This window comes from Priestia sp. YIM B13490, assembly GCF_042787735.1.
Classification (GTDB): Bacteria; Bacillota; Bacilli; order Bacillales; family Bacillaceae_H; genus Priestia; species Priestia megaterium.
Genome location: NZ_JBHZOT010000001.1, coordinates 341694 through 456555, shown reverse-complemented (window position 1 = coordinate 456555; position 114862 = coordinate 341694). Strand labels below are relative to the sequence as shown.

129 protein-coding genes and 7 pseudogenes (1 of these 136 running past the window's edge) are annotated in these 114862 nt (G+C 35.4%); 30 read left to right on the top strand and 106 right to left on the bottom strand.

The window, feature by feature from the left end; all coding sequences use genetic code 11:
- Positions 1-42 precede the first annotated feature (42 nt).
- Positions 43-426, top strand: coding sequence for a MerR family transcriptional regulator (locus ACFX4R_RS02475; RefSeq protein ID WP_043981015.1), 384 nt, complete (start codon positions 43-45; stop codon positions 424-426).
- Between the two features lie 367 nt (positions 427-793).
- On the opposite strand, the gene ACFX4R_RS02470 is transcribed toward ACFX4R_RS02475, so the two are convergent.
- Both ACFX4R_RS02470 and ACFX4R_RS02465 read right to left on the bottom strand, forming a co-directional pair.
- Complete coding sequence (locus ACFX4R_RS02470) at positions 794-1642, bottom strand: sialate O-acetylesterase (protein ID WP_377568639.1); 849 nt, start codon at positions 1640-1642, stop codon at positions 794-796.
- 236 nt (positions 1643-1878) lie between these two features.
- Positions 1879-2106: a hypothetical protein gene (locus ACFX4R_RS02465; RefSeq protein ID WP_377568636.1), complete on the bottom strand. Its 228-nt coding sequence runs from the start codon at positions 2104-2106 to the stop codon at positions 1879-1881.
- A gap of 515 nt (positions 2107-2621) precedes the next feature.
- Here ACFX4R_RS02465 and ACFX4R_RS02460 point away from each other — a divergent pair.
- Positions 2622-2816 carry a hypothetical protein gene (locus tag ACFX4R_RS02460; protein WP_165574832.1) on the top strand — a complete coding sequence of 65 codons (195 nt, stop codon included), beginning with the start codon at positions 2622-2624 and terminating at the stop codon, positions 2814-2816.
- Positions 2817-3080: 264 nt separating this feature from the next.
- Here the strand turns inward: ACFX4R_RS02460 and ACFX4R_RS02455 are convergent, their stop codons facing one another.
- The 19 genes and pseudogenes from ACFX4R_RS02455 to ACFX4R_RS02365 form a co-directional block, all read right to left on the bottom strand.
- Complete coding sequence (locus ACFX4R_RS02455) at positions 3081-3566, bottom strand: tetratricopeptide repeat protein (RefSeq protein ID WP_377568633.1); 486 nt, start codon at positions 3564-3566, stop codon at positions 3081-3083.
- A gap of 125 nt (positions 3567-3691) precedes the next feature.
- Positions 3692-3985, bottom strand: coding sequence for an RNA polymerase alpha subunit C-terminal domain-containing protein (locus ACFX4R_RS02450; RefSeq protein ID WP_377568630.1), 294 nt, complete (start codon positions 3983-3985; stop codon positions 3692-3694).
- 162 nt (positions 3986-4147) lie between these two features.
- The gene (locus tag ACFX4R_RS02445) at positions 4148-4855 is read right to left on the bottom strand and encodes a DNA alkylation repair protein (RefSeq protein WP_377568627.1); all 708 of its coding nucleotides are present in this window, start codon (positions 4853-4855) and stop codon (positions 4148-4150) included.
- A 40-nt stretch (positions 4856-4895) separates the two neighbouring features.
- A complete protein-coding gene (locus ACFX4R_RS02440; RefSeq protein ID WP_377568624.1) occupies positions 4896-5267 on the bottom strand; it encodes an iron chaperone in 372 nt (123 codons plus the stop codon).
- A 141-nt stretch (positions 5268-5408) separates the two neighbouring features.
- Positions 5409-6001: pseudogene (locus ACFX4R_RS02435) on the bottom strand (YdeI/OmpD-associated family protein).
- A 344-nt stretch (positions 6002-6345) separates the two neighbouring features.
- Complete coding sequence (locus tag ACFX4R_RS02430; RefSeq protein WP_377568621.1) at positions 6346-6858, bottom strand: MepB family protein; 513 nt, start codon at positions 6856-6858, stop codon at positions 6346-6348.
- 497 nt (positions 6859-7355) lie between these two features.
- The gene (locus tag ACFX4R_RS02425; RefSeq protein WP_318331468.1) at positions 7356-7670 is read right to left on the bottom strand and encodes a PTS sugar transporter subunit IIA; all 315 of its coding nucleotides are present in this window, start codon (positions 7668-7670) and stop codon (positions 7356-7358) included.
- A 96-nt stretch (positions 7671-7766) separates the two neighbouring features.
- Positions 7767-8195: a Fe-S cluster assembly sulfur transfer protein SufU gene (gene sufU / locus ACFX4R_RS02420; RefSeq protein WP_377568617.1), complete on the bottom strand. Its 429-nt coding sequence runs from the start codon at positions 8193-8195 to the stop codon at positions 7767-7769.
- Between the two features lie 143 nt (positions 8196-8338).
- Positions 8339-9283 carry a CobW family GTP-binding protein gene (locus ACFX4R_RS02415; protein ID WP_377568614.1) on the bottom strand — a complete coding sequence of 315 codons (945 nt, stop codon included), beginning with the start codon at positions 9281-9283 and terminating at the stop codon, positions 8339-8341.
- Between the two features lie 143 nt (positions 9284-9426).
- Positions 9427-9960 carry a dCTP deaminase gene (gene dcd / locus ACFX4R_RS02410; protein WP_097823020.1) on the bottom strand — a complete coding sequence of 178 codons (534 nt, stop codon included), beginning with the start codon at positions 9958-9960 and terminating at the stop codon, positions 9427-9429.
- A 158-nt stretch (positions 9961-10118) separates the two neighbouring features.
- Positions 10119-11315 carry a GTP-binding protein gene (locus ACFX4R_RS02405; protein WP_377568609.1) on the bottom strand — a complete coding sequence of 399 codons (1197 nt, stop codon included), beginning with the start codon at positions 11313-11315 and terminating at the stop codon, positions 10119-10121.
- Positions 11316-11841: 526 nt separating this feature from the next.
- Positions 11842-12744, bottom strand: a complete 903-nt coding sequence (locus tag ACFX4R_RS02400; protein ID WP_097823022.1) for an AEC family transporter — start codon at positions 12742-12744, stop codon at positions 11842-11844.
- A gap of 91 nt (positions 12745-12835) precedes the next feature.
- On the bottom strand, positions 12836-14269 hold the full coding sequence (locus ACFX4R_RS02395; RefSeq protein WP_377568605.1) for an aldehyde dehydrogenase family protein: 1434 nt from the start codon (positions 14267-14269) through the stop codon (positions 12836-12838).
- Positions 14270-14299: 30 nt separating this feature from the next.
- Positions 14300-15034 carry a GntR family transcriptional regulator gene (locus tag ACFX4R_RS02390; protein ID WP_043980950.1) on the bottom strand — a complete coding sequence of 245 codons (735 nt, stop codon included), beginning with the start codon at positions 15032-15034 and terminating at the stop codon, positions 14300-14302.
- 84 nt (positions 15035-15118) lie between these two features.
- The gene (sftI, locus tag ACFX4R_RS02385) at positions 15119-16459 is read right to left on the bottom strand and encodes a sulfoquinovose isomerase (RefSeq protein ID WP_377568600.1); all 1341 of its coding nucleotides are present in this window, start codon (positions 16457-16459) and stop codon (positions 15119-15121) included.
- Between the two features lie 114 nt (positions 16460-16573).
- The gene (locus ACFX4R_RS02380) at positions 16574-18613 is read right to left on the bottom strand and encodes an alpha-glucosidase (protein ID WP_377568597.1); all 2040 of its coding nucleotides are present in this window, start codon (positions 18611-18613) and stop codon (positions 16574-16576) included.
- A 56-nt stretch (positions 18614-18669) separates the two neighbouring features.
- Complete coding sequence (locus ACFX4R_RS02375; protein ID WP_377568594.1) at positions 18670-19341, bottom strand: DUF4867 family protein; 672 nt, start codon at positions 19339-19341, stop codon at positions 18670-18672.
- Positions 19342-19427: 86 nt separating this feature from the next.
- On the bottom strand, positions 19428-20108 hold the full coding sequence (locus ACFX4R_RS02370; RefSeq protein ID WP_377568591.1) for a transaldolase family protein: 681 nt from the start codon (positions 20106-20108) through the stop codon (positions 19428-19430).
- Positions 20109-20271: 163 nt separating this feature from the next.
- Positions 20272-21669 carry an MFS transporter gene (locus ACFX4R_RS02365; protein ID WP_323617987.1) on the bottom strand — a complete coding sequence of 466 codons (1398 nt, stop codon included), beginning with the start codon at positions 21667-21669 and terminating at the stop codon, positions 20272-20274.
- 609 nt (positions 21670-22278) lie between these two features.
- Here ACFX4R_RS02365 and ACFX4R_RS02360 point away from each other — a divergent pair.
- Positions 22279-23151 carry an AraC family transcriptional regulator gene (locus ACFX4R_RS02360; protein WP_097823028.1) on the top strand — a complete coding sequence of 291 codons (873 nt, stop codon included), beginning with the start codon at positions 22279-22281 and terminating at the stop codon, positions 23149-23151.
- Between the two features lie 142 nt (positions 23152-23293).
- Here the strand turns inward: ACFX4R_RS02360 and ACFX4R_RS02355 are convergent, their stop codons facing one another.
- The 3 genes from ACFX4R_RS02355 to ACFX4R_RS02345 all read right to left on the bottom strand — a co-directional run bounded on the left by ACFX4R_RS02355 (position 23294) and on the right by ACFX4R_RS02345 (position 25529).
- A complete protein-coding gene (locus tag ACFX4R_RS02355) occupies positions 23294-23581 on the bottom strand; it encodes a hypothetical protein (protein ID WP_043980937.1) in 288 nt (95 codons plus the stop codon).
- Between the two features lie 131 nt (positions 23582-23712).
- Positions 23713-24876, bottom strand: coding sequence for a DUF418 domain-containing protein (locus tag ACFX4R_RS02350; protein ID WP_377568585.1), 1164 nt, complete (start codon positions 24874-24876; stop codon positions 23713-23715).
- A gap of 443 nt (positions 24877-25319) precedes the next feature.
- Positions 25320-25529 carry a hypothetical protein gene (locus ACFX4R_RS02345; protein ID WP_043980934.1) on the bottom strand — a complete coding sequence of 70 codons (210 nt, stop codon included), beginning with the start codon at positions 25527-25529 and terminating at the stop codon, positions 25320-25322.
- A gap of 702 nt (positions 25530-26231) precedes the next feature.
- Here ACFX4R_RS02345 and ACFX4R_RS02340 point away from each other — a divergent pair.
- Positions 26232-26636: a hypothetical protein gene (locus ACFX4R_RS02340; protein WP_377568582.1), complete on the top strand. Its 405-nt coding sequence runs from the start codon at positions 26232-26234 to the stop codon at positions 26634-26636.
- Positions 26637-27200: 564 nt separating this feature from the next.
- Positions 27201-27755, top strand: a complete 555-nt coding sequence (gene lepB, locus ACFX4R_RS02330) for a signal peptidase I (RefSeq protein WP_377568579.1) — start codon at positions 27201-27203, stop codon at positions 27753-27755.
- 676 nt (positions 27756-28431) lie between these two features.
- Here lepB and ACFX4R_RS02325 read toward each other — a convergent pair.
- Positions 28432-28629 (bottom strand): annotated as a pseudogene (locus ACFX4R_RS02325) (carboxymuconolactone decarboxylase family protein); the annotation flags it as partial.
- A 322-nt stretch (positions 28630-28951) separates the two neighbouring features.
- Entirely contained in the window at positions 28952-29506 is a 555-nt protein-coding gene (locus tag ACFX4R_RS02320; RefSeq protein ID WP_028409913.1) for a helix-turn-helix domain-containing protein, read from the bottom strand.
- Positions 29507-29619: 113 nt separating this feature from the next.
- Here ACFX4R_RS02320 and ACFX4R_RS02315 point away from each other — a divergent pair, with 113 nt between their 5' ends.
- Positions 29620-30204 (top strand): LysE family transporter, encoded by a 585-nt coding sequence (locus ACFX4R_RS02315; protein ID WP_377568576.1) that lies wholly within the window; start codon positions 29620-29622, stop codon positions 30202-30204.
- Positions 30205-30826: 622 nt separating this feature from the next.
- On the opposite strand, the gene ACFX4R_RS02310 is transcribed toward ACFX4R_RS02315, so the two are convergent.
- The 4 genes from ACFX4R_RS02310 to ACFX4R_RS02295 form a co-directional block, all read right to left on the bottom strand.
- Positions 30827-31345: a GrpB family protein gene (locus ACFX4R_RS02310; RefSeq protein WP_144635288.1), complete on the bottom strand. Its 519-nt coding sequence runs from the start codon at positions 31343-31345 to the stop codon at positions 30827-30829.
- Positions 31346-31496: 151 nt separating this feature from the next.
- Positions 31497-31928: a terpene synthase gene (locus ACFX4R_RS02305; protein WP_098526229.1), complete on the bottom strand. Its 432-nt coding sequence runs from the start codon at positions 31926-31928 to the stop codon at positions 31497-31499.
- 250 nt (positions 31929-32178) lie between these two features.
- Positions 32179-32496: a GNAT family N-acetyltransferase gene (locus ACFX4R_RS02300; RefSeq protein WP_377568571.1), complete on the bottom strand. Its 318-nt coding sequence runs from the start codon at positions 32494-32496 to the stop codon at positions 32179-32181.
- Positions 32471-32971, bottom strand: coding sequence for a GNAT family N-acetyltransferase (locus ACFX4R_RS02295; RefSeq protein WP_377568569.1), 501 nt, complete (start codon positions 32969-32971; stop codon positions 32471-32473). Before ACFX4R_RS02295 ends, ACFX4R_RS02300 begins: the two co-directional genes overlap by 26 nt.
- Positions 32972-33181: 210 nt before the next feature.
- Between ACFX4R_RS02295 and ACFX4R_RS02290 the strand changes: the two genes are divergently transcribed.
- Together ACFX4R_RS02290 and ACFX4R_RS02285 are read left to right on the top strand one after the other, a co-directional pair.
- Entirely contained in the window at positions 33182-34081 is a 900-nt protein-coding gene (locus tag ACFX4R_RS02290) for an alpha/beta hydrolase family protein (RefSeq protein WP_377568567.1), read from the top strand.
- Between the two features lie 303 nt (positions 34082-34384).
- Positions 34385-35002 carry a methanogen output domain 1-containing protein gene (locus ACFX4R_RS02285; protein ID WP_043980926.1) on the top strand — a complete coding sequence of 206 codons (618 nt, stop codon included), beginning with the start codon at positions 34385-34387 and terminating at the stop codon, positions 35000-35002.
- A gap of 353 nt (positions 35003-35355) precedes the next feature.
- On the opposite strand, the gene ACFX4R_RS02280 is transcribed toward ACFX4R_RS02285, so the two are convergent.
- The 8 genes from ACFX4R_RS02280 to ACFX4R_RS02245 all read right to left on the bottom strand — a co-directional run bounded on the left by ACFX4R_RS02280 (position 35356) and on the right by ACFX4R_RS02245 (position 43443).
- Positions 35356-36192, bottom strand: a complete 837-nt coding sequence (locus ACFX4R_RS02280; protein WP_280560072.1) for an alpha/beta fold hydrolase — start codon at positions 36190-36192, stop codon at positions 35356-35358.
- A 36-nt stretch (positions 36193-36228) separates the two neighbouring features.
- Entirely contained in the window at positions 36229-37320 is a 1092-nt protein-coding gene (locus tag ACFX4R_RS02275) for a low temperature requirement protein A (protein ID WP_377568564.1), read from the bottom strand.
- Positions 37321-37568: 248 nt separating this feature from the next.
- Positions 37569-38213: an isochorismate family cysteine hydrolase YcaC gene (gene ycaC, locus ACFX4R_RS02270; RefSeq protein WP_025753100.1), complete on the bottom strand. Its 645-nt coding sequence runs from the start codon at positions 38211-38213 to the stop codon at positions 37569-37571.
- Positions 38214-38387: 174 nt separating this feature from the next.
- Positions 38388-38954, bottom strand: coding sequence for an NADPH-dependent FMN reductase (locus ACFX4R_RS02265; RefSeq protein ID WP_043980920.1), 567 nt, complete (start codon positions 38952-38954; stop codon positions 38388-38390).
- Between the two features lie 155 nt (positions 38955-39109).
- Positions 39110-40048 (bottom strand): ring-cleaving dioxygenase, encoded by a 939-nt coding sequence (locus ACFX4R_RS02260; protein WP_165574811.1) that lies wholly within the window; start codon positions 40046-40048, stop codon positions 39110-39112.
- A gap of 141 nt (positions 40049-40189) precedes the next feature.
- Entirely contained in the window at positions 40190-40588 is a 399-nt protein-coding gene (locus tag ACFX4R_RS02255; protein ID WP_013084346.1) for a DoxX family protein, read from the bottom strand.
- 348 nt (positions 40589-40936) lie between these two features.
- Positions 40937-41977: an FUSC family protein gene (locus ACFX4R_RS02250; RefSeq protein WP_237074258.1), complete on the bottom strand. Its 1041-nt coding sequence runs from the start codon at positions 41975-41977 to the stop codon at positions 40937-40939.
- A gap of 197 nt (positions 41978-42174) precedes the next feature.
- On the bottom strand, positions 42175-43443 hold the full coding sequence (locus tag ACFX4R_RS02245; RefSeq protein ID WP_377568559.1) for a glycosyltransferase: 1269 nt from the start codon (positions 43441-43443) through the stop codon (positions 42175-42177).
- 581 nt (positions 43444-44024) lie between these two features.
- Here ACFX4R_RS02245 and ACFX4R_RS02240 point away from each other — a divergent pair.
- Together ACFX4R_RS02240 and ACFX4R_RS02235 are read left to right on the top strand one after the other, a co-directional pair.
- Positions 44025-45206 (top strand): cation:proton antiporter, encoded by a 1182-nt coding sequence (locus ACFX4R_RS02240; RefSeq protein WP_377568556.1) that lies wholly within the window; start codon positions 44025-44027, stop codon positions 45204-45206.
- Positions 45207-45345: 139 nt separating this feature from the next.
- Complete coding sequence (locus ACFX4R_RS02235) at positions 45346-45555, top strand: hypothetical protein (RefSeq protein ID WP_043978263.1); 210 nt, start codon at positions 45346-45348, stop codon at positions 45553-45555.
- Between the two features lie 47 nt (positions 45556-45602).
- Here ACFX4R_RS02235 and ACFX4R_RS02230 read toward each other — a convergent pair.
- The 24 genes and pseudogenes from ACFX4R_RS02230 to ACFX4R_RS02115 all read right to left on the bottom strand — a co-directional run.
- Positions 45603-45782, bottom strand: a pseudogene (locus ACFX4R_RS02230) (IS3 family transposase); the annotation flags it as partial.
- Between the two features lie 199 nt (positions 45783-45981).
- Positions 45982-46938 (bottom strand): malate dehydrogenase, encoded by a 957-nt coding sequence (mdh, locus tag ACFX4R_RS02225; RefSeq protein WP_013058360.1) that lies wholly within the window; start codon positions 46936-46938, stop codon positions 45982-45984.
- A gap of 35 nt (positions 46939-46973) precedes the next feature.
- Positions 46974-47387: a BMC domain-containing protein gene (locus ACFX4R_RS02220; protein WP_013084349.1), complete on the bottom strand. Its 414-nt coding sequence runs from the start codon at positions 47385-47387 to the stop codon at positions 46974-46976.
- On the bottom strand, positions 47380-47664 hold the full coding sequence (locus ACFX4R_RS02215) for a EutN/CcmL family microcompartment protein (RefSeq protein ID WP_013058362.1): 285 nt from the start codon (positions 47662-47664) through the stop codon (positions 47380-47382). Before ACFX4R_RS02215 ends, ACFX4R_RS02220 begins: the two co-directional genes overlap by 8 nt.
- A complete protein-coding gene (locus tag ACFX4R_RS02210) occupies positions 47661-48326 on the bottom strand; it encodes a hypothetical protein (protein WP_377568553.1) in 666 nt (221 codons plus the stop codon). The genes ACFX4R_RS02215 and ACFX4R_RS02210 overlap by 4 nt, the downstream gene beginning before the upstream one ends.
- Positions 48323-48976 carry a phosphate propanoyltransferase gene (locus tag ACFX4R_RS02205; RefSeq protein WP_043978256.1) on the bottom strand — a complete coding sequence of 218 codons (654 nt, stop codon included), beginning with the start codon at positions 48974-48976 and terminating at the stop codon, positions 48323-48325. The genes ACFX4R_RS02210 and ACFX4R_RS02205 overlap by 4 nt, the downstream gene beginning before the upstream one ends.
- Before the next feature lie 25 nt (positions 48977-49001).
- On the bottom strand, positions 49002-49295 hold the full coding sequence (eutM, locus tag ACFX4R_RS02200; protein WP_013058365.1) for an ethanolamine utilization microcompartment protein EutM: 294 nt from the start codon (positions 49293-49295) through the stop codon (positions 49002-49004).
- Positions 49296-49311: 16 nt separating this feature from the next.
- Positions 49312-50841: an acetaldehyde dehydrogenase (acetylating) gene (locus ACFX4R_RS02195; RefSeq protein ID WP_377568550.1), complete on the bottom strand. Its 1530-nt coding sequence runs from the start codon at positions 50839-50841 to the stop codon at positions 49312-49314.
- A gap of 34 nt (positions 50842-50875) precedes the next feature.
- On the bottom strand, positions 50876-51529 hold the full coding sequence (gene eutL, locus ACFX4R_RS02190; RefSeq protein WP_377568547.1) for an ethanolamine utilization microcompartment protein EutL: 654 nt from the start codon (positions 51527-51529) through the stop codon (positions 50876-50878).
- Positions 51530-51541: 12 nt separating this feature from the next.
- Positions 51542-52567 (bottom strand): ethanolamine ammonia-lyase subunit EutC, encoded by a 1026-nt coding sequence (eutC, locus tag ACFX4R_RS02185; RefSeq protein ID WP_377568544.1) that lies wholly within the window; start codon positions 52565-52567, stop codon positions 51542-51544.
- 12 nt (positions 52568-52579) lie between these two features.
- Positions 52580-53944 (bottom strand): ethanolamine ammonia-lyase subunit EutB, encoded by a 1365-nt coding sequence (locus tag ACFX4R_RS02180; protein ID WP_075421840.1) that lies wholly within the window; start codon positions 53942-53944, stop codon positions 52580-52582.
- Positions 53945-53961: 17 nt separating this feature from the next.
- Positions 53962-55407, bottom strand: a complete 1446-nt coding sequence (locus ACFX4R_RS02175) for an ethanolamine ammonia-lyase reactivating factor EutA (RefSeq protein ID WP_377568541.1) — start codon at positions 55405-55407, stop codon at positions 53962-53964.
- 198 nt (positions 55408-55605) lie between these two features.
- Positions 55606-56103 (bottom strand): EutP/PduV family microcompartment system protein, encoded by a 498-nt coding sequence (locus ACFX4R_RS02170; protein ID WP_053487604.1) that lies wholly within the window; start codon positions 56101-56103, stop codon positions 55606-55608.
- Between the two features lie 24 nt (positions 56104-56127).
- Positions 56128-56469 carry an ethanolamine utilization microcompartment protein EutS gene (eutS, locus tag ACFX4R_RS02165; RefSeq protein WP_013058372.1) on the bottom strand — a complete coding sequence of 114 codons (342 nt, stop codon included), beginning with the start codon at positions 56467-56469 and terminating at the stop codon, positions 56128-56130.
- A 42-nt stretch (positions 56470-56511) separates the two neighbouring features.
- A complete protein-coding gene (gene eutH / locus ACFX4R_RS02160; RefSeq protein ID WP_080781589.1) occupies positions 56512-57801 on the bottom strand; it encodes an ethanolamine utilization protein EutH in 1290 nt (429 codons plus the stop codon).
- Positions 57802-58015: 214 nt separating this feature from the next.
- Entirely contained in the window at positions 58016-58588 is a 573-nt protein-coding gene (locus ACFX4R_RS02155; RefSeq protein WP_013058374.1) for an ANTAR domain-containing response regulator, read from the bottom strand.
- Entirely contained in the window at positions 58581-60014 is a 1434-nt protein-coding gene (locus ACFX4R_RS02150) for a histidine kinase N-terminal domain-containing protein (RefSeq protein WP_377568538.1), read from the bottom strand. The genes ACFX4R_RS02155 and ACFX4R_RS02150 overlap by 8 nt, the downstream gene beginning before the upstream one ends.
- 608 nt (positions 60015-60622) lie before the next feature.
- Positions 60623-60904 (bottom strand): hypothetical protein, encoded by a 282-nt coding sequence (locus tag ACFX4R_RS02145; protein WP_043978267.1) that lies wholly within the window; start codon positions 60902-60904, stop codon positions 60623-60625.
- Positions 60905-60914: 10 nt separating this feature from the next.
- Positions 60915-61304 carry an SHOCT-like domain-containing protein gene (locus ACFX4R_RS02140; protein ID WP_043978240.1) on the bottom strand — a complete coding sequence of 130 codons (390 nt, stop codon included), beginning with the start codon at positions 61302-61304 and terminating at the stop codon, positions 60915-60917.
- Between the two features lie 11 nt (positions 61305-61315).
- Positions 61316-61681, bottom strand: a complete 366-nt coding sequence (locus ACFX4R_RS02135; protein WP_043978238.1) for a DUF2089 domain-containing protein — start codon at positions 61679-61681, stop codon at positions 61316-61318.
- A gap of 222 nt (positions 61682-61903) precedes the next feature.
- Positions 61904-62710: a DUF2262 domain-containing protein gene (locus ACFX4R_RS02130; RefSeq protein ID WP_377568534.1), complete on the bottom strand. Its 807-nt coding sequence runs from the start codon at positions 62708-62710 to the stop codon at positions 61904-61906.
- Between the two features lie 90 nt (positions 62711-62800).
- Positions 62801-63307: a hypothetical protein gene (locus tag ACFX4R_RS02125; protein ID WP_377568531.1), complete on the bottom strand. Its 507-nt coding sequence runs from the start codon at positions 63305-63307 to the stop codon at positions 62801-62803.
- A gap of 333 nt (positions 63308-63640) precedes the next feature.
- Positions 63641-64108 (bottom strand): hypothetical protein, encoded by a 468-nt coding sequence (locus tag ACFX4R_RS02120; RefSeq protein ID WP_377568528.1) that lies wholly within the window; start codon positions 64106-64108, stop codon positions 63641-63643.
- Positions 64109-64204: 96 nt separating this feature from the next.
- The gene (locus ACFX4R_RS02115; RefSeq protein ID WP_043978210.1) at positions 64205-65650 is read right to left on the bottom strand and encodes a DHA2 family efflux MFS transporter permease subunit; all 1446 of its coding nucleotides are present in this window, start codon (positions 65648-65650) and stop codon (positions 64205-64207) included.
- Positions 65651-66213: 563 nt separating this feature from the next.
- Here ACFX4R_RS02115 and ACFX4R_RS02110 point away from each other — a divergent pair.
- Positions 66214-66408 (top strand): hypothetical protein, encoded by a 195-nt coding sequence (locus tag ACFX4R_RS02110; RefSeq protein WP_043978207.1) that lies wholly within the window; start codon positions 66214-66216, stop codon positions 66406-66408.
- Positions 66409-66813: 405 nt separating this feature from the next.
- Here the strand turns inward: ACFX4R_RS02110 and ACFX4R_RS29410 are convergent.
- From ACFX4R_RS29410 to ACFX4R_RS02095, 4 genes and pseudogenes are all read right to left on the bottom strand, one after another.
- A pseudogene (locus ACFX4R_RS29410) lies at positions 66814-66963 on the bottom strand (SF0329 family protein); the annotation flags it as partial.
- A gap of 97 nt (positions 66964-67060) precedes the next feature.
- Positions 67061-68758: an MFS transporter gene (locus ACFX4R_RS02105; protein WP_377568525.1), complete on the bottom strand. Its 1698-nt coding sequence runs from the start codon at positions 68756-68758 to the stop codon at positions 67061-67063.
- 135 nt (positions 68759-68893) lie between these two features.
- Positions 68894-69526, bottom strand: coding sequence for a TetR/AcrR family transcriptional regulator (locus ACFX4R_RS02100; protein ID WP_097823059.1), 633 nt, complete (start codon positions 69524-69526; stop codon positions 68894-68896).
- A gap of 532 nt (positions 69527-70058) precedes the next feature.
- Positions 70059-70874: a DUF2935 domain-containing protein gene (locus ACFX4R_RS02095; RefSeq protein WP_230185655.1), complete on the bottom strand. Its 816-nt coding sequence runs from the start codon at positions 70872-70874 to the stop codon at positions 70059-70061.
- A gap of 164 nt (positions 70875-71038) precedes the next feature.
- On the opposite strand from ACFX4R_RS02095, the gene ACFX4R_RS02090 reads away from it, so the two are divergent.
- Positions 71039-71518 carry a hypothetical protein gene (locus tag ACFX4R_RS02090; RefSeq protein WP_013084378.1) on the top strand — a complete coding sequence of 160 codons (480 nt, stop codon included), beginning with the start codon at positions 71039-71041 and terminating at the stop codon, positions 71516-71518.
- Positions 71519-71781: 263 nt separating this feature from the next.
- Here the strand turns inward: ACFX4R_RS02090 and ACFX4R_RS02085 are convergent, their stop codons facing one another.
- On the bottom strand, positions 71782-72015 hold the full coding sequence (locus ACFX4R_RS02085; protein ID WP_377568521.1) for a cyclase: 234 nt from the start codon (positions 72013-72015) through the stop codon (positions 71782-71784).
- Positions 72016-72234: 219 nt separating this feature from the next.
- Here ACFX4R_RS02085 and ACFX4R_RS02080 point away from each other — a divergent pair, with 219 nt between their 5' ends.
- From ACFX4R_RS02080 to bioC, 4 genes are all read left to right on the top strand, one after another.
- Positions 72235-72372: a hypothetical protein gene (locus ACFX4R_RS02080; RefSeq protein ID WP_013084380.1), complete on the top strand. Its 138-nt coding sequence runs from the start codon at positions 72235-72237 to the stop codon at positions 72370-72372.
- A gap of 311 nt (positions 72373-72683) precedes the next feature.
- Positions 72684-73862 carry an 8-amino-7-oxononanoate synthase gene (bioF, locus tag ACFX4R_RS02075; RefSeq protein ID WP_377568518.1) on the top strand — a complete coding sequence of 393 codons (1179 nt, stop codon included), beginning with the start codon at positions 72684-72686 and terminating at the stop codon, positions 73860-73862.
- Complete coding sequence (locus tag ACFX4R_RS02070; protein ID WP_377568515.1) at positions 73859-74605, top strand: alpha/beta fold hydrolase; 747 nt, start codon at positions 73859-73861, stop codon at positions 74603-74605. The genes bioF and ACFX4R_RS02070 overlap by 4 nt, the downstream gene beginning before the upstream one ends.
- Positions 74598-75422, top strand: coding sequence for a malonyl-ACP O-methyltransferase BioC (gene bioC, locus ACFX4R_RS02065; protein WP_377568512.1), 825 nt, complete (start codon positions 74598-74600; stop codon positions 75420-75422). Before ACFX4R_RS02070 ends, bioC begins: the two co-directional genes overlap by 8 nt.
- Positions 75423-75530: 108 nt before the next feature.
- Here the strand turns inward: bioC and ACFX4R_RS02060 are convergent.
- The 4 genes and pseudogenes from ACFX4R_RS02060 to ACFX4R_RS02045 form a co-directional block, all read right to left on the bottom strand.
- A pseudogene (locus ACFX4R_RS02060) lies at positions 75531-75971 on the bottom strand (PTS sugar transporter subunit IIA); the annotation flags it as partial.
- Between the two features lie 120 nt (positions 75972-76091).
- Positions 76092-77483, bottom strand: a pseudogene (locus tag ACFX4R_RS02055) (PTS transporter subunit EIIC); the annotation flags it as partial.
- Between the two features lie 32 nt (positions 77484-77515).
- Positions 77516-78406: an N-acetylmuramic acid 6-phosphate etherase gene (murQ, locus tag ACFX4R_RS02050; protein WP_377568509.1), complete on the bottom strand. Its 891-nt coding sequence runs from the start codon at positions 78404-78406 to the stop codon at positions 77516-77518.
- Between the two features lie 459 nt (positions 78407-78865).
- Positions 78866-79708 (bottom strand): TrmB family transcriptional regulator, encoded by an 843-nt coding sequence (locus ACFX4R_RS02045; protein WP_097823079.1) that lies wholly within the window; start codon positions 79706-79708, stop codon positions 78866-78868.
- A 157-nt stretch (positions 79709-79865) separates the two neighbouring features.
- Here ACFX4R_RS02045 and ACFX4R_RS02040 point away from each other — a divergent pair, with 157 nt between their 5' ends.
- Positions 79866-80813, top strand: a complete 948-nt coding sequence (locus tag ACFX4R_RS02040; protein ID WP_097823080.1) for a DMT family transporter — start codon at positions 79866-79868, stop codon at positions 80811-80813.
- A gap of 180 nt (positions 80814-80993) precedes the next feature.
- On the opposite strand, the gene ACFX4R_RS02035 is transcribed toward ACFX4R_RS02040, so the two are convergent.
- The 4 genes from ACFX4R_RS02035 to ACFX4R_RS02020 form a co-directional block, all read right to left on the bottom strand.
- Complete coding sequence (locus tag ACFX4R_RS02035) at positions 80994-82196, bottom strand: iron-containing alcohol dehydrogenase (RefSeq protein WP_377568504.1); 1203 nt, start codon at positions 82194-82196, stop codon at positions 80994-80996.
- A 79-nt stretch (positions 82197-82275) separates the two neighbouring features.
- A complete protein-coding gene (locus tag ACFX4R_RS02030) occupies positions 82276-82785 on the bottom strand; it encodes a GNAT family N-acetyltransferase (protein ID WP_377568501.1) in 510 nt (169 codons plus the stop codon).
- 156 nt (positions 82786-82941) lie between these two features.
- Entirely contained in the window at positions 82942-83472 is a 531-nt protein-coding gene (locus tag ACFX4R_RS02025) for a GNAT family N-acetyltransferase (RefSeq protein ID WP_097823083.1), read from the bottom strand.
- 31 nt (positions 83473-83503) lie between these two features.
- On the bottom strand, positions 83504-83842 hold the full coding sequence (locus ACFX4R_RS02020; protein ID WP_097823084.1) for a hypothetical protein: 339 nt from the start codon (positions 83840-83842) through the stop codon (positions 83504-83506).
- Positions 83843-84559: 717 nt separating this feature from the next.
- Between ACFX4R_RS02020 and ACFX4R_RS02015 the strand changes: the two genes are divergently transcribed.
- The gene (locus tag ACFX4R_RS02015) at positions 84560-84751 is read left to right on the top strand and encodes a hypothetical protein (RefSeq protein ID WP_013058411.1); all 192 of its coding nucleotides are present in this window, start codon (positions 84560-84562) and stop codon (positions 84749-84751) included.
- Positions 84752-85148: 397 nt separating this feature from the next.
- Here ACFX4R_RS02015 and ACFX4R_RS02010 read toward each other — a convergent pair whose 3' ends face one another.
- The 4 genes from ACFX4R_RS02010 to ACFX4R_RS01995 form a co-directional block, all read right to left on the bottom strand.
- Positions 85149-85316 carry a hypothetical protein gene (locus ACFX4R_RS02010; protein ID WP_176521207.1) on the bottom strand — a complete coding sequence of 56 codons (168 nt, stop codon included), beginning with the start codon at positions 85314-85316 and terminating at the stop codon, positions 85149-85151.
- A 198-nt stretch (positions 85317-85514) separates the two neighbouring features.
- Positions 85515-85898 carry a hypothetical protein gene (locus ACFX4R_RS02005; RefSeq protein ID WP_377568497.1) on the bottom strand — a complete coding sequence of 128 codons (384 nt, stop codon included), beginning with the start codon at positions 85896-85898 and terminating at the stop codon, positions 85515-85517.
- A gap of 333 nt (positions 85899-86231) precedes the next feature.
- Entirely contained in the window at positions 86232-86378 is a 147-nt protein-coding gene (locus ACFX4R_RS02000; RefSeq protein WP_377568494.1) for a hypothetical protein, read from the bottom strand.
- A gap of 43 nt (positions 86379-86421) precedes the next feature.
- A complete protein-coding gene (locus tag ACFX4R_RS01995; protein ID WP_377568491.1) occupies positions 86422-87342 on the bottom strand; it encodes a CPBP family intramembrane glutamic endopeptidase in 921 nt (306 codons plus the stop codon).
- A 933-nt stretch (positions 87343-88275) separates the two neighbouring features.
- Between ACFX4R_RS01995 and ACFX4R_RS01990 the strand changes: the two genes are divergently transcribed.
- Positions 88276-88989, top strand: a complete 714-nt coding sequence (locus ACFX4R_RS01990) for a hypothetical protein (RefSeq protein WP_097823088.1) — start codon at positions 88276-88278, stop codon at positions 88987-88989.
- A gap of 521 nt (positions 88990-89510) precedes the next feature.
- On the top strand, positions 89511-90095 hold the full coding sequence (locus tag ACFX4R_RS01985) for a YitT family protein (protein ID WP_377568487.1): 585 nt from the start codon (positions 89511-89513) through the stop codon (positions 90093-90095).
- 198 nt (positions 90096-90293) lie between these two features.
- Here ACFX4R_RS01985 and ACFX4R_RS01980 read toward each other — a convergent pair whose 3' ends face one another.
- The 5 genes from ACFX4R_RS01980 to ACFX4R_RS01960 all read right to left on the bottom strand — a co-directional run bounded on the left by ACFX4R_RS01980 (position 90294) and on the right by ACFX4R_RS01960 (position 93375).
- Positions 90294-90509, bottom strand: a complete 216-nt coding sequence (locus tag ACFX4R_RS01980) for a hypothetical protein (RefSeq protein WP_368484537.1) — start codon at positions 90507-90509, stop codon at positions 90294-90296.
- Positions 90481-90681 carry a hypothetical protein gene (locus tag ACFX4R_RS01975; RefSeq protein WP_097823089.1) on the bottom strand — a complete coding sequence of 67 codons (201 nt, stop codon included), beginning with the start codon at positions 90679-90681 and terminating at the stop codon, positions 90481-90483. The genes ACFX4R_RS01980 and ACFX4R_RS01975 overlap by 29 nt, the downstream gene beginning before the upstream one ends.
- A 393-nt stretch (positions 90682-91074) precedes the next feature.
- Positions 91075-92550, bottom strand: a complete 1476-nt coding sequence (locus ACFX4R_RS01970) for an FAD-dependent oxidoreductase (protein WP_377569060.1) — start codon at positions 92548-92550, stop codon at positions 91075-91077.
- A gap of 319 nt (positions 92551-92869) precedes the next feature.
- Entirely contained in the window at positions 92870-93160 is a 291-nt protein-coding gene (locus ACFX4R_RS01965) for a spore coat protein (protein ID WP_060747271.1), read from the bottom strand.
- Positions 93161-93177: 17 nt separating this feature from the next.
- Entirely contained in the window at positions 93178-93375 is a 198-nt protein-coding gene (locus ACFX4R_RS01960) for a hypothetical protein (protein WP_043978700.1), read from the bottom strand.
- 338 nt (positions 93376-93713) lie between these two features.
- Between ACFX4R_RS01960 and ACFX4R_RS01955 the strand changes: the two genes are divergently transcribed.
- Positions 93714-94547 carry an STAS domain-containing protein gene (locus tag ACFX4R_RS01955; protein WP_377568483.1) on the top strand — a complete coding sequence of 278 codons (834 nt, stop codon included), beginning with the start codon at positions 93714-93716 and terminating at the stop codon, positions 94545-94547.
- Positions 94548-95099: 552 nt separating this feature from the next.
- Complete coding sequence (locus ACFX4R_RS01950; protein ID WP_097823092.1) at positions 95100-96212, top strand: type II asparaginase; 1113 nt, start codon at positions 95100-95102, stop codon at positions 96210-96212.
- Between the two features lie 153 nt (positions 96213-96365).
- Here the strand turns inward: ACFX4R_RS01950 and ACFX4R_RS01945 are convergent, their stop codons facing one another.
- From ACFX4R_RS01945 to ACFX4R_RS01910, 8 genes are all read right to left on the bottom strand, one after another.
- Positions 96366-96752: a hypothetical protein gene (locus ACFX4R_RS01945; RefSeq protein ID WP_097823093.1), complete on the bottom strand. Its 387-nt coding sequence runs from the start codon at positions 96750-96752 to the stop codon at positions 96366-96368.
- Positions 96753-97099: 347 nt separating this feature from the next.
- A complete protein-coding gene (locus tag ACFX4R_RS01940) occupies positions 97100-98518 on the bottom strand; it encodes a sodium/glutamate symporter (protein ID WP_097823094.1) in 1419 nt (472 codons plus the stop codon).
- 21 nt (positions 98519-98539) lie between these two features.
- Entirely contained in the window at positions 98540-99706 is a 1167-nt protein-coding gene (locus ACFX4R_RS01935) for an alanine dehydrogenase (protein WP_377568478.1), read from the bottom strand.
- 376 nt (positions 99707-100082) lie between these two features.
- On the bottom strand, positions 100083-100946 hold the full coding sequence (locus ACFX4R_RS01930; RefSeq protein WP_377568475.1) for a DUF4097 family beta strand repeat-containing protein: 864 nt from the start codon (positions 100944-100946) through the stop codon (positions 100083-100085).
- Positions 100936-101499 carry an HAAS signaling domain-containing protein gene (locus ACFX4R_RS01925; RefSeq protein WP_097823097.1) on the bottom strand — a complete coding sequence of 188 codons (564 nt, stop codon included), beginning with the start codon at positions 101497-101499 and terminating at the stop codon, positions 100936-100938. The genes ACFX4R_RS01930 and ACFX4R_RS01925 overlap by 11 nt, the downstream gene beginning before the upstream one ends.
- Positions 101486-101815, bottom strand: coding sequence for a PadR family transcriptional regulator (locus ACFX4R_RS01920; RefSeq protein ID WP_014458816.1), 330 nt, complete (start codon positions 101813-101815; stop codon positions 101486-101488). Before ACFX4R_RS01920 ends, ACFX4R_RS01925 begins: the two co-directional genes overlap by 14 nt.
- A gap of 279 nt (positions 101816-102094) precedes the next feature.
- On the bottom strand, positions 102095-102250 hold the full coding sequence (locus tag ACFX4R_RS01915; RefSeq protein WP_025749955.1) for a hypothetical protein: 156 nt from the start codon (positions 102248-102250) through the stop codon (positions 102095-102097).
- Positions 102251-102543: 293 nt separating this feature from the next.
- Positions 102544-103446, bottom strand: coding sequence for a LysR family transcriptional regulator (locus ACFX4R_RS01910; protein ID WP_097823098.1), 903 nt, complete (start codon positions 103444-103446; stop codon positions 102544-102546).
- Between the two features lie 178 nt (positions 103447-103624).
- Between ACFX4R_RS01910 and ACFX4R_RS01905 the strand changes: the two genes are divergently transcribed.
- The 3 genes from ACFX4R_RS01905 to ACFX4R_RS01895 all read left to right on the top strand — a co-directional run bounded on the left by ACFX4R_RS01905 (position 103625) and on the right by ACFX4R_RS01895 (position 105903).
- On the top strand, positions 103625-104173 hold the full coding sequence (locus ACFX4R_RS01905) for a cyclophilin-like fold protein (protein WP_097823099.1): 549 nt from the start codon (positions 103625-103627) through the stop codon (positions 104171-104173).
- 40 nt (positions 104174-104213) lie between these two features.
- Complete coding sequence (locus ACFX4R_RS01900) at positions 104214-105383, top strand: MFS transporter (protein ID WP_097823100.1); 1170 nt, start codon at positions 104214-104216, stop codon at positions 105381-105383.
- 238 nt (positions 105384-105621) lie between these two features.
- Entirely contained in the window at positions 105622-105903 is a 282-nt protein-coding gene (locus ACFX4R_RS01895) for a YrhK family protein (RefSeq protein WP_097823101.1), read from the top strand.
- An 83-nt stretch (positions 105904-105986) separates the two neighbouring features.
- Here the strand turns inward: ACFX4R_RS01895 and ACFX4R_RS01890 are convergent, their stop codons facing one another.
- Positions 105987-106400 (bottom strand): general stress protein, encoded by a 414-nt coding sequence (locus ACFX4R_RS01890; protein WP_097823102.1) that lies wholly within the window; start codon positions 106398-106400, stop codon positions 105987-105989.
- Positions 106401-106492: 92 nt separating this feature from the next.
- Entirely contained in the window at positions 106493-106963 is a 471-nt protein-coding gene (locus ACFX4R_RS01885) for a DinB family protein (protein WP_097823103.1), read from the bottom strand.
- Between the two features lie 337 nt (positions 106964-107300).
- On the opposite strand from ACFX4R_RS01885, the gene ACFX4R_RS01880 reads away from it, so the two are divergent.
- Positions 107301-107480 (top strand): hypothetical protein, encoded by a 180-nt coding sequence (locus ACFX4R_RS01880; protein ID WP_377568465.1) that lies wholly within the window; start codon positions 107301-107303, stop codon positions 107478-107480.
- A gap of 11 nt (positions 107481-107491) precedes the next feature.
- Here ACFX4R_RS01880 and ACFX4R_RS01875 read toward each other — a convergent pair whose 3' ends face one another.
- The 8 genes from ACFX4R_RS01875 to ACFX4R_RS01840 all read right to left on the bottom strand — a co-directional run bounded on the left by ACFX4R_RS01875 (position 107492) and on the right by ACFX4R_RS01840 (position 111179).
- Positions 107492-107863, bottom strand: coding sequence for a helix-turn-helix domain-containing protein (locus tag ACFX4R_RS01875; RefSeq protein WP_377568462.1), 372 nt, complete (start codon positions 107861-107863; stop codon positions 107492-107494).
- Positions 107864-108099: 236 nt separating this feature from the next.
- Complete coding sequence (locus ACFX4R_RS01870) at positions 108100-108252, bottom strand: YjcZ family sporulation protein (protein ID WP_013058439.1); 153 nt, start codon at positions 108250-108252, stop codon at positions 108100-108102.
- 286 nt (positions 108253-108538) lie between these two features.
- Positions 108539-108646, bottom strand: a complete 108-nt coding sequence (locus ACFX4R_RS01865) for a YjcZ family sporulation protein (RefSeq protein ID WP_016766356.1) — start codon at positions 108644-108646, stop codon at positions 108539-108541.
- 201 nt (positions 108647-108847) lie between these two features.
- Positions 108848-109186, bottom strand: coding sequence for a CotD family spore coat protein (locus ACFX4R_RS01860; protein ID WP_052500300.1), 339 nt, complete (start codon positions 109184-109186; stop codon positions 108848-108850).
- Positions 109187-109372: 186 nt separating this feature from the next.
- Positions 109373-109561, bottom strand: a complete 189-nt coding sequence (locus ACFX4R_RS01855) for a hypothetical protein (protein WP_013058440.1) — start codon at positions 109559-109561, stop codon at positions 109373-109375.
- A gap of 130 nt (positions 109562-109691) precedes the next feature.
- The gene (locus tag ACFX4R_RS01850; protein WP_043978654.1) at positions 109692-110435 is read right to left on the bottom strand and encodes an HAD family hydrolase; all 744 of its coding nucleotides are present in this window, start codon (positions 110433-110435) and stop codon (positions 109692-109694) included.
- Between the two features lie 220 nt (positions 110436-110655).
- Positions 110656-110838 carry a hypothetical protein gene (locus ACFX4R_RS01845; protein ID WP_043978652.1) on the bottom strand — a complete coding sequence of 61 codons (183 nt, stop codon included), beginning with the start codon at positions 110836-110838 and terminating at the stop codon, positions 110656-110658.
- A 134-nt stretch (positions 110839-110972) separates the two neighbouring features.
- Positions 110973-111179 (bottom strand): hypothetical protein, encoded by a 207-nt coding sequence (locus tag ACFX4R_RS01840; RefSeq protein ID WP_016766360.1) that lies wholly within the window; start codon positions 111177-111179, stop codon positions 110973-110975.
- Positions 111180-111365: 186 nt separating this feature from the next.
- Here ACFX4R_RS01840 and ACFX4R_RS01835 point away from each other — a divergent pair, with 186 nt between their 5' ends.
- The 4 genes from ACFX4R_RS01835 to ACFX4R_RS01820 all read left to right on the top strand — a co-directional run bounded on the left by ACFX4R_RS01835 (position 111366) and on the right by ACFX4R_RS01820 (position 112573).
- Positions 111366-111530 carry a hypothetical protein gene (locus tag ACFX4R_RS01835; RefSeq protein ID WP_377568459.1) on the top strand — a complete coding sequence of 55 codons (165 nt, stop codon included), beginning with the start codon at positions 111366-111368 and terminating at the stop codon, positions 111528-111530.
- Between the two features lie 42 nt (positions 111531-111572).
- The gene (locus ACFX4R_RS01830; protein WP_016766362.1) at positions 111573-111779 is read left to right on the top strand and encodes a hypothetical protein; all 207 of its coding nucleotides are present in this window, start codon (positions 111573-111575) and stop codon (positions 111777-111779) included.
- 342 nt (positions 111780-112121) lie between these two features.
- The gene (locus ACFX4R_RS01825) at positions 112122-112331 is read left to right on the top strand and encodes an alpha/beta-type small acid-soluble spore protein (RefSeq protein WP_013084442.1); all 210 of its coding nucleotides are present in this window, start codon (positions 112122-112124) and stop codon (positions 112329-112331) included.
- Positions 112332-112414: 83 nt separating this feature from the next.
- A complete protein-coding gene (locus ACFX4R_RS01820; protein ID WP_165575916.1) occupies positions 112415-112573 on the top strand; it encodes a hypothetical protein in 159 nt (52 codons plus the stop codon).
- A 77-nt stretch (positions 112574-112650) separates the two neighbouring features.
- Here the strand turns inward: ACFX4R_RS01820 and ACFX4R_RS01815 are convergent, their stop codons facing one another.
- From ACFX4R_RS01815 to ACFX4R_RS01800, 4 genes and pseudogenes are all read right to left on the bottom strand, one after another.
- Positions 112651-112818: a hypothetical protein gene (locus ACFX4R_RS01815; protein WP_377568456.1), complete on the bottom strand. Its 168-nt coding sequence runs from the start codon at positions 112816-112818 to the stop codon at positions 112651-112653.
- Positions 112793-112948, bottom strand: a pseudogene (locus tag ACFX4R_RS01810) (esterase); the annotation flags it as partial. The pseudogene ACFX4R_RS01810 and the gene ACFX4R_RS01815, both read right to left, overlap by 26 nt.
- A gap of 206 nt (positions 112949-113154) precedes the next feature.
- Entirely contained in the window at positions 113155-114663 is a 1509-nt protein-coding gene (locus tag ACFX4R_RS01805; RefSeq protein WP_377568453.1) for a glycoside hydrolase family 32 protein, read from the bottom strand.
- Positions 114664-114717: 54 nt separating this feature from the next.
- Positions 114718-114862, bottom strand: partial view of an alpha-glucosidase gene (locus ACFX4R_RS01800; protein ID WP_377568450.1) — the final stretch only. It continues 1565 nt past the right edge of the window; 145 of the gene's 1710 nt are visible here — the last part of the coding sequence; its start codon lies off the right edge, out of view; it ends in the stop codon at positions 114718-114720.

The window sequence follows — 114862 nt, the reverse complement described above, 5'->3', positions numbered from 1 at the left end:
CTCTAAAGCAAGCATTTTATTTGTCATGTTATAATAATTAATATGGAAAATTTATTCAGTATCCAACAAGTAGCAAGTATGACCGGTCTTTCAACACATACTTTGCGTTATTATGAGAAAATTGGATTAATAAAAAATGTGCAAAGAGACCAAACCGGATATCGGCAATATACAGACTTTGATTTAGCTTGGATTCAGTTTTTAATTCGTTTACGTGTTACAGGAATGCCTATGCTTAAAATGAAGCAGTTTTCTGATTTGCGACAGCAAGGAGATTCTACTATTACGGCAAGAAAGGAATTGTTAGAGGAACATTATAAAGATGTCTTAGGCAAGATAGAGGAACTAGAGTTAAATTCGGAGAGAATTGAAGAAAAAATTGCGCACTATAAAAAATTAGAGACAGTGGAAAACCAACAATTTTAACAACTATAAAAAAGACCTTGAAACACACCTGTTAAGGTCTTTTTTATAGTACCTAATATAACATTAAACAAAAAACACTGAATTTATATATGTAGCAGATTTGAAATATTCCCACCTAAAACTCTGTCTGCAACTTCTCCGCTAGTTGCATTTGAAAAATTTGCGTGTCTTGAATACCAGCTTTTTGGAGTTCCTGTTTAAAGGATTCTCCTTTTTTTAGTTTTAATAATTAACAAATCTATACTAACTCCACTCATTCATAATTGCCAAAAGTTCATATCCATATGAACCGGGTTTTCTTTTAACAAACCTAAGATTAAAAGTGGAATCAATTGATCTCTCCTCATAAAATGGGATTAATTTTGCTTTACTTACTTTCATTAATAGTAGAGATATTAATAGAAAACTCCTCAAAACTTACTTGTCCCAAGGCAAACTTCATACTTTCAACAAATATACGTTCATTTTTAGTTAGTTCACGCTTTGCTTCCTTTTCAATCCATTCATGCTCAACGTCCAAAATATCTAAAACATGCTTTTGTTTTGAAAAAGCCTCATAGTATCTTAATCCAAACTTTCTTTGGGAGACGGCATCAATATGAATGCCATCTGGATTTGCTGTTAAGCCTTTTGATGTTACAAAATAACAATTTTTTTCAGTGTGGGCAACTTTAGATAATATCTGGTTTATTTGTTTATATTCTACAGCGCTTTTTCCAAATCCGACATCTCCAAGGTAATGCCCCAACTCACCGATAATAATCGGGATATCTGGTGCATTCAATTCTTCTCTCAAATGTTTAAATAATGAAAGCAATTTATCTTCATACGTCTTATAACGTTCTCCGTAACTGTCGCTTTCTCCTTGATGCCACAGAATTCCCACTAACTCACTTGTTTCCATTGCGAATTTCGCTTCAGAAATCGCGTGTCTTGTTAATAGTCCGTCAATTGTCCACTCATCAATTGAGCTTCCTCCCTCGGCACATGGTATTAATCCAATGGACTCGCCAGGATGATCTTCTGTCCAAGCTTGAGCAAAAGAGGCTGCCGGTCCAACACCAGATATGTGACGATCAAAATTAAGTGGTTCTGCCATCGTTTGCCATCTACCGTTTCTCAACATATGTATATGCTCATTATAAATCGGCGGTACATCCTCAATAAATCCTCTGCCTGCCATATTTGATTGTCCAATTAACAATATGGATTTCATAGAAACGCCTTCTTTCTTTGTTTACAATAGTCTAATTAGACTAAGTAAGTTTATCAATATAATTTAATTAGCTTTTTTATGATTTAGGTCTTGATAAGATTTTATCTCGAGATTCAGCGTATTCATACACTTTAGTAAGATTTATTTCTTACGGTTCTTTCTCTTCCATGTTGATCACTTTTTTCTAATTTGCTCGTGGTTATACTTATAGAATTAGTTACACTTTGATATATAGCTTAATTTATGGCTTCAAGGGCTTGTTTCAAATAATCCATTTCAGAGGTTATGTCATCTATCTTTTGATTTAATTGATTTACTTTATCAAGGGTATTCTGTGCATCTAATAAATTAATTTCTAACATCAAACGGCTTGCTTTACTCTCAAGTTCTAGTCTCTTTGCAAATAATACCTCATGCTTTTTTATAATTTCAGATTTTAAATTCTTACTATTGGTTTCTTTCATACTTCTACCTCACTAACTTGTAATAACAGTATTTTATTGAGATGTAAATTCCCCCATATAATTTAATAATTACCTACAGGGAAGTTTATATGACATAGTTAAAATTGCCTTTTTTACTTACAGGAAAACTACAATTTATTTCGCATTTACATAAGATAAATAATAGAAACCAATTAAAATAAATTCCATTATTCACTTTCCTTGGATGGCGTTCATAAGTTCTTGGTGTTGGCATTCAGATACATACTGAGCGCTCAAAAGCTTCTCTAACTGTTAAAAATAAATACAACATTCCAAAATAAGGGAAAATTTAAATCGTTTAGTTTTTTTTGCAGGAAAAGAAAGCGCAGTATATAAAGATAACAGTATGCATCAAAAAGTGTCGAGAACATTTTATTATCATTTTCTATCAGCACGAGAGCAATAATTTGGGAAAAGAGCTTATACAAGTCCGTGTTTTAAGTATGTCTATTATATAAAATAGGTTACTTAGTAAATAAGGGAAGGTGATTTATATGTTTGGGGAAGAAGATTTAAAAGTAAATTGTATATCAGCTGCTATAGGTTTACTCATCCAACATAATATTATCACTCACCAGGAACTGGACAAACTAACTAAAACAAATTATCACGTTTTTTATCATTTTCTCATGGATAAGCTAATTGAAGAAGAGTTTAGTAAGGATAGAGATAGAGTGGTACAAACATAAGTGCTTCAACAAAGAAAGAAGCGCAAGATCTAAAGCAAAGATCTCATATTTCAAATCTATTTCTAATAAGGTTCCTTACATATTAGACATATATAATATGTAAGGACTCTCTTATTCAACAAAGCCTCCTATAGTTTAAATGTACTTCTTCACACTCTATCATTTAAAAAAGTCATTTTATCGCAGGAAGCCTGCCAGTATTGTTACAAAAAAAGTCCTCTCCTCGTTTCAGAAAACGAACTTATATTCAGTGAATTTTACAAGCTACTTCCAAGTCTGATCCAGTTTATCTGAATAAAAATGTAAGGCTTTTTTATAACTTAGTATTTCATTGTCATTTGTCGTATTTAGTAAGCACTTCAATAACAGTTCCATCGCTTTGCTATGTTCTTTTAAATTGTACAAGGTCATGGAATAAAACACTTTAATTACATGATTATCTGGGAATAATTCCATTCCTTTTAAAAATATATCTTTTGACTTTTTATATTCCCCCAAGGCTCTATATGTGCTGCCCAATCCCAATATTGCACCTTCCATATCCTTAGAAGGTAACCCTATCTTTATGGCATTTTCGTAAAAGGGCACTGCCTTTTCTTCTTCCCCTAATATGTCGAAGCTCCAAGCACATTGATAGTTATATAAAGCATCGTCTGGAAATTCCTTAACTAATTCACTTAGCAACTCTTTAGATTCTTTGTGATTTCCATCCTTTCGTAACGCTAATGCTTTATCTAGTTTGTGATTCAACTTAAATCTCCAACCCTTCTTTTTCCCACTACTTTTTTATCTCTTAACCTCCTTCCATATCCAGAAATTCAGCGTATTCGTAAACTTTATCCAGATCTATTTCTTGTTTTAACTACCCTTAATATTTAATTTTCAAAGGCTAACCCATTGGCCTGCAAAGCTGTTCTAAGTTTAGGTAAAGAAGCCGGCCCCATACCATGAAATTGTAATATCTCTTTTTCACTAAATGTTGATAGCTGCTGCAAAGAAGTTATCCCGTTGCTTTCCAATGCTCGTCTTGCTGGTGCTGATAGCATGGAGAGAAATCCATTGTCAGGTTTGCGTTCTTGCTCACAGGTTGGGCAGGTCGGACAGTTACTGCTTTTATAATATTTGTGTCCTTTATGACAGATTCTTAGATTTCCCTTTTGAGTTTTCATTTTTAATCTCTCCTTTTCTCAAGAGTTTTTCAGCTTTTATCCCCTGCCACTTCTTCAATGGATAATTTATGGAGAAACAGAACACCATGCGTATAGTAAGCTAATTATTATTAAATGCTTGTTAGTCTCGTTTCAGATAGTGTAGCTCCATTACAAATCATGCTAACACCTTACATGTTTACGTTTGAAACCAATTCGTCCTCTATCTATATCCTTTTGAATGTTTTCAGAAGCAAGAAGAATACTACTTTTTTTCTTATCCTTCTTAACTTCGACTGGACCTACTGCCTTTGCAGTTTCAAGCGCCTTCTCATGAAGTGGCAAATATGAAACACCGACTGTATAGATAAAATTATTCATAGCCGATTTCGTTCGATCTGGAGAATCGTGAATTGTATTTTCTACTTGATTAAGCATATCGGCAATCTTGCTTGTGCTAAATTCATGGTCAGGACGATTACCCAAAAGCCAACAGTAGCAACTCCAACCTGCCGACATTTTAAGTTCTTCATCGCTTGCCACCCATTTATCAGCAACAACTTGCGCAAAATCGGTTTCTGACAAAGTTACTGCAACTACATAATCAGATAGCATGTAAAAATACGCTTTATCAATCCAACGCTCAAAATCCTCCGCAGTCATCTCTGTTGGGTCTGCAATGATACCAGCAAAATACATAGCGTCATAATTGCCAGAAGCGTAAAGCTGCTCAGCCAAAGCCTGATTTTTCTTGATTTTCTTTGCAATCGGCTTCATTTTTCCTGTTGCCACTCCAAAAAGCGGATCGTGTGCACCATTGTTTATATAAGTCTTTTTAATTCGTTCCGTACCAAGCGCTTCAAGTTCTTTCATAACCATTTCAAAATCCACCGTTCTGTACCCTCCTTCTTCTCCGTTCATAATCTGCTTTTCATTTCCGCCAAAAAGTTGAACAGTCTTTCTTATCTAAAATATTAAACTCAATTATTTTTTTAAGTAATTCATAGTTTACTGGCTCAGTCCATAGAATTCGAAACAAGCCTTTGGTAGCGCTGTATCCAGCCTGAGCAATGTCATTATTAAAGTGCACGATGCCTGTTTCTTCAGGTGAAACGCTCAAATGATGTTTCGCTGAGGCAAAGCCGATGATGAATGTTCCACGATCAGTAAACATTGGCGTATTCCATTTGATTTGTGGTTCCAAATTCGGGAAAGTATTAGCAATCCAAGCCAAAACCTCCTCTGTTCGGTCACGGTGGTCAGGGCTATCTATACGCGCTAAATATTCTGCAAAAACTTCCATAGCATTTTCTCCTCAAATAAAATTTTTTTAATTTACTCTACTTTTATACAAATGGAACATCAGTCAGTTCACTTAACCTTGTTTCACTTTTGACTCAAATACATTAACAATTTATATTGGCCATGTTTTAAATAAAATGTACTAATCATTTAATCCTTTTCCATTAAGAATGTTCGGAATGCATTTTTCAATCCTTGATTCTCGAGTCTTAGATTGCTTGGCCGCAGAAAAATGAAGAATATATGCTCTTTGCCGTCCTGGAGTCAATGTAGTAAAAGCATCTTTTAGAGCAGGTATTTCATCAAATTTATGCTGTAGCTCTTCAGGAATAACGAGTTCTTCAGGCTTTTTAGCTTTGACTTTTAATCCGGCTTTTTCCACCTCGACGGCCTCATAAATATAAGCTTTTAAGATGGCTTCCTTTTCAGCTATTTCTTGTACATTGGTAAACCGAATTTGTCGCGCCCCTTGTACATTCTCCGTTTGCTGGATTAGAATACCATGAGAATCTTGTAACAGAGAACCTTTAGGAAACAGCAACGCACAGTATTCCTTAAACCCATGTATTAAAACAATGTTTTTTTCTCAAACGTATAACAAGGGTTCATCCATTTATAATCTTCGGTCAACTCACAGTCAAGAACAATCTTTCTTAACGTCTCATATTCTTCTTTCCACTTTTTAGCTTCACTTAAAAATTCATCGACCTTAGGATTCATGTTACTATTTGTCATTAAAGAACACTCCTATTCAATTTTTTAATCTGTGGCTCTAGCAGCCATACAGGCAACCTTTAATTCATTTAATGGTGTTACTATTCTTCAAATATAGGAAATGCCCTTCTACAATTGACTTGATAGTTATTAAAATTATAAACATTTCAAATAGGTTCGCTCACTATACAAAGCGAACATCAATTAGTTTATTTAACCGCATTTTATTCTTTAATTTACATATGTCATCTATGAAGATAAATAAATTACTAAGAGAACCAACAAACCGAATGAATCCTGTCTCTGTTACGCATTGATCCTGCTTATAATATGTAAGGTAGACTTGTTTATTTGTATATAGGGCTTCAATCTATACCACTCTGGGAGTACAGTTTTAAGAATTTTTGGCGGGACAAATTATTCGGTTCAACAAAATATTCTAATTGCCATTTTTGTGTTTCCATAGCTTGTGTGCTAGTTGGTTTATCCCATATTGGATACACTCTAATAGCCATTTTACCTTTTGTGGTCTCGGTTTTAAGGATTTTTTGTTTTAAAAGAACTTCTTTTGGAAAAATGAACTGTCCAAATCTATTTGTACTAGTGAAGGTATTAATAACTAATAGATCGGTAGCTTTTACATACGAAAAGGCCTGGTTTTTATAAGTCGCATCTTTTTCCCAAAAGGATACAAACTGCCCTACCTTGTTAGGGGTAGTTTTCGCCACCCTAAATCGTACAGATTTTGAATTTAACTGAAAGGTACCAGCGCCATAATCTGAATTTTGAGCTTCTTCTCGAATAGCTTTTATAACGAAGTGATTGGGTTCATAAAAGTTCTCATTTACATAGGTTAACGCCTGATGAAATTCATTCATTATTTTCACTCCTTATATTTACAGTCCTAGACTCAATGCTTCTTTAGTCAATAGTAAGTGGTTTATATTACTTTTTTCTGAATGCCTTCTAAATTACCTTAAGTATTTCAATACTAGTGGTATAGTAAAGCTATCCATGTCTTGACCCCTCATATACTTATATCCTTCTAATATATTTATATATTTAAGATTGTACATATAATTTAATTTATTCTAATCTTGTTTGTTATTTCAATATGTACGAAAAAAGGGGATATATGTTGTGTGTTAAACATAATACCCCTAATAATCACAGTATGGTTATACCTGATCTGGTCCGTGTTGATGACTCTTCTCTAACTAACTCTTATTAGAGTATCTCAAATAAGAGTTAATTCTATAGTGAAAAATAAACCTTAAAATTAGCCCTCTTCCCACCAATCATTTTCAATAGCATTGTTAATCTCTTCTAATAAATATTCATAAAAGTTGTCTACAACTAGATAAACACCCTAACTCTATCCCCTTTTAATCAGCGTTAATTCTTTTGAATCATCAAGTTCTGGAAAAACCACATACACTTCTATTCCCTTACCCTTGTCTTTTATATAATCAAAATCAGCAGTACCTAGTAGATCACCTGGTTTCACATAGTCTTCTTCATTAGCACTGAGTTCAAAAGGAGTGCGCTCTAGCTGTACTATGTCGGTACCAATATGAACCAAAATGCTAATTCCACTGTCAGTTTTCATTGTAAAGGCATGTTTAGTTGGAAAAATAGAATCGATTGCTCCTGCGATAGGTGCATATATTTCTTTTGCACGAGGCAACACATAGAACGACACCATTTAATTAAGGTCTTACAATGACTGTTGAGAGGATTTGTCCAGAGTGGAGCTGCATAATTTTTTTACTTCTTACTTAATTTGTTATTCTTGTTTCATTTTTAATAATTTATCAAATGCTTGCCAGGGCATTAACGCACAATTATGTCTTGAAGGCAGCTTATAAATATCTCTTAAACTAATCGCATCTTGTATTTGAGGATCTTCTACTTCACTTCCACGTACAATCATATTTTTTATAAGGGTAGAAATATCCTTTATTTCTTCTACTTTTTTGTCTTTTGCTATCGTTGTAAACATCGATGAAGAAGCCATACTAATAAAACAACCTTCTCCTATAAAAGATATATCATGCACTCTATCGCCTTTAATGACTGCATACATTATCATGATATCTCCACAAGTAGGATTTTTATAATGTACTTTATGAGTGTGGAATTCTATCGATCTGTGGTTTCTTCTATTTTTCGCATGATCCATTATTACATGCTTGTATAAATGATCTAGGTTCATTTATTTCCCCCTTATGCTTATAAAGAAAACGATTTACTGATAAAAAATCGAGGCTTTTCTTACACATTTTCTTCTACTTTAATCAGCATCAAATAACCTATCCCCCTTATCCAATAGATAAATTGCGAAGATTGCGTCTTTTTTTACAAAAAACTTTTTTGCTTCGCGCTTTCTTCTAAGCTTTTTAACTCTTTGTTTAGTCTTTCTATATCAAATTTTTCACCAATAAAGACGAGATTGTTTGGAAAGAATTTTTTTTGTGGAAAAGAGTACGGCATTCCATATGAATATTGAAATAAATAAGTATCTTCTTCGCTCCCCACAAACTTTAAGAAACCTTTTATTCGATAAATAGTACCTGGCAGTTCTTTTATCCATTTTTCAAATTCTTCTTTTATAACTTTACCTTCAAATTGATAAGTCATCGTTTGGATATGCAGATGGTGATGAACGTGTAGTTCAGTATGACTATCAACAGAGGAATGAAAGGAATGATTAATTTCTTCTAGGGATGAAATATTCCCATATGTTGTTCTGCTCATTTGAGCCTTAGCATTTATCTCTCTTATTTCCTCTTGTAGAAATAATTGATCTTCTTTGGTCACTAAATCACTTTTATTTAAGATTAAATGATCACTATATTTTATTTGTTCTACAAGCAGCTTTTGAATTGAATTATTCAATTCCTTACGATCTTTCCATCTGCTTAAATCAATGACGCTAATAATAGACTTAACATCAATATATGGCGCAATAACAGGGGATAAACAAGCGTCTAAAACTTCTAAAGGGTGTGCGACTCCCGTTGTTTCTATGTAAATAACATCTGGCTGATGCTGTTGATAGATAGATAATAGCTGCAGTTCTAATTGATCCTTCATCGTGCAGCAAATACAGCCATTTAAAAGCTCTCTGAACGGCGTTTCTCTTCCAATAATATCTGTATCAACAGAGTGCTCTCCTATTTCATTTAATAAAACAGCCACTTTTTTCTTTCGTTTTTTCTCTTGCTTTAAAATAGTTTGTAATAAGGTCGTTTTTCCACTCCCTAAAAAGCCACCAAGTATATATATTTCAATTTGTTTCACCTATCTTCACTCATTTCTTCTTTTATATTCAATATTTCGTTTCTTTCATATGACCCGAGCGTTTACTTTTAGTTTCCATATATCTTTTGTTATACTCTGTTATTTCACACCATACCGGAATTCGTCTATTAGTCTTAATTCCCCTATCTACCCTCATCTAAGAAAATTCTACTTCCTGTAGCATTCTTTTGTCCTTGATATTTTCCTCTGTAAGGATTAATAGTGGATTGATCCATTTGAGCAAATACTAATTGGCAAATTCTCCATCCTTTAATTAACCTTATGGGCAGGCGGTTAGCATTATATAGTTCAAGAGTAATTTGTCCTTCAAACCCTGGATCTACCCAGCCGGCATTTTGTATAAACAACCCCATTCTGCCTATAGAGCTTCTGCCTTCTACAAAAGCAGTTAGATTGTTGGGAAGCTTAATATACTCCAATGTAGTTGCCAGCAAGAAAGAATGCGGGGGAATAATTATTTCATCACTTTTTAGGTGTTCATATTTAATTTCTTGGTGTAAAGACATGACACCTACTTGATGCTCTTTAACCTTTAAATAGCTAGATCCTATTCTTAAATCCACTGAAGCAGGTTGAATTTGATTATCTTTTAACGGTTCAATATGTAATTGTTTGTCTTTTATTTTTTGCTCGATAGTTTTATCAGATAAAATCATTATATTCTCGCTTTCTTTACGTTTTATTATAAAAAACCAATCATTACACCTTATGAGGAATAAGCAGGTTAAAAAGTACTAACCTGCTTCCTTTGATTGCAGTATAAATCAAACCTTTTGACATTTTAGAAGCCACAAATGAGATAAGATATTTTCTACTACGCCTGTTGTAAATTCCAAGTGAAGGAATCTGTAAACTTACTCCAATCCTCTTCCAGCTCTTCCTCCGTTAGAAGACATTGATCTAATTCCTTTTCAATTTTATCTTGTTCTAAATCCACACCGATAAATACTAATTTGGTATGACGGTCACCAAACTGATCATCCCATTCATCCAATAAATGCGGATTTTGTTTAATAATTTGCTCTTGTTGGTTTCTTGGCAAGGAGGCAACCCAATAAGAAATAGGCTCAATACTTACAGATGGTCCAGCTTGAGACATTAAAAGCGCTACGTTATTTCTGCTAGCGCACCATGCAATCCCTTTAGCTCTCACTATTTGCTTTGGCATTGAATAAACCCATTCAGTAAAGCGTTCTGAATGAAAAGGCCTTTTTATGTCATAGACAAAAGAACTAATTCCATATTCCTCTGTTTCAGGTGTATGCGCATGATGGCCTTCATCGAGTTCCTTTATCCAGCCAGCCGAAGCGCTCGCTTTATCGAAATCAAATAAGTTCGTATTTAAAATTTCTCCTAACTCAACTTGTGAATGAATAGCACGAATAATTTTAGCACTAGGTTGTAATGTTTTTAGTACGTTCTCTAATTTCAGCAGTTCATCTTCTGTTACGAGGTCACATTTGTTTAAAATCAGCACATCACAAAATTCAATTTGATCAATTAATAGGTCTGCTATTTCCCTTGTATCCTCTTCTCCTAACGCTTCTTTACGATCAAGTAAAGAATCTCCTGACTCGAAATCTTTCCAAAAGCGATTTGCATCTACAACCGTCACCATCGTATCAAGTTTACAGAATTGAGTTAAATCGATTCCTACTTCTTCATCGATATATGAAAACGTTTGTGCTACAGGAACGGGTTCACTTATGCCTGTAGACTCAATTACTATATAATCAATATTTCCTCTTTTAGCTAATTTCTCTACTTCAATCAGAAGATCTTCTCTTAAAGTACAGCAAATACATCCGTTTGACATTTCAACAAGCTTTTCTTCAGTTCGAGATAAATCTCCACCCTGCTTTACTAATTCAGCATCAATATTAACTTCACTCATGTCATTTACAATGACTGCTACTCTTAATCCTTGTCGATTCTTTAAAATATGATTTAATAATGTAGTTTTTCCAGAGCCTAAATAGCCACTTAAAACGGTAACAGGTATTTTCTTCATTGGAACACTCCTATACATAAATCGTAATCATTACGATTTAAATATACTATGTAGATTAGATGAAAGCAAGAAATTTAGTAAAATTGTTATTTATTTCTCTTGTATTTTTATATGAGCTGTAAGGCGCTCTTTTTATTCACTAGTGATTGGAGCCCCTCCGCTGTATAGATATACTCAAGGACAATACTAAGACCCAAAAAAAACTTATTAAAAGAATCCATAGGTCCTTTTAATAAGTTTTTTCCTTTACCGATGCCTTTACAGTTTTTCCGTATAACCTCTTAAATTTCGAATGAGAAAAGATATCCCTGTCAGTAAACAATTAAGAAACAAATATTTCGTCAGGTAGTGTTGAAAACTGTATGTGAAGTAGAAGTATAAGAAGAACACAAAGCTAAAATAGAAAATAAATTTTAAATATCTTTTTAAAACTGCGTTATGAGGAGAATTCACGTTGACTACTCCTTTTAAAGTCATATAATAAAATTATTTTTCAACCTATATTCGAACGTTTTTCTGTGTCATTTTATAAAACAATTAGAAAAATGATAGGTAATGTAGCAAGGCTTAGAGAGGTACTAATTAACGTTGCACTTGATACAAACTCCGGCTCTGTATTAAATTGAAGCGCGTACATAGTTGTATTAGCAGCTGTGGGCATAGCAGCCATAATAATCATAATTTGTTTCACCATCTCATCCACAGGTAGCAGAAGTGTTAGTATATAGGCAATAAACGGTGAAATAACAAGTTTAATAGCTAATGACCATGAAACTTTGGCTTTAGCTAAATTTCTAACTGATATTTTAGCAAGCTGCATGCCAAGTACAATCATGATGGTAGGAATAGCTGCACCGGCTACTAAATCAACCGCTTCTTTTACAGAGTTGCTTAATGGAATATGAAGAAACTGAAATATAGCTCCTAAAAGTCCCCCATATACAATTGGTATCCGTCGGACTGCGTCAACGGCTGATTTTATACCATTTCCTTGTGGACTCCCTTTAGCGGCATAATAAACTCCAACTGTACACATGACCAGTTGCTGTATCACCATTAGAATGATGGCAGAGTCTAAGCCTGTAACGCCGAAAAGTAATAAAACAACAGGTGTACCGTAGTTTCCATTATTCATAAATGAGGACGCTAATATCATTCCACAGGTTTCTGAAGTAGAATATCGCTGAAAATAAGCAATAATATAGACGACAACAATTAATGCAAAGCAAAGTGCGAATGTGTATAACGTAAGATATAAGTAATCAATCGTAAATTTGGTTGTGTAAAATGTTTTGAACACGAGAACTGGAGACATCAAATAAAGTGCCATTGTTGAAATCGTTTTTGTATCAAATCCTATTTTCTTTTGTCCAATAAATCCAAGTGCAAAAATCCCGAAAATAGGAAGAAGGATTGTTAGGAACTCCATGTTTGTTCACCTTCGTCATTTTTTCTTTGTTATTTTCCAAATGAAAGACCTAGAAAATTAAAAATCTAGGTCTTTCATTTAAACTAATAAATTATAAATTTAGAACAATGATACGTTCTTCAGTCATTTCTTCAATTGCATATTTCGGTCCTTCTTTTCCGTTACCGCTCTTTTTCACACCGCCATATGGCATATGATCGACACGATACGCTGAAGCATCATTTACAATTAATCCGCCTACTTCGATTTCACGAGCTGCCTTCATAGCAAACTGTAAGTCGTTCGTAAAAAGGCCTGCCTGCAACCCATAGTCAGAATCATTTACCTTTGAAATCACTTCATCAATCTCATCATATCGAGCAATAGCTACTACTGGCCCGAATACTTCTTGACGACAAACTTTCATATCGTCATTTACATTGGTCAAAATTGTAGGAAGATAGAAAGCACCATCACGCTTTCCTCCTAGTTCAATTTTTGCCCCTTCTTCTACCGCTTCTTTTACCCATTCTTCCACTCGTTCTGCTTCTTTGAGACGAATCATCGGTCCAATATCCGTTTGCTCATCCATTGGATTACCGACTACTAGCTTTTCTGTTTTTTCTTTTAGCTTATTAACAAATGCAGTATAAATATTCGTATGAACATAAATTCGTTGAACTGAAATACAAACTTGTCCCGCATTATTAAAGCTTTTTTGAGAAATTAAAGATGCAGCTTTTTCTAAATCAGCGTCTTTATGTACGATAGTAGCCGAATTATTTCCTAGTTCAAGTGAAACTTTACGCAAACCTGCCTTAGATTGAATGAGCTCTCCTACTCTTGGGCTTCCTGTAAAAGTAAACATATTAACATCCTGGTTTTCTAATAACCATTCACCAATTTCTGCCCCATCTCCAGTCAATACTTGAAGGCGCCCCTTTGGCAGTCCTGCTTCTTCCATTAATTCAGCGAGCTTGAGAGCACAAATTGGAGTGACTTCAGCAGGTTTTAATACTACACTGTTCCCAGCTGCAAGTGCCGGTCCGAGTTTATGACAAACTAGATTGATAGGTACATTAAACGGTGTGATAGCTGCAACAACGCCAACTGGGACTTTTACTGTAAAAGCCATACGATTCTCCGAGCCTTGAGCCGATTCAACAGGTACACCTTCTCCATGAATACGCTTTGCCTCTTCCGCTGAAATTTGTAAAGTTGTAGCCGCACGCTCAACTTCTCCGCGAGATTCACGAATAGACTTTCCAACTTCAATAGCCAAAATTTCAGCAAATTCTTCTTGGCGGCTTAGCAGTAGCTCAGCTGCTTTCATTAATACCTCGTAGCGTTCATATGGTGAAAAAGTGTTTTTTAATGCGTCTTTCGCGCTGGCCACAGCTTTATTTACATCGTGTTTTGTTGCCACTGAGATTTCAGCTGCAGGCTGCTGCGTATATTTATTTAAGACTTCCATTTTTTCTGCTGTTGTTTCCCATTCCCCGTTTACATATAAACCATATTGTTTGACTTGAGTTAAACTTGTCATTATCTCCACATCCCCAATTGTATTAGCGTTTTATCTTGTAAGCTCAATATTGTAATGATATTTATCACTGCGATATTTTGTTACCGTAAATTCGAGTGGCTTATCATCAAAACCATAACTTACTCGTGTCATTTCAAGTAAAGCTTCTCCGCCCCGTATGCCTAACAGATCTGCTTCATAAATCGTTGCATTAATAGCAGATACCTTCTCTTTAGCTCGTTTTAAAAAGATTTCATTCTCTTCTAGTACTTCATAAAATTTTGCACTATTTAAATCTTGTTCAACTAGTATTTTCCCAATATGCAGAGGCCAGCAAGAACGTTCAATCGCAATAGGCACCTCATCGGCAAAACGAATTCGTTCAATAACTAAAACCTCTTCTCCAGCATCCAATTCCAGCATGGAGGTTTCATAATATAAATCTTTTTTAAAATCAGTACGAATGAGCTTTGAATTCGGTGTTAATCCTTTTTCCGCTACTTCTTCTGCTAGCCCTTTAAGCTTGCCTAAGCTGCCGCCGATAAGTGGCTGAGGCTTTACGATTGTCCCCCTGCCTTGTTTTTTTTCCAGCAGTCCATCCTGTACTAACATAGAAATAGCTTGTCTTAAGGTAGTACGGCTTACATCGAATTCTTGCATTAATTCTTGTTCTGTTGGAATTAACGTATTGGGCTTCCAAACTTTCTCTTGTATACGTTTAATTAAGACATCTTTTACTTGAAGATAAAGCGCGATATTTTTATTAGAACCGATTGTATCTTTCATGTTCTCAAACTCCTTTTAAGTTAGCGTTTGGTATTATTATATAGTATTGGCTAACTTTTACTGTAGCAGAGAAGTACGATTTTCTTAGATATAGACCTTTGTTTCTAGATTAAGCATACGTCCTAGTTCAATTAGATGTTCTGTGACATCACCATACACTAGTGCAAAATGAGGTTCATACCCCGCGTGCATAAGTTCATAAAGTGTGTCTGATGCATTCGTCGCCAGTTCCACTTCTACAGATGTACCTGTAAAAGGCTGCTCTACATCTAATGCATTACCTTTCATCACTAGAAGGCGATACCCATCAGGCGTATGACTTACCCTGAAAATCGTTACTTCTCCTGCTTTTAATCCAAAATCCATTGCAAAACCAATTTTTCTGTTAGGATGTACCCCTGCTGTTGCTCCGGTAGAAGGATTGGCAAGTGAATATGCTCCTGCACCGCAGTGCCAAAAAACAACCGAGTTTTTTTCTTCGTCTATGTGAACCAAATCTCCAAGGTAAGGTGCATTTCCACCTGCTAACTCACGCAGGATAAACATGGAGATTGATCCGTGAATATCAGACTCACAAGATGTCACCATTCCGTCTTCCGTAAACTGAGACAGCGTTGAGCATGGAGCAGCTCCTAAATCATTAAAGAAATCGGGCCAGCATCGCATGGCTAGTGCATCTAACTCTTCACGTTGAATGTGCTTTTTAATATATGTGGAAAATTGAGCAAATTTAGTAACCGTTTCATCATTTCGATTTAGACCAATCACCTGCTTTTCTGCCCGCTCAACTTCCCCTATCCACTCTTGTTCTGGAAGCTTTACGCACTCTTTAAACGCTTCTTGTAAATCCATCTTATGAAGAGTTACGCCAAGTGCGTTTTTTAATTCATCTTCGTTAGCTGCTGAGAAAAAGAATCCTGGTGGATACTCTCCCACTACCCCAATTTTTAATTCATTTAATGCTTTTAACACGCGCATAACGTTAATTTGTCTTAATAGACGATCCTGCAAAGCTTTCTCATCTGGATTTCCGAATACAAACGCAAACGGATGCTGATGATTGCGCAGCACGTTACTGGTGCTATTTCCACCTGTTAGCGAGTTTAAACGTAAACGTCCACCTACGCTTGGCTCACGTACTGACCAAACAATTACAGGCTGTTTAAAATACTCCAATATCTTAACCATAAATTCACCGTCAGCAAACGTAACGCTTTGATATAAAACGGTATCAACCTTATTCCCTTTAATTGAATCAAGAAATCCCTGTAGTTCTTCAACTGAAGTTACAATTTGCTCCGGCGCAATCACAGTACTGCAGTTACCTTTCAGCCACTCCATACTTTTTTGACGATAAATTTCAGCTGCTTCAATATCAAATGTTTTTCTACCTATAGGCACATATAAAACTGTCGTGTTTTGCATATAGAGTTCCCCTTGTCGTAAAACTATTTGTTATAACCATTTTAAAATACATCATTACCTTTATCAACACTAATTTTCCGTTTGACTACATTTCTTATATAAATAGCTTTTAAATTAGATGTGAATTAGTTTAGAAAACAACTCACTCCAAATCGATTTTTTGCGGTAAAATACAGGTGGATAACCTAATGGCGCCTGAACAGTAATAGATCCTCCTGTATACTCTTCACCACTCCATACATGGACCCACTGATCTTCTGGTAAATATACTTCCCACTCTGTTTGGTTTTCTTGGTGAACGGGAGCAACAAGTACATCTTCACCAAATAAATATTGGTATTGAATATCATATGTTTTTTCATCTTCTTCATAGTGCATAAACAAAGGTCGCTGAACAGGAATTCCTCGTCGAGCATTTTCTTCTACAAGCGATTTAATATAAGGTGCCATCGTTACATAAACATTAGACATTCTTGCTAAATGTTCTAGTGCTTCTTCATCACCGTCAAACTGGAAACAATCATCCGGACGATTTCCTTCATGTGTTCTCATCATAGGCGTGAAGGCTCCCATTTCTGCCCACCTCATCAGCAGCTCTTTCGAACGTTTATTGCCATGTAAACTTGTATAGCCTCCAATATCGCTATGGTGTAAGCCGCAACCAATCATTCCTGATGATAAAGCTGCAGGAATAACGGAAGCCAAACCATCATCTAGCGACCAATCTACGCTTTGATCTCCGCCCCAAAGAAGCGTACAGTATTTTTGTATGCCCGTATATCCGGCACGCATAAAGTATACAATCTCACCAAGTTTGCCTGCTTCTGATACCGCTTCATAGTTTACTTTTGCCCACATCGTTGGCCAAGCATTGTGCATGATTTTAGCGTCGATTCCGTTTTTGAGCACAACATCCGTTGGCAAATATTCGCCAAAGTCGGCCATCCATCCGTCTAATCCAAAATCAATCATATTCTCTTTAATAACTTGTTTATACCATTTAGTAGCCTCTTCGTTGGTAAAATCAACAACTCCACAATAAAATTCACCGAAATCCACTAAATACGTATTTCCTTCCGTATTTAATGCTAAGTATCCTTTATCTTCAGCTTCCTTATATAAATCACCTTCAATGGCTACATAGGGATTAATGTAACCTAGAAAACGAATGTCATTTTCTTTCCACTCTGCAATTTTTTTATCTAAATCTGGGTATTCACTCTCGTTCCATTTCCAATTCCACATTAAACGTTTACCAAAAGAAGTAATACGTTTGCCCTGCCAATCTTGGCACCATACTCCAGATACCTTCATACCTTTTGCTAAAACTTTTTCTAATTTTTGTTCAACAACATCTGTACCACCTTGAATACCTAAAACCACGCCGTTATATACCCAGTCTGGTAGCTCGGGCTGTCTTCCGAATAAACCTGTAATTTTTTCAACTAATTCAAGGTACGTATCCGCCGTTTCAAACAGCATATATTTAGGTACTTCCCAAACCTGCAGTTCATGGAATGTCTCATTGCGAAAGTCAAAGTCCGCGTATGCCGTTGTTTCAACATGACAATAGTACTTTTTACTAGATACATATGTAGGCTGAGGAAAGTTGGTATTATAATAATCTCCTCCAGCCTTATCAACTACATCAGCTTGCCATGTTACATATGTTTGTTTGTTTCTTCCTACGCCCGGCTCAGATGTCCATAAAGGAAAGCTTTTTCCTCTCATATTAAAATGAGAAAGTTGTTCTCCGCATCCATATACTTTCTCTTGTTTATCTGCAGCTACTCGTAACCAAAAGCGGTTAATGTTCGCATCGTGTTTTTGATATTCTACTTTTAGCCGATTCTCTTCTTCTTTAACTATAAGAGACAGCATGTTATCTCCATTTTTATAGTTGGAGAAATCTATTTTATATGCCCCTTCTATTTCTTCAACAGTTGCGTAGCGAAGAGCTGTACGTTCAGTAACGTAATCTTTAATATCAAAGTTACCTCTATACATTTCAATCGTTTCTTCTCCATAACCAACAAACAGCATTGGTTTTTGTATGGTATGATGAAGTAGAACCACACCGTTAAGAGCAACTTCAAATCCATCTTGTAAGATCTCCACATTTACCCCTTTAGTTATGTTTAAGGTACCTGACATTTTTATCTCTCCCATCAATTAATAGAGCTTAGTCTTTTGTCTAACATTCATACGCTCTATTGATAAACTTTAATATTTTCTCCTTTTATACCTGGATGTGCACCTTTATTGATTAATTGCTCTCTTTCAGGATGGGCAATTAACCATTTATTTTTCATAAACAATAACTCATCTTCTTTTGTTCTTTTTTGAATATTAGACAATAACGGATCATTTGTTCCTTTAGGTAAAATAACGATTGTTTTAAATCCTTCATTATTTACCTTACAAGGAGCAAAATGTAATGTCGTACTATATAACTCAACTGCTGTTCCTTTAGGTATGAAGAAAGCGATTACATCATTTGAATTAAAAAAGTTATCCTCGACGTCTTGTACCTTTCCTAATAAAAGAACCATATCTGTTATAGCGATGTTGATTTCACTGCTTTTATGATACTCAAGGCCATTTAAGGTTGAATTAGGACCATTACAATATCCAATTTGAATAGGCATATCACCATAAAAAGCTTCTTGAAGTTGGTTCTTAATAATGGTATTTTCCATCTCCATGACGGATGCTACATATACATTCTGATCTTGAGGAATAGCTAAACTATCCATATATGTTTCTAGTTCACTGAAGTCATATTCGTTTACTGCCTTTCCATAAGGTTTAAATTTGCTGTCCTCTATATGATAGAAAGGCACATGTTTGTTTAAGTCTTTCATGTATTCAAAGCTGCTCAACGTTTTCTTCTCTCCTTTTCTATGTAAAAAGCCCCTCAAAGAAGATAATAAGATTCTAAGAGGCGCCTTTTATAAAATACATATGTTTATTTTAAGACAGGAGCTTCTGTAACTGTATTATCCCAAGCATTACGGAATTTGTTTAATCCATAGTCTGTGAACGCATGCTGGAAGCTTTCTTTATATACATCAAATCCGCAGGTCACAATATGCGCTCCAGCTTTTGCCGCATCTACAATTTGTTTACCATTACGTAAAGCAGCAACAATGATTTCTGTGTTGTAATCGTAGTTTTTATAGATATTCACAATATCCTGAATATATTGAGTTGTATCGTCCCCGCTATTTTCTTTCCAACCTACAAATGGAGATACAAATTTAGCACCAATTCTTGCAGGCTGAAGTGCTTGTGATGGCGAGAAGACAAGAGTGACGTTAGTAGAAATACCTTCTTTTTCAAATTCCTTTGCTGCAATTAAACCAGGTTCTGTGCATGGAATTTTAATAACAAAGTTTGACGATAACTTAGCAATCTTTGTCCCTTCTTCTACCATATCCTTGGCATTATCCAAATGAGGATTGATTTCTACTGAAATTGGGAAATTTTCGATTCCTTTAAACTCACTTGCAAATTCATCTAAAATCGTTAAGAATGGCTTACCGCTGTTCATAATATGACGAGGGTTTGTTGTAACCCCATCAATTGCCCAGTTTTCATACGCGTAACGAATTTCCTCTAAAATTGCACTATCTAAAAAATACTTCATCTTTATACCTCCAGTTAAGTGACTATTACCCCTAAAAGATAATAACCTTTATATAATTTGTAATAACCTTTGTATTTATAATATGAAAACGCCACCAATATTTCAAGTACTTTTTGCTAGATTATTAAATTAATTTTGTATTTCGTCCAATTTACCTATCATCTTACATTGGTATTCTATTTTTACTTTTAGAAAGATCCGCTACGATTTTATTGTATTTATCATCTGAAAGTTTATAAAAGAAAAACATTACAATAATCGTTGCAATGGCTAATGTACTTGGATAAATAAACATTAATCCTCTAATTCCTTGCAGCACATTTGCATTCTGCACCGCATTTGGAACGTAACCCACTATCCCTAACACAACACCAGGAATAAAGCCTGCAAGCGCTTGAGAAAGTTTACGGAAGAAAGTAAAGAAAGAATACACGACACCTTCAGATCGATTGCCAGTTTTCCATTCGCCATACTCTACAGCATCAGAAACTAATGCCCAGTTCAAACTATTTACAAATGAGCTTCCGAAGAAAGCAAAGCAAGCTAATGTAATAAAAATCACTGCGTTATCTGCAAAAACATAAGCTAAAATATCTCCTACAGCCCAAATCGCGCACCCCAATATGTACGTAGACTTTTTTCCAATCCTTTTGACCATGAAAGGAACCATTGCCACGCCGATAAATACACAACCAATACTGAAAAAGCCCATATAAGGAACGATTGCTACGTTTTTTAATACGTACTGACAAAAATAAACTTGTACAGCAAGCTTTACGTTAAAAGCTGAAAAGGTAAACAAATTAACTAAACAAAGAATTAGTAAAGGCGTATTCTTAAAAAGCCCTTTATAGCTATCACTCAGCTTCACATTTGTATTTTGGGGTTTTTCATACACATATCTTTCTTTTACATTGGCATAACAATAGACTTGTAACAAAACACCCAAAAATGCAAAAATAGATACAGCCACTAAATAACCAGTAGATTGATTGTTAAACATTAAGACAATCGGCATAAATCCTACAGTTGTAATAAGAAGTCCTAAATTTGAGCCTGCTTGTCTAAATGATGCCATTTCTGCTCTTTCAACAGGATCTTTTGTCATCGCAGGTACCATTGATCCATAAGGAATATTTGAAATGCTATAAATCGTTCCAAATGCCATATACGTTACATATGCCCATATAATCTTTCCGGTTAGTGAAAAATCCGGATTAGTAAAGCTGACTATTGTTATCAAAGCAAGCGGTATTGCAGCATAAAGAAAGAATGGTCTAAATTTGCCTTTAGGACCTATCTTCTTTCGATTATCAATCCAAGTACCTACTGTAATATCAGCGAACGCATCCCATATTTTCGTAATTAAAAATACTAAACCTGCTGTTGCAGAAGGCAAGCCTAACGCGTCGGTATAAAACTTCAGCAAATAAATTTGACCCAAGTCTAACATAAAGTTATTTCCTACATCTCCCAATCCATAAGCAACCTTCTCTTTAAGTCTTAGTTTCTTAGGCGTATTAATTGAATGTTCTACATTTTGAACCAATGGCTGTCCCATAAGTTCTCCCCCTTTGTTTAACACATTTTAAGACTTCACATTAAACATGCATCACATAAGAGATTATAACCTTGATACACTTCCAAACTTATAATCTCCTCTAGGTTGATACTAAAATCACCTCTCTTTTCATAACATCACAATGTTTCAAAAAAAGTTACTACCTTTTTACTTATAATATGAAAACGCATACAAATTATCAAGTGTTTTTTTATTTTATTTTAAAAAAAGAGGAAAAATAATTCTAAAAATTCTATAGCTATCTCTTGAGGAGTAAGTCTACCCTATCCTTATAAACTCCTCGTTAACAATTTTGAGCGACAGGTAGAAAGTATATCAACATCTACCTTTGGGCTATTCGAGAAAGAGAATAAACTCGTTATATCGAGGATGGATAAAGATCTGTATATAACGGAAATTATAGCTTCATTGAACCCCTTGCCCACCAAGGGATTTTTTTGGGTGTGTGCCAGAAAGAATAATTTATGTGTACTAGTTTTTGATATCATATATAGCTTAGAATAGAGAAAAAACCTACATAATTGTGCATAAAATGTCGGATGGCATTGTTTGAATCCTGCTATTCTGACAATAAGGGAGGTCATAAAAATGGATTTGCTTAAAAATATGAACAGAGCTTTGCATTATATTGAAGAGAATCTAACTAACGATATAAATTTTAGAGAAGTAGTAAAGCTAGCTCTTTGCTCCGAGTATCACTTTAAGAGAATGTTTTCTTTTCTTGCAGGTATTACTTTGTCAGAATACATTCGCAGAAGAAGACTTACTCTTGCAGCATTCGAACTTAAAGATAAGAACGTGAAGGTTATCGATATTGCGATTAAATACAGATACAACTCACCGGATTCTTTTGCACGAGCTTTTCAAAACTTGCATGGTATAAGCCCTTCAGAAGCCAAAAAGGATGGCCGTTCACTTAAGGCTTATCCACCCATGACCTTCCAGCTATCGATTAAAGGAGGAGATGAAATGAACTATCGAATTGAAGAAAAAGAGGCATTTCGTATAGTCGGCATTAAAGAAAGAGTTCCTATAATTTTTCACGGAGTTAACCCAAAGATTGCTGCTATGTGGGAAAGTTTACAGGATGAAACAATAGATAAACTAAAAAAACTTTCTAATGTTAAACCATTAGGGCTGCTTAGTGCGTCTGTAAATTTTTCTGAAGGACGAATGGAGGAAAAGGGGGAGCTTGATCATTACATCGGGGTAGCAACAACCAAGAATTGCCCCCATAATTTAATAAAGCTTGAAGTACCTGCTTTGACATGGGCTGTATTTGAAGCCGTTGGGCCATTTCCTGATACTTTACAAGATGTATGGGGACGGATTTATTCCGAATGGTTTCCATCCTCAAATTACGAACAAGTAGAGGGACCAGAAATTTTATGGAATGAACATAAGGATGTAACCTCACCGACTTTTAAAAGTGAGATTTGGATACCAGTATCAAAAAAATAATGCTGATTCAATAATAAATATTTTAATATAAGAAAAAGGGAGTCCACAAATGTAATCTCCCTTTTTTTAATTTATAGCTTTCTGTAATGCTGGTTATGACAACTATAAACTTACGAAGTATAAGTCGTACTAAGCAAATTTTTTATTTATTGTTATATTGTTTTATAACTGTAATTATAACTGCCAGTAACAGAACAATTGCGCTATTTATAAGTAAGTAGTATCCAACTTGTAAACCATAAAATATGGCAAAAGCGTCTCTAATGATCAACAGTGCTAATGTACCGCCTATTGCCCCAAATAAAGCCGCCAGTATCAATATTGTAAAAGCAGCAGCGTATAAACTTTTCTTTTTTTTGTAGGATATAAATCCAACGATATTTGAAATGATAATAAAGAATCCGATAAGTATTAAGAAAAAGTTAGCCATTTTCTTTAATTCTCCTCTACGGACTATTAATTGGTTAAAATTATCAATATCTAATATAACTTTAACATAACATTCTATGTGAAAGTTTTGCTTCTTATAACATGTTTTATATTCATCAAAAAGAAGCTGACTTACAATTTAAGATCTTTCTTTATATTTTTCTTTATAACTAAACTGGCTAAGCGTTTGCGCGCTGATTCCATAGGACCCATTTTAAAATAATGAAGCCACAAAGTAGCAAATAAAATTTGAAACAAACAGATTAGTATCCAAACAAAAATGACGAAGAATGAACGAGGGTGTCCACCCCACCCAAGGCCCCATCCATAAAATAAAATTGAGCTTAAAACATTCTGTAACACATAGCAACTTAAAGACATCTTACCTACTTTTTCTAAAACCCTCCATAATGAAAAGTCCTGAAATTTTTCAATTAGGAAACTAATGGCTCCCATGTATCCAAGCGATAAAATAGGGGCAAATACATACCTCACTGGAAAATCAAAGTATCCTCCAGGAACAAATAATAATAGGTTTAGAGGTAGCCCAACTAAAAGTCCCGCCTTCATCATCCTCTTTCTGATATTAATACCATTGGAATTATTGTCAAAAGCTCCTATTCTCACTAGTAAAACACCAATTAAAAACATGCATATATTAAATGGAATGACGAAAATTGATTCTGTGCGCAGCTCCCAAAAATGAAAAAGTCGATACTGCATTTGATTCATCCATGATCCATGTTGATAAAGGTTCACCACTTCTTTTGGGACAGCAACTAGCTCATCTCCTATTGAGTTAGTTAGCACACCTAAGAACACAAGTACTATAAAGAAAAGATGAATCACTGCTGCACTAATCATTGTTATTCGTATCATCGTCTTCCGCATTTTTACGATAAACGATACGACAATGGCAGTTACTGCATAAGACATTAAAATGTCATACTCTAAGACAAAAATAAAGTGCAAAAGCCCTTCCGTTAATAATATTAAAGACAGCCATATGTACCTTCCCGGCCAAGTCTGATTTAATCGTTTTGATTGCTGATATTTCAGTTCTAAACCAACACCAAACATAATAGCTAAGAGGCCGAGTAATTTCCCGTTAATTAAGGATAGAAAAAGGATTCTTAAAAAATCATCTCCTGATAACCACCATTTGTTATGGGTAAAAGTAAATATATAATTTATATCTCCCAGATAGGCAAACAGCCAAATGTTCGTTCCTAGTGTTCCCAGAATCGCTAATCCTCTTAATATATCTAAAGAGCGAATTCGTTCTTTATTCTTCACTTCTCATCTCTCCATCCATTACATTTACTCTAATAACGTTCCTAAAAAGGATTGTTTATTTTTATTACTCTCCTTCTTGGTATGTCATAGTTCAACTATATTAGATTACGTTGCGTCACCTTCAACCCTTATTTTTAAATATTTTAAATAAATGAATGAATTATTTTTAGTGAGATAAAGAAAGCGTGGATACGTTTTGAGAAGTGCAAATACTGCCCGCTTTGGAAACAAGTTTAGCCAAAAGGTATACTCGCGTCTGCAGAGTACTAATTACAAAAAAAGAAACCCTCGTATTTTCAAGGTTTCTTTTTTAAAAATATTCCACTCTAAGCGACAATTGAAGATGAATTAAAATGCTGTTACTGTGATATAGCGTTTTCCGACGTTTTGTAATTCATAAGGTAAATAACGTTGTTGAATACACACTTTCTGAAAGCTAGCATCTAGCTTTTAGAAAGTTCGTTTATCTCCCTTTCAATAAGAGCCACTGAAATTTCGAATGCTTGTATCCGTCTTTTAGCTAAGGTGATTTGAGATTTATATCTATCAGCGTTTTCTTTACCTTCAAACGTTTTTACTGTCTGTCTGAGTTTATGTAAAGTTGAATCAATTTGACGTTTTGCTTCAACTAATTCAGCTACATCAAATTTCATTTACGTCCCTCCTTTTATAATTGTTATTGGCAGCCTTCTCATATAAAAAAGCTGATGCCTCATCTCTGTGTAAAGCATATCATCAAGATCTATTCCTTGCTGCTCTACCTCTTATTAAATGACCGTACATAAGAGTGAACAAATGCTAGAGTTTAACCCTCCCATTTATCTCCATCCGTAATCCACTTATCATTTTGCAAATCATAGCATGTATCATAATCATGAAAACTAAAATAGGTAGATAACGTACTACCCTTTCCGTCTGCCTTATTTCGACACTCTACAAACCATTCTACAATGGCTTTTGTTTCACCTTCCTATATTTCCTGTGCGGAAGTTTTATAGAACGCCCAAAATCCATCTTCTTTGTCAACAGGTATACTATACATTTCAATCTCGTCAAACAAGTCGTAGATATCTGAAAAAATACTGCTATTTTCCCCTTTTCAATTTATATTGTTATTGTATAAATTGAAATTTTTTTTCTCTTACTTAAATCTTACGTTTTTCTTAATTTTCTTTTTATAAAAATTAGAATTTTACTCTTTATATTAAATAGAATAATAGTCAAGCTCGAATAAAACCTGATCATCTATAATAAAATTTAAGGAAAAACCTTTTTGATCATACTATGTAGGTTTTTATTAGGTTCATTCTATGAAATGTAATAGATTATTCAGAAGGAAAAAGGAGTGAATACAAATGAGTTTAGCCACCTATATAGGTTCGAATGTAGAATTACCTATTAATGACGAACTGGATGATATAGTTACTATTGGAAGCTGCTTTTCAGATGAAATGCATCGATTAAACATAAAAAAACATCATTTTACTACTTCTTATGTTTATGAAGTGTCAAGTGACTGGGGAATTGAAATTACGGAATATATGAATAAAAGCAGACTGAAAGAATCAAAAGAGAAACTACTTGCACTGTGTCGATTGATGGATCACTATCTTAAATCAGGAGATTTTTTTGAATTGTATAGCTGTTGGATAGGAGAAGAAGCTGAAAAGCGAAAAGGAGCACTAACTTTAAACATCCATTATTTTGATATAGATGCTATTGAAATGCCTGAAAAAACATTAGTTAGAATCAAAAAATAAACTTCCCTTATTATGCTAACAATTTTTTCGTATCTATAATCTGAACGCAAAAAAAGCTATTTCAATCGTATTGGCATCGGAGTGAAATAGCTTTTTCTACTTTACATTCAAGAGTGTGTTAGATCCTTATGGATATCTTCACATGTGAATTGTATCACAAACTTTTCTGTGTGTGAAGATGAAAAATAAAATTTGTAGGACAAGTATCTAAAAAAATTAAAGAGCAGCCTCGTTTGCCAATGACGAGGCTGCTCTTTATAAGTGTTCATTCATACTTATCCGAGTACGAAGCAGCGTTATAACCCTTTTTTATTGTATCTTTATCTTTAGAGTCTTCTTGTCGTCCAACTCCTACTACACCGCCACCCATAAGTAAGGATTTTTCACTAAATACTAATTCTCCTGTATATGCATAATTAGAATTTCCAATATACTCAGAATTAATTACTTCTTTTCCGCTGTAAATGCTAGCATATATAACCTTTAATTGTTAAATTAAAGGTTTATTTCTATATATTATGTTATACTTTTAAACATGTATTACGCTTGTAGAGGAGTTTTCAATTGAAACAGAAAGAGCTTTTTTCGTGGATTAAATCCATTATCATTGCCTGTATTCTGGCTTTTGTGGTAAGAGAGTACCTATTTACACCTATAGTAGTAGACGGTGAATCGATGATGCCGACTTTAAAAGACAGTGAACACATTATTCTTAATGAAGTGGGTAAAAATAACCCAGATAATATAAAAAGATTTGATATTATCGTTTTTCATGCTACAAAGGAAAAAGACTATATTAAAAGAGTCATTGGTTTACCTGGTGATCATGTAGAATATCGCAATGACACGCTATATGTAAACGGTAAAAGATATGAAGAGCCTTATTTAGATCAATATAAAAAAGAAATAGGAACAGGCCCATTAACTGAGGATTTTAAACTTGAAGATTATATAGGCAGCAAAACTGTCCCAAAGGGTCAATTATTTGTCATGGGAGATAATAGAATGTACAGCTTAGATAGCAGATCACCTGAAGTAGGAACAATCTCCGTAGACAAAATTGTAGGAAAAGCTAAATTAGCTTATTGGCCTTTAAAAGAATTTGAATGGATTAAGTAAAATCTTTTAAAGCTCCCTTATGAAAGGGAGCTTTTTCTATTTCTTTTCCAGTCCGTCACATGAAATGAAGCATTGTTGCTTTAAGCCCTACACTAACTGCAGCTCCTGTTTAAATTCATTTTTCCTTATATTTTCTGCGAAAGTGAGAAATCGCTGCTGCTCCTACAGCAGCAATCAAAACTAAAAAAATGGTAGATAGCGTATCATTGGCAACAAACATCTTCACCAAAAATGCAGATAGCAAAATAGCTACAAAACCTATTCCTAAATATGAAAGATTAATAATTGATAACTCCAGCTATAACGTTATTCCTATGTAAAAGGTTTTACAATTAAAAACATAATGAACATAATAACGGTAAATAAAGCCCCCAGAAGAGCAAAGTTAAGTGGCCTATGAGTATCTTCATTAGCCTTTACAAACAGCTTGGACCATCTTGTATACATCACTAATTTTGTACAAAGACTAAACAAAACGCCTGCAATGATTGAAGCAATTGCTATTTTTAAGATATGAATTCACTCCTTTCTAACATAACAGAAGGATGTCCATAACTTAACATAAACACCTAAATAATACAAAAATTCAAGAATCATAGGAAGTAGTCTTTCCACTTTCTATGCCGCTACTAGTCAACCGCCCTACCTTATTTTTAAACATAATTTTGCTTTGTTATTATTGCTTCGCTACTATATTCAATGCTGCAGATGCCTTTTGCCACCCCACGTAAAAAGCCATATGAGTTATTAAGGCGATCATTTCTTTTTCAGTGACGCCATTCTTTTTTGCCAACTGCAGATAAAAAGGCATTTGTTCGGTGTTGCCAATGCTGATCAAGGATTCATTCGTACATATTCGAGTACGAACGGTAACAGCATTATAGCATCTGCTTCATTTTAAAAGATGTAGTTTCTTTATTTATTGGCTTTTATTTTTTCTAGATAAGGCAATTACAAATGCTAAATATATTGGATAAAGTAAAAGACCGAGGTATATAACAATCCTGCTGATAGGATCGAGCTGATCTCCTACTGCAGTAAGAGGGTTATTCTTTATTTTTTGTTTGGACAGGTAAGCTTACTGCTGTAGCTACATAGTATCTAACGATTCACTGCTTTATTGGTTGGCCATTAAATCTTTCATTAGTTGTACCGGTTTAATACAAAAATAAAATAGCGTTCTTGAAGAACGCTATTTAAACTGGATAATATATAATCATACTTAATTTAGCTAATGTTTTTCCGCGATTATAATAAGAATGAGCTCTATCAGCTTTGAACCTAATAGCATTCCCACTCTTTATCGTATATTCATTGCTATTTACACTTATAGTGAGTTCGCCTTCAAAGACAGTTATGAACTCTTCAGTCCCTTCCCTATGCGAATCAGCGTCTAGAGATCCACCTTCTTCTATTTCTACAGAATAAACTTCAAAGCGCCTATCATCCTCGAAGGGAAAATAAGGGTAGACTTGATATTTTCCGTTGTCTTCAGATAATATTTGAATGTCGGTTTTTGAAATGACTTTGGTGTCTGGCTGAGGATTATTTATTAATGAAGTAAAAGAAATTTTTAATCCATTAGCTATTTTCCAAATAGTTGTAATTGTAGGACTCGATTCTCCTCTTTCAATTTGCCCTATCATTGTCTTGCTTACCCCAGTTAATTCTGCAACTTTTTCGAGACTTAATTTCTTACTTTCTCTAAAATTTTTTAGGTTTTTGGCGATAATAAGATTTATTTCCTCCATAAATACACTCCTATCACTATGTACAATATAACGACCTTAATGTAAAATAAAAAGCACGACGTTATATCGTCCTTTTTGAACATTATAATATACATATTAGAGGAGGTACAAATATGCCATTATTATCATTTTTGCTATATATTTTTGTGACCAGTTTTACCCCTGGTCCTAACAATATTATGGCCATGTTATTTGCTAACAAATACGGTTTGAGAAAGACTACAAAATTTTGTTTAGGAGTAGGTGCAGGCTTTCTCGTAGTAATGTTGTTATGTAGTTATTTTAATGTTTTACTCCAAAATTCCATACCAAAAATTGAGTTTTTCATGACGGTCTTAGGAGCAATCTATATGGTCTATCTAGCTATAAAAATTATTTTGAGTAAAGATGATGATAAAAATAACGATGAAAACAGGAATAACAGTTTTTTCATGGGGATGCTTTTACAATTTATAAATCCAAAAGGTATTCTGTATGGTATAACGGCTATAGCAACCTTTATTCTTCCATATCACAACTCGAATTTTAGTTTAATAATGTATTCTTTACTTCTAGCTTTTGTGGGCTTTGTAAGTACTTTCTGTTGGAGTTTATTTGGTTCGGTTTTTCAAAAATTTCTCTCAAAGTATAAAAGCCAGTTTAATATAGTTATGGCTTTATTATTAATGTATAGTGCAGTCTCCATTCTTATCAAATAACTTGCTTATTTGATTAAGGATCCATTTTAACAATGGAATCATTTTAACGTTAGAAATATTCGTTTTATTGAAGAGTCAGTACTTCTCTTATGCGAAATATTAACCCCTCCTCGAACGTTATAACGTACATATTGTACTTTATATCACTATTTTGCTTAAAAATATAAATTGACCAGTTATGCATAATTCGAGAAGGATACTCTTATGTATCTATTGATTTGCTTACCTTTTTAATTTTATAAAATATGATCAATATTAATTTGTTATGAAATTTCAATAGTTATTTAATATTTAGCTACAGCAGCCCATTTCTACACAAAAATTAGGTTAGAAAATTTCAGGGTAGATATAAGACGAGATATAAAATACTACCATATTTATAAAAAAGAGTGTTTTTCATGCAAGTCTTCCAGTTTCACGAGTGATAGAAATGTTGATAATTTAACAATGTATAAAGTCGTGTATAAATGAGAGAGTCAAAAAGTGAACGACCCCCTGTGTATTAAGGGATCGTTCTTTTATAAATTAGGGAAAGAATGATCATGGTAACTAACTTTGATGGAGTATACAATGTATTGAGACACAATATTATATTAACTAGTTTAACTCTTTTTCTTTAATTTCAACGATTAAGCCAATGCCATTTAAGCGCTTCTTTTTCGATTCTTTTAACAAATGCATCCTTACCATCACTATAGCCCTCGATATCATTGGGAAATCTATGAGCTAACTCAGCTTTTAATGTTCCATATTCATTGCTTATCATTTGATTTTGACGAAGATAATCTCTAAAAGATAAGTGTCTTTCAATCTCTTGAATATTATCATACTGAAAAGCGTGAATTTGATGGGTGCGATTATCCCCACCTTTACGGTAATACCTTCTTCTTTTGATTCCAAACTCCCCCATTACTTCATATCCGAGCTTCTCAAATTGGTCTGAGTAATTATCTAACCTTCTAATGTCATTAACTACCAATAGAATATCAATAATAGGTTTTGCTTTTAAGTTTTGAATAGAAGTACTTCCAATGTGAAAAATATTTACCAATTCTTTTTGAAGCATTTCCTTAATTGAGTATTCTTCGTTTAGATATTCGTATTTCCAATTTGGATTATGTTCAACTACTGTAATATTCATTTTTCTCCCCCTTAATCCTTTATCACATGGACAATATATTAAAGGATTAAATTGATTGCAAAAATCTTAGTATCTTCTAAATTATAATATATGCCTTCTTAGAAAAGTGTTTATGTAAACTAGCTTTGTATATAGTACACATCGTTATATTTTAATCTTGAGATAAATAAATCCAGTTCATTTCATCAAATTCTTCAATAATATAATTTGAACCTATATCCTTTAAAATTTTATTGAAAAATTTTATATTAACGTCATGATCATACAAATCTTCTTGAATATATTCCGTAATAATAAAATTCGTTAAATTTGTATTATTAACAAAATCTGAAAAGAACGATTTTAGAAAAAGTGACTCTTCTTCACTTAATTTTTCATCATTGATTAATGAAATCCTAAACACATTTAAAATCGCGTTAATATCTTCTTCCTCCATATAACATAATGGATCTAGTTTTTTATCTTCTTCTGTAAATGGCTTTCTCGTGTCTTCAATAACTACATAAGAAAAGATAGTTCCCTCTCTTTCTACTTGAAAAATTTCTAAATCACGTAATTTTAACACTCTATGAAGCGATATCATAATTTCCCCCTGCTTAAATATTAATTTAGAATATTTTAATAAAGTAGATACTGTTAAACCTAACGAGCATAGGATTCAGTTTACAGTAAAATCATCTTGTGTGCTGGTAATTAGAGGGCAAGGCTTATCGGCCGCCTGCGGAAAGCAACGTCTTGCACGAGAATCAACCGCGGTGTAACAAGCCATTCGCTCATGCATTCCATTCGTTCGTCTGTAGATTGTATTGATTTATTTATGTCTCATTCTCTTTTTATTTTAATATATATAAAGCGTAATCCTCTTCATTCGAAAACCCAAGTTTATTGGCTAGTGCTTTCGAGGCTTTATTGTGATTATCGCAATCCCAAGCAGGCATAACGTTCTTTTCCAAACATTTATTTATAAACGCCTGGCCCACTATCTTTCCTAAACCTTGTCCTCTATAGTTAGGGTTAGTCACAATATCAATTTCAGCTATGGTTCCACTATGAAAAATGGACACACATTCAGCGATAATCTTTTCTCTATGGATTAGACAAACTCCTAATCCGTTTTTCAGAAAATTACTCTCTGATCCCCAGTACTCCACAGTACTCCACTATATATGATTCATTGAAATTCTCACTTTTCCTTAAAGAATCAGCGTTAAAATCTTGTAACTCATAGGGATTGGACAAGCTGTACGTAGAATGCACTTTTGAAGGAAGAAACCTATACTTAGAACGTTTCATTTTCTTTACATACGTTTTGAAAGTTTCGTCAAAAACAGTTTCCCAGTCAGTGGATGGAGTAAAAACCGTAAACCGTTTCTCCTTACCATACACGTTCTCAACAAAATAACGATAGAGAAAGTTATTAAATACCTCGTCATTCCCTTGTCCAAATACATAATAGTCACCTGCACGTATTCTAAGAAATCCTGATGATGGACTCATCATATCATTTACGTACACAGCTCCTGGAATAACATGATTAACGACAGAAAAAGCAAATGTAGGAGTCTTAAATGACGCTTCTAACATGTTATTTATCTTGTAATAATCTTTTGGTTCTAAACAATGCATTTGATTTCCCCCTTAATAAATATCACTGTCTTCATTATATAAGTGCATGCATAAATTTAGTTATCATAATGTGCTTTATCGATACAAAAACAGCCCGACGAATAATTAAAATAAAGGTTAATTACTCTTTTTCAAGAGAGCTAACTCAAAAAAATTTCATATAGAAATTTGTTATAATAAAGATTGTTAAAAGCAAGGAGGAGTATATAAGTGCAAATAAGAAAACATGAAAGACAGTCATTTTATGCCGGATGTCAATTCGTAGATATAGAAGATCAAGCAAATGAACACGCCTTGCCTCTCCTTATTATGTATCCTACATATAAAGAAGAACAAGTTGAAAAGATGGGACCTTACACGATAAGCGCTGCGCAAGATGCTCCGCTTTCAGATGGATCATTTCCTTTAGTCATTATTTCTCATGGAGATGGTAGCACGCCTCTTGCTTATCGAACCATTGCCCAGTTTTTAGCACGTAATGGTTTTATTGTAGGAATACCGCAGCATCTCTTTAATAATCGAGAGGATAATACGCTGTCTGGAACAATAGATAACCTAAAAAATCGGCCTACCCATATACGTACTGTAATCGATTGGTTTTTAAAAGAAAGTTCCTTTTCTCCATCCATTAAATCAAATAATATTTCTCTTATTGGCCATTCAATGGGAGGATATACGGCTCTTGCTGTAGCAGGTGGAGTTCCCACTTCTTTTCCTTCTGAATCTCCTGATCAAAAGCCTTATTGTTTATCTATTACTCATGATAAGCGGGTTCAATCACTTATTCTTTTAGCGCCAGCCGCCGGATGGTTCAGGGAAAAAGGCGCTCTTGAAGACGTGAATATACCTATTTTAATGATTACAGGCGAAAAGGATACGATTACTCCTTCTTTTCACGGGGAATTTGTGTTAAATGGCGTTTCTGATAAGGAAAAAGTTCAGCATATCGTTGTAGAAAATGGAGGGCATTTTTCATTTCTCAGCCCATTTCCCGACTTTATGAAATCTCCTTCTTTCCCCCCTTCTCAGGACCCGGCAGGCTTTAATCGCAAGGAGTTTCATGAGGACCTTCAAAACACTATATTGAACTTTTTATTACGTCCTTTTTAACAGATTAGTGAGTTGTACCACCTTTTCTTTTGAAGCAATTATATCTAGAAAGAGCAGTTAAAATCTCTTAGAAACTGATGAGCTTCTAAGGGATTTTTATTCCCTATAAGGTCCATGATGCTAGTCTCCTTCTTTCTTTTTAAAAAGAAACCAGTATTTACAAAAAAATATTTTTAAATTCAAAAAACATAACACGCGATCTTATTAATCTGTAATAATTAAGAAATAAAGATATATAGAAAAAGTGCTGCCTATTGAATTGATATTTTTGCTCTTTTACAAAACAAAAGGGGGATTTACAATATGGCTTTAAAAAAAGGTCAGCTAAGCGGACATGTATTTTTGTCTAAACTTATTACACAGTACGCAATGATTCATGAAAAAACGGTAGGTCCCGTAGCTGAAGAATATATTAAACAAATTGGTATTCGTACTGGAGAATGGATGGAAGACTTTTATAGCGATAAGCATGAAAAGTGGACGGTAGAAGAATATGCAGAAGTTATAATTGACCTTAAAAATTCAATTGGAGGTCACTTTGAAATTGTGTCCGTTTATCCAGACCATGTGGTTGTAAGCGCTACTCAATGTCCATTTGGTGACGTCGTACAGGATGCTCCTCATTTATGTAAGATGACATCTAGTGTGTTTGGAGGAATTGCAGCTCGGAAATTCGGCTATGGAAAAGTGAGCTTGCGTCAGCGTATTGCTCTTGGTCATCCAATGTGTGAAGTTGCTATATATTTTACAAAGCACAGTGAAGAAAATGGAGATGTGTATGAAGATCTTCCTATTACCCCTTCTTATGGGAACCCCTTCAATTGGGAAGAGGAAACGATTCATATGCTTAATCAAGAACTTCGAAGAAGCGATGAAATGATTGAAACCCTTCTTGCGGAATTAGAAGAATTACGTAAATAGCATTGTATTACCACACTTAACTATTAAGACATTTTGTTCTAGTTAGAGAAGCAAAACAAGACGTACAAAACAAAGAGCAGCCTTTAATTAAAGGTTTGCTCTTTGTTTTTATCACTCATTTTAATTATTATGGTAAGCAGAAAAAATAAAGTAAAAGTTATTATAGCTATTTAGGGATTTTATTTGTAATCTTATGCTTAAGAATCAGATGCGTCACCCTAAAGAATCCTTGGAGCGATCAGAATGCCTTTGTTAATTGCATGAACTGATAAAAAAGAAGCGCCCTCCGGCAACTTCTTTTCGCTTTTCCTATTCATACGTCAGATTTTCACTTACAAAATAATCATTTATATTTAGTCTTTTAAAAATGACAGCAGCGCTTCGTTAAATTCGTGTGCATGCGTGGCATTTAAGCCGTGCGGACCGCCTTTTATTAAAGCTAACTTGGAACCAGAAATGGCTTCATGCGTTCGCTTTCCGCTATATTCGAATGGAACAATTTCGTCTGCATCACCGTGAATAATAAGAGTAGGTATTGTAAACTTGGCTAGATCGTCTCTGAAATCCGTTTTGCTGAAAGCAGCTATACAGTCTAGTGTCCCTTTAGGCGATGCGGCTGCTGCAATATCCCGGTTGTAAAGTCGAAATGGTTCGCTGACTAAGTCATTTCCGTCTTCCACCCCAAAAAATGTTTTTGTAAAATCATCAAGGAAAGCTAAGCGATCATTTTTTACGCCGTTTTCAAATTCTTGGATTCCTGCATCATCTAATGCTCCTTCAGGATGATCTTCTGACTTATAAAGAAATGGTGGTACAGCTCCTGCAAATACAGCTTTTTCTACTCTATCTGTTCCGTAAGTTCCTACATAACGAGCTACTTCTCCGCCGCCCATTGAAAACCCGACTAGCGTCACATTTTTCAAATTCAAATGTTCTAGCAGCTGATGTAAATCAGCAGCGAATGTTTCATAATCGTAGCCGTCCCATGGCTGAGAAGACTTTCCGAATCCTCGGCGGTCATACGTTATGACTCTGTATCCAGCCTCAACAAGAGCCGGAACTTGATATTCCCAAGACCGTCCGCTTAGCGGCCAGCCGTGAATTAAGACAACCGGCTTTCCTGTCCCGTGATCCTCGTAGTATAGTTCAACAGGTGCTTCATTTTCTGTTCCTACATTAATTTTTGCCATTTCGCTACCTCCAGTATATAGTCGTTCTTTATTTGGTTAAGTGGTCGTAAACCTAGCGTAGATAATAAAAAAGATGGCTAACTCTCCTATGATGAGGGTGTTCGGGACGACTAAAAGTAAGTTAATAATAAAAAACACAGCTAAAATCCCTAAAAACAAGCCTAAATGATACACTTTCAAACGATGTTCTTCGAATCTATACTGGTGAAAAACAAGAGTGGTTGCCATGAAGTAAAGCAGCACGGATCCGAATACAAAATATATGCTGAATGTGTACTGAACTTCATGTAAAAACATGAGCTTAATCGATGCTGCAATCATGCTTAGAGACATGAGGATAAGTAAGTGTCCGTAAATAATCGTTTGTCCGGCTCTTTGAATAGACTTGTTCACTTTCTTTTCTACGTTCTCAAAGTACTGCCACCACATGGCGATGATCAGGACAAATGAAATAACCGAAAATAAAATGGTATTCCAGTCCCCTTTTTGTGGCTGTATCACAGCAAGAATGCTGACAACGGATTCTCCAAACAAAATTAATGTTAGTAACGCAAAGCGTTCTAACAAATGAGCCGTGTTGGTCGGTAATTTCGCTAGTCGCTTATGTCCTAAAATAGGTAAAATCATGTCCACTGCAATTCCTGTATATAACACGGCGTAGCGGACCCATGAATCAAAAAAGAGCGACAGAAGCGAGATAACAATCCCAATTCCAAAGCATGTTCCTAAAAACACAGCAACTTTTTTTCTCTCACTCTGTTCAAATTTTTGGACAATAAGATATTGAATCGAGGTTAACGCTCTTAGCCCGATATAGCCAATCAAAAAAGACACGTAATATTGATCAAAATCTACGGACAAGCTTGAGATCATGATAAGAACAAACAGCATTTGAAGAATCATAAAGATGCGCTGATGCAAAAAATCTTGTCCAAATCGATTGATAAACATCGTTTGTCCCGTCCACGCCCACCATATCGGAATAAAGATCAGTACAAACTTTAACAAATACTCTCCATGAATATACCCTTGTTCAACGTGAAGCAAAACATGCGTAGCAGTCGCAACGGCTGCCACAAATAATAAATCATAAAAAAGCTCCAGCCACGTAACTTTTTTTTCTTCCACTACTCCGCATCCCTTCCTATCATCTATCAAGCTGTCGTTAATATACTTTATTTTATATACAAGAGACGCATATTTCATGACAGGTAGCGTAGTAAAAGATAGGTGAGCCAGCTGTTCATCAGTCGGCTCACCTATCTAACAATTACTTTTATGTCGTTACGTTTTCTCCGTCACATAAATGATCCACAGATGCCATTCTACTTTCATGTCTTATATGTAAAGAGAACGACCTTTAGCATGCTATGTTATTAGACACTCTGCTTGCTGAAATCGCGCTGAGCTCCTCTATAGCTGCCCATTAAGTTTTGATAACCAGGAAGATGACTAGAAATTAAGTTGCCAAAACCTTCAACGTCGTTGCGCCAGTCACGCTGAAGCTCGCACGCTACGCTAAACCAGTTCATAAGCTGTGCGCCCCCGTGAGCCATACGCGTTAATGCTGCATCTGCCACTTGCTTATTAAACGTTCCGGAAGCATCCGTCACAACAAACACTTCGTAGCCTGCTTTAATGGCAGAAAGTGCAGGAAAAGCAACGCAGACATCTGTCACTACACCGGCGATAATCAGCTGTTTTTTCCCGGTCGCTTTAATGGCTTTAACAAACTCTTCGTTGTCCCACGCGTTAATTTGTCCAGGACGAGCTATTTTTGGCGCATTAGGAAATAAGTCAACGAGTTCTTGCATGAGCGGGCCGTTGGGTCCATTTTCAAAGCTAGTTGTTAAAATAACCGGTAAATCAAAGAATTTAGCCGTATCACCAAGAGCTAATACGTTGTTTTTAAATTCATCAACACCATAGTCACGTACAAGGCCGGAAATAAGCCCCGTTTGGTGGTCAACTAAAAGCACGGCAGCATCATCTTTTGAAAGGCGAGAGTAAAGATCAGACATTTTATAATCCTCCTTAAATTAAGGCAAGTAAGGATACATGTACCTCTTCCATTCCTTACAAGCGGTCTATAATTTGAACGGTTTTTTGGATTTCATTTATGATCTGTTAGGTAAAACATGTACAGAAAGAAAAGCTATTTCTGAGGTGAAGGTTCGTGAGGTGTGTTCTCTCTCTTAATCTAGAACAGGAACAGGCGCTTGATCAATCCAATGAATGAACTGCTGTAGGTAGCGCTGAAGATAACGTTTTGTTGATTCATCGGTTAGTACTTTTTGTTGAGCATCAACTTTTTCATGAACTTGCGAAATCAGCATTTTTTGAAATGGTAAAACGTTGACTTGCATAGCTTCCAGTACTTCTCTCGTTTGCATTTGAGCAAAAGCCGTACCGAAGCCTCCTGGAGTTGCTCCAATTAGGCCAACTGGTTTTCTGTTTAAAACAGAAGAGGTCCGAGGTCTTGATGCCCAGTCCAAGGCATTTTTTAACACTCCGGGAATTCCTGAATTGTACTCTGGACTAACTATAATAACGCCGTCAACATCTTGAATCGCAGCTCTAAAGGATGCGACAGATTCTGGTGATCCGTCAGCTTCTAAATCTTCATTAAAAAAAGGCAGGCTGCTTATTTCAATCCAGCGATATTGAGCTGAGTCATCTAATGTAGTCAATGACTCAGCAATCATTCGGTTATACGAATTCTTTCGTAAGCTTCCACAAATAAGACCAATAGTTTTCGTCATCTATTCACCTCCTTACTTGGAATTAATTTCATATTACCACGGTGTTTCAAATATAGATATTAGTTTTATATATAGATAAATTAATTCCTTCTTTATACCTAATTCGGGATTGAACTAGCGTTTTACTATTACTAAAAGAATTCTTTTAGTAAAATTTAGTCTAATTCTCTCACTTCAAAAGGAATCAAAGCTCTTTCAATTTGATCTCGATGGGTTTCGTACTGTTCAGGCAGCATGAGTTTTTCTCCCATTGTTTCAAGTGACTCATCATGAGCAAAGCCTGGAGGATCTGTTGCAATTTCAAATAGAATTTCTCCGTGCTCCTTAAAATAAATCGCATTAAAGTAATTTCGATCTCGAACAGCCGTTACTCCGTATCCGCTGTCGGCTACGTATTTCTGCCATTCTAATTGATCTTCATCATCTTTTGCTCGCCATGCAATATGGTGAACCGTTCCAACGCCCATTTGCCCGCGTCCAATGGTTGTTAATTTTAAATCAATCACATTTCCGATGTCAGCTGATGATTGAAAACGTATAAAATCTCCTTCTTGCCCTACTTTTTGTAGACCCATTACGCTTTCTAATAACTGAGCTGTTTCATGAGGCTTAACAGATAATAACGTAGCCCCTCCAAATCCTTTAATAGCCACTTCAGGTTTAATTTCACCGACTTGCCACGTATTCTTTTCTCCTTCTTCTCTTTCCACAATCTCTAGATGTAAACCATGAGGGTCGTCAAACTCTAAATACTGTTCTCCAAATCGCTCCATCTTTGTAGCTGGAACCCCAAACTTAGCTAATCGCTGTTCCCAAAAGTCCATCGCACCTTTTGGCACCACATAGGAAGTTACGCCAACTTGCCCGTCACCTATTTTTCCTTGTCGTGCATTTGCCCACGGGAAGAATGTAATAATCGTTCCAGGTTTTCCCCCTTCATTCCCAAAGTAAAGATGATAAGTTCCTGGATCATCAAAGTTTACCGTTTGTTTGACCAAGCGTAATCCTAACACGCCCGCATAGAAATCAACATTTTCTTGAGGATGACCTACAATCGCTGTGATATGATGAATACCCGCTGTTTTTTTACTCATTACTACCATCTCCTTCGATACATTTTTCGTCATATGTTCCGTTATCCCTCTTAAAATTACAACTATTTATCATAAATATCTCGAATTCGAGATATTAGTCAAAAAATAAAAGCGTCTTTCTTATTCAACCCATTTTCTCTTTTAGAAAATAAAAGTATCTAGTGCATAATAACCTGGTCCTGCAATTGCTACACCGATTGCTACAACTAAAAGCGTAAGGTTATATTCATACCCATTTTGTGTTGCCCAGTATCCATTCGGACCGTGTACTTTCACAATCGCCATGACCATTGTTCCGGCAATCAAAAGCGCTCCTAGCGGTGTAAGAAGTCCTGCAGCAAATAATGCTCCGCCTACTAGCTCGGATAATCCAGCCATTAGCGCCATTCTAACACCTGGCTTCATTCCGATGGATTCAAACCAGCCGCCCGTTCCTTTTAAGCCGTGGCCGCCAAACCATCCAAATAATTTCTGAGTTCCATGTGCCATAAAAGATAATCCAATGACTAAACGTATTAACAATAAACCAATGCTCACCATTTTTTATTCCTCCTATTTTTTCATCACTTTAAAATCTTGAATTAAAATATCTTGAATTAAGGATAATTATAAAATCATATGGTTCCCCTGTCAACATAAATTTTTATATTTTTTTGTAGTTAGCTGAAACGCTTAACGACGTATTAAAAACATATTCATGATTTTATATGGATATGAGCACGGGAACGGAAAATATAAAAGCTAAATTGTATTATTTATTGAATAAAAAAAGAAGTCACCCCTTGGTAACTTCTTTTCCTCTTCTACTATGCATGTATCGTTCAATAACCAGATACTGCAGTTATCACCCCATTTATAAAAGGGATATCTACATCACTTGAATTAGTATCATTTTGTTCCTAATTTATCAATTAATTTAAGCGTATCATTATATAGACTTAATTGATGTCGGTGGGACTCTAATTCAGGTGGGATACGGATTTGTAAAGGAATTGAAGACAGATCCAGTAAATCCAAAGATGATTTGTTTATAGCGTGATTTTCTAAGTTTTGATTAGCTTGTTTTGTGACGTATTCTCCTAATACTTGTAGTTGAACAGCCCATTTTTGCCGATCAACTGTGGGTAGAGAATTCGTTTCGGACCAGTCATTAAATGTAGTGAGCACACCTGAAATATAGGTGTAGCCATGCTTCAGTTGAAAAAGGAATTGTTCGTTTTGTTTTAACTGCTGCTTTTTATTTCTGCCAAATGGGTTCAACCTTAAACTCTTCTCTGCTTTTTCGAATTCCTTTTCAACCTGATGAAGTTCCTGAAGCAGGTTAGTTGTATCATCTATTAAATTTTCGCCCTCAACGAATTCGCAGTTATTGTTTACCCAATAAGCCGCCTTTTTAAATAATTGTCCAAGGTCTATTCCAAATTGGGTCAAGGTTCTGCGAGCTTCTTTTACGTAATTTGGAGGAACAATTATGATATGGATTATAATAGCGACAAGAGCTCCTATGATCGTGTCTCTTATTCGATCAGAGACATAATAATTTGTTTTATGAACGAATACAAAAACTAATAAAATGGTAAGAGCAATTTGATGAATGATCGTCTTATGTAGCCTTAGTACAACAGGAAGCACCATTCCCATTGTTAATAATAATCCTATTGTCCACCCGTTTACTTCTAAATGTTTAATGATAAAAATCGTAGCAGCAATTCCAAAAAGAGTGCCGATAATTCGATAAAAAGCATACACAGCAGAATGCTGGATGGTTTCTTGAATAGAAAGAATCACGGTTAAAGGCGCCAAATAAGGATGTTTAGAGCCTAACATTTTTGCCAGTTCCCACGATACACCCGAAGCTATAGATATTTTGGCTATAAGTATTAATCCTTTTATTAGTTCGAGCTTTTGCTTTCCTTTATTTATATCCATAAAAACTCCTTTATTTAAAAAGTGCTCTTCTACACCTGTGTATATAAGCCAACTTACAGTCACTTCCTGCCGTTACTTACTATTGACTGGAGAACGTAACTTTATTACAAACAAAGCCGTTTTCATATATAAGAGTTGATTGGATAAGACCCTTCTCTTAAAACACATACTTGCTGTTTAGCTATCCTTCAACCCATCTATTTATCCCGCAATTTATGTACTACGCTTTCTATATGTTTCACCGCTTGGTATACACCATTTTCCGATTGAATGATGCTTTTTATTTGTTGAGCGTTTTCAATATACTCTTTATTTTCTACTTGTTCTAACGCCTGAACCAATTCGAATACCTGGAGATTTTTTTCTTGTAACGGCTTTAGTGAATACCCTTTTTTATAGAGGAGATTTGCCCAAAACGGTTGATCCACTGTAAACGGAATGATAATTTGTGGTACGCCACTCAGTAAAGCTTCAGACATTGTTCCAACACCTCCATGATGAATAATGCCTTTAGCACGTTTAAATAAAAGTCTATGGGATGCATCTTTAACGGCAAGTATATTCTCTTGTTGATTAAACTTCATACCGCTTGTTCCTGTTAACACTATTGCGCGATTGTCCGTCTCCCTTAATGCCTGAACTAACTTTTGTTTAAAAATTGACGGACTCTTTAAAGGCATAGAACTAAATGATACTACAATAGGCTTCTTTCCTTTTTCTAGAAAGTTTTCTATTTCATTGGGTAGCATCTCTTTCTCTACATCTAAAAAGAAAAACCCTGATAGAAATACAGAACCTTTCCAACTCTCTACTTCTTTGAAAAGAAAAGGACTAATCGGATAAAGTATAGAAATAGGTACACCGTTTACGTCATATGTGTAAAGTCCTGCTTTTCTCTTTGGAAATTTTAACGTTTTTTCTCTAAAATCGTTAATTTCTTTCATAAAAGGGTATTCACTGAATTTTATTAGCTTGTAGGATAATCTATTTAATGTAGAGCCAAAGCTTTTTTTCGACGATAAAGAGAAATTTGGGAACTCTGTAATTGGATACATAATTGGAACGGGCGGTAAGCAAATGCAAGGAATATGATAGTATAGAGCAATATCAACCGCACCAAGAGCTTTAGGATGATAAATGATTAAATCTGCTCCTTGGGAAGCCTGATAAAAATCATCCATACTTTTTCTGTAGGATGGAGCAATTTTTTCTTTTAAAAACTTCATTATCTTAAAAGGTGAAAACCTTTTACCATTAAGTATATCTCTTCCTTCCTCGCTCTCCATTATTGCCATCAAATCAGTAGAAGCGGGATGAAAAGAAACCCTATTTTCTTCAATAAAACGTTGAAACGTCGCACCTGTACAAATAACTACTTCATGCCCATTCTTAATCATTTCTCGAGCAAGTGCAATATAAGGCTGTATATCTCCTCTACTGCCTAACGTTAAAATTGCTACTTTCATAATTTTCACCCCCACAATAAATAATAACTTAATTTTTTTGTTTTGCTGCAACTATATTTTAGCTTATGTATGAATTTTTCTTATTTATTTAATTTTTGATTTCGTTAAGTTAAATGATAATGTCTTACGATTTGCGATAGTTCTTGCATTCACAATCAAGTAGCTTTAAAAGGTTTACGATTTATTTTTAAATCGGCATTTATATCTTTTGTTTGAGGGAAACTTTATATTACACATAATGTATGTAAGCTATGTTAAAGGTTGTTTCCTCACTAAAAGGAAACAACCTTTCTCTTCTTGCATGTTTGTAAGCACAAACTTACTTTTCTATGATTGAAGTTGTATTCAAATTGATATTATTTAGCATTATATAAGTAATTTATTACTTATTAATGATACCTTAGGAAAATATCATCTATAATAAACAAAGTTATAAGAATCGCGCATTATTGAAACAAAAATTAGTAAAGCCGTACATCTCTCCAGGTGAACAGAAACCTATCCCTAAAGAGAATATACCCTTACCAATACTTGGCACATGAAGCATAATTTTAGTTTTAAAGAGACAAAGGAGCATAAGAATGGTTACATATTGGATTATTTTATTAGCTATCGCTGTAGGTGTAGTATTTATCGCAGAAAAAATGAAACAACCTTATCCCACTTTTCTTGTAGTAATAGGATTAATCATTGGTTTGGTACCAATTCCTGCATTGGGAGAAATAAAAAGTTATGCAGCCAATGATACCGTGTTTCAAACGACCGTTATTTTTATCTTTTTATCAGCTTTGTTAGGGGATGCAGCACTTAAACTGCCTTTTGATGAACTAAAACGTAATAAGAAATCTATTTCTTTATTAGCTTTTTTAGGTACATTTCTTACCTTCTTACTAGTTGCTGCTTCTACTTATTTTTTCTTGCACCTTTCTTTGCAAGAAGCCTTAATTTTCGGTGCACTTATGGCAGCTACTGACCCTGTATCCGTTCTAAGTATTTTTAAGTCAATGGGCCTAAACAAGCGCCTCTCCATTGTGGTCGAAGGAGAAAGTTTAGCAAATGACGGAGTTGCTGTTGTACTATTTCAAATTGCTGTGGTAACTACTGCCTTGAGCTTAACAGGTACATTGAATGCGCTGCTTGAATTTCTGAAAGTTGTAAGTGGAGGCATATTGATTGGTGGAGTGTTTGGTTTATTAGCTTCTCGTATTACATCTAAGATTGATCATTATTTAGTGGAGACTGGATTATCGATGGTTCTATTTTATGGTACGTTTCAGCTAGCTGAACACTTTGATGTATCTGGGGTAATATCTGTGGTAGTAGGTGGCGTAATCTTAGGAACTTATGGACGAAACGTAGGTATGTCAGATCTAACACATGAAAAAGTGAATTCCTTTTGGGAAACGATTGCTTTTCTCTCTAATGCACTTATTTTCTTACTGGTAGGGTTAGAAGTGAGTCGTATTGATTTTTTAGACAAAGGATGGCTCATCGTTGGAAGTATTCTTATTGTCCTTGTAGCACGCTTTCTCGCTGTCTATATAAGCTTAGCTTTTGATAAATCCATTCCAACTTCATGGAAACCTATTATTTCATGGGGAGGGTTAAAAGGCTCTCTTTCAATTGCGCTTGTTTTAGGCATTACACCCGAATTTGAAGGGAAAAATCTGTTATTAGCCATGACATTTAGTAATGTAGTCTTTTCTCTTCTTGTTCAAGGAACAACACTAAAAAAATTAGTTTCATTTTTGAATGTAAAGTAAATGCCTATACTAAAAGAGAGTTGATGTTATTTTTGAAACTTTTCTTACACCCACTCGTAGATCCATAAGAAGCAACCTTACTCCTTTCTTAGTAGACATACAATAAATACGCGATAGAAAGCGTACAAGGAGGAATTAGATGGAATCAAAAATGAGTTGGTGTATTAAAAATCCTTCGTTTTATTTAGGAGCTGTTTTATTTCTGATCTTTGGTAGCCAATGCGTTATGGGATATATAAAAGAACATCAATTCTACGTTCTAGAGAGCATATTAAGTATCATAGGCGTTTTTATGATTGTTCTACCGTTGAAAAAGAAACTTGCTCATCATTCACCAAAAAGCACTTAGTTATATGGGAATGACCCCTGATTTCGAGACAAGGATCAAAACACCTTTTAAACAGCCAGTTTTCGGTATTGTACCGGTGACTGGTTATTTAGTTTTGTTTGAATACGGATATGGTGATAATAAATAATATAGCTTTCGACAGTTTGTTCTACGATGGCAGTCGTAGTACATGTTAACTCATCGAGGTAAAATGTTTCAGACTTCAGGCTGGAATGAAACGATTCAATTCAATTGCTTTTAATTTCACTTCTACTGGATAGCTCACTCTTGCCCCCATAGAAAAAACACCTCTAGGTTATTGTTAGGTACTACATACCTGTTTTTTAACTTAAAGGTGTTTTTTATTTGTCTCATTCATGGGGGCAGTCCCGAGCAGCTAAAGGGTTTTAAAAGCTATTTTATGTTTTGCTTTGACTAAAGGCTGGTTTAGCTGAATACTTCTGAAGACTCTAAGATAGCCATAACGCTTTGTACGGATTCGATTGAACGTTTTAGTCCTTCATTTTCCTTTTCCGTTAAAGGAAGTTCAATGATATGTTCAATTCCATCTCCTCCTAGGATTGTGGGTACACCTAGGTAAAGGTTATTACAGCCATATTCCCCTTCTAGATAAGCTACAGAAGGGAGAATTCGCTTCTTATCCTTTAGGATTGCTTCTGCCATTTGAACCATAGAAGCAGCAGGAGCATAATAGGCACTTCCATTTCCAAGCAGGTTAACGATTTCTCCTCCACCTTTGCGGGTTCGCTCTACAATCGCTTCTATACGTTCAGGTGAAATGATTTTATCAAGTGGAATTCCTCCGGCATACGAATAACGAACTAATGGTACCATATCATCTCCGTGGCCCCCTAAAACAAATCCTGATACATCTTCAACAGAGATATTTAATTCTTGAGCCACAAATGTATTAAAGCGGGCTGTATCTAATACACCAGATTGGCCTATTACTCTATTCTTAGGGAACCCCGTAGTCTTATAACAAACGTATGTCATTGCATCAACTGGATTACTCAATACAATAATATAACTGTTTGGTGCATGCTTTTTTACATTTTCCGATACTTCTTTCATAATCTTTGCGTTTGTTGAGACTAGGTCATCACGGCTCATTCCCGGTTTTCTTGGAAGTCCTGCAGTAATTAATACTAAATCTGCATCCTGAATGTCCTCATAGCTAGATGTTCCCTTAATATTAGCGTCAAATCCTTGGACTGGGCTTGCCTCTAACATATCAAGTGCTTTTCCTTTAGTCGGGTTAGTCTGGGAAGGAATATCAACTAATACTACGTCTCCAAGTTCTTTTTGTGCCATCATTAATGCTGCTGTGGCTCCTGTAAATCCCGCTCCAATTACAGCTATTTTTTTACGCTTAAATGCCATGATTTGTCCCCCGTTCTCCGTCGTTTATATGTATGTTATTCTACTTTTTGATCTTCTTCTACAGCAGCAGAATCTGCTTTTGCTTTATATTGAATACTGGATTTTGTTTTAGCAGCAGATGATTTTTTAGTCGCTTTATTGTCTTTAGGTGTCTCCTTTGACTGCGATTCTTTATTTTCATCTTTTAATAGGCTATTTCCAACCTCTTCATCAGGATGAGGAATTACATGCGCTGACACTAATTCTCCAACGCGAGCCGCTTCTTCTTTTCCCATATCTACAGCTGCTTGTACTGCACTAACATCACCTTCAACTAACACTGTTACAAGGGCTGCATCCACTTTTTCTTGCTTCACTAAGCGGACATCAGCTGATTTTAACATCGCATCCGCTGCGACGATTGAACCTATTAAGCCTCTTGTTTCAATCATGCCAAGAGCTTTAGCCATTCTCTCCACCTCTTTCTATATCAACAGAATCTATAATCCCGATAATAATTGCATCAATGGGTAATGGAGTGTCGGATGCCATATGTGCTGCGGCACTTCCTTGAGTAACCATTACCTTATCACCAATCCCGGCTCCAATACGATCAACTGCAATAAAAGAAGAGTCGTTATTCGATTTATTTAAAAGTTCAGGTTGAACAACTAAAAACTTTAAACCGCGTAAATTATCTTCTTTTCTTGTTGCCCAGACGTTGCCAATTACTGTCCCTATTTTCATAAAACATCCGCTCCCTCTACGTCTATCACGCAAATTTCTTTTCCTAATCCTCTTGCTGTATCGCGCGCTAAAGGAGTGATAATCGTTTTAGGTGAAACAGTAATTTTTTCTTCTTCTACTAATTTCACATGTCTTTGGGTTAGCACTCGTTCTGTAAATGATACAGAATGTCTGTTTAAGCCTGATTGCAAAAATCTCTCAAATGATTGGATTTTCACTCCAAAGCTTTCTAATGTATTTTTATAAGCGATTAAATGTGCTGCATATTTATTGTTTACTGTTTTTTTTTGATTACTGGATAGCAAAACGTTTCCTAAAGTTACAGAAGGAATGAGTGAAACAGAAATTCCTTCTAGCAAAGCCTCAGCTAAAAGATAACTTTCTAGTGTATCTGTCATACCAAGAGCCCCTTTTACTAGCAGGTCCTGCTTTGCTTCTGCAAATAAAATACCTTGTATATCTTTTGGAAGGTTTTCTTTTTGGTCATCGCTGTAAACCAGTGTCCAGCTTGGTTCTAACTTTTTGATTTGAATTGGATCAATTTCCGCCGACTCTTTCACGATCAGCAGCTTTGGCTTTACGTTTAGGTGTTGCTTGTCTGATTTATCTAATCGTTTTAAAACTTCTACTACAATTTGTTCAATCAGAGCATGATTGTTCATAAAGCTTCCTCGTATAGAGAAAGAATCCCTGTAGCTCCAGTAGAAATTAGCCCAGCATTCGCTTCATCTGTATCAATATGCATTTCAAGCTTAAACTTTGGCGAAACTCGAATTAATACACGTTCGAGCGTAGTAGGCCTTTCTCCTTGAGCAGTAATGCGAACACACTGACCATTTTTTACACCATAAGCTTCAGCATCATCCGGCGTCATATGAATATGAGCTCGTGCAATGATTAAGCCTTCTTTCTTGTAGATGCTACCCTTTGGTCCAACTAATGTAATCGCTTCTGAATTCTTTATATCTCCAGACTCACGTAGTGGAGGAACAGAACCAAGTTTAATTGAATCTGTTTTACTGACCTCCACTTGAGTTATACTCCTTGCTGGACCAAGGACTCGCACCTTTTCGATGCTTCCTTTAGGTCCCACAATGGTAACTGTTTCATTAGCTGCAAATTGCCCAGGCTGAGACAGGTCTGATTTTTTTGTTAGCTCATACCCTGCTCCAAAAAGAGCTTCTACATCTTCTATACTTAAGTGACAGTGTCTAGCAGATACAGCCATTGGGACTGTATTGCTTTGCTTGGTTGTTTGACTTAGCTGCTGAACAACCTCTGCTACAATCGATTGAATGGCCTGCTTATTCATGCGCTATGCTCCTAACTTTTTAAGCTTATAGTTCACTATCAATTTTTGGTAAAATACTTTCTAATTCATTGTGTGGGCGTGGGATAACGTGAACGGAAATAAGTTCTCCAACGCGCTGTGCAGCTGCTGCACCAGAATCTGTCGCTGCTTTTACCGCGCCTACGTCACCGCGTACTAAAACCGTTACAATCCCTCCACCTACGTGAACTTTACCAACTAAATGTACGTTTGCTGCTTTTACCATTGCGTCTGCTGCCTCTACTGATGCTACTAATCCTTTTGTTTCAATCATTCCTAATGCTGTTAGTTCTCTTGCCATTTTTAATTCCCCCTAATTAGTTTGTTTGATATTTTTGAAGTGCTTGATTAACCATTTCAGCAATTGCTGCCGAATCAATTGGTCCCTGTGGTTTTAAATGATTCATAACTTCGTTGACAATTTCCTGTACGTCTTGATGATCTTTTGTATCTGACGAAGCAGAGGTAAAAGATACGGATGGTTTCGGAATTGTCACCTCTTTTGTACCATAAGCCATTCGCTTAATATTTAATAAATGTCGAGCGGTCACATTGTCTGATGTAATGTTACCTCCGAACGAACCGCATCCTAATGTAAAGGAAGGCTTAAGTCCAGTGGTACCACCCACAGCTCCAACTGACGAGAGTGTGTTAACCATAAGTCTTGAGACGGGCATTTCAAGAGCAAACGTTTTAGCTACAGCATCATCGTTTGTATGAAGCGATAAACTATGACCTCTTCCTCCAAGGTTTAATAAGCTCAAACATAATTCCCTTGCTTGTTCGTCGTTCTTAGCTGTATACAATGGGAAGATAGGTGCTAGCTTTTCAATCGAAAATGGTACATCCTTAGCCACCTTTGTTTCTTCAGCAACTAAGATGCGTGTATCAGAAGGTACTGTAATACCTGCCATTTCAGCAATTTTCACAGCACTTTGACCAACAATATTTGGATTAAGCTTCTTTGGAATCGGTGAAATCACTTTTTCCATCTTGGCTTTCTCTTCTGAATTTAAAAAGTAGGCTCCATTATTCTTTAATTCTCTAATAGCCATTTGTTGAATATTAAGATCGACAACAATTGCTTGCTCGGTTGCACAGATCGTGCCGTTGTCGAACGTTTTGCTATCGACAATCATTTTTACTGCTTGGTCAACCTTCGCAGTCTTTTCAATATATACAGGTACATTTCCTGGACCTACACCATAAGCTGGTTTCCCAGAACTATACGCTGCGCGAACGAGACCACTTCCACCTGTTGCTAGAATTAAGTTCACATCTTTATGCTTCATTAATTCATTGGTTGCTGCCATAGAAGGATTAGAAATCCAACCAATAATCCCTTCCGGAGCTCCTGCTTCAACTGCTGCACGGGAACAAATTTTAAGTGCTTCTACTGTACAGTTCATTGCCCGAGGATGAGGGCTGACCACTAGAGCATTTCTAGTTTTTAAACTAATTAATGTCTTGAAGATAGCCGTTGAAGTTGGGTTAGTTGTAGGAATAATTCCAGCAACAACTCCAAAAGGAGAGGCGACTTCTATCACTTTATTCGCTCTATCTTCGTGAACAATACCTACTGTTTTTTCATTTTTAATTGATTCATAAACAGCTCTAGATCCTACCTCATTTTTGATTTTCTTATGTTCTACAACACCCATTCGCGTTTCTTCCACTGCCATTTTCGCTAATTCCAATGCTTTAGAATAGGCTGCTTCGGCAACTCGTTCAACAATGCGATCTACTTGTTCTTGTGAAAAATTCAAGTATACCTGCTGTGCGGCTTTTGCCTTTTCCACTGCATCTCGCATCTCTTGTAAAGATTGAAGATCTTGATCAAACTGCATATCCAACAACTCCTTTCTACTGTCTATAAGCTTTTTAATAATGAACTGGATTTCTTGCAATGTCTAAAATAGCCTGGCGAAACGCATCAGCAGCTGCTTGACAGGCTGATTGAGATCCTGTTAAAAACCCACCGCCAAAATTTGTTTCAGAAGGAGGGCCAAAAAATTTCACAAGTTCTACATCAGCTGCTTTAAGTGCTACATCAAGTCCATACATAGCCTCTAGTGGAGGGGCAATTAAATAAGCTAGCGGTTCGCCAATATCGATTCCTGCTTCTTTAGAAAGATAAGAACCTGTTCTTGCCACCACATGTGCATACAGCGCGTGATTTTTCTCTTCATCTAACGCTTCAAAATAGGCATCTGATTTTGTCACTTGTAAAACAGCCTCAATACCAGCTTTAACTTCATCTGGACTTGGACCTGCTAATACCCCAATCATTTCACCTGATATCGGACCTGACGCATGGGCAGCGCCAGCATAAAAGGAACGGGCATAAGCTACCTCAACGTCTGCTCTTTTAGTGGCTTCATCTAAAGCTGTATAGCCTACGTCATCAATACTTGATGTAAACATGGCTAAACTTCTATGGTAAGGCTGCAAGTTAAACTGTTGAACTAAGGCGTCATCCACATTTGGAATCACACGAACAGCTAAAATGTCAGCATGGATACGTGTTAAAGCCACTCTTATTCACCTCTATTGTTCTTTTTGAACAAGCGATACTCCGCTAGCTTCATATGTTAAAATTTTTTGAACCAATGTACCGAGATAAGCACCCGCTTCAACTGGAGGAATGCCGCCTTTATGAATATTGGAAACCACCATTCTCTCAGCTTCGATCATTCCTTTTTTCGGTTCATAGCATAAATAGGCACTTAAAGATTCTGCGCTTATAAGTCCCGGGCGTTCTCCAATCAAAAGTACCACCACTTTTGGCGTCAGAAGTTCACCAATGTCGTCCATTACAGCAACTCGACCTTTTTCTATGTAAAACGGAACGCCGACATCTAAACCTGCGCTTTTTAAGGACTGTTGAAGAGATAGGTAAACATCTTCGACATTTTCTTCAATGGCCTTGGAGCTTAAACCATCAGAAACAATAATTTGAACAGTTGGTGATTTGGTACATCTCTCTTGAATGCACTTTTTTGCTTCGTCTGATAGCTTTCGTCCATAATCCGGCCGGCGAATGTATACTTCTTTATCCGTTACCTGAGTATTTACTTTAAATAAGTTCAGCCGTTTTAAAAGGTCGTCGTTCACATTGCCATACACAGCGTCAACGGCTGCTGCATGGTCATAGCGGAATTTCAGCCATGTTTCTGTTCGCGGACGTAAACCTGCTCTGCCAATCCCTATTCGGGCAGGTGTTTTTTGAATCAATGTATCTAATTCTTCTTGATTCACTGGGTTTTTAATACCCGGCACCTGCTGCTTTGGTTCAATGTTCTCTTCCTGCTGAATAGGCATTTTACTTTCAGGCAGAGATGCCGAATTATCTTCTTGAATATTCGGAAATTTAATTAATTCCTTTGCCGACTCTTCTTCTACCACTTCAGCTAGAGGCCCATTAGTTACCTTCGTATTGGCATTGGATGTGTGAGCCCAAAAAGCTACGCTGCTTTGACGTTCGTCAGTAGGAGAATTTTGTTCGAAACTAGATTGTTTTTCTAGCTTTTCAACAATGGATCGTGTAATTTTTTCAATCAATTCAGGATTCATCCTCTTTATCACCTACCTTGTAAAAATACTTGGATCTCCTGCATATTTACTTAATTTCCCTTGTTCAAAAATCCCCATTTTCTCAAGCCATTCTGCAAATAAAGGAGAAGGCTGTTTCCCCATCGTTTGCCTTAAAGTCGCTACATCGTGGTAGCTCATTGATTGGTAGTTAAGCATACAATCATCACCCATTGGTGTTGCGATAATAAAATTAACACCTGCAGCTGTTAGCAATACACCCAGATCTTCAATATCATTTTGATCTGCTTTGATATGATTGGTGTAACAAATATCTACACCCATCGGAATTCCATGCATCTTTGCCATAAAATGATCTTCTAAGCCTGCGCGAATAACTTGTTTGTTGTTATATAAGTACTCAGGTCCAATAAAACCGACCACGGTATTTACAATGTAAGGGTCGTAATGACGTGCAAACCCATAGTTACGCGACTCTAACGTTAGCTGATCCATTCCAAAATGCGCTTCAGCTGATAGCTCAGAACCTTGTCCTGTTTCAAAATATAAGCGTTGAGGCCCTGTTCCTGTTCCGTGACTTTTTGCTAATTGATTTGCCTCTTCTAGTAAGGCAGCGCTGATTCCAAATGAACGGTTAGCGGCTTCTGTTCCAGCAATACTTTGGAAAATCATATCCGCTGGTGCTCCTTGTTCAATGGCTTTCATCTGAGTCGTAACATGAGCCAAGACACAGTTTTGAGAGGGAATCTCCCAATCGTTCATAAAACTTTTTGTAGCGTGCAGCAGCCTTTTTACACTTTCAACTGAGTCATCTACAGGATTAATACCAATAACCGCGTCTCCAATTCCGTAAGACAGCCCTTCTTTTAAAGAAGCAATCATTCCTTCTACATTGTCTGTAGGGTGATTAGGCTGCAGTCTAGAAGCTAAGACTCCTTTTTGGCCAATAGTAATGTTGCATTTTGTTAAAATTTCAACCTTATTTGCGGCGTGAACTAAATCGAGGTTTGACATTAATTTTGCTACTGCAGCAATAATTTCACTATTTAACCCTCGACTAATCCTCTTTAAATCCTCACCCGTTGTTTCATCACTTAAGATATACTCTCTAAGCTCTGCTATGGACCAATTTTTCATTGCTTGATAGATAGGTTCATTTACTTGACTCTCAATAATTTGAGATACTTCGTCTTCTTCAGGTGAAATCATTGGATTTTCGCGAATATCAGCAAGTGTTAATTCGCTAAGCACCTCTTTTGCAGCAATTCTTTCTTGAACGGTTTCTGCAGCTAAACCTGCCAGCCGGTCACCAGACTTTTCTTCATTTGCCTTAGCGAACAGATCTTTTAAATCAGAAAATTGATAAACAGCACCTAAATAATGTGTATGTAACTTCACCAGTGAAGCCCCCTTTCTTATGAGTGGAACGTAAGGGTTTTGACTACTACCGGTACTACCCTTGTTTGTAGCAGCTGACCAATATCTAAGTAATCACCGTGTTCCACCTTAATTTGATCAATACAAATAATGCTTTGCGACAAATCTTGAGCAACAAGCGTTTGGCCCAATACCTTGGCATGATCGCTCTCAAGAACAATAATGAGCGGCTGATCTCTTTTGTTTTTTTGTTTCACCGCTTCTAGCAGACCTTTTGCTAATTGTTGAATATCTCGAAATCCTACGTACGGAAGCCCAGATAAGTACAAGGCAAAATTTTGTCCCTCCTGCTGCGGGTCATGTATCTCAATTGCATCTTTTACAGCATCCTTTAGGTGATGAACACTTTTTTGAAACCCATCCTTAAAAGAAATTTGATAAACAGGTACATTTCGTACAGGTAAATCTTTGGTTTCTACTTGAATCGTGGCTCCACTGATTTCAGTCGTTTGTGTACCAGCACCAAGAACGGTTGCGCGAACGGTTTCATCAGGCTGAATCCATGACCATCTCTTTAAACTCTGATTACCCCTTAAAGAGTCGGCAAGCAGCATTCCTATGTCGTGGTAAGGAGCTTGTTCAAAATCTTTAGACTCATATTGATAGAGGCACTCACTGATTCCACCAGAAAACATAATGACATCAATTTCTTCTTTCCAATTCGGTTCATGACCTAAAAGCAGTACCTTGTCTTCTGCTGTCATGGTACGTGTTAGCATTCTACTAATCACATCGGCCATATAATTTGTTATATTCTTTATCTCTTCTTCCACCAGTACGTCACCTTTTACAAGAGTACTATTCCACTCTCTTAATAGGTTTCTAACAGGTGGCGAAATACTGCTGATTTTATCTTCCGAAAACTCTATCAGCCTGCCTCCTATATGCAGTGTGCAGGTTCCACACAGCCTTCCCATTCGATAAACTGCTACATTAGCTGTTCCCCCGCCAATATCTACATTGGCAATAGTTTTGCTCATTTTTTTAGAATATTGATAAGCTCCTGATCCTTTTGCTGCAATAATTCCTTCTAAATCAGGACCCGCAGTTGCAACTAAAAACTCCCCCGCATGATTTGATAGATGGTGAATCATTTCCTCGGCATTTTGCTTAGTTGCTGTTTCACCTGTAATAATCACGGCACCTGTTTTAATATCTTCAGAACCAACGTTTGCTTTATCATACTCATTTCTAACAAGCTTCTCTATTGCTTCAATATCGATTGTTGTTGATGTGAGAAGTGGTGTTCGATAAATCGGGCTGCGATGAATAATTTCTTTATCAATAATCTCAATACGCGGCAAGTGTGTTCCTCCTGCCATATTCATCAGAGAAAATTGGCTTAACACAATTTTGGTTGTGCTTGTTCCTATATCAATTCCTGCGCTGATAATCTCCTCTTTTAGCGGTTCGTATTGTTTCATATCCCTCCACCTCATCAACCTTCAATCAGCAAAAGGTTTTATTCATTACTGATTGCTAATTAGTCGTGTTTTAGTCAAATAAAAAAGGCACCTCATACGAACTATCTCCTGAAAGATAGCTGTATAAGGCGCCTTTGCCCGTGATTTTTTTGTATATTTAGAATATAACTGATTTTTTACATAATGTAAAGGTTTTCATTAAAAAATAATATATTTCGATTTCCAGTTATCAGTATACTGTTTCATCTCTTGTAAAGACTGACACTGTACCAAAGCTCGAACCTCTTCAAGCCCTTCTTTATTGCGGGAAGAAGTGACAACAATAGGTCCATTTACAACTACTTGCCTTGCTTTTTTAATAGCTAAGCTCACATCAGCATCTTTTGCATCACTTTTTGTAATGACCCCAATAGCTAACTTATTGATGCCTGTACTAAAATTAGGTGGAAAGACTGTCTTTTTCTTTGTGGCGTCCTGCAAATATAACACATGTGTAACTTCAAGAGCGGTTGCCATAATATTTTTATAAAAAAAAGGATTTTCAACATATTCTCCAGGTGTATCAACGATCCAATCATAATAGATTAATGCTTGGGTTTTAACTGCTTCGACCGGCTTTCCAAGCAGAGCATTTGTTAATGTCGATTTGCCTGCACCAATTGAACCAATAAGCATGGCTCTGTTTTTTTTATGCATAACTCTCCCCTCCCTACTATACAATTAAGATTTTGTAATAATTGAAGGTGTGTAACCTAATGTTTCGGAGAGAAAACGATTGATTTCTCTCATTGCCATGTCTACTTCTGAAACGCTCCCCACAATAACAAGACTTCCTGTAAAACGATCTAAAAAACCTAATTGAACATGTGCAGCTTTTGTAGCCAAATCACCTGCAATGATAACCGTCTCACTTGGAGTTAATGTTAGAATGCCTAGAGCTCCTTCTTGCTGTATACCCAATTTTTCAAACATATCCGGATCTGGATTTGCAATTAAATGGCTTAATGTAATTTGTTTTCCCGGCACAAACTCTTGAATAAAACGCTTTTTTTCTTCACTCATAAAAAATTACCTCTCCCTTATCGTACAAATTCTATACAATGCTTACATCACTTGTGTCTTACTGCTTTTTTCTTCTACCTTTTCATTTTCTTCAGCTGCTGAACTTAAGTACTCGTCTTTTCCAATAATGCCTGCTTCGCGATCCTTCTTTTCTAGCTCCAAGGCTTTTGGAACAGATAGCCAATATGCTAAACCAATGCCTATTACACCTGCAGAGAACTTCCCGATAATAACTGGAAGAATTAATGTCGGCTGGAAATTGGCTGTAAAAGACAAATGATCTCCTAATAAGAATGCCGAGCAAACCGCAAACGAAATATTAATAACTTTGTCTTTTGGAGGCATACTGCGAATAAGCTTAAACATCGCTAAAATATTAGCAATTGTAGCTAAAATACCTGCACTTCCTTCTTTACTTAGTCCGAGTTTTTTCCCTACAGCTTCAAGCGGCTTTCCTGCATATTTTTGAAGCAAATAAACCATTGGAAATGCACCAGCAAGCATGATGCCAATATAACCTGCTGTTTCTAGCGCACGGAATTGATCCGTTTTATCAGCCATGATCGGATGAAATCCCCAGCTTCCAAATAAATGAGAGAATAGGCCCGTAAAAATTTCAACAATGGAGAAAACAAGAACTAGCTTAATTCCGGCATCCATAATACGCCCAAACCACATAAATCCTTTAATCATTAAATCTGGCAAGAAATATAGTCCTACCGCTAATAGCACAACAAATAATAAAAGTGGAGATAAGTTCAAAATAATTTTCAAATAACTTATCGTAAATTCGTATGTTGAATCACTTGTAGTTGAAATAATTTTACGCACATCAGAGTTGGTTACCATAATTAAAACACTTGAAATAAAAGCCCCAATTGGGATCGTTAACACACCTGACATGACGCCGAGCGCCATATATTTGTGGTCGCGTTTATCAAGCATGGCCAGTCCTACTGGAATTGAGAATACAATGGTTGCTCCGGCCATAAATCCTACTATCATGGCCATGACCCATCCTTCATACGACTCTTTTAATACGTGTGCTAATTGATATCCTCCCATATCCGTTGCTAAGATAGAGGTTGCAGCGATAGCAGGATCTGCCCCAATAGCTGAGAAAAAAGGACCGCATACCGTACTAATAAACCACGAAAGATATGGAGTTGCAGCCATGATACCAGCTGCTGGTATAAAAATGTACCCAATAGAATGCAAGCCCTCCATAAATTGCTTTCCTAACCCTTCATCACTGTTTCTAATCGCAGCAATAGCCCCACACACTGCACAAGTCATGATAATATAAATCACGATTTTCCCAATGATAACCACACCCAATTCCCCCTATATGATAATTTTTATTTAAATAGATAATAGTTTAACTATTTCTATCTATTTAAAGCGTATGAAGTAACCTGTTAAGAGCTTTGCTACTAGAGAAAGTTTAAAATTGTTCCCTTAAAAAAGACAAAAAGGTGCCAGGTGGTTTTTTATCACTTAAAACCACTAAGCACCTTTGCTCAAACTATTTACTTGTACAGTGAGGTTAAGTTCCATATTTCTCAATGATGTGTTTTGCTAACTTCTCTAGTGTAACCTGCTTTTTCATGCTAATCGTCCGCATTTTTTTGAAAGCACGATCTTCTGTTAAATTATATTTATCCATTAAAATTCCTTTTGCTTTTTCAACAATTTTTCGTTTCTTCAGTTCATTATTCATTTCCTGAACTTTTTGCTCATACATTTTTGCATTTTCTGCTTGCTGTAGAGCGATTTCAACTGCTGGAATTAAATTTGATTCAGCTATCGGTTTTACTAAATAGCCTACTATATTCGCTTTTTTTGCTTTATCAATAAACTCCCTCTGGCTGTATGCTGTCAACAGCAGAATAGGAATATTATATTTATTTGAAATAATTTCACTTGCTTTCAGTCCATTTAACTTAGGCATTTTTATATCCATAATAATCAGATCTGGCTTTAGTGCAAAAGCTAATTCAACCGCTTTTTCTCCATCTCCAGCTTCTCCTACTATTTCATAACCATTATCAGAGAGCATCATTGATAAATCTAGTCGTACAATTGACTCATCTTCAACAATCATAATTCGTTTAGTCACGGTGTCCGCCTCTTTCTAATGGGAACCTAGCTGATGCCATGGTGCCATTTGCAGTTCTCTCAATCGAAAATTGACCAGATAAATCGTGAGTGACCATCATGGTAACTATATCTAATCCTAAAGATGGTTTGGCTTCTTTTGAGTACCCAATACCATTATCTTTAATTGTAACCTCTATCTCGCAGTTATTCTGTTGAAAAGAAACGTGAACCTTACCTTCTTCTCTTCCCTTAAACGCGTGTTTCATACAGTTTTGAATGAGCTCATTAATAATTAATGCTATGGAGACAGCTTTATCCGACTCTGTAAAAAGCTGAGTGCCCGAATATTCAATTGAAATATTTTTATTTTCATCCGTAGAGCTATACACTAGCATATTACCAATTTTCTCAATCAAACTAAGAATATCTACATTGTCTACACTAGAGTTGGAAAGAATAATCTCGTACACAGAAGCGATACTTAAAATCCGGTTAAGACTCTCGACAAAATGAGCCTTGCTTTCTTCAGGAAGGCCCCTTCTCATCTGAAGCCTTAATAAACTCGCAATAGTCTGTAAATTATTTTTGACGCGATGATGAATTTCTTGAATCATAACTGATTTGACAACAAGTTCTCTTTCTCGCTCTCTAAGTTCAGTCATATCTCGAAATGTAATAAAAGCGCCATTCGTTGGATTTTCTTGTTTTAAACTAACTTTTTTGACTTGAAATACCTTATTTAAGATGGTCACTTCATGCATAAACAACTTTTCTGGATGATAAAATAACTCTTCTAAACAAGGAAAATATTCGATGATTTGATTGCCTGTCTTACATTCTGAGGAACAGACTTCAGAAACCAAATTAAAAGCAGCAGAATTAAAATATAGAATGTTTAAATTAGGATCAATAAAGAAAAGTGCCTCTCCAATAAACTCTGGAATAAGCGAAGCATTTTCTGTCATCTCCATTAAAATTTCGCTTAACGTATCATTTGTATTTGATAACGTTTTCATTTTTTCTTGACGTTCAACTACTTCACTGATATCTTTCTCCATAATCAATGTAGCAATTACACGATTATTAAATCCTTTAATAGGAACCACACTTTGTTCTACCGTTTTTCCTTCTTGTGTTAAGGCACGATTTAAAGACATCGGTTTTCCATTTCGCAGCGTGTAAAATACTGCTGGTTCAAACGCTTCGTACACAAATTTCCCTGCGACTGGACGTTCATAAACTGACGGTGCAGTTTCTGGTGCAGCTTCTGCCACTACAACTGCATGCTGTCCTTCTTTTGTTAAACAATCGATAAACACACTTGCTCGGTTTAAATCAGCAATAAGCGGCAAATTTTTAGCAACTTCATCAATCTTTTGAATATCGACTTCTGCTAGATTTGTATGAAGCCTGCATAAAGAATTTAAGGATAAGGTATGAGTCATATGTAAACTCCTAGCTGCTTTTAAACATTTAAGCATTAAAATATTAGAATATAATAAGTATTATATTTTTCTGAACTTTCTTTGTCAATGATCCATTTTGATGCAAAAATATTTACTTTACGAAGGAAATCTTATTTCTTCTATGTCTTATCCCCCCTTTTTCTAAAGGTAAAAGTGGGCGATCGTGGTCTATCTCCCAGTTGAATTCGCATAGATATAGTCCCTGGGCTTTAAAGCTTTTTACGTAAAAATTAGTATTCTGTTACTTTGTTAGTAATAGCTTATATAGTGAGTTTTGGATTTCAAAAAAAGATAAAATCAACTACGGAGCTGCTTAATAAAAAGAAATACTTAATAATATCAAGTAGCAAAGGGGCGTTTTAATACGATGTCAGTGTCCATAGGAATATGGATTGCTATGTTTGTTGCCATATTTGGGGGCACACTCCGGATATAGGTTAGATAAGAAAAGGAAAAAAGCAGAGAAAAAAAAGAGATCATACAGCACGATAGCAAACTGTATGATCTCTTTTTTCAGCCTTTTTTACATCTATTTAGACGAATAAGGTTTTATTTTTACACGCGGGTAGGCACTTTGCAAAGCTACATCATAGTTTAACTCTTACCTCCGTACCGTCAGTAGCTTTGACATCTACTAGTATCATTCCCTTATGTTTCTTCAGTTCCTTAACAATAGGCTTTAGCATGCTTTTATCTATTATCGGAAAAGTGAAATTCAGCCCTTTTCTTTTAAAATGTTCTTTTGTCCATTTATCCGCATGCTTCTGTATAAATTTTGAAAAAGCAACGCTAATAGCAATGTTTAAAAGAGCATATGGAACTGGAATGCTAAATCGAACATCTTTTGTTTTCACTTTTACATGAATCATAAGCAAACCATTATTCAATGATGACTGAAACGGTATCTCCGTTCGCCGATTTAATATCAACAATTTGGCCATCTAACTCGTTTTCGATTGCTTCAACAATCAGGTTTATATCTATATCTTTTACATATTTTTCTGATTGAGGAATACTTGCTGCGATGCTGTGTCCCGCCATTAATACCAGCTTGACAAGCTTGATCGGCAAATTAACCTTTACATTATCGTTTTCAGTTGACACAACTCGAATTTTCAACATTTTATCTAGATACGCATTCGGTTTCTTCAAAAGCTTATTTCCTGTTTCTTCTTTTTCCTTTAATACTTGTATCAGTTCTGATCCCTTTTCTGCATCAATTTTGCCTTCTTGAACCATTGTTAACACTTTTGTAATTTCCTCTTTCACAAAAATCCCCCCTATTCTTCTTTTAAGAGCTTGATGGCTTCTTCTGCTGTAATTTCACCATTTTCTAGCATAGACACAACTTTCTTCTCGTCTACTTCATTTTTCTTCTTTTCTAGATATCCAAGAGATGAAATGATGTCAGTAAGCTTGCCTCGGACGGTTGGATACGAAACTCCCAGTTCCTTTTCCACTTCTTTGATATTTCCTCTGCATGTTAAAAACACTTCTACAAAATGAAGCTGATCACTTGATAAGGATGCCAGCTTAGATAATTCAAACTCATTTTCAATCGTCGTGTGACAATGTCTGCACTGCAGCTTTGTGATTTTTAACGTTTCACTGCAGACAGGACAATTTGTAAGTACTTTATAAGCCATAATCAAATCCCCTTCTTTTAGTTAATTTGATTATATAACAAATATTCAATATTAAAAACGATAAAATTAAATAATTTTAATAAATAAATTAAAAATATAAATTCTTATTTAAATAATATTAATATTTTTTAACCTACACATAAAATCAAATAAAAAAAAGAAGGGTAAAAACCTTCTCTTAAAATACATAATTGCTTTTCAGCTATCATTCAATTGATCTATTTACCCTGCAATCTGAGCTCTAGTAAAAGTCCCATTTATATTTCCTTCTACAATGATGCTATGCCCCGCAAACATATCTCCATCAGAGAAGTAAAAATCAAAGTCTCCTTCTGAATAAACGGATATAGTATCTAAACTCATAAAATCCATAAACATGTCTTTTGTAATTTCCTCTATTTCATCCTCTTCCTGCAGCCAATCATTTGCTAAATCTGTCAGTTCCGCTGCGGCGTACATTCTAATTTTTTGGCTCCCTTTATCCTGCTCCTCAAAAAGTGTATGTGCTGTCTTCAGCGCAGATTTCATCATACTTTCATCTTCATGCCAATCAAAATACAGCTCGCACTGTTCATTCGCCCAAGAAAGGTTTCTTTCAAAAACTTTAATACCTTTTTCAAGTGTAAACTTGCCAAGCTTTTCATCATGATAATAAATTGGCTTCACTGATTCTTTTACTATCGTTTCTAGCTCTTCGTCTTCATACTCTGTTTCCAGAATGTTAACAAGCATCATTGAATCCGTTCCCCTACGTACTTGTAGCTTTATAACCGTGTTACTTTGCAGTAAGTCCATTGCTTTTTCTATTTCTTCCTCGTTAACTAACCACCTAAGCGGTACCTCTTCTTTTTTTACAGCTTCATTTTCATCTAAACTTTTCCATGCAATTAAATCAATTGATGCTGTCCATAAAGTCTCTCCATGGGACATTCCAGCACCAATTCCTACTGAACCTGTAACCGCTGCTATGTCAATTACTTCTTCTGAGAATCCTTTTTTAAATTTCTTTTTTTCACTGAATTTACTCATTTAATGTACATTCCCCTCTTTAACTGCTTTTGAAAAATTCTCCCTAAATATATAGTTGCAAACTGATATGTCGTTCTCTACTTTTATTTTTTATAGCGGTCCACCTTCAAAACCAATAGGCCATCCGCTCCTGTTAAATTTTACTTTATATTGAAATACATTGGGGTAATCCCCATAAACAAAAACTAAAGAAAATCCTGTAAGAATATGTCCGTCAAAATTTAAAAGCCGCCCAAAACTTACAGAGGACAGATAATAGACACTAGATTTTTGTGTAGAAATGAACTGCTTTAAATACTCGAATGACCTTTTAAGATAGATATGTAATTGTTTTAATATACAATCCGCCATTTCAACAAATTCCTCATATGGCTTTTCACTATTTCCCTCTACCGTAACTTCAACTTCTTGCCATTCTCCTATATCCGTACTCCAAAACCATTGCCTTGTAACCGGGACTTCCGATTCGTATCCACTAATATTCCATTTTTCCGCTATATTTTCATCCAGTGCTTTAGATAGAAGAAGCTTTTGATACCCCTTTTGCTTGAAGTTAGAGATTGTGTAATTTTGTTCAAAAAACTCAAACTGACTCATTTATTCACCTCTTCCTTCTATGTTTTTACTACTATGTAGATATATGTTTTGACTTCCTACGTTTAATTTTAGTATTACACAAAGCAGACATCAATTGGATTACTTATTCTTCTTTAATAAAAAGACTTTTCCCAATTACTGTTACTATAGTAAATTACCCCTTTTAATATGAATACACAGGTTCCAAGTTTATCTAACACCTTTTTGTAATTTCCGTTTATTTGAATTAGTTAAATAAAAATGCACTGCTTATTTAACTTATATTGATAATTTTTTCATGTTTCGTTGCAAACATATAAAAGGGGAATATATGATTTCACGTAAGTCGTTAAATTAACTAAATTTTTTCCCCTTTTCAAATAAATACTGCACTCCATATAACAAATATGCTTTGTAATGAAGGTAGATAAAAAATTGAAAATGACTTAATCGGTTTAGACTTACAATTTTCAACCTTTTAAGAACATCAATGAAGTAAAAAGCAAAGATTCCATCAACTACAATATTCAGTAATAAAAACTTCTTAAAGTTTCCATACGAAGATTTAAGCAGCCACATTGAAAGTGGCATATAAGGTCCAATACTAAAAGGAAGTTCATCTTTTATAAACGAATCTTTTTTATCATAAAATCTCCACCACTTCCTCTGATGCCCATACAAATGATTAATAATTTCAAAGATAATAATAAAAATCCCTGCTAACGAATAACGTCTCATGCTGCGTTTTCCTATAAATAACAACGATAACCACGGAATCGCTATTATAGATAGGTTAAATCCTAAGTGTTTTCTTGATATCATAAATGAACTCACCTCAATGTACTTTATCTAGTTCTTCTTATAGTGTCCGCCTATTACAAAAAAAAACACAGACCATCCAATGGTCTGTGTTTTTTATTAATGTGCTTTTTGTTCCACATTGACTCTCTTGATAAAGAACGAGATAACCAATCCAACAATGGAAACAATGATCGCAAAGACGAACGCATGCTGAACACCGTTGGTGAAGGCAAGAACCTGGTTTAATGGATCCATTTTATTTGATACCGTCTCAAGGAAGCTTCTTGAACCCGATGACAGAATGGAAATTCCAACCGCTGTTCCAATTGCGCCAGAAACCTGCTGTAAGGTGTTCATAATCGCCGTTCCATGCGGATACAGCTCAGGTGGAAGCTGGTTTAATCCATTTGTTTGAGCTGGCATCATAATCATCGAAATGGCGATCATAAGCGCAATGTGCAGAGCAACGATAAATCCTGTTGATGTTTCTAGCGTTACGGTTGAGAAACCATACATGGTGCCGGCTACAATCACAAGTCCAGGGATAACTAACCATTTAGGGCCAAAACGGTCAAATAACCCGCCCATAACCGGTGAAAGAATTCCGTTAATCACTCCTCCAGGAAGAAGCATTAGGCCAGCAGCAAAGGTTGATAAAGCTAGTGATGTTTGTAAGTATAGGGGTAAAATCATCATCGCAGACAATAGTACCATCATACAAACTAGAATTAGCAGAAGACCGATTGTAAACATCGGATACTTAAAGGCTTTAAGATCTAACATTGGCTCTTCCATCTTCGTTTGACGAATAGAAAACGCAACTAACGCAATAGTTCCAATCACAAGAGTTAGAATAACCTGTAGACTTCCCCAGCCCCCGCCTTCTCCGGCGCTGCTAAATCCAAACACGATTCCGCCAAAACCGATTGTTGAAAGAACAACAGAAATCATATCGATTTTTGGCTTCGTTGGTGTGGTAACGTTCTGCATAAAGAAAGCTCCAAACACTAAGGCAACAAATAACAACGGAAGTGAAATCCAGAAAATCCAGTGCCATGTTAATGTTTTTAAGATTAAGCCTGATACAGTTGGTCCAACAGCCGGCGCAAACATAATAACAAGACCGATAATCCCCATTGATTTTCCACGTTTATGCGGCGGGATAATAACAAGAATCGTGTTAAACATAAGCGGTAAAAGTAAAGCAGTTCCAACGGCCTGCACGACACGGGCAATCATGAGTACCCCAAATGTTGGTGCAATAGCCGCAATAAATGTTCCAATGATGGAGCAAATTAGAGATGCTATAAAAAGCTGTCTGGTCGTAAACCGCTGAAGAATAAAACCTGAAATAGGCACCAAAATTCCTAACGTTAACAGATACCCTGTTGTCAGCCACTGTGCGGTTGTTTCGTGAATGCCAAAGCCAGAAATTAGCTCTTTTAACGCCATATTTAAAGCTGTTTCACTAAATAAACCGATAAATCCAGCAATAAGAAACGACGTTATAATCGGCAGCACTTTGATATTAGAGCTTTCGGCTACTGCTTGTTGATTACTCATATTAAATTGTCTTCCTCTCTTGTACATACTCTTTTTGGTGAACATTTTTCTATCTCAATGATAGGTTGATTAGCAGACAAACAATGCATATTGATATAAAGATTAGGGATAAGTTTAAGGCATTATGTTGACTAAGCTTTTTCTTTCTCTTCTCTTTTGACCGAAGTGCTTTTTGTCTTCTAAATTCGTTTCTTTCCACAGATACCTCTCCATTTCATTTCTAAATCAACTTTAGAAACCTTCCTATGTAAACTAATTTTCACTCATAATATGGAATTTTTAATAAGTAAGTTAAAACGAAATAGAACTATAAAATGAATTTCACTCTACATAACAGGAATATTGTAACACAGCTATAAGTACTGTTTCTATCTAAAATATACTAAATAACAATAGCTATATACCTAACTTAGTGCCCTGTGACAATTAAAATTTGTTTCTGTTATATGATTTTTGTTCCGTTTGCCCTAACAAAACACAACTAACTTTTTAATCATCAGTCAAAAGAAATAGTATCAGAAATGAAGTAATAGTAAAAATTGATACTATGGAGGTGTTTTCTTATGAAAAAGTATGAAGTAACATTTCATCTAATTAACGGTGAAATAAGTCATTTAGTTGAAGCTAAATCACTTATTCGTGCAAAGAACTACATACAGTATAGGTTTGAAGATAAAAGTAAAATATTGGATTTATCAAATGAGTTGGTCATTGTTAAAAGAAACGTCCAATACTTTACAGTAGTTGAAAAAGAATAATTAGCTATGTAAAAGGACGTTATCTACAAAAGTAATGTCCTTTTCTATCCATACAATATCTTATAGGGTAGTCTCTTTTTTCCTATTCTAGTTCTAGTCACTAAAATTTTTCTCCGACTTGAAGCCAAAATAGATTTTGCGCCCTCTAAGCGTACCTTTAATTTAGTCTACTAATTTTTCTTTTTTGGATAAAATTCATTATTTCATACTTTTTAGATAAAGTAAGAAACAAGCTAAATACATGCATTTAATGTGCAGACAAACGCTCTCTGAGGAAATTGTTTTTTGAGACAAACAACTCGAATTCACATACTAAATTCATCTAAACAAAAGGCTCCATCAAATTTTAATATTGATATTAAGCGTAAAAACAGAACTCCCTATTTTATGAAAGCTCTGTTTTGTTTATTCACTATTATGTATATTTTCTGCGTCACAACGTAATTTATAAAAATCCTGAACTAATGTATTTTCTTCTAAAATGAATTCTTTCATTTTACGTAAAATTCTTTTCCCTACACGGCGGTCCAACACACACAATATTTTTATTAACAACATATCTGCAAAGCGTACATGTAGAAATTAAAAGAGCAAACTCACTGCCATGCGAGTTTGCTCTTTCAATTCTTCACTCAAATTGCTCGAGTTTAACTTATTGTCCTATATCCTTCATCCTTTTAAGAGCTTTTCTATATTCTTGATCTCTCATATGCAGCATTTTATCAGCAGAAGGTTTAGGCTGACCAAATTTTTTTAAAGCTTCTCTATACTCGCTGTCACCAATGACTTGAGTTGAAACAGCCTCTTTAAGTGAACGTTCAACAACGGGAGTAGCTTTTTTATTGGGAAGCTCTTCCGTACTCAGCTTTTCTTTATGTGTTTCTTTGTCATGCGGCTTATGAGCCAGCTTGTGGCCTTTACCTGTTAGGAACATCAAAAACGAAAGAACTAATACTACAATGCTCAATACACACGAAAACGTAGAAAATGTATGATACGTAATGATTTCAGATTTTACATGTAGAGATTGAGTGAAATTTTCTTTACTAGCCACCTGGCTCTCTGCGCTTACTGTTGCAAGGTGATCTTTATACACCTTTGCAAAGACGATACTGCTGATTACAGGGATGACCGCAGATACTGTAACTCTTATAAATTGAACCGTGACCATCCGAGGGACTAAACTTGGTAGCGGTCCGCCTAAAGCAGCACCCATAAGACCTGCAGCAACTGTGAACCCTACTCCTGCGATTAAAGCGGTAAAGCTGCTAACAAAGAGGAAAGCAGAAACATGACCGTCTACATACATCCACTGTATGTTCACTCCCATAATAATGACCGCTCCTATAATCCCTAATACGCCCGGTCCAACTTTATCGTATAATACGGCACTTAATATGGCGGCAATTACTATTCCAGCAAAAAGCCCGATATAGATCAATGAAGTGTCTCCTTTATCAAAACTAGATCCGCTTTTAAGCATTCCTTGTAGAGATAAAAGAGTTAAACTCATGCTAATATTGCCTATAACAGCGATCAGGATAGCAAGAGTTGGTTTTCGAGAAGCCACTAATCTAAAGGGAATTAAAGGATTTTTAATATGCCATTCTGCTGCAAATAAAAAGCATAGAAAAATGATGCTTCCCACTATGCCTATCCAAACATAGGTAGATGCCCATCCTGATTTTTGGAGATTAAGTAATGTAAACGTAATAAACGCAGTAACCATAAACATTAATGCTGCACCGATGATGTCAAACGGTTCATGATGTTTGTGCTGTTGCTTGGCGTGATCATTTGTTAAAAATTTGTAGCTGAAGCATATTCCCAGTAAGGAAAGGATGGCTGCTATATAGAATAACCATCTCCAGTGTCCGTAGCTGTTCACTAACATTCCGAGAAAAATGCCCACAACGCTAGATCCATAAAATCCGCCGATAAGAATCAGTAATGCCAAGTTCCGCTTCTGAATCGGAAAAGAAAGAACCAGCATTGGAATCATCATCATAAGTGCTAAACCCGTTCCTGTTCCTTGTAAAAAACGACCAATGCCCATTCCTAAGAAGCTGTTAGAAGCAATACTTACAATAGCTCCTATAAGAAATAAACACATCGAAAGAACATACGTCCTTCTCTCCCCTAGCTTATGTCGAAGGATAGGTCCAAACGGAATACAAAATGCAAAGCTTATAACCCCTATTAAAACCGGTGTTATCGAAATATAAGATTGATCGTTAAACGTTTGTTGGAGAATTTCACGTATAGAATTTAATGACGTGTTTAACATTAAACCAGGACCAATAGCTAAAACTGCCAGTAAGGAAATCCCCCAGTGTTTTTCTATTTTCATACTACAATTCCTTTCTGCCTTTCATGATTGTAAAAAACTAAAAATGAGGCATTCATGTTTCTTCTAACCATCACAGTAGCTAGGGTAAAGAAGAAAAATGTTTATCCGCATTTGAACAAACTAAAAAATAAAGCTTCAGTAAGGAAGCTTTATCTTATTTTCTAAACCTGCCACTCGAATTGGCCCTGAAAGTGTTAAGCTGGTTAATTTTTCAGCCATAAATGCAGGGCTGAATTTCATATCACTTTCTAACCAAGAACAAATGACACCTATATGAGCTGATGTGATATAACTAATCAGAATATCTTCAGGGATATCAAGTCCATCCTCTGCTTCTCCAATCGAAGAGATTAGCTCTCCATACACTCTTTTCTTTACAATTTCCGTCATATGACTTCTAAATTGAGGTAATCCTCGATCACTTAGCATAACTTTAAAATAATCGGCATGGTCATAGATGAATTCAAAAAGCTTTAAGAAAGAAACAGATTCATCGTTTTCTTCTACTGCTGCGGAATCCTCATTATTTTGTTTAGGCTTTACTTTCTCTATTAGCTCTTCTAGAACTTCATTCATACTCTGCATGAGAAAGTCTTGCTTATCTTGATAATGCAAATAAAATGTTCCCCGCGTTAATTCCGCTTTTTCCGTAATTTCTTGAATCGTAATGGACGTGACGTCTTTCTCTTTAAGAAGTTCGACTAAAGCGTCTCTTAAGTATTTATTTGTTCTTTTTATCCTAGGATCTACTTTTGTTTTTTTAGACATCGTTCGTCTCCTTGTATAACTATTATTGAGTCTCAGGCACATGATTATGACTTGTATAGGTGCAGCCATTTAGACCTTTTCTGGTGATTAACTATTTAAACTGTCCTGTATCATCAACATACATTCTGCACACGATGTAAACTAATGAACATTATGTATATTAAGTCTCACAAAATATAATCAATCTGTCAATATCAAAAACTGACTAAGAACGAATCATTTGGTTATTAGATATGGATGGCGCGAACGTAAGAGCGAAATCTTTTGTAATGAAAGAAAAAAGAACTGAAAGATATAACTGGCGATGTAAAAAGTGCTGGGTTTTTATAGGAGGGATTTGAACTATTGAAGCAGCTTTTGCATAGCAAACTAATCAAATACGCACTGCATTTCCTTTATTTCAATAATTAACCCTTCTCAAGAAAGGTCTCCCCTCTATAGTAGACCTTTCTTTTTTATATGCCTATAAATAAAGCTTACAGAAATATAAAATAAGAATGGGTTTAGGTCCTACGAAATGTTTTAGCTTATCTTAAAGATAAGAAATTCTTCTTAATGAGCATTGGTTGGCTTCTTGCTGCAATTTGGGAGCATAATAACTCAATTTTTTGATAAAATAACAAGTCTCAGGAAAATGATGTATCAAAAATCTTAACGTTTCCTTATTTAAAAGCTTGTTCTCCTTGTATTTTTCGGTCATAGCATAAACAAACTGGCTCATTTCAATAGTTGTTTTCCCCACTTCTAAAGCAAATTCTGTTTGTCTTGCAAAACCTGGCTGCTTAAATCGCAAATACCCCTTTAAATGATGATTTTGTACAATGAAAGCCTGAAACTTTCCGATATATGAATCTGCTTGTTTAGATATCATAATCTCAATCGGATCAAGCAGGTTTTTAAACAAAACGGCATGTCCAAGCTGATCTTCCAGCCATAAATCCATTAATTTGACTAAGCTAAGAGGAACCGGCTCCTTTCCTTTTACTAGATAAGATAAAAATCTTAAATATTCCTGATTTTCACTTAACGTACCATTAAGATAGGTTGGAGATAAGTTTAGATTCACTGCGTTTTCAATTCGAAGAGCCTGAAGAGACCCTTCAAAATCAAAATACCCTTTGGTAATTGACCAGGCCTTTCTCGAGAATTCTATTAATGCAGGATCGTTGTGCATAACATCGGGGGATAAATAGTTCAGTTGTTTTAGCAAGTCATCAAACAAATGAATATATTGCTTAGCTGTTCGGACGTATTCGACTTCCTTCACCGATAAGTGATCTCGTACAAAATAAGCATGGTCCTGAATTATTTCTAACCAAAATAAATGTTCCTCCCATAATGAAATCATTACTAGCTCTCCCTTCGGTTTCCTTACTACTACATGTTTATTAGAAGCTTTAGAAGAAATGAACCAAAGTAATAAAAAACAGGATCTCTTATTTCATCACATAAACACTCATGAAAAAGGGAATATATATACATATCCATATTTTTGAAAAGGGAGTATATCATTTGAAGAAAAAAGATAAATTGCTAATCATTTTGATGACGATTTTACCTTGGCTTAGTATTCCGTTTATTGGTAAAAAAACGCTAAAAAGATTCCTTCCAGGGAGTCTTTTTATGAGTTTGTATCTTATTGCCGAAGGCAGGTTTGCAGAGAAGAAAAAATGGTGGTGGTTTCCGTACTCAATCAAGCCGAATGTTCTAGCAGAATTACCGTTAATATTTGGCCCCTTTTTAGTTGGAGCTTTGTGGATATTAAAATATACTTACGGAAAGTTCAACTTATATCTTTTAGTAAATATACTTATTGATTCTTTTTTTACTTACTTCGGACTAAAATGGTTAAAAAAAATAGGATACGTCTCTTTAGCCCGGCTGACTAGATTTCAATTATCCATTGTTTTTTTAATAAAAACGTTTGTGCTGTATGGGTTTCAGATTGTTTATGAAAAATGTTGCCACCTATCAAAGAATTCGTCTTTATAAATTTTGCAGTCTAAGATAAAAAACAAAATAAAATGTCTATAAATGGGAGTATATTAAAGAAAAACATTAATGAAATAGATACTGATTGATAAGTGGAATTATGATTTTTTAGATACTATGTAGTTACCTCAGGAAGCTAATGAATCCTATGTCTTAAGGCTTAAAAAGAGTGAAAATAAGGTTAAGTAAAAAAAGAAGTCACCTTTTGGTAACTTCTTTTTTTACTATGCATATGTGATTAAAACAAATAACATATAATTGTTTTATTTTTCACTATCTTCCTCGGCAGGTTTTCGTTTATGTTTCTCACTAATAATTTTTTTGTTCAGTATCCTTACCTTACCCATCATCAGCAGCCTCATATCTTTTACAATATATTTTGCCAATTCTTCATCAGAGATATCATCACCCTCAATATCGAGACGAAATTCCTGCCCTTGTATTCCACCGCCATTAGTAAAATCGACTTCAAAGTCAAAAATGACTCTTTTATCCATGTCTAATCCACCTTACTTTATTTTAATTACCTAATATATATTCGGTTTAAGAAAACAAATTCCCGATCTAACTATCTAAGGAAGCATATTGTCTGATAGGTCCTGGTAAAAGAAATTTCAAGTTCTAGAATGTTATTTAAAAAGGACAATGGGTTGAATAAGCTCCGCTCTATTAACTCATCTTAACAGTGTAACTATATATTGAAGGGAGATTTAAAAATGAGTCAGAAACGCGATAAAGGCAATAGTCAAAAAGGCAAATCAACTAGCAATACGGTAGATCCAGTAATCGCAGCAGAAGACGTGGAAAAAGCAATCTTTCCAACTAATAAGCCTCCGGGCAACGCAAAACCTTAAAAGAAAATTAGAGCTGTATTATTAGCTGCCTGTTTGGCAGCTTTTTTCATTAAGAAAAGATGTTAATTAATAAATACGAGTAGTGGACAAAATATTGATTCTTTACGTTTTATTTAAGTACCGAAGTAAGTTACATGTGTACTCATAAGATCAAAAAAATGAACTGTAGGAAGCTATGTGGAGACAATTATCTAGTATCTCTTCTTTAAATTATTTTATCTTGACACTATTCTAAAGGCGTGATTAGATATAATTGTTAACTTTATATTAATAAAAGTTAACATATATTTATTTTCGGTGGTGAAAGTGCATTGTATTGGGAAGAAGATATTAAGAGAGAACTTGCCTATTTAGATGAGATTTTTCAAAAACGGCACCTTGTTACTACAGAATTTGCTGAAGAACCATGGCTTACAGTCAATGGACATAGGATGTTGAACCTTGCCTCTAATAACTATTTAGGCTACGCAGGAGATAAGGGGCTGAAGAAAACAATGAGTGATGCTGTGATGACATATGGAATAGGAGCAACAGCTTCACGCTTAATAGTAGGAAATCACTCTCTTTACGAGAAAGCAGAAAGAGCACTTGTTAATTGGAAAAAAGCTGAGGCAGGACTTATTATCAATAGTGGTTATAATGCAAACCTAGGAATCATCTCAGCCTTGGTTCCGCGTAATGGCTTCATCTTCAGCGATAAGTTAAATCATGCAAGTATCATTGATGGGGCCCTACTGAGCCGTGCAAAACTTCAGCGCTATCGCCATAACGATATGAACCACCTAGAAAATTTATTAAAAAAAGTTCCCTTGGAGTCACGGAAGTTAATTGTAACAGATACTGTTTTCAGCATGGATGGTGATTTCGCCAAGCTCAAGGAGCTTGTTAAATTAAAAGAGCAGTATAACGCCCTACTAATGGTTGATGAGGCTCATGCAAGCGGTATATACGGAAGAAATGGTGAAGGATATGCGCATTTTCTCAATCTGCAAGATAAAATTGATATTCAAATGGGAACGTTTAGTAAAGCGCTAGGGTCATTTGGAGCTTATGTTACCGGAAAACAGTGGCTCATAGATTATTTAAAAAATAGAATGCGAGGATTCATTTATTCAACTGCTCTTCCCCCTGCTATACTCGGTGCAATAACGGCTGCAATTGAAAAGGTGCAACAAGACACAGAGCGTCGCGCACTTCTTCAACAACATGCACTATTTTTCAGGAAGGCCCTTACATACGAAGGATTTAACACATGCAAGAGTCAATCTCAAATCATTCCAATTTTGACGGGAGAAAACAAAATAACAATGCAGTTTGCAGAGCGTTTACAGAAAGAAGGAATTGCTGCTATTGCAGTTAGGCCTCCTACTGTTCCTGAAAATAAAGCAAGAATTCGTTTTACTGTAACAGCTGATCATACTCGAGAAGATTTAAATTGGGCCATAAAGAGAATTTCTCTAATTGGAAAAGAAATGAGTGTGATTCAATGAAACAAGCCACTATTATAATATTTCCCGGATGGGGAATGGAAAAAGCAGCGTTTCATCCAATCATAAAACCATTGTCTACTATATGTAACGTTTTGTGTACAGACTGGAGAGGTGTAAAAGAACTAAGTGACTTTAGAGAACGAGCAATCCAATTGCTTACTTCTACTCAAGGTACTGTTTATTTAATGGGTTGGTCATTAGGTTCCCTTGTAACGCTTGAACTTGCAAGTTTATACCCTAACAAGATAGAAGGACTCATATTAATTGGCGGAACTAGTCGCTTTACAAACGACATGCATAATACATTTGGATGGGAACAGCGCATCGTGGAACGTATGAAAAAACAAGTACAGTGTAATAAAGAAAAAACCCTTACTGCATTTTATAACGCTATGTTCACTAAATCTGAAAAAGAAGAAGAATTTCATCATCAATTTATGGAAGTTGCTCAGCGTGATTATCAAGGAGACAGTATGTACTCCCTCCTTACAGGGCTGGATTATTTACTTCAAAAAGATGTTAGAATGCAACTAAATCAAATTCAAACTCCTTGTTTGTTGATCCATGGAAGAGATGATCAAATATGTTTACCTGAGTCTTCTTCTTTCATAGCTGAAAGAATTGGTGGAAAAGCGCAGCTGTGCATTCTAGAAAAAGCTGGTCATATTCCTTTTTTTACGAAGCCTCAGCAATGTACGCAACTTATAGAAAAATTTCTCGAAAAGGAGCTCATTTATGATTAATAAGCAACTTTTAAAGAAAAGGTTCAATAATCATGCTAAAACTTATGATGCTTATGCCGATGTACAAAAAAGCATGGCAAACCAGTTAATAGATCAGCTTCCCACTAATTTCTTTAACCAGAAAATAGCTATTCTTGAAGTTGGCTGCGGCACGGGTTATTTAACACAATTATTGTGCGAACAATTTCCTAAGGCTGCTATTACAGCAGTTGATTTGTCATCAGGAATGATTGAGTTAGCAAAGAAAAAAGTAATGGAAGATCGAGTTTCATTCATATGCGGAGATATCGAGGAGGTAAGTATAGAAAGACGTTATGACCTTATTATTTCGAATGCAACATTTCAGTGGTTTAATAGTCTTCATACGACAATAAAAAAATTGTATAAACAACTTAAGCCTACAGGCAGCCTGCTATTTTCAACCTTTGGTAATCGTACATTTGAAGAGCTTCATTCATGCTACAGTCATGCGAAACAAAAGCTTGGTCTTTTCAGTAACAGTTCACCTGGCCAATCGTTTTTTTCTCTTGAAGAGTTGTCTCAAATTTGTGAACGAGCATTAATTCCATTGAGAGAGCATCCATTTAAACTATCAAAAATGGAGAAACTAGAGGTTCAATACTTTCCGACGGTTCAGGCATTTTTTACATCAATAAAAAAAATTGGAGCAAGTAATAGTAACGAGGAAAGCTACTGTCAGCGCCCTTCGTTTTTTCGTCAGTTAATCAATTTATATGAAAATAATCATCGTGACGAAAATGGCGTAAAAGCAACCTATCATTGCTTAATGTTTAATATTACAAAAACGAACCAATAGCTAATCCTGACCTGGTTACTCTCTAGAAGTGATGGATTGCCGCCAGTAAAAAAGGGTACTCTTCTATTTAGAAAAGTACCCTTAAATAATCAATTAGATTTAATTAACTTACTGTTTTTTAGAAACTAACTCAATAATATTTGTTATACCTTGCTCATTGTACCCTGTTTTTAATAACTGTATTTGAATATGTTCAGATAAATTTGTAAAAATGATTGGTGTAACAAGTGATTTAGCATTTTCTTTAATGTAGTTTAGGTCTATTTTTAAAAGCGGGGTTCCTTGTGTAACCTTTTCTCCCTCTTTAATTAGACATGTAAACCCTTTCCCATTCAAGTTCACTGTTTCTAACCCTACGTGAATTAATAACTCTAGACCTTGATCTGTTTTTAGACCTATGGCATGTTTTGTAGGAAAGATGCTAACAACCTCCCCATTTATAGGAGAAACAAGAGTATTATTAGTTGGTTCGATGGCAAAACCATCTCCCATCATCTTTGAAGAAAAAACGGCATCAGGGACTTCTTCTAGAGGCATAATATATCCATCAAACGGAAGTTTGAATGCGCTTCCTAAAGTTGTGTAGTTCATTTCTTTTTTCTCACCTGTTGCAGCAACTTCAGTCTTTGTCTTCGCTTCAGGTACTTCTTTGTTATTAGAGCCTTCTGTAATAGCCTCTTTTGGTATGCCAAAGAAATATGTGCAGATGAATCCTCCAGCATATCCTGCAAGTAAGCCGATGATATATTTCAGCCATAAACCGTGAGCAATTAATGGAATTAAAGCTAGACCGGATGGACCGATAGCAATGGAACCAACATTTCCGAACATTCCAATTACAGCTCCTCCAATTCCTCCACCGATACAAGCAGTAATGAAGGGGCGTCCTAATGGAAGAATAACTCCGTAAATAAGTGGTTCTCCAATACCTAATATTCCGACAGGAAGAGCCCCTTTAATAATGGTAACAAGTGATTTATTTTTACGACAACGAACCCAAAGTGCTAAAGTTGCACCTATTTGTCCAGCACCAGACATTGCAAGAATCGGAAGCAAGATGGTCATACCAGCTGTGTTAATCATTTCAATATGAATAGGGATTAATACTTGATGCAGACCTAGCATTACCAATGGTAAAAATGCCACTCCTAGTACAAAACCTGCAAAAACCCCTCCACGTTCAAGTGTCCAATCTATTCCACCAATTAAATTACTAGAAATTAGACCTGCAAAAGGCATAATAAAGAAAATCGTTAGCAATCCGACAATTAGAAGAGCAATTGTAGGTGTAACAATAATATCGATTGCATCGGGAATAAATCTACGTAAGAATTTTTCTAAAAATGAGAGTAACCATACAGCAATCAAAACTCCGATAACCCCACCTTGTCCAGCAGTTAGAGGCTGGTCAGTAAAGATATTCATAATAGGAAACTCTTCTGTAACTCCCGTTAAAAGGGTAATACCTCCGATAACCCCACCTAGGGCCGGGGTAGCCCCAAACTCTTTTGCTGCGTTAATACCTACATAAATAACTAAATAGCTGAAGATTGCATTTTTAATTACATTAAGAATCGTAACGTATTGTTGCCAAGTGTCTCTATCAAGATCTCCTGCAGTTATGCTATTTGCTAAAATAGAGGCAATACCAGCTATTAAACCTGCACCTACGAATGCTGGGATTAGAGGTATGAAAATGCTTCCAACTTTTCGTAAAAAATTTTTGAATGGCGTATTGTTTTTCTTTTTTAGCTCAGACTTCATATCTGCACCTTTTGAAGTCAAATCTTCAGATGAAGGAGCTGCAGAATCTTCTTGAAGTACAATACCAAATTGTTCAGCAACTTTAGTAACTACTCCTGGTCCTAGAATAATTTGATACGTATCATCATCGACAACCCCTACCACTCCTTTCACTTGTTTTATACTCGCTTCATCAATTTTATTATGATTCACTGGGGTGACTCGGAGTCTTGTCATACAGTGTGTATAATTCGCTATATTAGAACTTCCTCCAAGAGCTTGAAGCAGTTCTTTAGCTGTTTGATGATGTTTACTCATAGTTGTTCCCATCTCCCTTATATTTTCGCTACTTAATTCACGATTGCTTGACGGATAAATCCTTGTGTTTGTTCTAAACGATGTAAAGATTCCTCATATGAAAGTCCTGTTAAAATCATGACTATAGCAACCTTAGAATTACAATTTGCTTTTGCTAAGTACTCTTCTGCCGTATCATACGTGCATGAAGTTGCTTCCATCACAATTCGTTTTGCGCGCTCTACGAGCTTTTCATTCGTCAGCTGAACGTCTACCATTAGATTTCCATACACTTTTCCGATACCTACCATAGAAGCTGTCGAAAGCATGTTACAAACCAATTTTTGTGCTGTTCCAGCTTTCAAGCGAGTAGAACCTGTTAATACTTCAGGACCATTTACTACTTCAATTGCAATGTTTGCTACTTTTCCAATATCAGAACCTTTATTGCAACTAACTGCTACTGTTTGAGCTTCAATTGAGTTAGCATATTCTAATGCTCCAATGACATAAGGTGTACGCCCACTTGCTGCGATCCCCACAACAATGTCCATCTTAGTAAGGTGAATGTTTTGTAAGTCTTCCATGCCTAACTCTTTACTATCTTCTGCCCCTTCTACTGCTTTGATAAAGGCTTTTTCCCCGCCAGCAATTAAGCCTATTACTTCATCTGGGTTTGTACCAAATGTAGGTGGACACTCAACAGCATCTAGCAAGCCGATGCGGCCACTGGTTCCTGCTCCTATATAAATAAGACGACCACCTTGTTTTTTAGCTTTTATAATAGCTTCTACAGCTTTCGCAATAGAAGGAAGTTCTTTTTTTATCGCACTCGCAACTTTTTCATCTTCTTCATTCATGGTTGTAAGAAAATCAAAAATGGACATTTCATCCAGATTCATTGTTTTTTCATTACGAGTCTCAGTAGTTAAATGTTCAAGCATTTCTTATCATCCTATCTTGGTTTTTGTTTGAAATCGTTCTCAAATACAGAATAACGTTTTTGAAATTCAATTTCAACAATTATTTTAAAATGTTAAAATTAAATTTCAAAAAAAAAAAAAAACTATAGTAATATGTGACTTTAAACAAACATCATATGACTAAATCTTAGTAAATAAGACAACTCTCGCCGTATAAAGATCAAGCATTTCTTATACCAATACTGACTCCTTGCCTACTGCAGTAAGGATTCTTTTTTACATACGTTCCTAAATAGGCCATTATGGTAACTAAAGATGTATACGATACACCTTTTAATAAACAGAAAAACTACTGACCTTAATCAGTAGTTTTTCTGTTTATTAAAAGGTAGCCAAATAATGCTTCATCTATATTGAGTAGTTTATCCAAAAATCATATGATAAGTAATTTTATTATTAGTATATATGCATTAATACTGGCTATTTAATCAAACCTAATTTTGCTGCTACGCTATAACCTGATGAGTTAAATTTAAATCGATTACGAAGTTCAATAAGGTTCGGACCAAAGCTTGACTCTAGGATCTCTCGATGTTTTTTCATCATTTCATAGATATACAAGTCGTGAATGATAACTTCTGTAATTGGCATAACTAATCCCGGATGCATCGTCCAGGCAGCACGGCTATCCTTACCAAGTGATAATATACCTGCAACTACTTCTCGATCATCAGCACTTAGAACAATCCATCGTCCGCCATATTCATTGGTTATTTCTTCGCTTGCATCATGCTGATGAACCTGCGCAAAGTCAAATACTAAATCTCCATAGGATACAATTAAAATTTCTACGCCTCTTTTGGCTGCTACTTGTAATTCTTCTTTTAGTTCCTGGGCATCTTCTGCCCATATTTCCAATAGAATACGCCCTGTAGCTTCTTTTATAGCTTCCTTTGTACGATTTAGTATAGGCTCATAACCTGTAATGTTCCAGATGTTTTCTCTGTTTAAAGATACATAAGAATAATTTTCGAGAGCTTCTTCAGCTACTTCAAACGAGGATTCAGCTTTACGTTTTTTCAAGTTGATTAATTCATTAGGAGGTAACGGTGTATATAGAGCGGGATTTTCATGACTGATCATGACTTCTCCTCGATCCACTAGTCCTCCTAATACTTCATAAATTTTAGATCTTGGCACTCCAGAATTTAACGAAATAGCATACCCTGAAAGAGGAGATTTTTCTAGTAAAGCTAAATATGCTTTTGCCTCATATTCAGTAAAATTTACATCTTTCAAAATTTTTATTATATCTAGTGTCATGATTGGTCCTCCTTGATAATACCCGGATAAAGTCAATAATTTTAAATTAAGTATACCATTAGTACCCTTGACAGTTTGGGTTAAAAATTATAATTTAATTCTAGTTGCTACAAAAGTAGCTACTATATAGTTTTTAATCCTACTTGGAGGTGTAATAATGGATACAATGATAGCGAAACAACAAGAAAGCTTAAAAATAAGAAAGGTTAGAAGTGGAAATGGTTTATACATAAGCGCTTCCGTAATAGCCGTCCTTCTATGGAGTACATCGTTTGTTGGAACAAAAATAGCCTATACCTCTTTTCCACCCCTTACATTAGGAGCGGCTCGTTTTGTTATAGCTGCTGTTATTTTAGGGCTTATTCTCTTAATCAGGAAAGATAAAACAAAGCCTTCATTCAAAGATATGGGGTTAATGTCTATGAGTGGTGTACTAGGTACTACCCTTTATTTTTCTCTGGAGAACATAGGAGTTGAACTAACAACAGCATCTAATGCCGCTATTATTGTAGCGTCGTATCCTGCTATAACGGTTTTGATGGAATTTCTTTTTTTTAGAAAAAAGACATCATGGGTAAAGGCCCTAGGAATTGGAGTAGCGATGATAGGTGTATATCAAATATCCTATAGTCCTGAAACTCAGACAGATGATAAGCAATTAATTGGTAATATTATATTAATTGTAGCAGGTTTTATTTTTGCTCTCTATAACTTCACAACTCGTAAAGTTGTCAAAAAATATTCCATGATTACTATCTCTTTTTATCAAACTTTGGCGGGAGCTATTACGTTTATTCCATTAGCCTTTATAGAGAAGTCAAGCTGGCAAACACCAGATATACGATCATTTCTAACCTTATTGTACCTAGGCGTTTTCTGCTCGGTTATCGCTTTTTTATTATATAATTTTGGATTACGCAAATTATCTTCTAGTTCTGCAATGACGCTGATGAATCTTGTTCCTATTTTTGGTGTGTTTTTTTCTGTTCTACTCCTTCATGAAGTGGTAGGCATAAACCAATTTATTGGTGGAATCATTGTACTTTTGGGTGTAGTTTTGAGCATGAGGGAAACGAGGAAAAAGTATGTTTTAGAAAATAAGTAAAAAGTATAAACCTAAAAAAAGTCCTCAGTCAAAGTAGGGCTTTTTATTTTCAATAAAAAAGTACATAAAAACTGGTATTACGTATCTTCTTATTAAAAATAAATAGATACTATTTATAAACTGTCCCCCAATCGTTAGACACAGCCTGATGATTGGGGGACAGTATTTAATCTTTATCTTTTAATTTAAGCTCTCTACTTCAGAATCCCAATTTTGATCTACACGGTTAAAGTAAGCTTGTTCAAGAATTTGCATGTAATCGCCCTCGGTAATTAAACGAACGTTACTTGATGTTGAGTTGTTTTGTATGGCCAACCTTACAATGCTCGGAAAGTCTTCTTTCTTTACACCCTCTAAATCTTTCAATTTAGGAATGTTTAATGATTCTGTTAATTCTATAATCCCTTGAATTAATTTTTCAACAGCTATTTCATCAGGGTCTGAATCCTTGGCAAAGTTCATATACCTTGCTAATGTAGCATGTAATTGCTTATTCTCCATAGAATTGAACTTTAATACATATGGTAAAAACACTGCGTTGGCAACTCCATGCGGGGTATCATAAAGTCCTCCAAGCGCTTCTGCTAAGCAGTGTACTGAGGCAACATCTGCAGATCCAAAACAAAGGCCTGCTAAGAGACTTCCTTCCAGCATATCTTGACGAGCCGCTTCATTTTTACCATCGCGGAAAACGATAGGCAATGCCGAAACAATGGTTCTCATTGCTTGAGCCCCAAGCGCTTGTGAAATAGGATTTGTTACTTTGCATGTATAACCTTCAATCGCATGAACTAATGCATCAATACCAGTAGCAGCAGTAACAGAAGGAGGAAGACTAAATGTTAGTTCGGGATCAAGAATCGCTAAGACAGGTCTTAATGAAGCATGTTTGAGTGTCATCTTTCGGTGTGTAGATGCTTCCGTAATAACGGCAGAACGAGTAACCTCTGATCCTGTACCTGACGTAGTTGGAATACAAATAACTGGTGCAATGTCTGAATACAGAAGTCGGCCGTCTGCATAGTCAGATGGTTCTCCACCGTTTGGGCCGCACAGCGCAATAGCTTTTCCTGTATCCATTGCACTCCCGCCCCCAATAGCAACAACTGCATCTGCACCAAATTCACGAAATAATTTAGCACCTGCCAAACAATTCGTATCTCGAGGGTTTTGTTCAATTGAATCAAATACCAGCACTCGATAACCAGAAGCCTCCAGGGCAGTTACAATTGGTGAAACTAATCCTGCACGAACCACACCAGGGTCACTCACGACTAAAATTGATGAACCAATATTTAAAGATGTCAGCATTTCTGGTAATTCTCTAGCTTTCCCCATTCCTACCTCAATTTGAGTAGAACAAAAATAGTTATAGGATTTCATTTGTACCCCTCCCGTTGTTTAAAATTAAATACATACCTTAAGAAGCACTATTTTTTTAATTTCATCGTGGCCGGTAAGCTTACTTGTTCCATTCTGAAGCTAATATACCCATAAAATATGTATCTACGTACTTTCCATCCACATAGGCATGGTTTCTTAATTTCCCTTCGATAATAAAGCCAATTTTTTCATATAGTGCAATTGCCTGTTCGTTTATTCCTCTTGTAGTTAAATAGATTTTATTTAGACGAAGCTGTTTAAATCCTAAATCAATCATTTGCTCCATAGCCATTCGACCATATCCGTGACCTCTAGATTCTGAAGATAGGAGAATTCCTATACTAGCTCTTCCATGTGCATAGTCTATATCCTTCAGAAATACCCATCCAACTAATTCTTTTTCATCGCTTTCAATTCCTAAAATTAAATCGTTGTTCATTCTTTTCTTTTCTACTTCCTGTACTACCTCTTCATAAGTTAAAGGTATCCTGCCTATCATTCGTATTGCCCGTTCATCATTTAACCATTTATGTAAGTATTGAATGTGAGTAGTTTCAAATGGCGTAAGGTGTATTCTTTTTGTACTCATTGATTTATCTTCTCCTTCTAAAAAAAGTTAACCACAAATTACAATTCATTCCACACTTGATTCAATAAATATCACTGATAAAGATAAATGTGTATTTCTACTTACGATATACAACAGTCAAATTAAACTAAGTAGATGCAGAATTGAATTAAACCATTAATCTGTTTTTAATTTTGAATATACATTAAGATCTATAAACTTTCCTTTTGACTTCTCTACTTGCCTAAGTGTTCCTTCAAATATAAAATTCAACCGATGTAGAGTCTTAATTGAATTAATATTTAAAGGCTCTACTTTTGCTTCAATTCGATTCATGTCCAAATCTAAAAAAGCATAGTTTAATAGACTGCTAATAGCTTCAGACGCGTATCCTCTTCCCCATGCTGCTTTGGAAAGCTCGTATCCGATTTCAACTCTTGAATGCTCGAAGTCTAACATGTTATAGCCACATGAGCCAATAATTTTATTTGTTTCTAATTCAATAATAGCAAAGCGAATAGCCTTTTTTTCAGAGGCTAGTTTATTTAGAAAGTTAATCATATCTCTTGCTTGTTCTACTTTGATAAAATTGTCAATGTTCATGTACTTAGTAACATGAGGGTCAGACCAAATTTTAAATAAATGAGACGCATCGGCTTCATGCATCTTTCTTAAATATAACCTTTTTGTATATAATTCTGGAATCAATAAAAACCCCTCTCTTTCATTTTACGTATGTTTAATCCTTAATTAAGGTTAATTCATTGGTTTGAGCTATTAAATCAATTTTCTTATTTGCTTTTTCATAATAAGTAGAGGCACCTTCTCGGTCTCTTTCCTTCCATCCTTTTGTTTTAATCACCAATTTATATCCTAATGGTATGCCGTTTTCTTCAGAAGCTTTAGACCACTCATATATGTTTACATGTTCTTTTCCTTTTACTAACTTTGCATTTTTAGGGACAGGGAAACCGGAAAATTTATCAGATGGGATATAGGCAAAGAATGTAACAAAATAGAAAATTACCGCTCCCATTAGTAAAATCCCAGTAACAGTGATCGTCACGGTTTTTTTCAACTTATTGCCCTTCTTTCCATGACATTTTATAATGCGGTAGATCTTATAACTTGTAAAAGCATTAAACTTTCTGTTGGAAATGATTATTAGTTTGATACCTGTTATTTTAGATTTAAGCACCCTTTTGTATATTCGTCTTATATAGCTTTTTCAAACAGAAATAAAGAATACATTCGCTAATTATAAAGATAAGAACGCCTATAAACGTAGTCCCTAAAAACTCAAAGATGTTAAGGATAGACATAGAGTGTCCCCACCACCAATATCTAAAATTGGTTCCAAACAAAACGAAATGAATAAAAAGAGAAATTGCCTGAACTTCCCCTACTGATCTATGAGATTTTATAATAAGTATCCTTCCAGCAAAGAAACCAATTATAAAAGATAGAATAGTAAATACAAAATAAAGAGAACTAGCCAATAAGGATTCCTGTGGTGAATACATTTTAACCTCCTTTTTATTGATTATTTTACCATTAATTATAATTAAAGGAAGTTGATTTTTAAGGATTTGCACCTTAAGAAATATTTAAACAGAAAAAGAATCCTTTTGTAGCGTTTTTGACACATTGTTTCTCAAAAAACAGGATCCATTTTTCTCTAATCTAAGATGATTCCTTCTGATAAACCCTATTACGTTATTCCGATGTAATAGAAGAAGGATTTTACTTTTTAAAATAGAATAGTTCCTTAAAGAATCATAAAGGAGTTGATTTCATGTCTAAACAAATAAAGGATAGAAAAGAAATAAAACTTTTGGATTCTCAAATTTATTTATGTGATGAAATTAAAAAGTTGCTGAAGAAAAAAGAAAAAAGAAGTCTAGCTTTTGAACAAGAGTATACAGAACATGATATATTACACATTGCTTTAAACAGATTAATGAGTGAGTTAATCTCCAGACATTAAAAACGTCACCTATCATATTTGATATTTTTCGAAATAGATAAGTTTCATATAAAAATAGACAGAATATTTCATTAATACCTATACTTTGTAAACGCTTTCGTTTATACTAAGTATAGGTTGGATGGCATGAGTGGCTGTCATAGTATTTAGCGTAGGCGGGGCTGATACGAGGGAACAGGACATAGAAGAAATGTCCTTTTTTGTTTGGGCAACATTTCTTAGAAACTAGGAAATATTATAGAATACTTTCAAACGCTTTTTTACTTAGTATATCTTATCCAGTCTAGAAATTGAAAAAGACCACCTCTTCCCAGTCAAAAGAGGTAGCTTTTGTTAAAATTGAATTTACAGTAGTCGCTAGATAATGCTTTATTGCATCTTGAGTAAGTTGCTTAATTTAATAAACTGTATTCGTAGACAACATATTCACCGCTTTTTCTAACAGTAAAATATCTTCTTCAACCATTCTTTTCACATCGTCGAAATCAAGTTGAATATATTCTTCTTTTAAGCGTTCTAATTCCCTGGCGAACAGGGATCCCGTATAGTACCTATGATTTGTCACTAATATTTATCCCCTTTGTGTGCTCTTAATAGATGTAATTCCCCTTTATTTAGATTAACAACCAATTAAAGCAGGATTTATAAAAAAATAATCCTTCCCTGATGTAGGCAAAGGATTTTTAACTTTATTAGAATAGGGAGAATACGTTATTAGTGTGGCCAGATTTGTAGTTTCATATACATACAACGTTTTACCGTTCTACTTTGATGTTAAATCAAATTTATCTTCTTTACCATGCCATTTTATTGTCACGTGAAAAGGAGCGTTACTGCTTTGAGTCGAACACCCGCTGCAACTCCCATTTAAATTAATTTTCCCTTCTGTCTCGTCATCCGTACCTGATAATTTACTTGTTTCCGATTCCACAACATAAGAAACTTTTCCTACTTTCTCCTTGTCTTTTCCTTCATAAATGATACTTCCTTGCCCGTTTTGAGTATTCTCTCCTTTATTTAAAAGATATAAACCTTTCCAATGATCTCCTTCACCTTCGAAACGCACACTTTCTTCCTTGCTACCACAGCTACCCAATACTAATAAAAAAATAGATATAATTCCTAAAAACAAAAACTTCCTTTTCAATTTAAATCCTCCTACACAGTACAAAAGTTCCCAAATACCCTATTAGATAATTTTTGTGCTAGTACCTGTTCATTTTTTCAAGTAATTTAATTAATCTATTATTTTGATTCACTATCGTTCTTAGCTTAGCTTCTAACGAACATAACGTGATAAAGACGGCTATAAATCCTATAATGACAAAAAACATATTAGCTGATATCCCCTATACATTATTTTATTTTTAAATCAATATCTATATAATAACATTTTTTCTATATTTTATATCTTGATTTTATATATATTCTTAGCTAAGATACTGCAGGAATAAAAAGAGCAGCCTTAAAGGCTGCTCTTTTAAAGTATGGTTTTTATTACTAGATAAACTGCAGCAATCGATGCAAGAACGATAAGTACATTCAAAATGCGATGTTGAGTAGCTAAGTGGCCTCGCTTCATTTCTACACGAGTCAATGGTTTCTTTTTATCGTGATTTCCACTCACTCTGTTACATCTCCTATCCTGTTTAGTTATTGGTTCTGCCAATTTAAGCAATAAGCTGTTCTTTGTCAGCTGCTTCTTCCTTTTTTATCTTCCCTCTACATAGGATATAGAAAACACTAAACATAACAATCGACCAAATAAGATTCGCTCCTGGCTCAGTGTTAGCTACCTTAAACAAACTCGGTATAGATCCGAAAACAGAATCGTCCGTTGTAAGGAACAGAGCGAGAAACATGTTGTTGGCTGCGTGTGCGCCAATGGTAATTTCTAAGCTTTTTGTTTTAATCACGATATATGTAAGAGCAAAACCAGCTACAATGTAATCCAGTCCGACTAATATAATGGATTTATTCATTTCAGGATTAGCAAAATGTCCTATTGAAAACATTAATCCAACAATAATAGCAAGTAAAATAGGACGCTTCACTTTCTTGCTCACCCATTGAAGAAGAAGCCCTCTAAAAAACAGCTCCTCTGTTGTTGTTTGAATAGGTACTAATAAAAGCGTGATCAGTACTAACAGGGCATACTCTTTTAAACTTACATGATTCCATGAATAATCCGAGTGGTTAAACACGACATCAATTAATTGTGAAACGATTAGTAACAGGCTAAAAGCTCCAAAAGACCATATTACTTTCTTCCAATTCACACATTTGTTAGCAGTGATTAATGATTTCATTTTTCGTTTGTGAATAAAACGAATCCCGATCCATAAACCAAAAATCCAGCATATGTACATAATATGAGACAACAAAAAATCAAGATTAGCATTGATTCCTACAGCTACTCCGCTATCAAAATCAAAATATGATTTTCCACTTTCATCAGCTGCAACCATTATCATTTCAGCAATAATATAAATAACTGATCCTAACAGCATAAACACAGAAGCAAGGATTGTTGTACTTACATAACGCTTCCAGCTATTTTTTCCTTCTTCCACATTTAAATAGTTTTTCATTTTCTTCTTACTCCCTCAGCCTTCTCTTCTCAATTATACCGTTCTTCTCTACTTTGTTGTTGTCTAGGCAATGTAAAAATCTATCAGGATCCGAAGTCCTGCAATCATTTTAACTACCGCCTGCTTTTTACCTTTGAAGATAAGGAAAGAGACTGACAATATTAAGAAATCACAACTCTACCCATTACCTCTTTATATAAAATTTAGCGTCTTAAAAGCCGTTAAAAAACAGCTTTTTCTAAAAGAAGACTCGACACCAAGTCATCGTTAACCTTTATATCTTGCTCATACGTGCCCGCATACACATAATTTTGAAGAAAGTACTTGCTACTCAAGAATATATATCCTAAAACAACTAAAATAAATATTTTTTTCAACATTTCCCTCACCTTTTTATTCAAACTTTTACCCTCATGGCTGTTACCACAACACTTAAGAGTTTATCCATAAACAACTTTTTCAGTTTTTAAATTAACAATCAACTCATATAACAGCATACAAACGTATATAAGTTACAATAATATTACATTATTATTACAAATGTAACAACAATATTATAACCAAGAAAAATAGGATAATCAATATGAAGTGTCTAGTAAAACAGATAAAATTGCTAGATTCGTATCATACGTGTAAATAAATCAAAAACTTTCGGAAAAAGGGTGTTAGTTCCCCTGCAGAAATATTTATAGAAACCAAAAAGCAAACTCCCTATCATTAGGAGTTTGCTTCTTTTATTTAAATCTCAGATAGAGTTTTTATAACCATTTTCATCTCATTTAGTATAGAGATAATACGTTTTAAGAACATAATTAAGGTACAATATTCCCCTAATGAATGCGCCTTTTTAAGAAGTATCTACTCAAAGTATGGTTTCTCTTTTTCTTTTAAAGGGAACTAAACCGTAAAGTTCAACCTTAAAAGGAGACAATCATGGTTACAATTGAATCAATTATAATAGGCATTGTATTTATCCTCATTCAACTATACGCATTAACGATTGTCGAACGTTCTCCAATCGGGGAGCAAAAGCTGCTCTCATTATCAGGCGGTGTAGCTATTGCTTATGTGTTTATTTATATCTTACCGACACTTCATAAAAAACAAGAAGAGTTTGGAGGATCCTTGGCCCTTGATACTGAACTATATTTTCTTGGTCTTCTCGGCTTACTCGTCTATTTTTCTGTGTATTCATTTGCTCAGACGAAGGCAGCCACACACCTGAAGGAACTGACCGTTTATATGGTACAGGCGAGTTTCTTTATGGTTTATTCTTTTATCATTTCTTATGTTGTGTTCTCAACCGATGTCAAGCGAGTTGAATCACTATTCTATGGATTGGCTATCAGCCTTCACTTTATGGGGTGGTCCTACCATCTAGGAAAAAAACATCATCGCTTGCACAAAAACAGAGGTCGCTATATGCTTGCAGGGGCAACTTTTCTTGGATCAATCATGGGCGTCTTCGGGCCCTCATCCGGCCTGCTTATTGAGTCGATGATTGCATTTAGTTCAGGTGCAATGTTATTTAACGTTATCAGTAAAGAACTCCCTTTTGAAAAACACGCGCACTTGCCAACCTTTTTAATCTCATCTCTTGTCTACGCCGCTACAATGATTGCGTTAAAAGCTTTTTTTGATTGGTAATTAAGTAGAGTAGAGCAATAGATTTTTCGCCTAATAAATGAAGTTTTCCAACAGATGTGATATATAAATGGCCAATTTACTGAAATCAAGAAAGAAGGTCTTTGAACATCTTAGTTGTATCTATGGGGACATACTGGACTGAGTCTCTGGCTCCCTAGAAATTTTTCTTTGTTAGAAGAAGTAAAACAAGTTGATAACACTGACTTATGAAACTTACTTTTCTCTCTCCGAATTCCTCACTTAAACTGTACAGCCAAAAAGTTGTATGAACTCTATCACTTCGTAAATTATCTAGGTTTAAAACAATAAGTAAAGATCTAAACAGCTTAAAAATAAAAAAGCCACTAATTAGGGATTTTCCCTCTAATTAGTGGCTTTTTCTTTCCTCGTAAGGAGTCGAGAGCTATTTTATGATGCCCTCACGGCGTCTTGGCTAGTTTGCTCAAGAGATAAGCCTTTATTCATTTACAAAAAAAATTCATAACAGGTAATAAAAACATATAAATATAGTAAGAGATAAATTGACTAAAAAGGTGATTATTATTTTTCGAAAAATACCGGTTGTTTTTGTGGGAAGCTTATTGCTAAGCATCGGAATTAATGGATTTTTAGTTCCTCATTATTTGTTGGATGGAGGAACAATTGGAATTGCTCTCATCCTTCACTATTATTTTGAATTCCCCACAGGTGTAACGATGATCATTTTAGGTCTCCCACTATGTTGGTTTGCTTGGATTTATGAACGGCATTATTTTTATAATAGTTTTTATGGGCTAATTATTTCTTCTTTATTGATTGACTGGCTAGAACCTATTAAAAACCAGTTTCAATTTTCTATTTTTTCTAGTGTAATCCTTGGAGGGATATTTATTGGGACAGGAGTTGGTCTTATGCTTCGATATGAGACAAGCACTGGAGGAACAGATTTACTAGCTCAACTAATATCAAAAGCTTTTTCTTTGAACATAGGGATGGTTATTTTAATTATAGACGGTTTGATTATAACAGCAGGTCTTCCTTTACTAGGACCTAAAATGTTTCTTTTTTCATGTTCAACAATTTTTATAGGGGGATTGACGACTTGGTTAATTACTAAAAAAGAGTAATTTGAATTATAAAATTAGTATCTTCTATCTCCTGTTTTTGCCTCTTCCTGTTTTTTATAAATTAAAAAGACCATCTCTTTTCAACTATAAGGGATAGTCTTTTTCTATAAGTTGCATTAACAATAATCGTTAGCGGATGCTCTATTGCATCTTGAGTAGCTTGCTCTAATTATTAAACATTAGCCTTAACATTTCCACCTATAATTTTTCAAACTTTCCTCTAGAAGCTATGTAAGATGCAGCTAAGTAAATAATAATTAGAATAGGAAAGGAATAAATGTACCTCCAGTGCAGCGGTTTATAAATACCAATCCAATTAAGTAGTGGAAGGCCAATAAAAGCACCTACTGCTGAATAAATCAGTGCTTTGATTACGGGGTTAATTTTAGGCTTTACTTGTATAAAAAATATCATGGAGATGGGTAATAAAAATAAGTCCCACGGCAAGTAGTTGAGAAAAGTTTTGACTTAGCTGGGAAATTGCTTGATGAATGCTTCCCAGTTCTTGTCCTAATTCAGTATCAGTAATATTCCCTCCAAGTAGCTGAGCATCTTTTTGCTTATAGCGTTGGTTGTTTTTAGTCATTCTTAAAAACCTCCTTAAAGTAGATAGAACGTACTTGTTTATAATCGTCTGTTCCTTTAAGAAAAATGTTTGGAAAAAATGAACACTTTTTTGTTTGCAAGCTATTTCTTATAACTGGTAGAAAAATGTTTATTTTGTATGGTTTTCTGCTGATTGTGAGGAATAAAAACATATATTCAGTGTGAATTAAAATGGAAAAAAGTATGTGATATTTATTATAGAAGAAGTCAAATTAATTATAGGAGGTTTACATAAAAGAAATTGTAGTTCATCATTATCATGCCTTTAGTAAAACAGTAAAAAAAGAACCCTGCAGTCAGAGATTTCAAATCCAACTGAGAGTTCATGATCTAGCCTGCCGTTTTAAATAATTTTCATAAAGAAAGAATGTCTTTAATACCCAGAATCCTCTGATGTAAGGTTATCGAGCATTGTGTAATCATATTTCTGCAGAGGCTTTTCTGCTGGGCCTTCTATAACTTCTCCTGTATAAGAAAATCTAGATCCATGGCAAGGGCAATCCCAAGAACGATCTCCACTGTTCCATTCGACTTCGCAGCCAATGTGAGTACAGGTTGTATCTACAATGTGGATTTTTCCTTCTTGATCTTTGTATGCTCCCTTTCGATGGCCTCGAACCGTAATTACCGCCCCTTCATCATTAGATAGATCTTCAGCTCTTACATCAGAGATTTCAAGCTTACCTTTGATGAGATGGCTTACGACATCAGCATTTTCTACTAAGAAATTTTTCAAGCTGGGGTTTGCGTAAAAACGCGACGGCGAATATAAATGTTGATAGGCGTTCTCTTTGCCTAGAATTATATCTCTGAATAAGAGTGCTGCTGCTGTTCCATTTGTCATTCCCCATTTCCTATAACCAGTAGCGACGAGTATATTAGGTTGACTCGAGGTGATTTCTCCAATATAAGGAAGTTTATCAAGCGTGACTAAGTCTTGTGCTGACCAGCGATATACAATATTTTCTATGTCGAAAACTTGTTCACCAAAATTCTTTAACGCTTTATAATGTTCCATTGTATCTTTTCCTTGGCCTGTTTGATGGCTTTCTCCCGCTACAAGAACCATTTCCTCACCGTTAATAACTGTAGAACGCAGGGAACGTGTTGGTTGATCAGCGCTAATATACATTCCACCTGGATAAGCTTCTTTGGCTTTAACAGCAAGGATATATGAGCGGTCAGCGTGCATTCTAGCAGAGTAAAGGCCCAGCCCTTCATAGAAAGGAAAATGCGAGCAAGAAAGAACGTAGCTTCCTGTAACACGCATCCCTTCTCGTGTAAGAACTGTTTGCTTATCCCCAGATTCAATATTCACTGCCGCTGTATGTTCAAAAATAAGTCCGCCTTTTTGCTTAATAGCTTGAACGAGGTGAACGAGGTATTTAATGGGATGAAACTGTGCCTGGTCTTTCATCACAAGGGCTTTTTTAATTTTTACGTTAAAAGGAATATGGTCTGCCAATTCACCATCAATGTTAAGTTCCTTATAAGCTTCTGCCTCTTTTTCAAGTTTTAGAGCATACTCATCAGTAGTAGCATATATGTAAGCATCTTGCATGATGAAATCACAATCAATTTGATGTTCTTCAACTGTTTTCTTAATAAAATTCAAAGCATCCGCATTAGCTTCATAGTATAATCTTGCCTTACTTCTTCCAAAATTCCGAATAAATTCATCGTAGATCAAATCGTGCTGGGCAGTAACTTTTGCTGTCGTATGCCCCGTTGTGCCATTCAATAGTCTTCCTGCTTCTAAAACGCCTACCTTTAGACCTTCATTGACTAAGAGGTACGCAGAAGTAAGACCTGTAATCCCTCCGCCTACAACTACAACATCTACATCCATGTCATTATCTAAAGCGGGAAACTCCGGCAAATCAATAAAATCTCTCCAGTATGGTTCAGGCGTCTGCGGAAGCTGTTCTCCCTTGTGTTCATTATGAGTCACATTACGACCTCCATTCAATATTTTGATAGTAGTGTTATCAGGATTTCCATTTATTTAAAGTTCATACTTATATGAGGAATACAGCCTTCGATATGTGGACTTGTATTATTTTATAATCTTAATTCAAAAAGTCTTTAATATAGATAAAAAAAGAGAGAGTCTATTTGAATTAGACTTTCTCTTTTTTATAGAAAATATATATCTACGAATATTGATTTTAACCTTTTGCTAACTCTAACGCTTTATCTGCTTTTTTTAAATCGTGATTTACTTGCTCTTCAACATCATAGGCATGATACATTTCATTATCAATCATATATTGAGCAATCTTTTCATGAAGTTCGATGGCTTCATCCAATTGTTTTTTTAATACTTTCCGAACTTCTGGAGTTGCTGTTTCCGTGAGAGCTACGGCATATGTTCGTACACCGTTTTTCGCTGATAACAACAAATCAGTTGCAATAGCAAGATCATCTAATGTTTTGTTAAGCGTACTTTTAGCAGCCATTCCTAAATCCCTCCTGTTTATTGAGCTTTCTTTAAGATTTTTTTTAATTCATTAATTGCTTCAGTAGACGTTTGGACGTCTTCTTCCAGAATCTTTTTTAATTTTTCATCTTCTACCAATTCCAGCATTGCTGTGCCTTTTGTTACACATGACGTTTTAAGCGTTAAGATTTCATGAACTTCTAGCGTCTCGTGCATAGCTAATTTTTTTGACATATCTCAATTCCTCCTTAGAATTTTCTGGCTTGTGAACTATATTCCCAGCTTGTTTCCATTTAAACAGTAATTATCTAATTTTTTTAATGTTTCAGAAAAATATGCCCAGGTATTACAACTAGCATAAATGAGTCTATTTATATAAACCATTTTCTATATCAAAAGGAAAAAGAAAGAGATATTAAAAATCAAGAGAGTCCTCTGACATTAAATAATAACGAAACGTTAAATAAATAGTTACCAATTACATATCCAAGATGCTTCATAAACAAGTAGAAGTTTTTCATACAAGTAAACCGGGAAACGGAACGTTAGATAACAATAAAGGAGAACATGTTATGCAGGAAATGACAGAAAAGCTACATGACTTTTTACTAGAACATATTGATGAAATGTCTCAAGAATGGCTAGACTCACGGGAAGTGGAAAAGGATTCAATCTACACAGCTGATGTCTCTTCCCAAACAACCGAATATCTTCGAGTACAAAATCAATATTTCACTTGTAAAATTGTAAAAGTTCTTATAGGAGAGTCATTAGATACTCTTAGTGACTGGGCACAGGAAGTTGCCTCAAAAAGGGCTCAAAGAGGCGATTCTCTTTATCATAGTATTCATCATTTTAAAAAGTTTCGTTTAATCTTTTTTAAACAGATTGAATCTTTTTTTCACCTTCATTCATCTAGCATTACATATGAAGAGCTTTTTTTATGGAATAAAGTAGTAAATGAAGCGTTTGATCGGATGATAGAACTTTTTACGCTTTATTACGGACAAGTTTCAGAAGCGCAGTCTCAAGCTCAAAAAATGTTGATTTCTGAGCTTAGCACGCCTGTCATCAGTATTTCCGATACAGTGGGTGTGCTGCCTCTAATTGGTCAGGTTGATGATTATAAAAATAGTGATTTTGCAAAGAAAGTTATGCTGCAAGCAAAAGAGCTCAATCTGTCTTGTTTAATTATTGACTTATCAGGTGCACCTTCGATTGATACTATGATGACCAATGAATTATTTCAGGTTATAAAGATGTTGGACCTACTTGGCATTGATACAACCATCACAGGTATCCGTCCGGAAATAGCCTTAACTGCTGTTCAATTAGGAATAGATATGAGCAAATTGAAAACTTATGGAAAGTTAAAAGATGCAGTAAATAAGCTTTTGCATGAGTGATATTGAATCAAAGTACTAAGCATTTTTTTATGTCGGTTATATCATAAATAGACGTACCCTTCCCATTAGGAGGAAACTTCAGGTACAAAGAGAACAAATAATTTATTTGTTCTTCCACTGATAACATACTAATATGAAGAAAAAGAACTGTATATTTTTGAGTTCTCTTCTACTGTGAGTTAGCTTTTAGAACTCCTAATATTGACAGGTAGAAATAAAAAAAGCAGTATTGGGTGCATTTCTTTTAAGCTAGTCATATTCATCATAATTCTTGTCAAAAAGAAGCCTTTGCTAATCATAGCAAAGGCTTCTTTTTGACGAGCTTCTTCTATAAGTTATGTAAATGATGAAATCAATCTTAACATATTTAAATGGTTTGCACATTTTTCATTAAGGGTTTCCCGTTCTTATAATCCGTTTGATAGTAAAGTAGCTTATAAAAATAATTCATTTATCTATTTATTCTTCGTATGGACAAATGATTGGATATTTTAAAATTAAATCACCAATAATACCATTACATGTATTTTCAATAAAAGGAGCTAAATAAAGATGAAACTGAAAAAAATAATAGGCATCACCTTTTTATCAAGCGTTATCTTATTTTCGGGACCTTTATCATTGGTCAATGCATCGGTAAATGATTCTAAAATGACTGTAAAACATTCAGTGAAAGAAGAGCAGCCTAATATAAAGATTTTGGCCACTGGAGGTACGATTGCAGGCTCTTCTGAAAGCAGCACAGACACAACTGGATATGAATCAGGAGCTCTTAACATTAAAACAATTATCAAAGCTGTTCCTCAGTTGAAAAAAATAGCGAATGTAAGCGGAGAACAGGTCGTAAATATCGGAAGTCAAAATATAGATAACAGTATTTTGTTAAAGTTAGCGAAGCGGATTAATACACTATTAGCTTCTAAGGATGTTGATGGAATTGTCGTGACACACGGATCTGATACGATGGAGGAAACGGCTTATTTTCTAAATTTAGTAGTAAAGAGTGACAAACCTGTGGTTGTGGTTGGTTCAATGAGACCAGCTACCGCTATAAGTGCAGATGGACCGCTAAACTTGTATAATGCAGTGAAAATTGCTTCTACAAAAGACGCACGAAATACCGGCGTTTTAGTAGCGCTTAACGATCGAATTGGTGCAGCTCGTTATATAACAAAAACACATACAACGGCAGTAGATACGTTTAAATCCCCTGAACAAGGATATGTAGGAGAAATAGCTGGAGATAAGATAATATTTTATAACAAACCAACTCGCAAGCATACAACACAATCAATATTCGATGTATCAAAATTAGATAAGCTTCCTCAAGTAGACATCATATATGGGTATCAAAACGATTCTAGGGATTTTTATGACACAGCCGTAAAAACTGAAGCAAAAGGAATCGTCGTTGCAGGAGCAGGAAATGGACTGCTATCCGATGCTGCTCTAACAGGTGCTAGAGATGCGGTAAAAAAAGGCGTAGTTATGGTCAGATCTAGCCGGGTAGGAAGCGGAGTTGTGACACATGAAGAATCAGATGATAAAGATACGTTTGTTACATCCGATTCATTAAATCCACAAAAAGCCCGTATTCTTTTAATGCTTGCTTTAACGAAAACAAAGGACCCTCAAAAGATTCAAACCTACTTTAATGAGTATTAAATCAAAAATATCTTTCATCCTCTGTTTTAGCTAAATTTTCCAAGAACAATTGGCAATGACAGCTTATAAGAAGGACATAAAGAGGTTGAGACATCATTAACATACTTTTGTCTCACCCTCTTTTAATTAGGAAAGAAACCATCCGCAGGTCCCTTATTCATTTCCCCAGTTCTTGCTTTCTATAATTAAATGATTTGATGTGTTGTCTAGTACACGCCATACCAAGGTCTTGCCTTCTATATCTTTTAACTCAATAATGCCCTCTAGCTTATTGGTATTCACATGGACACGCCCCTCATCTATTCTTTGCGCACTTTTTAATCTTGTTCCAAATGTTGCAGGGCTTTCTTTCGTTAGCTTTACAATGACATCTATCATACGTTTGTCAGAAACATAGTTTTTGCTGTTCTCATAGTTATTAGCAGCAGGCTTAATAGCATGTTCTAACCCAGTTTCGTATTGGCGCCAATCAACAATTAAAAAAACTGCAAATACTAAAGACACTGTGAGTAACAAGCCGTACGCAACATATCGTTTCATTTATTTTTGCTCCTTTCGCAGGAATAGGTTGTATCAGAAAATAGTATCGTTTTATTTAAAGAAATATTCCTTTTTCAGCATAAAAGAAGGTATATTTTTTAAAGTTTTCTGCTTACGGAGAGTACAATAGGACTTATCACGAGCTTAATGTAAGTCCCTTGCGAACAATTCGTTCAGGAGGAAAGACAAGAGAAAAATCCTGTTAGAAAACTAAAGAATTCCCCTTCTCTATCACAAGCTTCTCATTGCATTGTAAGAGCCCGTAAACATACGTTTACGGGCTCTTGTCTCTCATTCATAAGATATAAATAGAATGAGTTTAGTATGCATATTTTATTTAACCTACGTTATTTTTCAATATGTTCTCCAGTTATTCGAATAACCCCTTCATTTCTATCTAATGGAACAGGAGGACGCGCCCCTAAAGGAACCTTCCAGTGCCACCATTTGAAGATTCTAGCGATGACGAAACATAGAATCGATATGCCTGCAAAAATCCCAACAAACGTCCAGTGCTGTCCGCTTAAGAGCATAACAGGCCCTGCTGACCACGCAAATAATTCTAACGGTGTATTAAGCGGTCCAACTACCGCTGTATCTGTAAGTGTTTTTGATTTGTTATTAGGGTCAATAATTCTTAGTAATGTAAGCCCAATTGCAAACACACCTGTTGAATAGCCATACACAAATATGGAACGTTCAAACCAGCTTTCATAGTTCATGGCCGGTCCAATTACGACTAGCATCACCACTACTATTGCTATACCTGAAAGCATTAATAAACCCAGTGGAAGTGCATATTCCACAACAATAGGTAATTTGATTGAAGCTACTCCAAAAAATACAAGAAAATCGGTTGCTGCACTGCCTAAACGATCGACTACCTTACTATCAACGTATTTATAAACCCCTTTTTCTCCTTTGCCTAGCAATATGTACATAAGCAGCGCTATCAAAAATGCTATTGTAAACGTTGGGAATTCTAGTCCCCAAGCAGTCGCAATATAATTGTTTAATAAGTATCCCAAACCTGATGGCACAACTAATAATGCTAAATGAAAGGCTAATGGATCCATCGCAATTGGTGAAATAGTGTCATCCCCCATTGCTGTTCTATTTTTAGGCTGAACTAATCCCGTTTTTAAATCCTCGGAAATTTCCGAGAAGTCTTTTACATAATGAGTGTATCCCTTTCGAGTTGCCCATTTTATAAAAATAAGTCCACCAAAAATACCTGCTAAAATACCGCCGGTAGCAGCGGTCATCCCTAAGTCCGTTGCATTTTCCCAGCCTAGATTTTCAAAGGTTGTACCTACCGCTGCCGCTGTTCCATGTCCTCCATAAAATCCGGCTGCTAAAAGTAAACCAAATCCGTTATTAATTTCTGGAGCAAACTTTGAAATCACTAAAATAGAAAAGACAATCGGAATAGACATTTGAAGGCCTATACAAAGAATTTTATAAGTGGCATATGCGCCCATTCGATTGATATCCTTTTTCATATTGCCGGGTGAAAAAGAAAACCCGTTTATTCCAACTGCCGCAAATACAAAAATGGTAATAATCCCTGCATAGGAGCTAATATCTTCAGAAAAAGGTAGGATGTTTAAAAAGCTAGGTCCTAATGCTAAACCTAAAAAACCTGCCAATAAGCTTGCTGGAATAAAACTTCTTTGGATAAATTTAAATTTTGCGCGAAGCAGCATGCCTATCAAAATCAGAACACTGGCACAAGCAAAATCTACTAGTATCGTATATACAGTCATTCATATCCTCCTTTTGCAACTTTAAATGCTTAACAAATTAGCTGATCTTGTTGATGTAGCGGGTGGTGCTAGGTCTAGCTTTTCCCCTTGTATATGTAATACGTTCTCTGGTCTGATCCAAGGTCTATTTTGTATAGAACTTGTTTCTTCATGTGTGAGGTATCCTTTATAAGCGGTTAAGCTGCGTCTTAAAAATCCATCTTTGATACAGGCTGATTTTACACCCGAATTTAGGATGGACTGAATATGTGGCAGCACGGACGCTGCATAAGCTACAGAAGTAGAGTTAGCAATCGCTCCAGGAATATTGCTGACACAGTAATGAACGACACCATTTTCAATATATGTAGGATGTTCATGAGTTGTTTCACGGAAAGATTCAATTGCACCGTCAGTGTCATTGCTAATATCTACAATAACTGATCCTTTTTCCATTAAATTGAGCATATCGCACTCTATTAAATAATCTTTGCGTTCCTTTGGCCATTTCACACAGTTAATTACCATATCAGTTTCAGGAAGCAGTTTTTTAATATTTTGCTTAGTTGATAGCTGAGTATTCACTTTTTCATTATACGTTTTGCCGATATCTCTTAATGTTCCGTAATTTATATCCATAACCGTACACCACGCACCTAATGAATGTAAAACTTGCAGAGCAGACCTCCCTACTAGTCCTCCTCCAAGGATCAGTACCTTCATACCGGGAGCTCCAGCTAAGCCACTAACAAATTTTCCTTTTCCTCCGTTAATCGTCAGCATGGCTTGAAGCCCCATTAGTGCGCCTTGTTTTCCTGCTGCTTCACAGTTTACTGAACCAAATCGATGTGAATCTTCCGCAGTGAACGCGATACATTTGCTATCGAGGATAGCTTGTACCTGCTCTTTATGTGCAGCTGGATGTATACACGTATAGATAATTTGATTTTTCTTGAGCAACTTATACTCATTTTCTTCAATCTCTTTAACTTTTGCTATAAAGTCACATCTTTCATACATCTCTTCTGTTGTTTCTACTATTTCGGCCCCTTCTTTTTCATACTGTTCATTCGTAAATCCCGCTAATGCGCCCGCATCTTTTTGAACAAGGACCGTATGGCCATCGTCTTTAATAGCAGCAACCTCTAAAGGTGTCATAATGACTCGATACTCTCCCACTTTATTGTCTTTTAATACACCAAATATCATGTTGATCCCCCTAAATTCATTTTTGTAAATGCCTCTCCTTCATGCGTGATCTTAAGATTAAAGAAATTATTAGAAATATTCAGATTAAAGCAAATGTACCTTATCTTGCTACACACAAACTTTGAAGAGATTGTTCTAATAGAACCTTATTCTGCATTTACTTACCAAAGTATAAATTAAAATGAATAAAAATTCAAAAGGATCTGAAATTAATACCTGTTTATGTATGTCATGACAAGCTGTTACCTTATTAATCTTGCATAGAAAAAAGGTTCCACTCATCAACGTTCAATGAGTGAAACCTTTTTTTGATTATCTGCGGCTAGCTGTGCCTCTGCTTTTTTGCAGATGAGCTTTATGCCGTAGAGCTAACAGGCTACTTTGTTACGGAAATACTGCCGTTATGAGTGGCTAGTTTAATAATATTCTTTCCTTTTCCAATAACAGCGTCCCTATCATATTTATTTAGAATATCGACTTTTCCATTGTCCACGGAAACATTAAATTGAACGTTACTTGGTTCTTTTTCCGTCTTAATTTTAATCTTTCCATTGTTCGTTTTAAGGTCAATATCTCGATCAAGTTCTTTTGTTTCTAAGGCGATACTTCCATTATGCGTTTCGCCTTCTAAACTACCTTCCACGTTACTCAGCGTTATTTTCCCGTTATTTCCTTTTGCTTGAACCGTTTTTGCTGCAGCATTTTTTATGCTTGTAAGTCCATTGTGTACGCTGGTGTTCAAGTTTTGTGAATCAATGTTCTCTAATTCTACACGTCCGTTGTTTGCGCGAATGGAAACATCTGCTGCGCGTAATTTTTTAACAGACACATACCCATTGTTGCTGGAAATCCCCAATGAATTATACTGTTTTTCAGGCAAATAAACGTTGATAGATAGCGGTTTTAATACACTAACAATGTCAAAATTGACCCAGCTGCGCTGTTGTTCACTATAAGAGATAAAAAGCGTTGAATTTCTAACGTCAGTAGTGAAGTCTCTTTTTATATTAGGAGATGTTTCGCCTTTTAATGTTACTTTGATATTATCGCCTTTGATAGGGTATACATGAACACGAGTATTATCCGTATCGATGTTTACCTTTGATACTTGATTGCTTTTAATAACTTTTTCTTTTGAAATAGGTTCAGGATCAATAGCACGATACGTAAGGAGGCCTCCTATAATCCCAACAAGGATGAGAATGCCTGCAAGAATGGAGAGTTTCTTTTTATTCAGCACGTTTTAAACCGCCTTTCACAAGTGATACATTGTATTTTAGATAACGTACAAAGCCTTTTATAGCTAGCTTCGTCACAACTAACATACCTAACATAATAAAATATCCAATTCCGCAAAATGCTAAAGACATAAATAAATTAAAGAGAAAAAATCCGCTCGAATGTACAATAGCCTCACCAAGAACTAGAATCGGAGATAGCAAGAAACATAGACCTATGGCCCAAGCTGACAAAATGAAGCCAGCTAATGCGACGGCGGGTCCAAGAACAATCACTACATTAAAAAAGGCTAACCCAATTACGGCCCACGTGGCTCTTAAGATATTTTGAGTTGTTGCCTTAGCTGTTGCTTGCTCAACGTGATAATCTGCGAGCAATTCTTTAGCTATTTGATTCGGAGAACCTAACGACGTTACAATTTCTTCTTCTGTTTTTCCTTCTTCTAAGCCAATGGAAAAATGTTCTTCATAATCTTGTAAAATATCTGCCCGTTCTTTTGCGGATAATGGTTTTAAGGATTCATTTAATTGCTGTAAAAATTTACTCTTCGACATTGTTCACACCTTCTTTAATTAATTGATTAACACCTCTTGAAAACTCATTCCATTCATCGACAAGTTCATATAAATAATCTCTTCCTTTATCGGTAAGCTGATAATATTTCCTTGAGGGACCTTCTGTAGATTCTTTTAGGTACGTTGTGAAGTATTCTTCTTTTGTTAATCGGCGCAGAAGAGGATATACTGACCCTTCTGATATTTCAATTTGATCGGAGATTTTTTGAACTAATTCATATCCATAGCGGTCTTTTTTATCAAGCAACACAAGGACACAAAGCTCTAAAACTCCTTTTTTAAATTGTACGTTCACTGTTCTTCACCCTTTTCTTTTCACAGTCCACTACTGTTTATTGTATAGTACTGATTTATAATTTCTTCCTAATAATTACAATATATCACCAGCTATTGTTTATTGCAAGGTACTGTTTAATATTTTTTAAATTTTAGTCATTTTTACAGTCGTAAGGTGTTTTTTATAAAGCAAGGTTCAACCTTCTTTTCTAATTAGCTTGTAGATAAAATTATTTTAACGTACCCAAAAGAAAAAGCAGCCTATAACTATAGACTACACAGCAGCAATCATGCCAGGCTATTTTTCTTTTGCTTGTTGGATAAATAAAAAGAAAACCGTTATTAAGATAAAATAATTTAGCGGATTTTTGAAAATATCCCCGCCTAAAGCCAATTGCAATAAGATCCATAAAGCGAAGATTACTAGTATGGCTGGTATTATAAGCTTGTTCATACATCACTCATCCTTCGTTTAAAATAATAAAGTAATCTTGGCTCTCCATACTTGTTTCATACCCTAACATTAAATCCATAAATAGCTTTAAAAGCATACTGATTGAATGTTTATAAGAATATCACTTTTAAGATAAAATTTAACAGCTGTTATCGCATTTGATAGAAATGTCTTACGTGTATTTGATTTTTTTGTAATAAATTAAAGAAAAAAGAAGCCGTTATTTTACATTTTCAAACAATAAAAAACAGCCAATTTTATAGCTGTTTTAAAGTAGACTGCTATCAAAAATTTCATTTTCTAGATGGTGCAAATTCCTCCTGCAGTTCTTTTAAAAACGCAGCCGCCGCAGCTGAAAGAACATGATGCTTTTTCCACACAATATTTAAACCTGATTCAAGTCTTGGCTGTAACGGTCTGAAACAAAGGTTGCTAGTCGTAGATGTGTTGACGATTTTATCAAGTGTTATGGCATATCCAACGCCTTCTTCAACCATAATCGCCGCATTATAGGCAAGATTGTATGTAGTGACAATGTTCAATTTATGAAAATCTTCGCCGAACCAATCCGCAAATTCATTTTTTGAAAAAGTCTGTTTCACGGCTTGTCGTGAACAAATCAGTGGAACGTTTACTAAATCCGCAGCTTGAATGCTTTCTTTGACGGCAAGGGAGCTGTCTTTTTTCATAACGACGCCCCAAATATCTTTGGCAGGCATATTAAGATAATTGTATTTTGAAATATCGGCTGGCTGAATTAAAATACCAAAATCAAGCAGACCCTTGTCAAGCCGTTCCGTTATATCTTCTTCGTTTCCACTGTAGAGGTGATATCGTATATTGGGATAACGTACCTGTACATCTTTTGCTACTCGTGCAATATGTTTCATTGCTTCAGTTTCCCCGCCGCCTATATAGACGTCACCACCTATTGTTTCTTCCATAGAACTAAACTCAGCCTCTAATTTATCCATCATATTAACGATTTCTTCTGCCCTGTTTCGCAGAAGCATTCCTTCATCTGTCAGGATGACACTGTGACTGCTGCGAACAAATAGTTTTTTACCTAACTCTTGTTCAAGATCTTTTAATTGTCTCGACAAAGTTGGCTGTGTCACATGCAAAAAATCAGCAGCTCTCGTGATGTTTCCTTCTCTTGCAACCGTAAGAAAATAGCGTAAAACTCGAAATTCCATATACCCCTCCTCCTTTCACAATCTTTAGTGTATACGTCTCAGAAATGCTTATCAAGCATACCACGATATAAGATATAAGCATTTTCTATATTTAAAAGGAGCCAGTAGAATAAATAGCAACGAAGTTCATATCACAAAAGCACCATTTTTAATTATTCAAAGTGGAAAGGAGCTTAAAATGAAAAAACTTTTATGTCTGTCTGCTATCTTAGTAGCAAGCCTTGGCCTCGCTGCTTGCAGCAACAATAATTCATCTGCAGCGGACAGAGATCATAATACAAGTAATCTTTTAAACCAAGCACCAGAACAGCCACAAGAAGAACATATTTCAGATACAAAAATAAAATTAACGTTTAACGATAAAGAAGTCTTGATTAGGATGTATGATAACCCAGCAAGTATGGCTTTTCTAGCTCAATTGCCTTTAACAGTCATTTTTGAAGATTATATAGGTAAAGAGAAAATTAGTATTTTACAAAAAAGATTATCAGCAGATGATGTACAAGCCGGAGATCTATCAAAAAAAGGCGACTTTGCTTATTACGCTCCTTGGGGCAATGTTGCTATTTTTTATAAAGGTTTTGAGGATGCCACAAATGACCTTATCATACTAGGTCAAATTGAATCAGGAAAAGAAAACGTTGAAAATATTCATGGTGATTTTACAGTTACCATTGAAAAAGTGACTAAAAAACATAACAATTGGTCTTTAAACAGCCCGCTTTGAAGCAGCTAGAACACTTTTTAGAAAGAGAGAAATTTATTTTATGTCTAAACAAAATAAGCTACTTATATTTGTCTTAACCTTAGGAGCTTTCAGTATTATAAATACCGAAATGGGGGTTATAGGGATACTGCCCTACATTGCGGATCACTTTCATATCAGTGTATCAAAGGCCGGGTGGCTGGTGAGTCTCTTTGCTCTTACTGTATCAATATCCGGTCCAACTATGCCGTTATTATTTTCAGGAGTCAATCGTAAGAAAGCGATGTTGCTTGTACTTGGTATTTTCGTTTTAGGTAACATTATCTCTATATTCACCACTAATTTTGCTGTTGCCATAATTGCGCGTGTGATTCCAGCTATCTTTCATCCAATTTATTTTTCAGCAGCTTTTACAATGGCTGCAAACTCAGTCAGCAAGGAAGACGCTCCAAAAGCTGTTTCCAAAGTCTTTATTGGCGTATCTGCAGGTATGGTACTTGGTGTACCAATCGCAAGCTTTCTTGCAAGCACAGTTTCATTTCAACTATCAATGACATTTTTCGCTGTCATTAACGCTATAGTATTTATTGCTACATGGGCATTCTTCCCTTCTATGCCTATTAAAGAAAGACTTTCCTATGGAACGCAGCTCAGCGTATTAAAAGACCCCGTTACTTGGCTTTCCATTATGGCCGTCCTTTTACTGAATTCAGCAGTATTTGGGGTATACAGCTATCTTGCTGAGTATCTTAAAACCGTTACGAACATCTCTGGAAAATTAATCAGCTTCATGTTAATTCTATTCGGTGTGGCAAACATTATTGGAAACATTATCGCAGGGAAGCTGCTTACGAAAAATGCTATCAAAACGGTAGTAGTTTTCCCTTTCGCATTGGGAGTCGTTTACATCATTTTATTCTTCACCGGACAGTTCACTTGGCCTATGGCTATTATGACTTTAGTTTGGGGAATATTCGCTGGTATAGGAACGAATATTAATCAATATTGGATTTCATCAGCAGCTCCGGAAGCTCCTGATTTCGCAAATGGATTATTTTTAGCATCCGTTAACTTAGGAACAACGATTGGTACAGCTGTAGGTGGACTATTTATATCAGGACTGGGTACAGAATACGTCGTACTAGTGGGGATCTTGTCATTAGTATTGAGCGTAGTATTTATTTTACCAAGAAGCTACATGAATCGTCCTATAAAACAGCTTTCTAAATAAGGCATCAATTCAACCCTTTTTCGGATCCCTTTGTTTTCTTTTATTGCATCTATGAAGAGCAGAAATCTATTCTAGTCAATGCTTACACCATTAATAGATAGAAATAGAGATTTGAGATGGAAAAATACACTAAAGTTACGCTTGTTCCTTTACCATCATATACCTGTCACAAAAGACGTTTTTTTATGACTTGCTAAGGGAATAAAAAAAGGAAATTCAAGAAAAAGAGGGAGTTACAATGTCAGAAATGGGAAGAAAAGAAGACTACGGGGAGATTGAAATAGGTAGACACGAATTGTTCTTCAAAAAGAGTTATAAAGTTATAAATACGATTAACGACTTCTTGATAGGCATCTGGTTCCTAATTGGCAGTATTTTATTCTTCTATGATTCCTTAAAAAATATAGGGATTTGGTTATTTATTCTTGGGAGCGTGCAATTGCTCATTCGTCCAACGATTAAATTAGTACACGATTTTCACTTACGAAAATATTTAAAGGAAGGTTATCGGAATAAATAATCTTCTTTGCAAACAATTTTTCTTGTGAATTCTATATATCAAAAGGGGGTGTACGCGTACACCCCCTTTTTGAATCGAATATATCACTCTAGGTCTAACCCTTTTTCATTCAATTTATGAGAAGTCACAGCAATTACAAACTTTCCATCATCCAAATCTTTTTTATGAGAGGTCAGTTCCTCTGTGGGAATACCTAAATTTGTTGCACGATCTTCTTCATTTGAGTAATTTTGCACCACAAAAAATTTCTTTAATTTATCTAAAAAAGAATCCTGCTGGGCCCCTCCAGTCATATCTTCCTGAGTGACTTTATCTTGGTCAGCAGCAGATAGCTTATCCACGTTTACATTCGTTCTATAAGCTAGATTGCCCGCTGCGGTCTCTTGATTAGTTAGAACTGTAATTTCATTATCCTCATACCCTATCATTCTTAATTTCTCAATTCTAGTTAATGTTTCTTCCGGCGACTCATATACACCTATAACACTTTTACTCATAGAGCTTTCCTCCTTCATTAAGATCTTTTCTCCTTACTTTTTATGTACCCGCTATTCTACCCTTATTAACAATAGATCCATAGTTAATTGATTTAATCCCATATTCTAGGTCGATCAACCTCCATGATCCTCAAATACTGTAAGAGTTGTCCAGCGTGTACGGATTCATGATAGCCTATCCGCATCAACATATCCCCTAAAGAACGAATATAACCAACATCTGAACGGTCTATTTGAATGTTAGTTAAATCTTCTTCAGAAAAAGTAGTAACCATGTCTAAAAATTGTTGGTGGTAGGATGCTGCAAACTCCAATTCATCCTTTATAGATTGTAAGGGTCTTTTTTCAAAAGGAGAATCAAATTCCTTTAAGCTGCCCAAATTTTCGATAGCTAGATAATAATAGTATTCTGACTCCAAGACATGACGAACCATTTCTATGCATGTCATAGCTTCTTTATCTGGCTTCCAATCGAGTTTATCATCAGGAATTGCTTGCCAAACCTTTATACTTCTTCTTCTAATCTCTTTTATATTTAATACTATTGCATCTGTTCCATTCATTTCCATCCCTCCTCTTATCATCATTTTACATCATTTCCCCAAAACAAAGAGGTGAATTTTCAACTAAACTTATTTTAAATATTCATGGTTCTTATGCTGAGTATAATAACTTTCATCCTTTAAGTAGTGAATATATTGGTCATTCTCACATCTCTTTTAAAACAGCGCGCTGAGGCTATGTTACAATGTAATTATAAGGAAAAAGAGGTGAATATAGTTATGTTAACAGCGATAGTTATAACTGTTTCTGTTTTAGGTTTAGCGTGGAGTGTTGGACAAAGAAAGCAATATCAGTAACTTTATAGATTGTCTGTATGTAGAATTGAGATGGTTATAAATGAGTAAAAGAAATATTTTAGTCAAATTAATGTTCTTTTTAGGATCATTTTCTATAACAATTTTTGGATTTATTTTAAAACAAGGATTAACCGCATTGCTTTTATCTGCTGTCTTTATCATCTTGGGAGGTTTCTTAATGAAAACTGAAGTTACAAAAACAGGCTCTAAGAGAACTTAAAGCCTGTTTACTTACCTTTCTTCCTTAAAATCCTTTTTTATATTCCAAAACGTTTTCTTTAAATCATCATAAAAAAACATCGTTAGAAAACCTAGTATGGTAACATCAGCTGAAAATGTACCCAAATCTAAAAACAGTCCTGCAAATACAAGAATGATTCCGATAATAAAACCAGAGTCTGATAAATCCTCACTCTTTTTTCGATCGATTCCTATTTTGCTTTGAAAAGATTGATCCCCTTTAATCAATTCATCCAACGTCACATTATAAAGTTCGCTTAACTTAATAAGGTTCTCAATATCAGGATACCCTTTATTATTTTCCCACTTATAGACAGCTTGTCTAGATACATTCATTTTCCCAGCTAATTCTTTCCTGGACATCTTTTTCTCTTCGCTTCACTTCTGCAGCTGTTCCCCTAAATTCACCTTCATCACCTCTAAGGCTTAGCTTACAATGAATATGTAAAAAATTCCATAAACGCTTAGTAACAAGCTGTAAACCATTGGTTAACACAGCAGGTATTAGTACTAATCACTATACATGTCCTCATTTAACAAATAAAAAAAGCTAGCATAAAGCTAACTTTTTTAAGTTAGAGATAAAGGCAGGCTAATAATTAGCAACCGCCAAATCCTCCCCAACAAGCACAGCCAATAATGATTAATAAGATAAACAGCACGATAATTAAAGCAAAACCACTGCCACCGCCGTAACCGCAGCCGCCGCCATAACCATAGCCACAACCTCCGCCATAACCGCCAAAGAACATAAACTTCACCTCCTTCTCGTTCATACATTTAGCATATGATGAAAAACGAAATTTGCTCCCCGAACTGGATAGACTACGTTTTATATCACTATAAATAAAAAATAATAACCTTTTAGTTTCTTTTACATACAATGAAGCATCCTCAGATCCCATATATGAGTTTTACTCCCTCTGCAATAGATTATTTGAATTCCGCCCAATCAGTTCTATTGCGTATAAAAGCAGCCCCGCACAACCTAGAATAAAAAAGTCTTTCTCAAATTAGAGAAAGACTTTTTTATTGTTATTAATAGCCAAATCCGCGCCCGTAACAGCTGCATCCAATAATGACAAGAAGAATAAACAGGACAACTAATAAAGCAAAACCAGAACCTGCTCCACCATAACTAGACATACAAACACCTCTTTTCGTGGTATTTAACTAAAGGAAAAAACTTTAAATATACATGGGTTAAGGTATTATATGTAGACATAGCTCATATCGATTGGATTTTGGTCAAAAATAGGCTACTTTGTTTAACGATAGCTAAATAACATCCTAAATTTCACATAGTAAAACCCCTTCATTGTTAAAATGAAGGGGTTTTTTTGGCTATCAGCACCAAGGACGAGGTCTAGGAGGGCAGCTTGGAGCACAAAAATGGTGATGCGTTTCCTGATATAGAACGGATTCTGTATGAGGGAATGAGTGCATATATTTATAATTTTTTTGATAAACATTTGTGGTATGACTAGGGTGCATCACTGGTACAAACACATCTTGACCAGTAAAAGATGTATTTTGTTTAACTGGGTCATACTGAGCAGGCATGGTTTGAGGAGGCAATTGGCCACAAGGTTTAGCTTGAGGATAACCGCAGCTGCCTTGCTGAGGATACATAGCCCCTTGATAACCACCGTAATTAGAGTGCTGATAAGGATAGTTGTTTCTCATATTAAAAATCTTCTCCTTTCTGTTAGTAGACTCCTATTACTGTATGTGAAACAACCATAGAATGTTTGGACAAATACCTAAAAAAGACCCTAATTATTTAGGGTCTTTTCTACTAAGAGAAAAAGAAACGTGTATCCTTAGTAACATAGCTATGAGACTAAGAAATAGAAGTTTTTTTAATGTCCATTATTCCTCAAGATTAACATCCATCGCTGCGTTATCAATATTATTTAAAATGGTTTTGTTTTTATCGTCTAATTCATTACGTAAAAGTGAATTACGCGTCGCTTCGTATAAATCGTAGCTTCTTTCGTCAACTGGAGAATTATGATCTTCACATATCATCTTTTCTGATTCTTTGGATTGATCTGCCATATCAGTCACCTCCTCTGTGTAGTATGTGAGTTGATTAGAAAAAACATAAGAATTTTATCTGGCCACCGTTGGGTAAGGTTTAATCAACGGTTGGCTGTTTCTGTATATTGTGTTTACATATGACCTAATATTAGGTGGACACAACCGTTTCTTGAGCATGCTTTTGAATGATTTCTGGAACTTCCAGCAATGAATTAACAGTTAGCAATTTACCTTTTGGCGCAACATCAATTTTAACTTGGTTGTAGCTCCACTCCAGTTCAGAAGGTACGTGAATCGCATGTATTCCAGCTTCTACTGCCGGCCTTATATCGGTTTTTAATGAATTGCCAATCATCCAAGTCTTTTTTGGATCGTACTTAATTTGGTTTAGTATTTCTTTTAATGCACATGTATCTTTTTGTTCAGAAATAAATACCCTTTTTTCAAAGTATTTAGCTAGCTCTAGCTGAACAATTTTTCTACCTTGATTTTCCTCGTCTCCACCTGTGTGCAAGTAGAGATCATGTCCTTGTTCTTTAAGCTTATCTAATACTTCATACATATTTGGCAAAGGCTCTATCGGTACTTCAAATACACTTTGACCAATTTTTTTGACTCTTTCGACTCTATCGTCATGGATATCTTGATGATTTTGTTCACTAAAAAATAAATAAGTGTCTACTAATGATTCTGGAAAACGGGAAGAGTGAAGGCCATGCTTTTCGATACTTTTTAAATCTATCTCTAACTGCTTTTGTTTTATTTCTTCCTTAGTCAGATTCTCAAACCATTCCTGCAATTGAGCCACAAAAGCATTTATGGTGTCTCTAAAATATTTATTACAGTGAACAAGCGTATCGTCTAAATTAAAAAGTAAGGTTTGCTTCTGCATTTCGTTAAATCCTTTCTACAATGGATGTACAGACAGTATATGAAAAAACACTAACCACTTTTATTACCTATCCAAACCTAACACGAAGGTGAATTTCCCAATACGTTAGGCACAAGCAATTGATTACTATACTGAAATGAGAATATTTAGTGGAAAGACCCTTCTAGCGTATAAAATAGAAGGATCTTTTTATAAGATAAAAAGCTGCAGGATATTCCTGCTAATAAATATAACGTTCAAAATGTTTTCTATTCATGTTGGTTTTGAACGTAGAGGTACTCAGTCCTGAGCGATTTATTAGCGGTTGGCTGCCTTCGTCTTTTTTAGGTATATTCATTTCAAGACCTTGTATAGTGAAAGGATCATACATATACGTTGTTCGTTCAGTTTCTGTGTGCGACATTAACTTCACCTCTATTAATAGCCCTCATTTTTTCAAATTATGTTAACTCGTTTACAGCAGGTTCTTTAATGAAAATATCTGCGTTTCATAGGTCTTTTCGCTTAAAAAGATCCGCCGTTTTCTACTTTTTTTTATTAAGTTGTAATTTCTTGTGGATCTTCGCCTTCAAGGTCAGTGAAGAAATTTTCTAAGGTTTCCCTCGGATCAAGAGCACGCCCATCTTCTTCGACAATACGGTTAAGCGTAGGGTCATTATTGCTATCTTTATTTTTATAGTTGTTATAATCAACTCTTTCTGCAATTCCTGAATTATCAACGCCTTTAAAGTCTTTCTTTGGCATAAAAACACCTCCTAGCCCTATTGTTTGAAAATTTGAAGATAAAATAAGTGGAAGGTTAAGTTATATTTTTATTTCCCGAGAATTAATTAGATACTTGTTGCAAAGAGCCATGTACAACATGCTTAATTGTTTTACGAACTGGGGAAACTAAAGCGTCAAAACTTACTTTACTGAGGAGGAATATAAGTGAAAGGAAACCCTAGCACAAGACAGTTTCAGGATGATTTAAAGCAGTATCAAATGCCAGATTCAGTAAAACAACAAAAATCTGGAACTTATCGAGTTGGATTTGAATCAAACACTGGAATTGAAAAAGTACAGAATCAGCAAGAAGAAAAAGAAAAGAAATAAGCTTGATCAATTTATACTTTTACATGACGAGGAGGGCATCCCATGGATCAACAAAAAATGTTAGCAAATGAATTAAGTAACATGCTTACAGAAAATAAGCTGCCGATTACAATTGAAGAAGATATTCATGAAATCTGCAGAGGTTTACAGTCAGGTGAAATCAGCGTGAATGATTTGAAGGAAAAAGATCCTTTTGTTGTAAATGCAGTTCAAGAAGCAATGGATAGAATCAATAAACCTAACTCTTAAAATAGATATAAAAAGCAATCCTTTGAGGCAGCTTTTTGAATATTGATCGTTTTCATCAAGCAAAAGACTAACTCTTTATAGAGTTAGTCCTTTGTCCTTCAAATAATATACCCATGAACATGAAAAAAGAATGACAAACGAATTGTCATTCTCTCTCCTACACATGGCAAGCGTTTAGTTTTTAGTCACAAGGAAATGAAACATCTAATCCCACTTTTTACAGTGTCGGTTGTTTCTAAAAATTAGTATGTCATCATAACAAGGAAATATACATCCATTATTTACCACGAATACATCTCTTCCACAATAGGAAACTTAAGAAAAACAAGGAGGTGACACAACATGGCAAACAACAACAGCAGCAACAACAATGAATTATTAGTATACGGTGCTGAACAAGCAATCGATCAAATGAAATATGAAATCGCTAGCGAATTTGGTGTAAACCTTGGTGCTGATACAACTGCACGTGCAAACGGATCAGTAGGTGGCGAAATCACAAAACGTCTTGTACAAATGGCTGAGCAACAACTTGGCGGCGGACGTTTCTAAGACAACTTTATAATTGATGGCTGAAGGAAGAATGGGTCTCCATTCTTCCTTTTTGTACGAATAAAAAAGTAAGGAGAGATCATATGCAGCAACATCAATCAGCTAAAGAAAAGGCGGGTTTTACTGAGAAACCAGCAGTTTCTGCAACAAATGCACAAAAAGTAAAACAAGAAATCCAAAGAGACGTAAGTGAAGGACAAGGTGCAATGACTTCTCGAGAAGCAGGCGCAATGCGCGATTAAAAATCAATTTGAGCGGTTTTTAATCCTCGATTCTTTGTACAAAAACTAAAAAAGTACCTCGATTAACTGAGGTACTTTTAGCAGTCTACTCTATTTCGGCGCGGGAGCTGCTTTGACTTCGGTTGTTTTTCATCGGGTACATGCTGGTGAAACACAAAGGCAAACATTCTAGTCCCCAATATATAAAAGTCGATTCTGCCTTGTTCATCTGAAAAATAATTAGTTTGTATTTTGTCCTCCGCCATTCAGCCCTTCTTTTATGTACGCATTAACCTGACTATTTGAAAGCAATCCAATATGTCCAATGCCATAAAGTTGAATATTTCTTGCTCCTTGCAGCCTAGAGAGACTATTAGCAACAATTTGATGATTTACCCTCTATTCTTTATAAAACTATTTATAAAAGATAACAGTAATCAAAAAAAGCACTTTTCCATGTAATAAAGATATTAATATACATATAAAAGGAACAGATCCCCTTAAGGGGATCTGTTCTTCAAGTTAATCTAGTTGCATAAATTGTTGTAATTTCTTTCTTGTACGTTGCTTGGCTACTATCTTTATCCAATTCCTATTAGCCTTTAAAAAATCAGTGGAGAAACGCCCTTGCTTAAGTTCCATTTATTTAAGGTAATCAATTCAATTTCTTGATCTGCAAAGAAACAAATACCTTTTGCATTGTCTGCAGGATAGATTCTGCTCGTCATCACTTTCTCGCCTTCATTAATAAAAACTTCGATGGATGATTTATCAACAAACAGATGAAGATGCAAGTGATTATCATTTAATCCAACAGATGCTTTTCTTATTCCCCCATCACCTTCACCTGATTTATCACGATTAAAGATAAACAAACTTTCTAGCCTATCATAAGTTAAGAGCGTTTCCTGGTGAGTGTCATTATCTGTTCTCACTTTTATTCCGAACTGTGAAGCAGCTTTTGCGTTAATTTTCACTTCAAGTTCATAACAATCACCTGAAATACCTGTAAGTTCTTGTTCTCCGTTAACCGTGATATTTTTATACTGCACGTGATGTTGACGAAGCTGCTTAAGCTCTGGAATTGGTTTACTAATTATATTCCCTTGTTTAGTAGAAAGCTCACGCGGAATAGTCATTGCGCCTGCCCAATTGTGTTTTTGTTCAGGCATGCTGCTTTCCCACATAGCCATCCACGCTATCATAATGCGTCTGCCATGTTCATCTTCTGTCGTTTGAGGAGCATAAAAGTCAAACCCGTAGTCCAAAAGCTGAAAGTCTTCATGTTGAAGCAACCCTGTTTGATAGTCTAATTTCCCTTTTACATATCCAGCTTGATGCAAGTTATGATAGAGATCTCTTTCCGGTTTTACTCCTTGAGGTGACATAACAAGCACGTCCTGTCCTTCGAGACTAAAAAGATCTGGACACTCCCACATAAAACCAAGATTTCCTTGGCTTTTGGCCATTACATTCATAAACTCCCAATTCAACAGATCTCTTGAACGGTACAAAAGAACTTGCCCTTCATGATCCTTTGTACGTGATCCAAGAACACAATAATAATAGCCGTCTTTCTTCCATACTTTTGGATCTCTAAAATGATGAGGATGAATATCCCCTTCAGGCACTGAATCAATAACTGGATTTTGAGGTACTTTATTAAAATGAACGCCGTCTTCGCTTACAGCAAGACACTGAACCTGTCGCAAGTCCGTATCATAGTTATCCCCTGTCCACACATTCCCTGTGTACATTGCATAAAGCTTTCCGTCTTTTTCAATTGCACTTCCTGAAAAACATCCATCATGATCGTATTCTTCACTCGGAGCAAGAGCGATAGGAAGTTGTTCCCAGTAAGTAAGATCTTTACTTTTTATATGCCCCCAATACATCGGCCCCCACTCGGGAGAGTAAGGATGATGTTGATAAAATAAATGATACTCACCTTTATAAAAGCTGAATCCATTTGGGTCATTCATCCAGTATGCTGGTGTAGACACATGATATTGTAGTCGCCAATGATTCTGATCAACAGACTCCTGCTCGTTTAACACAAATTCCATTGCCTTTGAGATTTTTTCTTGATGTTGATTTCTTAATGTTTTCAAAAGATTTCGCCCTGCCTTTCTATACGTGAATGAGTCAATTATGATAAAAACAGATTAAAATGATGAATCGATTTCACAAGCAATGGACTCGTAAGGTCGTAAATTTATCTGATTCAGGTGTAATTCTAAATGATCATAGTTGGATAAAATAACATTTTTTATATTAAAATCTAAGCTTAGAGTTAACTCTTTATTATCA

Coding starts and splice junctions, on each gene's coding strand:
- eutM (WP_013058365.1), bottom strand. CDS start 49,295: ATGGCAAGAGAACTAACAGCATTAGGAATGATTGAAACAAAAGGATTA.
- ACFX4R_RS01910 (WP_097823098.1), bottom strand. CDS start 103,446: ATGGAATTTCGAGTTTTACGCTATTTTCTTACGGTTGCAAGAGAAGGA.
- ACFX4R_RS01900 (WP_097823100.1), top strand. CDS start 104,214: ATGTCTAAACAAAATAAGCTACTTATATTTGTCTTAACCTTAGGAGCT.
- sufU (WP_377568617.1), bottom strand. CDS start 8,195: ATGAACCTAGATCATTTATACAAGCATGTAATAATGGATCATGCGAAA.
- bioC (WP_377568512.1), top strand. CDS start 74,598: ATGATTAATAAGCAACTTTTAAAGAAAAGGTTCAATAATCATGCTAAA.
- ACFX4R_RS01990 (WP_097823088.1), top strand. CDS start 88,276: ATGGTTACAATTGAATCAATTATAATAGGCATTGTATTTATCCTCATT.
- ACFX4R_RS02045 (WP_097823079.1), bottom strand. CDS start 79,708: ATGACACTAGATATAATAAAAATTTTGAAAGATGTAAATTTTACTGAA.
- ACFX4R_RS01965 (WP_060747271.1), bottom strand. CDS start 93,160: ATGGCTGCTAAAAGTACGCTTAACAAAACATTAGATGATCTTGCTATT.
- eutC (WP_377568544.1), bottom strand. CDS start 52,567: ATGAATCCTGAATTGATTGAAAAAATTACACGATCCATTGTTGAAAAG.
- ACFX4R_RS01815 (WP_377568456.1), bottom strand. CDS start 112,818: ATGGCGGAGGACAAAATACAAACTAATTATTTTTCAGATGAACAAGGC.
- ACFX4R_RS01880 (WP_377568465.1), top strand. CDS start 107,301: ATGAGTAAAAGAAATATTTTAGTCAAATTAATGTTCTTTTTAGGATCA.
- murQ (WP_377568509.1), bottom strand. CDS start 78,406: ATGCTTGAACATTTAACTACTGAGACTCGTAATGAAAAAACAATGAAT.
- ACFX4R_RS01860 (WP_052500300.1), bottom strand. CDS start 109,186: ATGAGAAACAACTATCCTTATCAGCACTCTAATTACGGTGGTTATCAA.
- ACFX4R_RS01970 (WP_377569060.1), bottom strand. CDS start 92,550: ATGGATGTAGATGTTGTAGTTGTAGGCGGAGGGATTACAGGTCTTACT.
- ACFX4R_RS02280 (WP_280560072.1), bottom strand. CDS start 36,192: ATGGCAAAAATTAATGTAGGAACAGAAAATGAAGCACCTGTTGAACTA.
- ACFX4R_RS01875 (WP_377568462.1), bottom strand. CDS start 107,863: ATGTCCAGGAAAGAATTAGCTGGGAAAATGAATGTATCTAGACAAGCT.
- ACFX4R_RS01840 (WP_016766360.1), bottom strand. CDS start 111,179: ATGCCAAAGAAAGACTTTAAAGGCGTTGATAATTCAGGAATTGCAGAA.
- ACFX4R_RS02220 (WP_013084349.1), bottom strand. CDS start 47,387: ATGGCTAAAGCTCTTGGCATGATTGAAACAAGAGGCTTAATAGGTTCA.
- ACFX4R_RS02285 (WP_043980926.1), top strand. CDS start 34,385: ATGGCTTTAAAAAAAGGTCAGCTAAGCGGACATGTATTTTTGTCTAAA.
- ACFX4R_RS02205 (WP_043978256.1), bottom strand. CDS start 48,976: ATGAATAAGCAGGCCATTCAATCGATTGTAGCAGAGGTTGTTCAGCAG.
- ACFX4R_RS01915 (WP_025749955.1), bottom strand. CDS start 102,250: ATGAACAAGCTTATAATACCAGCCATACTAGTAATCTTCGCTTTATGG.
- ACFX4R_RS02115 (WP_043978210.1), bottom strand. CDS start 65,650: ATGAGTAATCAACAAGCAGTAGCCGAAAGCTCTAATATCAAAGTGCTG.
- ACFX4R_RS02150 (WP_377568538.1), bottom strand. CDS start 60,014: ATGACTCATACCTTATCCTTAAATTCTTTATGCAGGCTTCATACAAAT.
- ACFX4R_RS02250 (WP_237074258.1), bottom strand. CDS start 41,977: ATGGATATAAATAAAGGAAAGCAAAAGCTCGAACTAATAAAAGGATTA.
- ACFX4R_RS01925 (WP_097823097.1), bottom strand. CDS start 101,499: ATGTCGAAGAGTAAATTTTTACAGCAATTAAATGAATCCTTAAAACCA.
- ACFX4R_RS01825 (WP_013084442.1), top strand. CDS start 112,122: ATGGCAAACAACAACAGCAGCAACAACAATGAATTATTAGTATACGGT.
- ACFX4R_RS02195 (WP_377568550.1), bottom strand. CDS start 50,841: ATGCAGTTTGATCAAGATCTTCAATCTTTACAAGAGATGCGAGATGCA.
- ACFX4R_RS02380 (WP_377568597.1), bottom strand. CDS start 18,613: ATGTCAGGTACCTTAAACATAACTAAAGGGGTAAATGTGGAGATCTTA.
- ACFX4R_RS01855 (WP_013058440.1), bottom strand. CDS start 109,561: ATGGCAGATCAATCCAAAGAATCAGAAAAGATGATATGTGAAGATCAT.
- ACFX4R_RS01945 (WP_097823093.1), bottom strand. CDS start 96,752: ATGAAACGATATGTTGCGTACGGCTTGTTACTCACAGTGTCTTTAGTA.
- ACFX4R_RS02210 (WP_377568553.1), bottom strand. CDS start 48,326: ATGAACAATCATGCTCTGATTGAACAAATTGTAGTAGAAGTTTTAAAA.
- ACFX4R_RS01830 (WP_016766362.1), top strand. CDS start 111,573: ATGGATCAACAAAAAATGTTAGCAAATGAATTAAGTAACATGCTTACA.
- ACFX4R_RS02400 (WP_097823022.1), bottom strand. CDS start 12,744: ATGGAGTTCCTAACAATCCTTCTTCCTATTTTCGGGATTTTTGCACTT.
- ACFX4R_RS02360 (WP_097823028.1), top strand. CDS start 22,279: ATGGATTTGCTTAAAAATATGAACAGAGCTTTGCATTATATTGAAGAG.
- ACFX4R_RS01850 (WP_043978654.1), bottom strand. CDS start 110,435: ATGCAGAAGCAAACCTTACTTTTTAATTTAGACGATACGCTTGTTCAC.
- ACFX4R_RS02255 (WP_013084346.1), bottom strand. CDS start 40,588: ATGGTGAGCATTGGTTTATTGTTAATACGTTTAGTCATTGGATTATCT.
- ACFX4R_RS02265 (WP_043980920.1), bottom strand. CDS start 38,954: ATGACGAAAACTATTGGTCTTATTTGTGGAAGCTTACGAAAGAATTCG.
- sftI (WP_377568600.1), bottom strand. CDS start 16,459: ATGCAAAACACGACAGTTTTATATGTGCCTATAGGTAGAAAAACATTT.
- ACFX4R_RS02315 (WP_377568576.1), top strand. CDS start 29,620: ATGCCATTATTATCATTTTTGCTATATATTTTTGTGACCAGTTTTACC.
- ACFX4R_RS02395 (WP_377568605.1), bottom strand. CDS start 14,269: ATGACAAGTTTAACTCAAGTCAAACAATATGGTTTATATGTAAACGGG.
- ACFX4R_RS02135 (WP_043978238.1), bottom strand. CDS start 61,681: ATGGCTTATAAAGTACTTACAAATTGTCCTGTCTGCAGTGAAACGTTA.
- ACFX4R_RS01995 (WP_377568491.1), bottom strand. CDS start 87,342: ATGAAAAACTATTTAAATGTGGAAGAAGGAAAAAATAGCTGGAAGCGT.
- ACFX4R_RS01890 (WP_097823102.1), bottom strand. CDS start 106,400: ATGAGTAAAAGTGTTATAGGTGTATATGAGTCGCCGGAAGAAACATTA.
- ACFX4R_RS02145 (WP_043978267.1), bottom strand. CDS start 60,904: ATGATTCATGTAAAAGTGAAAACAAAAGATGTTCGATTTAGCATTCCA.
- ACFX4R_RS02015 (WP_013058411.1), top strand. CDS start 84,560: ATGTCTAAACAAATAAAGGATAGAAAAGAAATAAAACTTTTGGATTCT.
- ACFX4R_RS02310 (WP_144635288.1), bottom strand. CDS start 31,345: ATGAATATTACAGTAGTTGAACATAATCCAAATTGGAAATACGAATAT.
- ACFX4R_RS02355 (WP_043980937.1), bottom strand. CDS start 23,581: ATGGCTAACTTTTTCTTAATACTTATCGGATTCTTTATTATCATTTCA.
- ACFX4R_RS02120 (WP_377568528.1), bottom strand. CDS start 64,108: ATGATATCAAGAAAACACTTAGGATTTAACCTATCTATAATAGCGATT.
- ACFX4R_RS02340 (WP_377568582.1), top strand. CDS start 26,232: ATGAGTTTAGCCACCTATATAGGTTCGAATGTAGAATTACCTATTAAT.
- ACFX4R_RS02085 (WP_377568521.1), bottom strand. CDS start 72,015: ATGGATAAAAGAGTCATTTTTGACTTTGAAGTCGATTTTACTAATGGC.
- ACFX4R_RS02080 (WP_013084380.1), top strand. CDS start 72,235: ATGAGTCAGAAACGCGATAAAGGCAATAGTCAAAAAGGCAAATCAACT.
- ACFX4R_RS02460 (WP_165574832.1), top strand. CDS start 2,622: ATGTTTGGGGAAGAAGATTTAAAAGTAAATTGTATATCAGCTGCTATA.
- ACFX4R_RS02100 (WP_097823059.1), bottom strand. CDS start 69,526: ATGTCTAAAAAAACAAAAGTAGATCCTAGGATAAAAAGAACAAATAAA.
- ACFX4R_RS01940 (WP_097823094.1), bottom strand. CDS start 98,518: ATGACTGTATATACGATACTAGTAGATTTTGCTTGTGCCAGTGTTCTG.
- ACFX4R_RS01885 (WP_097823103.1), bottom strand. CDS start 106,963: ATGAATGGAACAGATGCAATAGTATTAAATATAAAAGAGATTAGAAGA.
- ACFX4R_RS02475 (WP_043981015.1), top strand. CDS start 43: ATGGAAAATTTATTCAGTATCCAACAAGTAGCAAGTATGACCGGTCTT.
- ACFX4R_RS02095 (WP_230185655.1), bottom strand. CDS start 70,874: ATGATTTCATTATGGGAGGAACATTTATTTTGGTTAGAAATAATTCAG.
- ACFX4R_RS02070 (WP_377568515.1), top strand. CDS start 73,859: ATGAAACAAGCCACTATTATAATATTTCCCGGATGGGGAATGGAAAAA.
- ACFX4R_RS01955 (WP_377568483.1), top strand. CDS start 93,714: ATGCAGGAAATGACAGAAAAGCTACATGACTTTTTACTAGAACATATT.
- ACFX4R_RS02345 (WP_043980934.1), bottom strand. CDS start 25,529: ATGAAATTTGATGTAGCTGAATTAGTTGAAGCAAAACGTCAAATTGAT.
- ACFX4R_RS02430 (WP_377568621.1), bottom strand. CDS start 6,858: ATGAATGAATTTCATCAGGCGTTAACCTATGTAAATGAGAACTTTTAT.
- ACFX4R_RS02245 (WP_377568559.1), bottom strand. CDS start 43,443: ATGAAAGTAGCAATTTTAACGTTAGGCAGTAGAGGAGATATACAGCCT.
- ACFX4R_RS01845 (WP_043978652.1), bottom strand. CDS start 110,838: ATGTCGCACACAGAAACTGAACGAACAACGTATATGTATGATCCTTTC.
- ACFX4R_RS02320 (WP_028409913.1), bottom strand. CDS start 29,506: ATGGAGGAAATAAATCTTATTATCGCCAAAAACCTAAAAAATTTTAGA.
- ACFX4R_RS02040 (WP_097823080.1), top strand. CDS start 79,866: ATGGATACAATGATAGCGAAACAACAAGAAAGCTTAAAAATAAGAAAG.
- ACFX4R_RS02295 (WP_377568569.1), bottom strand. CDS start 32,971: ATGCATTGTTTAGAACCAAAAGATTATTACAAGATAAATAACATGTTA.
- ACFX4R_RS01905 (WP_097823099.1), top strand. CDS start 103,625: ATGAAAAAACTTTTATGTCTGTCTGCTATCTTAGTAGCAAGCCTTGGC.
- ACFX4R_RS02110 (WP_043978207.1), top strand. CDS start 66,214: ATGAAAAAGTATGAAGTAACATTTCATCTAATTAACGGTGAAATAAGT.
- ACFX4R_RS02405 (WP_377568609.1), bottom strand. CDS start 11,315: ATGAAGAAAATACCTGTTACCGTTTTAAGTGGCTATTTAGGCTCTGGA.
- ACFX4R_RS02305 (WP_098526229.1), bottom strand. CDS start 31,928: ATGATATCGCTTCATAGAGTGTTAAAATTACGTGATTTAGAAATTTTT.
- ACFX4R_RS02240 (WP_377568556.1), top strand. CDS start 44,025: ATGGTTACATATTGGATTATTTTATTAGCTATCGCTGTAGGTGTAGTA.
- ACFX4R_RS02130 (WP_377568534.1), bottom strand. CDS start 62,710: ATGAGTAAATTCAGTGAAAAAAAGAAATTTAAAAAAGGATTCTCAGAA.
- ACFX4R_RS02175 (WP_377568541.1), bottom strand. CDS start 55,407: ATGAAACAATACGAACCGCTAAAAGAGGAGATTATCAGCGCAGGAATT.
- ACFX4R_RS02260 (WP_165574811.1), bottom strand. CDS start 40,048: ATGAGTAAAAAAACAGCGGGTATTCATCATATCACAGCGATTGTAGGT.
- ycaC (WP_025753100.1), bottom strand. CDS start 38,213: ATGTCTGATCTTTACTCTCGCCTTTCAAAAGATGATGCTGCCGTGCTT.
- ACFX4R_RS02125 (WP_377568531.1), bottom strand. CDS start 63,307: ATGAGTCAGTTTGAGTTTTTTGAACAAAATTACACAATCTCTAACTTC.
- ACFX4R_RS01980 (WP_368484537.1), bottom strand. CDS start 90,509: ATGATATTTTTTATACAAGTAAAGCCTAAAATTAACCCCGTAATCAAA.
- ACFX4R_RS02235 (WP_043978263.1), top strand. CDS start 45,346: ATGGAATCAAAAATGAGTTGGTGTATTAAAAATCCTTCGTTTTATTTA.
- ACFX4R_RS02450 (WP_377568630.1), bottom strand. CDS start 3,985: ATGAAAACTCAAAAGGGAAATCTAAGAATCTGTCATAAAGGACACAAA.
- ACFX4R_RS01820 (WP_165575916.1), top strand. CDS start 112,415: ATGCAGCAACATCAATCAGCTAAAGAAAAGGCGGGTTTTACTGAGAAA.
- ACFX4R_RS02170 (WP_053487604.1), bottom strand. CDS start 56,103: ATGCATAAAAAAAACAGAGCCATGCTTATTGGTTCAATTGGTGCAGGC.
- ACFX4R_RS01975 (WP_097823089.1), bottom strand. CDS start 90,681: ATGACTAAAAACAACCAACGCTATAAGCAAAAAGATGCTCAGCTACTT.
- ACFX4R_RS02030 (WP_377568501.1), bottom strand. CDS start 82,785: ATGAGTACAAAAAGAATACACCTTACGCCATTTGAAACTACTCACATT.
- ACFX4R_RS01895 (WP_097823101.1), top strand. CDS start 105,622: ATGTCAGAAATGGGAAGAAAAGAAGACTACGGGGAGATTGAAATAGGT.
- ACFX4R_RS02390 (WP_043980950.1), bottom strand. CDS start 15,034: ATGAAAGATACAATCGGTTCTAATAAAAATATCGCGCTTTATCTTCAA.
- ACFX4R_RS02035 (WP_377568504.1), bottom strand. CDS start 82,196: ATGAAATCCTATAACTATTTTTGTTCTACTCAAATTGAGGTAGGAATG.
- ACFX4R_RS02365 (WP_323617987.1), bottom strand. CDS start 21,669: ATGGGACAGCCATTGGTTCAAAATGTAGAACATTCAATTAATACGCCT.
- mdh (WP_013058360.1), bottom strand. CDS start 46,938: ATGGCATTTAAGCGTAAAAAAATAGCTGTAATTGGAGCGGGATTTACA.
- ACFX4R_RS02105 (WP_377568525.1), bottom strand. CDS start 68,758: ATGAAAATAGAAAAACACTGGGGGATTTCCTTACTGGCAGTTTTAGCT.
- ACFX4R_RS02470 (WP_377568639.1), bottom strand. CDS start 1,642: ATGAAATCCATATTGTTAATTGGACAATCAAATATGGCAGGCAGAGGA.
- dcd (WP_097823020.1), bottom strand. CDS start 9,960: ATGATTTTATCTGATAAAACTATCGAGCAAAAAATAAAAGACAAACAA.
- ACFX4R_RS02370 (WP_377568591.1), bottom strand. CDS start 20,108: ATGAAGTATTTTTTAGATAGTGCAATTTTAGAGGAAATTCGTTACGCG.
- ACFX4R_RS01870 (WP_013058439.1), bottom strand. CDS start 108,252: ATGTTCTTTGGCGGTTATGGCGGAGGTTGTGGCTATGGTTATGGCGGC.
- ACFX4R_RS01950 (WP_097823092.1), top strand. CDS start 95,100: ATGAAACTGAAAAAAATAATAGGCATCACCTTTTTATCAAGCGTTATC.
- ACFX4R_RS01960 (WP_043978700.1), bottom strand. CDS start 93,375: ATGTCAAAAAAATTAGCTATGCACGAGACGCTAGAAGTTCATGAAATC.
- ACFX4R_RS01935 (WP_377568478.1), bottom strand. CDS start 99,706: ATGATATTTGGTGTATTAAAAGACAATAAAGTGGGAGAGTATCGAGTC.
- ACFX4R_RS02465 (WP_377568636.1), bottom strand. CDS start 2,106: ATGAAAGAAACCAATAGTAAGAATTTAAAATCTGAAATTATAAAAAAG.
- ACFX4R_RS02215 (WP_013058362.1), bottom strand. CDS start 47,664: ATGAAAATAGGGACAGTAATTGGCAACGTCTGGGCAACAAGAAAAGAA.
- eutS (WP_013058372.1), bottom strand. CDS start 56,469: ATGAGTGAAGAAAAAAAGCGTTTTATTCAAGAGTTTGTGCCGGGAAAA.
- ACFX4R_RS02440 (WP_377568624.1), bottom strand. CDS start 5,267: ATGGAAGTTTTTGCAGAATATTTAGCGCGTATAGATAGCCCTGACCAC.
- ACFX4R_RS01865 (WP_016766356.1), bottom strand. CDS start 108,646: ATGTCTAGTTATGGTGGAGCAGGTTCTGGTTTTGCTTTATTAGTTGTC.